This is a genomic window from Paenibacillus sp. FSL L8-0340 (genome assembly GCF_038593145.1).
Classification (GTDB): domain Bacteria; phylum Bacillota; class Bacilli; order Paenibacillales; family Paenibacillaceae; genus Paenibacillus_AQ.
On sequence record NZ_CP151967.1, the window covers coordinates 5,008,523 to 5,123,865 of the forward strand.

Below are 115,343 nucleotides of genomic sequence, written 5' to 3' on the forward strand. Positions count from 1 at the left end.
TTGTCAGTATTCTGGCTGACCATCGGCTGCAGATCCAGCTCCTCCGCACGTTCCGCCGTAATCGGCAGGCAGACCAGCCCCCGGCCTTCCTTAATCATGAAATTGATTACTTCCGGTGTAGCACGTTCGGCAAGAGCAATGAAGTCTCCTTCATTCTCGCGGTCCTCATCATCGACTACGATGATCACTTTGCCGCGCATCAAATCATAAATAGCGTCTTCAATCGGGTCCAGGACGCTGTCTTGCTTGGGTTCTTGGCTCATGTTTCTGTCCTCCTGATCACTTTACGTGCCCTCACAGGCTATCCGTAAGCCTAGTCTTATTTATACAAACCCGTTGGCCGCCAGGAAATCGCGGCTGATCCGGGAGCTGTTCTCATCTTCCTCATGTCCTGCGCCCGCACTGTAATGCAGGAGATGATCCACATACTTGCCAAGCACGTCACATTCAATGTTGATACTGTCGCCTGAGCGTTTGTGCGTAAGTACAGTTTCTCCAAGCGTGTGCGGAATAATCGACACGGTAAACGCTGCAGCCGTCGTATTTACGACCGTCAGGCTGATGCCGTCTATCGTGATGGAGCCTTTAGGAATAATGTATTTGAACAGCGCTTTGCGGTCCGGTGCAATTTCGAACACAACCGCATTCTGGTCACGCTTCACGCTCCGGATTTCACCGGTACCGTCGACATGCCCCTGAACGATATGCCCGCCGAAACGCCCTCCGGCGGCCATCGCCCGTTCCAGATTCATTTTGCCGCCGGTCCGCAGCTCCTTCAGGTTGCTGTTGCGGTAGGTCTGGGGCATCACATCGACGGTAAAATAATGGTCGCCTAAAGACGTTGCGGTCAGGCAGACCCCGTTGACGGATACACTGTCGCCAATCTTCAGGTCATCCATAATGAGGGAGGCACCGATATTCAGCACCATCATCTCGCCTCCGCTGGAGACACTGCGCAGCACACCGATCTCCTCAATTAAGCCGGTGAACATAGAACCCCTCCTACAAGTTTGGTTAGGATCACTGCAAGCATATGCTTAAGCTTTGTTAGCAACTGCTATTACTTAGCGGATTGGAGTGCCGCTGATACACACATTATCCCCGAGCACTTCCACTTCCAATCCCTCAAGCGTGATGGCGTCCTTCATCAGCCCGACACCCGGGAATTCGAAAGTTCCGGCCGCTCCGGCCCCGCCGCCAACGATCTTGGGAGCGAAGAACAGCACCACGCGGTCAACCAGTCCGCTCTCCAGCATGGAGCCGTTTAGGGTGCCTCCACCTTCCAGCAGTATGGAGCCGATCTCCATCTCGCCCAGCTTAGTCATGGCACCTTGCAGATCCACGCGCGGCCCTGCGCCGCAGACGATGACTTGAACCCCTGCCGCCACAAGCGCCTCACGCTTGACCGGATCGGCAGCTTCTGTAGTCACGACAACTATAGGTGCCTGCCCGTCGGTAACAACGGCGGAGTCCAGCGGGATACGCAGCGAAGAATCGATCACGATCCGGACCGGGTTGAGTCCGGGTACCACCATTCTTGTGGTCAGCGAAGGATTATCGGCAATAACCGTATTGACGCCGACCATAATTCCCTGATGACGGTGACGCAGGGTATGTACTATCTCCCGTGCCTGCCCGTTAGATATCCACTTGCTGTCCCCGGTCCGGGTAGAGATTTTGCCATCAAGCGTACTGGCGCTCTTTAGCGTGACAAAAGGCTGCTTCGTCAGAATGTACTTGATGAACTTCTCGTTCAGCCGCAGAGCACGGCTGCGCAGCAGCCCCACTTCAACTTCGATCCCTTGTTCGCGCAGCATGGCTATGCCCCGGCCTGCTACCTGCGGATTGGGATCTTCACACGCCACCACTACACGAGCTACACCTTCATCAATCAGCCTTTGGCTGCAGGGCGGCGTCTTGCCGTAATGGCTGCACGGCTCAAGGGTCACATACGCAGTACTTCCCTGCGCCTTGCCGGCCGCCATATTCAGCGCATGCACCTCCGCATGCCCTGTTCCGCGCTGCAAATGAGTGCCGAGGCCGATCACCGCGCCGTCCTTCACTACAACACAGCCCACCACCGGGTTGACGCCTGTCTGTCCCTGTGCTCTTTCCGCCATATCCAGCGCCAGGGCCATATAAAACTGGTCGTTCATTGTATCCATGCCTTGCCTCCAATCCCATCGCCTTGTATTCATGCTTCCAGTCCAAAACAGAAAAACCCGTCTCAATCTCCAGGTGGAGTTCAAGACGGGTTATACGAGAGTTTACCGGCAGTCCAATAAAATGGTGCGTAAATAAACGCCACAAACATGGCATTGTGAAAGTTCGCACATAATATTCGAAAACACTGCAGTACGCCTGCCTATACAAAGCACAGAACGTCAATCTCTCCTTCTTCCATCCAGACTATACTGTCGGTCCCGGAATTGCACCGGGTCCACCGTCCGTATGCAACATACGAAGCGGGTAGCGGACTAAGCGCTGATACTGGCATTTCGGCCATATACAGCGGCATCACCGCCGGTAGGGAATTACACCCTGCCCTGAAGGATTGATATATTCAATTAAATTAATTTTTGCCTACAACAAAATTATCACTTAGCGGCAGGAAAAGCAAGTGCATTTAATATATTTACTTTATTTATGTAACTTACTTCTAGATTTCACTCTGTTTTTCCGCCCGCAGCAAATCGCGGATCTCTGTCAGCAGGGTAATTTCCGGATCTGGTGCCGGGGTCTCGACCACTTCGACTTTTACGACTTCCTTGCGTTTAAATTTGCCTACCAGCTTAATCACCAAAAAGATGGAGAAAGAAATAATAAAGAAATCTACCACTGCCTGCAGGAACAAGCCGTAGTTCACAGTTGCCTCCCGGAAAGTGAAGCTAAGCTTCTTCAAAGGGTCAATCCCTCCGCTAAGCATCCCCACCAGCGGCATAATAATGTCGGCGACCAGGGAGGTAACGATTTTACCGAAAGCTGCCCCGATGACGACAGCAACGGCTAGATCAAGCACATTTCCTTTCATGGCAAAACTTTTGAATTCCTTCCACATTGCCGATTCCCTCCAAAACTTCGAATTTAAACTATTATAGCATTTCCCCTGCGGATGACAATAAATCTCCGGCCTTGTTCTCACGGTCAGGAGAATTTTCTTAAGAAAATCATTAGATTTAGTGCCGGTAAGTCTTTAGAACTGAGTCTTAAAGTGATTGTTATACCAAATCTGTTGTAAACGAGGGGTCAAAATGTTATTTAATTCGTACATCTTTATGTTCGGCTTCCTGCCTATTGTGCTGGCCGGCTACTTTGCACTAAACCGCATCCGCCTGTTTAAGTACGCCAAGTTGTGGTTGGCGCTGTCCTCTCTGGTCTTCTATGGCTGGTGGAATATCCGCTACATCCCGCTAATCCTCTTATCCATTCTGTTCAACTACACGCTTGGCCGGTATTTACACAGCGGAAAATTCCGCCCCCCCACACTGCTTATCTTTGGCTTAAGCGCCAATCTCCTGCTGCTGGGTTACTACAAATATGCCGATTTTTTCATCACAAACTGGAATGGGCTGACGGGTTGGAATGCGGCTCCCCTTCACCTGCTGCTGCCGCTCGGGATCAGCTTTTTCACCTTTACCCAAATTGCCTATCTCGTCGACGCCTACCGGCATCAGGCACGTGAATACGGTCTCGTCAATTACATACTATTCGTTACCTTCTTCCCCCATCTGATTGCCGGTCCGATCCTTCACCACAAGGAGATGATGCCTCAGTTCGACAGACTGCGGGGCAAGCTCTGGAACTGGAACAATGTACTGAAGGGTACCCTGCTGTTCAGCATCGGCCTCGGAAAAAAAGTGATCATCGCGGATACCCTGGCCGGCTTTGCCAATAGCGGCTTTGCCTCCGCTGCTCACTTTGTGGACTCCTGGGTGGCTGTGCTGTCCTATACCCTCCAGCTTTACTTTGATTTCAGCGGGTACACGGATATGGCGATCGGCATTGCTCTGCTCTTCAATATTGTGCTGCCGCAAAATTTCAATGCTCCATATCGCGCCCTGAGTATCCGTGACTTCTGGAGACGCTGGCATATGACGCTCAGCCGCTTCCTTAGGGATTATATCTATATTCCGCTTGGAGGCAACCGCAAGGGCTTCTGGATCTCCATCCGCAATGTGATCATTACCTTTCTGCTTGGCGGTTTATGGCATGGGGCAGGCTGGATGTTCGTACTCTGGGGGCTGCTGCACGGAGTGGGGCAAGCGGTAGAGAAGCTGTGGGCACGCCGGGGTACGCCATTGCCCAAGGGTATCGCATGGGTACTCACCTTTGCCTTTATTAATGTAACCTGGGTATTTTTCCGCGCGGAGAATCTTACGATAGCCCTTAGATTATTAAAAGGAATGAGCGGAATAAATGGTTTGGGAATTTCTGCAGTCAGCGGCTTAATGCGGTGGGCTATCGTCCTAATTGTTATCCTGCTTGGCGTGATCCTGCTGCGGCGCAAGACAGAAATTCAGGTACGAAGCTGGAAGACGGTTATGGCCATGGCTCTGATCTTCGTCATTTCGTTGTTCTTCTTCAACCGTATCACTCCGTTCCTGTATTTTAACTTCTAATCCAGTAAACGATTCCGTTAAACTCACTCACTCTATTTGCTTAGGAGGTTCGAATGATGCCATTACCCCATATTCAAATCACCAAAACCCCGGCACAGCCACGCGGCTTACATGCCCGATCCAAAAAAATGATGACCTTATTCCTGCTGTTTCTGTTCTCGTTCGCAGCTCTCGCCGCTCTTCTTACCCTATTCCTGGATCCGCTGCAGTTCTATCATAAATCCTCATGGTATACCCCGGTTTTCTCACAGGAGGAACGTTACCAGAATCCCGGGCTGGCCAAAAACTATGCTTACGACAATATCATTATCGGGACCTCCATGACCGAGAACTTTCTGCCTTCTCAAGTAGACAAAAACTTAGGCGGAACCACAATGAAGCTGTCGATGGAGGGATCGACTGTCGATGAGCACTATAAAATCGCCAAGCTTGCTCTGGAAACCGGCAAAGTGAAGCAGGTCCTCTGGGGGCTGGATTATTTCTCCCTGAAGCTGGAAACCACAAAAGCAGCAAAAGAATTCCCCGATTATCTGTACGACGGCAAGCTATGGACCGATTACAAATATTGGTTCAATTCCTCGGTATACAAACAGTTCTGGCGCAGCCTCAAAAGCTCGATTTCGGGTGAGTCCGGAAAAAATCTGGAATATCTGAACAATTGGAACCATGTAGTTAAGTTCGGCCGACAATATGTAACCAAAGCCTACCTGAAAGCCAGTGACAACGAAATATACTTCGGGCATAACGAGGAAAATATAGATCAGCTGAAGGCACATTTCAATACGTATATTCTGCCGCTGCTGAAGGAATATCCTGACGTGAAGTTCTACTTCTATTATCCTCCCTATAGCGTGATGCGGCAGGTTGCCTGGTATTCTGATAATCCCCTCCGCTTTAGCAATCAACTGGTGATGCGCAAATGGATGTACGAGCAATTCCGGCAGTTCGATAATGTGTCGCTTTATGATTTTCAGGCGGAATCGAAGTGGACGTTCAACCTTGATCTGTACAAGGATCTTAGCCATCACAGCGAAGAAGTGAACAGCTGGATTGCCGAGGCCATCGGAGAGAAGAATCCGGATTATCTTGTAACGGATGATAACATCGGCGAGTTCAACAATAGGCTGCAGTCTCAGGCGGAAAGTGCCGTTACCAACCTCAGCGGGAACCTGTATCAGAGCAGCGTTCAGTTCGGTGGAGTGCAGCTGGGATATACCACCCGGCTGATCCAGGGGGACAAGGAGCTGTGGCTGACTGCCAAAGACCTTGGACCTGCCCTGGGGGCTAAAGTGGAATGGGATGGAGCCAGCAAAACAGTAAAGCTAACGTCCGGCGGGCACAGTATTGCAATGACTGTCGGCAGCAGTGAAGCGCTTGTGGACGGAAATAGCACAGTCCTGGAAGCCGCTCCGCTGCTCGTCGGAGGCAAAGCCTTGATCCCGCTCGCCTTCACCGCCGAACAATTAGGCTGGGAGGTCACCACCGATAAGAAGGGGACCTGGATACGCTACAGCCTTACTCCATAACTACAGTGGATTGTGTAATTCCAATAAACAAAGAGCACACGGCAGTTGATCGCCGTGTGCTCTTTGTTAGTGCTGCTATGGCAGGAAAGATGAATATCCAGCTGCCTCTGGTGCTATTCCTGCTTTCTGCGTCTAAATACCCGGCTCAGAATGAACCCTGTAAGAATCAATCCTACTCCTGCCAAATAGATTGGCAATGGACTATTCTCACCCGTCTGTGGCAGCTGGCCGCCCGAGCCGGTTACTGTCCCCGCCGGAATTTCATCATCCTCAACTTCCACTTCGCCAAGCGGGATGTCATCATCTATCGTTGTCACTTGTCCCGGAGTTGGTGAAGGTGTCGCTGACGGAGCAGGTGTAGCCTGTGCCGTCGCCCCCGGTCCCGCAGGAATCTGTGGTTCTTCGATAATCACAACAGGAGTTGGACTGCCGCCAGGTGCTACTGTCGGTATTGGTGTTGGTGATGGTGTTGGTGATGGTGTTGCTACAGTCGTCGGTACTGGTGTTGGACTGCCGCCAGGCGCTACTGTAGGTACTGGTGTTGGTTCTGTCGTTGGACCCGTTGTTGGTTCCGTTGTCGGGCCTATTGTTGGTACTGTTGTTGGCACTGTTGTCGGTACTGTTGTTGGTGTCGACGTTGGTACCGGCACCTCCTCTGTATTGTATACAGTCAGCCCCACGCTCACCGACGAACCAATTGTGACCGGATACTCTTTGGAATCCAGCACATATCCTTTCGGAGCCGCCGTCTCAATCAATACATAGCTTCCGAGCCAAATATTGTTGAATGCCGCTTTGCCTGAAGTGTTGGTAGTCAGGGTATTGATCAGCACGCGTTCTGTTCCGTTCAGCCGGTAAAGCTCAAAAGTCGCCCCTTCCAGCGCCTTCTCCTTGTTTACGGCATCGAGCTTGGTGACGACCAAAGCTCCTCTGACACCACTTCCTGTGCCCGAGCCGCTGGATACTCCCACAATGACCTCTTTGGATGTATCCTTCTCGACCACTACAACATTGTTGCCGTTGAACTTCACGGTATTAAGCAGCTTATCGCCTGTATTCGCTACGATCAGCGTCTTGTATTCCAGCACATAAGCTGTCTTGATATCCTTCAAGAAGCTGAGTTCAAAGCTCTGCTTTCCACTGGCATTCTGATTAATGTTAAGTGAATAATCAACATCCTTCACCAGTTCAGGTCCGCCTTTGGTCACTTCACCGTTCAATGATACAACGGTTGGATACAAATGGAAGGAATCCTGCAGCAGTATTTGATTAGAGCTGGGTTCGTCAATGATTTTTGCATTCTTCATGAACGACTGTGTCCTGTTGATCGCGATGCTCCAATCTACTTTATCGCCGCTTTGCAGGCCGTCTTTGTAGATATATTCACCACCGTGCGGGATCTTCAGGGAAGCAGTCAAGTCTTTCGATACCTGCTTGGTTCCATCCAGAAGTTTAGCCGTATTGGCCACGGTAGCGTCGATAAGCTGTCCTTCAAGAGATGTTTTAAATTCGATAATGTATGGCTCGCTGATGTTGCCGGCAAATTCTACTTTCAGCTCATTGCTGCCGCTGACAGCATAGGTATACGCCGATGCACTAAGCTCGGAACCTTTTGTATAGTCACCTTTTGTGTCGAGGCTCATGTTGTAAACCTTAAGCGAACCTGGAACTAACGTTTGGCCTGCAGTCAGCACATCGGTTACCACAGGATCGGCAATCGCTTTGCCATTGTAGTTCGCACCCACAGTCCAGGTAATTTCTTTGGCGGTTGCATTGTAAACACCGGATTTGAACCCGTTGTTCTTCACCTCAGAACGTGGAATGAACTTTCCAAATGCTGCAGTTGACTGATTCTGTTCAGCACTGTCCATCCAATCAATCTGTGCTTTATTAATAAAATCATCAGTGCTTCCAGTCAGCCAGTCATTGCTGAACAAGGTGGTGTAATTGATGGTATGAAACCCGGATATCGGTGAATGAAACTTCACTGTGAATCCGGCGTTCGGCTGTACTGGTGAATCATAGATTAACGTGTACTTGGAAGGGCTCACGACCAGCCAGTTTTCATCCCTTACAAGCAGCGAACCGGGAACCAATTTCTGACCGCCATCCGGAAAGCTGTCTTTCACAACGACATGGCTCATCGGGTAATTATCGCCGTTAAGCGTAATTTTCCAATCTGTCGTTTTATTCTTGTAATCTACACCCGATAACGTCTTATAGATAACGGCTGGCCGGACAAGCTGTTTTGCATCATAAGTATACGTGCTGTCCGTAACTGAATTGATCACCGTCGTTTCTTTGATCACACGGTCTTTGGCCTTGATTTTATATTCAATACGGTGCGGTGCGGATACGTCGTTTGTGAACTGCAGCTTAAAGCCCTTTTTACCGGCAGCAGTAATAGGAGAAACAGTAAAGTCCACATTCTCATTCAGGGCTGGGCCTTTTGTCGCTACAGCCGCAGAATCCAGGGTTACCGGATAAACCTTAACCGAACCGGATACAAGCTCATGCGAAGCATCGAATAAATCCGATAAGACAGCATTGGCCTGCGGGATATTTTTGCCATTGTAGTTATATTCTATTGCCCAGGAAATCACCTGATTTCCCCACTCATAGCCGGTTGAGAATTTTTTAAGTGTTCCACCGCGCTCAACAGTTACCGTTGCCGAGGAGCTGACCGGATCGCGCCCATCCCCAGTAAACGTCGCTGTATTGGTGAAAATTCTTTTATTCTCCACAGCTATAGGTGTGGTGTATGCAATGCGGTAGGCACTGCCGATTACAGGATCGGTGAAGTGAACGATAAGCTTGCCGTCCAGTATTTCCGCAGAATATTTGCTGCTGTCAAGCAGTGCCCCTTGTGACACTGTGCCGTCAAGCTGGACCGCCAGCCCGTAAACTGCAAGCGTGGCCGTGCTGTCCAAGGACAACCCTGCCGGAATAGGGTCGGTTACTGTAGCGTTTGCTACCTTTTCCAGCTTCTTGTTCACATCAACTGTCCACTGAATGCTGGTCGCATTGTAGCCGCTGGAGCTGCCGTGCTTGTCGATGGTCGAGCCGATCTCAGGCTTGAAGTTCACGATAACCTTCTGCGTCCCGCCATTTATAGGGAATAGGATTTCCTCTATCCCAGTGCCGGGAATTTTCTGTTTATCAAACTTCGTATTGACCCGGAGTGTTCCCTGCACATTGTCATGACTCTCAATATAGCTGTTAAAGGTCATCACTACCTGATGCGTGGACTTTCTGATCGTGAAGCTGCCTACTTCCCCGTCATCCGAGACCAATGCGCCGCTGATGTCGTTAAACAGCTGGAATTGCTCAGGAAGCAGGAACGTAAAGGTGTCACCTGCTGCGTACCCATGTCCGTTCGGAAGCGCCCAGGTGTAATCCAGACTGACCGTGGAATTGACATCATACACATTGTCCGTAACGGTCTGGCCGTCAGGTCCATACACAGCCATAGAGACGCTGGTAATAATATTCCTTTCAGTCTCAATCCCAGCTGCCGTAGCCTGCGAGGTGAATCCAATACCATAGGCATACTGCACAAAAAGCATAATGATCATAATGGACAAACTAAATTTCTTCTTCAACATTCCCTGGAAGCCCCCGTTTCTGATTTGATATTGGGATAATTATCCCTCTTGCAGCATATTCCTTCTCTGTCTATTCATGCTTGATTTTCGGAACAGCCTCTAAAACCCGGTACAAAAAAATGGCAGCCGACCTACACCATGACACTCAAAAGCCTCAAGCCAGTTATGTATTCCGGTTTTCCTGCTTCCATCTTATGTGACATCGCAGAAATCTCTTCCTTTTCTGTGCGGCTTGAGCATTATATACTTATATCACCTAAGTATAGATCTCTAGAATCAGAAAATGTTAAAATTCCGAATATTTATTTTTGTTAAAATAACCCGCGGGTCCCAAGGAGAGAATTCTGTGAACTTCGGCTCATTTTTTACACGGCAGCATGAGACTGATTTCAGTATGTTTTCACCGTCACACTGGGTTGCACTGGCTGTTGTGACCTTAGCTTGCCTGCTGCTGTTCTGGTCGCGTTTTGCGCTCCGTACCCGTCCATCACTCCGCCGGTTTGTGAAACTGCTGCTAGTATTTATCCTGCTTTTTTCTGAAGCCGGACTGCATGTATGGTACTTTTCGCAGGGGATCTGGAAGAAGGAGTCCTCGCTGCCGCTGGAGTTATGCGGGATTACATTGCTCTTGTCCGTCATTATGCTGCTTACCCGCAGCCGGAGGCTCTATTCCTTTCTCTACTTTGCCGGCATTGGCGGAGCTTTTATCGCCCTGCTGACGCCTAATCTGGTGTATCCTTATCCCCATTTCCGCTTTCTGCTGTTTTTTACGGCCCATGGCGCGATTATCCTGGCCTCTCTCTACATGACCTGGGTCGAAGGGTATAGGCCAACCTGGCGCTCGCTTTTCTTCACCATGCTCTGCCTGAATGTGGTCGCTGCCTGTGTCTATGCCGCAAATTCATTGCTGGGATCGAACTATATGTTCCTGGCGCATAAACCCGGCACCTTTTCCATACTGGATTATTTCGGCCCTTACCCTTACTACCTGCTGGTGGAAGAAGGGTTTGCCTTTATTCTTTTTCTGCTGATGTATCTGATCTTTTTCAAACTGCCGCAGCGTTCCGCTCTCCGGGACCGCCGCAGAAGCCGGACCCTTTGAAGCGGTGCACCAAGTGGAAACGGATACCATCCTCATAAAGACGGTATCCGTTTCCGCGAGAAATAGAAGGATAATTCATCGCGTGAAGCTTATAAATTGTTATATTTGCACAAAAGCACCCGGCTGGGATCCCAGCCGGGTGCTTTATGAATAGCCGTAAAGGGCGTATGACGCGCCTTAGTTCATTTGAATTAAGCTTCGATAATTTCCACCGAAGTCATTTTGTCGCGGCCCTGGAAAGAGTCAACATAGTCCATGCCTTCGATGACTTTACCGAATACAGTGTGTACTCCGTCGAGGTGAGGCTGCGGTGCATAGCAGATGTAGAACTGGCTTCCGCCAGTGTTCTTGCCGGCATGCGCCATAGCCAGCGTTCCGCGCTCATGCTTGTTCGGGTTGATTTCGCAGTTGATCGTATAGCCTGGACCACCGGAGCCTGAACCGTTAGGACAGCCGCCTTGTGCTACGAAACCAGGGATAACGCGGTGGAAGACCAGACCGTTGTAGAAACCGTCTTTTGCCAGCTTCTCAAAGTTGGCTACAGTGTTTGGAGCATCCTGATCGAACAAGTCGATCAGCACTACGCCGCCGTTTTCAAGTGTAATTTTCGCTTGCTTTGCCATATGTAAATGACCCCTTTCGAAATAACAGATGTAGAACACTTTTCTTAGTTTACTATGAAACCACGCACAAAGCAAAGCAAGCGGGAGTCACTCCCGCTTGCTCCAATTATTTCAGACACTAAGCCTTGCGGTGATGAGGTCCTACTTCGCAACAGCCTGCTTGGCGATGCGCTCCGGCACAATATCATTGGCGGTAATGTCCTGATGACTCTCGCGGCGTACCACTAGATCGCTCTGTCCGTTCTGTACAAAAACGACGGCCGGACGGCGAATCCGGTTATAGTTGCTGGCCATGGAATAGTTATACGCACCGGTGCAGGCTACGGCAAGCAGATCACCGCTCTCTACCTTCGGAAGCTCCACGTCCCAGATCAGCATATCGCCGCTCTCGCAGCATTTGCCCGCGATCGAGACTGTTTCTTCATTGGATTCCGTGGCACGGTTGGCAAGCAACGCCTCGTATTTGGATTCATACAGTGCAGGACGCGGGTTATCGGTCATCCCGCCGTCAACGGCGACATATTTGCGGACCCCCGGAATTTCCTTGTTGGTTCCTACCGTGTACAACGTCGTACCTGCATCCCCAACAATGCTGCGGCCCGGCTCTACCCAGATTTGCGGCAGTTTGCCGCCAATTCCTGCGAAATGCGTCTTCACCGCATCTGTAATTGCCGCTACATATTCGGATACCAACAGTGGTGTATCACCTTCCACATAACGGATGCCGAAGCCGCCGCCGAGATTGACGACAGGGAAATCAATGGCAAGCTCTTCCTTCACCTTGCGGGTGAAATCAGCGATCCGCTCCACCGCAAGCTGGAAACCTTCAGTTTCAAAAATTTGCGAGCCGATATGTGAATGCACACCCAGCAGCTGCAAATTGGCCTTATCTGAAGCCTGGCTTACCGCTTCTTGAGCGGAACCATTGCCAATGTCAAAACCGAACTTCGAATCAGTCTGGCCTGTAGAAGCATACGCATGATGGGCATGAGCTTCTACCCCTGGCGTAACGCGAAGCAGGATGTTCACCTTCACTTCCTTGCGTGAGGCAATGCTCTGCAGCAGAGTGAGTTCAACCAGATTATCCACTACGAAGCAGCCGATCCCGGCATCAATCGCCATCTCAATTTCATCAGGCGTTTTGTTGTTGCCGTGGAAGTGGATACGCTCTGCAGGAAAACCCGCTTGCAGCGCTGTGTACAGCTCCCCGTCCGACACCACATCAAGTGACAACCCTTCTTCATCCACCAACCGGCACATCGCCATCACGGAGAAGGCTTTGCTGGCATAGGCCACCTGAAACTCAAGACCGGAGGCCGTAAACGCATCCATGTACTCGCGGCAGCGGCGCCGGACCAGTTGCTCGTCCATTATATATAGCGGGGTTCCATATTCCGCTTTCAATTCCGTCACATCACATCCGCCGATCTCCAAATGTCCGGCATCATTAATTCGGCTCGTCCCGTGTAAAAACATTACTCAGTCCTCCAATTTCTGTGGAATGTCTTGTTCCACCCTGTCTATTGTATGTTATTATGCCCTACAGAGTTCCTGAAAGATAGCTATTGAGCAGAAACTCCGCTTTTTAAGGGGCTGTTTAGTGTATTCAGTATAGCAGACAGAGGGAACACCATAGAATGGACTAATTTGCAGTTGATTTGTATTTTCCTACGATTGTTTCTCGTTCTCCTGGACAGTCGGCATTCGTGTATTATCCCTTGTTTTGTTGAAGGATGGCCTTGTTTTGGAGCTGAGCACAGGCTGGCGCAGGATGATCTCACCCATTGCTTTTGCATTAAATGGTATAAACGGCCACAAATAAGATGAATTGTAGGACCGGTGCAGGGTCAGCAGTACGATGATCAGTGTGGTTCCGATCATAAAGCCCTGTACTTGGAACGCAGCAACGGCGACCAGCAGCACAAGCCTGACAATCCGGTTGGCCAGTCCAAGCTCATAACTCGGCGTTGCGAACATCCCGATGGAGGCTACCGCCATATACAGCACCACTTCATTCACGAACAGTCCGGTCTGTACGGCGATGTCTCCCACCAGAATAGCGGCAATCAGACCCATGGCTGAGCCAAGGGGTGTCGGTGTATGCACCGCCGCCATTCTCAGCAGGTCGACCCCAAGCTCGACAATCAGGAACTGGGCCAGGAGCGGGATTTTAGCTGTCTTCTGCGGTCCGATAAAGTCCAACATCTTCGGCAAAAGCTCAGGATGAATGACCATCAGCATCCACAGCGGCAGCAGAAACATAGAAGCAAAGATCCCGATGAACCGGACCCAGCGCAGGTAAGTCCCCATAAAGGGAGTCTGGCGGTTCTCCTCGGCATGCTGGCAGAGATCAAAAAACGTGGTCGGCAGGACGATGACACTTGGTGATGTATCTACAAAGATGACCACCCGGCCTTCCAGCAGATGAGAAGCTACGATATCCGGGCGCTCTGAATAGCGGACCAACGGATAAGGATTCCAGCCTCTGCCGACGATTGCCTCCTCCAGCTGCTTGTCTGCCAGTGGAATTCCGTCGATATCCACACTTTTAATTTTGTCGGTGACAGCCTTCACCTGGGTTTTGTCGACGATGTCGTCAATATACGCTACACAGACATCCGTCCGCGTCCGGCGGCCGACCTGGTGCATCTCGTATTTCAGCCCGGGGTCGCGGATTCGTCTGCGTACCAGTGCGACGTTGCTAAGCAGCGTCTCCGTGAACCCGTCCCGTGACCCGCGAACCACCCGTTCAATAGAGGGCTCATCAGGATTCCGTGAAGGATACGAGCGTGTATCCATAATAATAACCTGGGTCTCGCCTTCAATGAAGAACACACTCATTCCCGACAAAACCTTATTGATACTTTCGCTCAGCAGCTCACCTTTTTCTACCTGCATGTGGGGGATGTATTCAGTCATGAAGCTGGCCAGCACATCAGTAGAGACATTTTCCGGTGTCAGATAGGTAAGCCGCTTCAGAATCTCGTCAATAATCGTATCCTTGGCAAACCCGCTGATGCACAGGAGCGCCGCTCTCCGGCCGCCAAAGGACATCTCCCTGAACACGATATCAAAAGATGAACCCAGTCCCATGACCTCAGTCAGTGTATTTTTGGTATGCTCCAGGTTCGGTGAAACCTTGTCATTACCCTGCCAGTATTTAACCGATTCCTCAAGCGAATCAGAGCGCTCGTTGTCCCGTTTTAATTGCAGCGGGTCTATTTTTCCCTGGGGTGGAGCATCCTCCTGCTTAGCTTGTTTCTTGTCTTTTTTGGACTTCTGCGGCTGCTGGGTCTGCGCTTGTGACTGCTTCCCGCTCCCAGCCTCAGCCGTAGTTCCGGCTCCAGCCTGACTCCCCATTCCTGATTCATCGTCTGACTCAGCATCTTCCTCAGTATCCGGCTCTTCACTAAACAGTCTGGCGAAAAAACCCTTCTTGCCGCTCTCCGGCTCCTCTGCACCCAGCTCATCTGATGCTTCCATATCCTGCGGCTGGCTGCCGGTCTCATCCCCGGGATCAGCTGTGCCGGGGGACACTGCACTGTCATCCTCTGGGCTTTCCGATTCCGCTTCAGCTGCTGCATTATCGGCTTCGGGTGTGGAGGCTGAGCCTGCAGCTGCATTGCCGGTATCGGAGGCACAGGCCTGGCCGCTTCCAGCCTGTGCCTCCGCCCCTTGTCCTGCAGCTCCCTTTGCACTTTCCGCTGCGCTGCTTGCTTCCGTATCTGAACTTCCCTCTGCCAAAGGCACGGCTGCTTGTTGCGGGTCGTTCCCCTCCTGATCCGGTGTTCCTGCTCCATCCGAGGCTTGCAGATCATGGTCGCCATACCCGGTTGCTCCGGCGTCCACACCAATGTCCACACTGTTGTTTGTTCCCTTATCGGCACCTGCGCCCGGCGCAGCGGAATCTCCATTGCTCTGGTTCCCCGTGCCGAGCTCAGTTGAAGCTTCAACGTCCTGATTGCCGGCATCGGAGCCGGATGTAACTTCTGCCTCTGTATCTTTACTGAATAATGTGTTGTAAAACTCCCGCACACCACTTCCAGAGTTCTCCGTGTCTTGCGGTTGTGCCTCACCAGTAACCCCGTTGCTGCCTCCAGCCGTCTCACCATTATCCTTACTGTCTACCGCACCACCCCCAGCATTCGCATCCGTCCCCCCTGCCGGTTCCGCACCGCCAGCTTCCGCTCCGCCAGTTTCCGCGCGGCTATCCGCCTCTGCGCCGGCCTTCGTGTCATTTGACTGCTTGCTGTGAGCTTGTGCGGCTGCCGCTGCACTCACAATCGCTGCACTAATGGTACCTCTTCCGTCTGCGGCGATATTACCGGCTGTGCCTGACTGTGGTGCCTCTTGTTCCCCGGCAATCCCCGTATGAGCTTCCCCAAGATTATCCGCTGACTGGATTGCATAGCTCTCAGCTCCGTCTGCCGGAGCCGCTCCAGTTGTCCCGCCACTAACATTGCCAGCCTGCGGCGCAGCCGGGCCAGCTGTCTGATTTTTTGCTTTTTTATCATCTACCTGATCACCGCTATGAATATACCTTACCACTCCATAACCCCCTTCTACTGTTGATATACAAAGAAGTCGAACAAAGAGCCTGCAACCTTGCCGCATACCATGGCCATCAGCAGCCCAAACAGATAATGCGTCATTTGCAGACGTTTTGCCAAGATCGGCAGCACATTCAAGACCTCTGTCAAAGCAGCGGCCAGCATGCCGACAAATATCCCGTCAAACAGCCCAACTCCCAGTTCGACCACAGGACCTGAGCTAATCCGCCAGTTCCAGAAATCACTCATAGTGCCAAGCAGAGAACCCCCGATCATCGCCCCTTCATACCAATGAACTTTGTCGTAGGAGGAAGTCAGCTGAGCCAGCCGGGGCACCATATCAAGCACGATAAACAGAGCGATCACCCCTCCGCCTACGGCAATCCCCCCGGCGATTCCGAGCAGTAAATTCAGTCCAAGTGTAATCGGCGCGGTCATGCTCCATCCTCTTTAGGTCCTGATGGATCGTTTCCGCTGAGGTCCATTTTGCTATACTCCTCGTGGACTACATAATGGTCGATATTTTTCTGATAGAGGAACATTTCCACTTCGAGCGGAGTGGGCTCCTCATTCCATTTCTTCTTAAAGAGGTGGTTGAAAAAAATCACCATGCCAAACCCGATGCCCAGCGAATAGGCAATCTGGAACACATAGGGATGGTCATCCCGCCGTCCGGTCAGCATCTCCACGATACGGACATGCACTTCCTGCATGCTGACATCGGCATGAAAATTCATAATCGTCAGCGCCGATCCGAAGAAAAGCAGCAGCCACACCAGCACAAACAGCGCAACCGAAGGTTTGCGTGCTTCGACCGGCCCTTCGATCTGCACTATCGTCCGCCCCTCGCCAATCGGTTGGATGTCAGCACCCGGTATCAATTCGTGAATATGCGGGATAACCGTCAACAGGTCGATCAGAATGAGGTTCCCGTCACTTTGTGCCGGCTTCAGCAGCAGAATCGAATACAGCGGCTCCCTCCACTCCGGCTCGGTGATTAAATAAGCGATATCCCGCAGCGTGACCCCTTTCCCTTTGGGCACCATTACCCGATTCTTAAGCTGTATGTAAATGGCGGGAGCCGAATAAGTGTTCATCCGTACACCTCCTATTGTTGTCATGAAAAGCAGGATGAGACGTAAGAATAACGGTAGTATGGGAGAAAAGGCTTATTTTTACTCCAGACCAGCAGAATTCAAGTTGAGGTATCTACACTTTAGGGCACAGAAACACATTATATTGATCTGTTCCTGCGGATTAGTATCCCAAAAGTGCATCAGTTCCGATTGTATACCGGTATCGGAAAAGCAACGTATTAACTTCCAAATCCTTTACATTGTTGACTGGCTAGCGTGCTGGACAGACGCACAAAAAAGCAGACCGGGCGATTTCCCCTGTCTGCCTTATCCTTTGTTTATTGGAGCTGTGTTCATTTCTCCCGCTCGATCTAGAATCGCAGCGAGCTCCAGAAACGAGATGTCATTCCGGTGCTATATACATTTTCCATTTGCCTACTCCTTCACTGATCCAAGTGTCATCCCTTTGACAAAATACTTTTGCAGGAAAGGATAAACAAGCAGGATCGGTGCTGCCCCGATGAAGATTTGCGCCGCTCGGACCGTAGTTTGCGAGATCAGCTCCATCTCCTTCGGATTCATGCTCATTGAGCTCATATCCCGCTGAATAATTACGGTCTGCAGGAAGGTCGCCAGCGGAAACTTGCTCGAATTGTTCATGTAGAGCAATCCATCAAACCAGGAATTCCAGTGGAATACCATGCTGAACAAAGCAATTGTAGCTATGGAAGGCAGTGAGATTGGCAAGTAGATGCTGAATAGGGTGCGGAAATGATTCGCCCCGTCCATCAGCGCTGCTTCCTCCAGCTCCTTGGGAACGCCGCGGAAGAAATTGAGCATTAGAATAATCAGGAAGGTATTGACTGCTCCCGGCAACACCAGCACCCAGAAGGAATTCATCAGGCCGAGCTTTTGGACCACAATATAAAAGGGGATCATGCCGCCGTTAAATACCATCGTGAACACGAACAGCCAGGAATAAATGCTGCGGCCCTTGAAGACCGAATTTTCTTTGGACAGCGGATAGGCTGCAAGGAACGTAATAAGCAGCGTAAGCCCTGTACCGATCACCGTACGCTGCACAGAAATCCAAATGGAATGCAGGAATACCGGATTGTTGATCGTTTTTTTGTAGGCTTCCAGGGAAAACTGCTTCGGCCATAAGCCAACGAGATTGGCGTCTGCTGCCGATTTGGCACTGAAGGATACGGCCAGGACATGAACAAGCGGCACAATACACATGATGGCAAGAAAGATTAATAAACAGGTATTGAATATATTAAAGATGCGGTACCCTTTTGTTTTGTAATACATAAGTTTCCCTCTTTCCCGGTTTGAATAGGTTTAGAAAATGCGATACCCCGCCCATTTTTTGGCCAGCTGATACGAGAGCAGGATAAGAACCATACTGATGGCCGACTTGAACAATCCAATCGCCGTGCCGAAGCCCATCTCGCCATTCTGAATCGCCGTACGGTATACAAAGGTGTCGATAATATCGCCCTTCTGATAAACCAGAGGGTTGTACAAGTTGAAGATCTGGTCAAAGCCTGCGTTCAGCACATTCCCCAAGGCCAGCGTTCCTACCACCACTACCATTGGAATCAGTGAAGGCATGGTGATGAAGCGTGTCTGCTTCCAGCGGTTCGCTCCGTCGATTTCAGCAGCTTCGTAGAGCGAAGGGTTGATGCCCGCAAGCGCCGCCAGGAAGACAATTGTGTTGTACCCGAATTCCTTCCAGACATCGGTCAGAATGACCGTGAAGCGGAACCAGTTGTTATCGCCCAGGAAAAAGATGGGTTTGATGCCGAGACTGCCGAGAATCTGGTTGACGAAGCCGTCTGTTGCCAGCAGATCCAGCAGGATTCCACCGAGAATGACCCAAGAAAGGAAATGCGGCAGATAGACCAGTGTCTGGATCGTGCGCTGTACGGCGATCTTGCGGACCTCATTCAGCAGGATTGCAAATATAAATGGAACGAGCAGGTTGAAGATCATTTTCAGCACGGCAATAATGAGTGTGTTCCAAATGACCTGCATACTGTCTTCCCGTTCGAACAAATAGCGGAAATTATCGAGGCCCACCCACTCCGATCCGGAGATATGCAGCCACGGCTTGTAATCCTGAAAAGCCATGACGATCCCGCCCATTGGCAGAAAACTGAATAGAATCAGCAGTATCAGTGCAGGTACCAGCATGACGTGGAATTGCCAGTTTTTTCTTAGTGTTCTCATCCTTGATCCCCCATATAGTCAAGTTCTTCTGTATTCATAATTAAATTATAGCAACGGAGAAATGGACCAAGTAGAGAGCAAAAGCAATATAAATGGTACAAAAGCAATGTCTTTACCACAGGCGGCACAGGAGCCAATCAGCCTTCGCTGATGCGTGACGAAAGCCACATCCTGATATACCGGGAGCGGAAGCTTTCAGCAATGAAAAACAAACAGGACCGTCTCCTCCGGCGGAATCTTCCGCCGGGGAAACAGCCCTGCCCATCACACCAAACTTCAGCTTAAGAGCTTCAGCCGGTTATTTTACACTGTCATACCACTCGTTGACTTCTGCAGTAATTTTGTCGCCGCCGCCTGATTTCCAGTTCGCCACAAAGCTATCGAAGGAATCCAGCGGCTGTTTGCCGTAGATGATTTCATTGAAGGCCTGGTTTTCGATCTTGTTCAAATAGTCCATCTTCGATTTCATTGTTTCTGTAGTCGGTCCGGTGAACATATTTTTGAAGGATTTGTCCTCTTGCGTCAGCAATACTTTAGCTGCTGCCGGAGTATCCTTCCCGTAGTTGACCGATACATCCTTTTCCAGACGGGTTGTCGGCTCAGCACCGCCCGCCAGATTCTGCAGCGCCTTCATCTGGGCATTGGGAATCCGCGCTCCGTCACGCACCAGCAGGTAGCGTACACTGTTCACATAACCCCCGTTGATCTGTTCATTCGGGATCATCTTGCCGCTTGCATCCAGTTCATAGTCATAACCTGCGAACAAACCGTTGTCCAGCTTACTGCCCGGCTTAGGGTTAGCGTAATTGTCGTACAGATAGTTCTGATAAGTAAATATGGCTTCCGGATTCTTCATCTTCGTGCTGATCAGGGTTACCCCGTTGGTGAATTGTGTGCCGTGGCGCATCACCGTTCCATCCGGACCTGCCGGAAGTGCGATTGGCGTCCAAACGGCTTGCGGCGCATTCTTAATGGTATCCAAGAGCGGCCAGCCGCTCATCCAGTAAGGTCCTGGGATCATACCGGCGGTTCCCGCAACAGCAGGCTCGGAAGTCTTGTTCTCATCCCAAAGCGCAGCCTCCTGCGGAATGTAGCCTTTGTCATGCCAGTCTTTCAGCTTCGCCAGCCCTTGCTTCATGCCTTCATTTACAGAGCCGTATTCCAGCTTGCCGTCTGCTCCCATGTTCCACTGCTGCGGAAGGGTTCCATAGGCACCGAAGATCCATGAAGGATCACCCATCCAGGTGTTCATGGAAGTCTTGAAGCCGATGCTGAGCGGTGTCACTTTATCCGGTGCCAAGCCGTCCGGATTCTGATTCTTGAAGGCATCCATCACCTTCTCCATCTCATCAATGGTTGTTGGTGCTTTCAGTTTCAGTTTATCCAGCCAGTCTTGGCGGATCCACAGAATGTAATCATGGTTGTACGCGTAATCAAGTACCGGGATACCCATTTTTTTGCCGTCACGGCTGTATTGGTTCCAGACGTTAGGGTCCTGCGCCATCGCTTCCTTCCAAGTGTCAGAAGCGTATTTGTCGAACAGCGGGCCCACTTCGGCATACATGCCGGAATCAATCAAATCCTGGGCAACGGTAGCATCTCCTGTACCGATAGTCACCACATCCGGCATTTCCTGGCCGGAGGACATTGCGAGACGCAGCTTCGTACCGAAAGCGCCGTTCGTATCTGTGATCGACCACAGTGACTTGATATTGATGCCAAATTGTTCCTTGGCCCACTTCGTGGCTACGTTATTTTCGATAGATTCGCCGTTCTTGAATTTTAGCTCAGGGTCCACGCCCCATACGGTTGTGATAGTCACTTCGGGATCATATTTATCCTTGTAGGCGTTTACAGTTTCTTCCGATGCATTCGCGGCTTTGCCGGAAGCCTTGTTGTCCTTCGCTGTGTTATTGTTGCCCGAGCAGCCTGCGATACTGCCAGCAAGCAGCACGCTCATTCCCAGGAGCGGCAGCCATTTTTGTCTCTTCGCGCTCATTGTCTTCCCCCTTGGATTCAATAAGTATTGGTGATGTCTTCATTATAGGGAAAGGCAGTTTGGAGGAATACGTCATTTAAACAAGGTTTCTGCACCTTTGCCAACCTCTATCCGTCCCGGAATTCATTTGGCGTCATATTATAGTGCTTTTTGAACATTTTGCTGAAATATTGCGGATTCTGGTAGCCCAGCTCTGTGGTGATTTCGTAGATCTTCTTGTTCGTGTGCTTGAGCAGGTATAGTGCACGCTCCATCCGCATGCGGATGATATAATCGCCGAGCCCCTCGCCTGTTTCCGCCTTATAGATCTTGGACAAATATACCGGATGCAGGAACACATGGTCCGCGATCGTCTTCACCGACAGATCATGGCCGGAATGGCTGCCTACCAGTTCATGCACCTGTTTGATAATATAGCTTTTGGTATATTGGTCGCTTTCCGACAGCTCCTTTTGCAGCTTCGCCAGCATATCAAGCGCCCACTCCCGCAGCTTGTCAAAAGAAACAATGATGCTCTGGGTCAGCAGCGGATCAAACGCGTACTGGTCGATCTGTGAGATAAATTGCCCGCCCTTATGGGCAATGTACATAAACGCGTTGGTGATGGACAGAAACACCTCATACAGATGCTCCCTGGAGAAGCGGGCCGTCTCCATGTCGCTGAACACATCTGTAATCTTCTCACGGGCAGTCTCCCACTGCTTCGATTCGAGCAGATGAATCAGAGTTGGCGGACGGTACAAGCTCTCCAGAGACTTGATCGCCACCCGCTGCTGCAGTTGGTTCTCTTCCAGAAACAGCACCGGGCCGGATTCATTATGCGCCGCTAAATACATCGAACTGAGTGCGCTACGGTACGCGGCGGGCATTCCTTCGGGGAAGGTGAACCATTCCGTGACCACCAGAGAGATGTCCCCCTTCAGATAATTGCTGACCCCCGCGCGGAACCGGGCAATCGCAGCCTTAAGCAATTTCTGGCGAAGCTCCTCATAGCGGTCCGACATCTCGATGTCCCGGCGCGTAGCCGCATTAAGCTCAGCGAGCAAAATCAGGCAATCATGCGGCGCTTTGCCGAACCAGACATGGAACTGCTCATGGAACAGCTCCTCGGCGATATTGCCGATCGCATATTCCATCAGTGAGACAGAATGATGATCCATTGCCGTATAATGTTTGCCGAGCTGAATCACCAGCATAACTGCCGATGTCTCTGGATCAAAGGAGATTTCAACCTCCTGCAGCTTCGAAGCCAGCGTCCGCTCGGACATCACTCGTCCCAGCAGCAGATCATGCATCAGATTGGCCCGCAGTACGCTGTAGCTGGCTTTGCGGTTATAGAGCAGCTGATGATATTTATCATGCGCCTCCCATTCATCCCGCAGGGACTCGATGGCCCCGGAGACACTCTTGATAAACTCCTCGTCGCTGACAGGCTTCAGGATATAGTCGAAGGCCTGCAGCTGAATTGCTTTTTTGGCATATTGAAAATCGGAGTAGCCCGTCAGCAGGATGCAGCGGAGATTAGACCAGCGTTCGCTTGCCGTCTCAATCAGTTCAAGCCCTGTCATGCCCGGCATCGAAATATCCGTGACCATAATATCAATCGCCTGCTGTTCCAGTATATCGAGTGCTTCAGCCGACGAAGCTGCCTGATGTACCTGATACACACCGATTTCTTCCCACGGAATGGTGCGGGCCAGACTTTCTGTTACGTATGCTTCGTCGTCTACCAGTAAGATTTCAATCATTGTTGTTCCTCCCGGACCAGTTCTCTGTATTATCTTCGGGCAGCTGCCACAGCAAAGTGACCCTTAGCCCCCCCAGCGGAGAAGCAGCGAAGGTTAAGCCCGCTTCCTCCCCGAACCTGAGGCGCATCCGCTGGTGGACATTCCACAGCCCGCAGCCCATCTCCTCATCCATTGCCCGGCCAAGCTTAGACTCAAGCTCCCTAATCGCCTCAGGTCTCATGCCCTGTCCATCATCCTCGACGGTGAGCGTCATCGTTCTGCCGCTGCAGGAGCCGGTTATCCGCAGCATTCCGGCGGCAGCCAGCGGCTGAATGCCGTGCAGCACCGCATTCTCGACGAGCGGCTGCAGCACAAGCGGAGGAAGGTCCAGCCTGCGCATTTGCGGTGGAATGTTCACAGTGTACTGCAGGCGGCTCATTCTCATATTTTGAATCTCCAGATAATGGGTCACAAATTCCACCTCCTCGGAGAGTGCCACAAGATCCCGTTCCTGCCGGGTGGTGTACCTGTAATAGCGGGAGAGGTTATGCGACATTCCAACCACTGCCTCATGGTTGCCGAGCTTCGCCATGCTTGTGATGAACGAAAAGCAATTATAGAAGAAATGCGGATTAATCTGTGATTGAAGCTGCTTCAGCCTGGCTTCCCGCACATGTATTTTTTCCATCAGCACATTCTCAATCAATTCCTGGATCTGTTCCACCATGCTGTTGAAACGTCCGGAGAGAAAACTGAACTCATTTTTGCCCCTGATGCCTACCCGGACCGAGTAATCCCCTTGCTTCAACCGCTGGAAGCCTCCCACCAATTGCCGCACCGGCACCTGAACCTGCACATAGAGGAAATAGGCAACCACGCAGCTCATCAGCAGCAAAGCACTGACGGATACGTAGAACAGGCGGTTCGAAGTATGGATCGGCTGCAGGATTTCCGTGAGCGGCATATAGTCGATTAAGTACCAGCCCATTTTGTCGGAATAAACGATGTTTACGCTATAGGACTCGCCATCAATCTCCAGCGTCCGGTTCTCACTTCCCTGAAGCGTCTCCTCTTCCAGCTTGTTCACCAGTTGGGCGGCAAGCGGACGGTCGGCACTGCGGTTAAAGATCTCGCCCGCGCCCTGCTTATAGTAGAAGGGGTCTCTTCTGCCGCCGCTTTTGAATTTATCCAGCATATCCTCAATATTCCGGCTGTCGAACACTACCTTCATAATAGTGGTTGCCCGCTCCGGGGAGAACTGCGACATATAAGGGGTAAAAGAAAACCAGGAGAACTGAAACCGTTCTTCGCCCTGCTCGGTAATCCTCTCTACCTGCCAGCCTGATTTCACTTCCCGCTTGAGATCCTCGTCCTTGTAGGGCTGGGCATCGTTTTCGGTAACGATCCGGTGAATTGAGGGGGAGTACAGATATAATTTGCTTTTCCAGTTGGACGAGCTCTCCTGAATGCTGATTTTGGTCTGAATGCGCTTCACCAGATTGATTGCCTCGAGGTCGAGATCGTGTCCGGCCAGATAAGTATCCTTAAGATTGAGGATGTCGGGATCATGAATCAGCAGAATCGGCCAAGAGGACAACAGTTCCATATTCGTCTCCACCTGGTTCTGAAAAAAACTAAGCTGATTGTTGTTCGAGGTATTCAGCTCGCTGCGCAGCACATCGGTAGTTGTCTTATTGGAATAAAAATAAAGAATCGTGATTGGAATCAGCATGATGATCATGATGCTCACCATCTTCGTAAATAAGTTATATCTGTACATCTCTCTACACACCCCGCGAATTGACATAGCTCTAATTGTACAAAGATTCCCTGAGGACGCAAAGGTAATCGCTGGAACCCGCAACAAACGGTTTTAGATTACCGGCAGCTCCCCGCAAATGGAAAAATGGAATATCCTTCCAGCCTGATTTCAGCTTGGTCTCCACTTAAGTGTAAACGCTTCACATATAGCCATATAGTTCACTTACGCAACATTTCAGCAGTTTTTGCAGCCAATATGGATGTTTCACAAACTTGGAAGAACGAAATTCTCCGGATGGGCTGAAACAAGTGGAAACGGATACCGTCCTCAAAAGGACGGTATCCGTTTCAGCGAGAAATAGAAAGATAATTTATAGCGTGCAGCATATAAATTCTTATATTTTAAAAAAAAGGATGTCACCCACAGCCGAATGGCTGCAGGGAACATCCTCCGCTTCTACTCAAAGCCCCGGGGGTTCTCCCCTCAGGCCTACTTTATATTACTCAGAAAGCCGCCTCCCTCTAATCGAGTGCTTCCTGACGGCTCTGTTGATTAGAGATAAGAAATAGTGCGGTCCAAATCAGCGCGAAGCCGATAATTTGCGGCAAGGTTACCAGCAGACCGAAGAAAATCCAGTTGATCAGGATTCCCGTCATCGGGAAGCTGAGCTCTGCCAAGGTGGCAACGGAAGCTTTGGTGGTGTTAAGACCTTTGTAATACAGCAGCATACTGAGCAGTCCGGGCAACAGTGCCTGCAGCAGCAGATTGATCGCAATCGCCGTTGAAGCGCCCAGTCCGCCGTGTACCTGCCAGGGAGCACCCTCCATAGCAGTGACGACGAACAAGAGAGGCAATGCCAGAATGAACCGTAGTGAAGTCACCGTTTCATACTTCATTGAACCCAGTAAATAGCGGCCCATTACTGTAGATCCGCCCCACAAGGCAGCGGCACCGAGCGCCAGCAGACTGCCGACACTGATGAAGCTGTTCACATGTCCGAAGGGTGCGGTCCAGCCAAAGGTCAGCAGATAAGTCCCTGCCAGTGCAATCACTATAAGCGGTCCGAAATTTCGGGGCAGGCGTTCTTTAAGGATGACAGCCGCCAGTCCGATGGCAAAGATCGGCTGCAGCTTCTGCAGCAGAAGCACCGCATTGAGGTCTCCGCTGGACAAGGCTTTGGTGAAGAGAATCGTAGCCACGGCGGAGCCGCCCCATGATACAACCATTAACGCTCCGGCCTGACGCAGACGAATTCCTTTCAGTTCAGCGCGATGCCGCCAAAGTACCGGCGCGGCAGCCAGAAAGAGCACAACATGCTCCAGGAGAACGATCTGTGAAGAGGTCATTGATTTGAGCAGGATGATGCGGAACAGCGGATCGACGCCCCATAACGCCGCTCCCAGCACAACCAGCCAGAACCCGCCGCGCAGCGGCGCCTGGCGCATCTCTGAAGTTGAAGCAGTTACATTACTCATAATTCCATTCTCCTTGTCGATACAAACCCTCGATAAGAGACCAAAAACCCCCGCGCTGCCTTCTGAGGGGCAAGCATCGGGGGTCATTATCAATAAAGACCATCAGGAATAAACCTGTCGTCTTTATCTTATGATCCTCTCCCATCCGGACTTTACCGTCGGCTCTGGAATGTCACCAGATCAGTCCTTTCCGCTGCTGTCAGCGAGAAGGAGTCGCGGGCTGAGTTCGCTTTGAACATCACCGCCGGTCAGGAATTTCACCTTACCCCGAGAATCTTGTATTCCGTTATTTTTTTCACAATCTTAGGATACTCCCGTTTATGATTTCCGTCCAGTATTTCATGAAAAAATTATATTATTTCATTCACCACCGCATTTCGCGCCCTCTAAATGATATTTTTTTGTAATTCCTGCTGAATTCATTAAGTTATAATAGAATTATGTGAATTATCCATATTCTTCATCCAATGAAAGAGAGGCCCTTATGAAAAGACCACTTGGAACAAACTTGCCGTTATCATTTATCGCTGTAGCCGCTATTGCATTTGCCGAAACTATCGCCTTTTTCGCTATCTCCTTGTTTGGAGGGATGCAATTTTATGCCCCGCTTTCCGCCGTTGTCGCTTTTGCCCTTGCAGTTTATGCGGTGCTGGCGATCTTTGACTTGTTCAATCTGCGTATCCGGCGGATCGTGCTCGCCTCTTTCGCCGGGGTATGTCTACTGGCGGCAGGCGTTTATGAAATCAACCAGGCTTATGTGAACAGCCTCGCTGAAGTGAATGACCGGGAGATTTCTCTGGAGAAATATAAACCTTTCCAGCCGGAATCCAAGATAGCCATACTGGACCAAACCTCCACTTATAAGATCACAGACGAGCTTCCGCGGCTAGACGGTGCAACCGCACTCTACCCGCTATATTCCGCTTTTGTTCAAGCCGTCTACCCGAAGGACGACTATAGCGTATATGATTTTGAGAGCAGTACGGTAGTCTGCACTTCGACCTCCACTGCTTATGACCGTCTGATCGAAGGAGATACGGATATTATTTTTGCAGCAGCCCCCTCTCTCTCCCAACAGAAATCAGCCAAAGCAGCCGGCAAAGAGCTAGTTCTTACGCCTATTGGCCGCGAGGCCTTTGTCTTCTTCGTTCATAAGCGGAACAAGGTGGACGGATTGACCACACAGCAAATCAAGGATATCTATTCCGGCAAGCTGACGAATTGGAAACAAGTAGGCGGCAAACGGGACTCGATCCGGGCGTTCCAGCGGGAAGAAAACAGCGGCAGCCAAACCATGCTTGAGAAAATCATGGAGGGTACCCCGCTCATGACAGCTCCGCAAAAAGATGTTATGGATGTGATGAGCGGCATTATCAGCCAGACCGCCAGCTACCGGAATTATAAAAATGCTCTTGGCTTCAGCTTCCTGTTCTACGCCTCGGAGATGAACAGTAATAACGAGATCAAGCTGCTCGCCGTCGACGGGGTTGAGCCCAGCAGGGAGAGCATTCGCAGCGGAGCCTATCCTTTTGCCTCCGAATTTTATGCCGTAACCGCCGGAAGCACCAATCCGCATATCCAGCCTTTTCTGGATTGGGTAGTTTCTCCCGAGGGTCAGGAACTGGTGGCAAAGACCGGCTATACCCCGGTAAAATAAGCTTCGGACTACTCCCTACCCCAAACGCAGATACATAAAAAGGCAGCAGGTTCCCGCATACCCGGGTCCCTGCTGCTTCTCTATAATGCCGATCTTCTTTGTACACAAGCATATCTGACTGCTGCTACTCTGACAACGTCCCGGTAGATGAGCCTTAAGGCGAGTTCTCTTGTGCTGACAGCAGCCGTGTCCGCTTCTTCCGGTCCGGATCAGCCACGATGCGGATATCCTGCTCAAAGATCAGGGTAGCGCGGTCTTCCAGTGTATACTGCGGCCAAGACAGGTCTGGCACCGACGGATCGCCACGGTGGGCAAAGGCTGTCCAGGCGTAGAGCATCGCATCCGACAATCGCTCCATGGCAGGAGTAACCTCTACTCCATAATGCGCCATATGCGATAAATTATTAAATACATAGCAGATTTCCGCACTGTGCACAGCCTTCTCGAGCAGCGGATGGCCGGGTATGGTCCAGTCGAACCGGTACATCCATACCGGGGCATAGCGATGCTGCCGCTCAGCGATAGAAATGGAGCTGTCCCAGAAATAGAGGTCCGTCAGAAAATCAGCCTGTCCCTCCACGGTCTTGGGATAATGGAGCGCGAGTTCAGTCAGATTCTCTACTCCCATCATCATTTCCAGAGCTTGAAGTGACTGGTCAAAGTTCTCTGCCGAACCACTTCCCCGGAAGAACAGGTTGCCCTCATGAAGATTCGTCCCGATCACAAGCGGTATACCGCTTGCTGCACCCTCTGCAATAGCCTGCGCCGGATCTGCCGGCAAAGTATCCGGCTCAATAACGGGCTGGAACAGCATACTCATCGCATTGCCGGACAGCTTGTAAACCATCGCCCCTGCTGCCTTCAATATTTGCTCTGCCGGGAGTGTGTCCAGCAGTGTGGTATCGCCGCCTGGACGAATCCCGAGCTCGGCCAGAAAAGCTGCGCCAATCTCTTCACCTTGCTGCGCCTTCAGGGTCTGTGCAGCCCCGCTCTGCATAATAGCTCCGGCAAACAAGCCTTGTGCCGCAGGCATCGCCAGCAGCGCGGCAATACTCATGCTGCCCGCAGACTCGCCGAAGAGGGTAACCCGTTTCGGGTCGCCGCCAAACGCGGCAATATTGCCCTGCACCCATTGCAGTGCGGCAATTTGGTCCAGCAGACCGGCATTGGAGGCCAAGCCGCCGCCAAACGGCGACAAATGCATGAAACCGAACGGTCCCAGCCGATAATTGACTGTAACCACAATGACCTTTCCTTTACTGGCCATATGGGTACCTTCGAACATCGGCTGGCTGCCGGCTCCGGTTACAAAAGTGCCCCCATGAATCCATACCATGACCGGCAGAGCTTCACCTTCAGCCGCTGGCGACCAGATGTTCAGGTACAGGCAATCTTCGGAATATTCAGGAGTTGTACCTCCGAATCGGGTACTGCCGGTACTGACAGGCTGATGGCTGACCGGGCCGAATTCCCTGGCCTCTCTAATAGAATTCCATGGCTCCGGCGGCTGTGGCGCGCGAAATCGCAGCTCACCTACAGGCGGGGCGGCAAAAGGAATTCCGCGCCAGATGTTCACACCGTCACTTTGTGTTCCTTGCAGCTTCCCATATAATGTATCTGCCACGGGTCCTGTCATAAAACAATCATCCTCTCGCTTTATTCCTTTTTTTCTTCGATCACTTGATATAATCCGGAGCGGAAACGGAACCACTGGAAGACATGGGTAACGACCACCTTCAGCACGGCATAACCCGGAACAGCCAGGATAATGCCAAGCACGCCGAACATTTTACCGGCAAAAATAATGACGAAAATTATAGTAATCGGATGTATCTTCAGCGACTTGCCCATGATCTGCGGTGAAATAAATTTACCTTCAATCAGCTGGACCGCAGTCCAGACGAAGATCATTTTCAACAGCATGAAAGGAGAAGTTACCATCGCAACGATTAAGGCTGGAGTAATGGCAATGGCCGGACCCAAATAGGGAACTACCGCCGTACAGGCTGCAACGATCGCCAGCACCAGGGAATACTCCAGCCCGATAATCAAATACCCGATATAGAGCAGCGCACCGATGCAGCAGCTTACGATAATTTGTCCGCGGATATAGGAAGCCACCTGGCTGTTCATTTCGGACATTACTTCCCGAGTCTGCGGCTGCAAGCCTGTAGGGATGAACCTCATCAGGTAATCAGGCAGCTTTTTGCCGTCACGGAGCAGGTAGAACAGGATAAATGGCGTGGTTACCACAGCCAGAACAATTTCGGTCAATGCCCCAACGAAGCTGCCAACGCCATTCACTGCGTTATTCAGAAAGGAGGTAGCCCATGTTGTCACCTTGCTGGTGATATTAGTGAAGTCCATGCCAATATTCTCCTGAATGCGCTCGAACTGCTCACTGCCGGTCAGATTAACGAATTCCTGCTGAATCTGCTCACTGTATTTAGGGAAATTATCAATCAGTCCAAGCAGCTGGGTGCGGATTATCGGAATGACTGTCAGCAGAATTAGTGTAATAATCCCGGCGATCACCAGATACAGAATCACAATCCCATAGGCACGCTTCACTTTACTTCTTCTCTCCAACCGGTCAACCAGCGGATTCAGCAAATAGTAGGCGATTCCGGAGAGTAGCAGCGGAGCCGCCACTGTGTGCAGCAGGACCGATATCGGCTTGAAGATAAACGGAACCTTGGAGAACACTAGAATCGTAACCCCGATAAGTAAAATAATCAGTAAAGAAACCACAAATTTGTTATTTAAAAAAAACTTTTTAAACCTCTCAGGCCATACCTGCACCCTCTCCATTACTGCTTTCCCCCTAATACAAAGACTTATCTGTAAGTGTGATAAATTGCACTTGCTATTAGCATAGTCAACGCAGGGGTTGCAAGTCAAATTTTCAGCACTTGCCCCCCTCTATGGAATTCCGCACCTTTTACGCTGCGTTTTTGAAAGCTCCAGATCCAGATGTCATCCTCAAATCAAAGGTTTATGTAAACTTACCAGCAGCTTTTCCACTAGGCACAATGCATTCAGGGAGACCGATTCCACATGGGTTTCAAAGCTTTCAACACTTTCTTCGTCCGCATATGTCAATCAGCACCTGCGTCGCAATGCAGGCGTTGACTTTACCCACCCCGCAGATTACCAGAACCACTTGAGCCTCTCCGTAGAATCCGGAATAGAATTTCAGGGATGCTTTTTCATAAACCGAATCTATATAACATTTCTTTATCAGATGTTCAATTTCTTCATCCGATGGTCCTATTACACGAGAGATCACAAAAACAACCTCCCGTCAGCGTAAATAACAGCCATTGTTAATATCAAACGTTGCACCGGTATAAGCCCTTGACTTTCTGCTCAACAAAAAAACAACACTTTCGGCAATCTCTTCTGCCAGCAGCGGCTCCTTAGTCAATTGATGCTCCAGATATTCCGTCTGTCTCCAATCGGGAATATGGCTCATCATCGGTGTATTCGTCATTGTCGGCGCAACCGCGTTTACGCGGATATAGGGGGCGAAGTTCATCGCGCAGCTCTTCGTCAAACCCAGAATAGCCGCTTTCGACAAGCCGTAAACGGCATCCGAGCTTCCCTCCTGTCCGGATACGGACGACATGTTGACGATTGCGCCTTGGCGACGGCTTCCTAGCAGCAGCCTGCCGAACATCTGAGAGAAATAGACATAACCTTTCACGTTGATATCCAGCACCCGATCTATTTCATCAGGGGCATACTCAAGGATACTTTTGCCCAAATAGATGCCTGCATTGTTGACCAAACCATTGATATCCGCATGCTGCTGCTCTATATAGGCAAAGAATTGTTTCACCTCGCGGTGATGACTGGCATCCAGCCGATAGGCGGACAACTTGCCGGAAGCCATTTCCGATTCCAACTGCTCCAGCGCCGGGCCGTTGATATCGCAGGCTATGACGCCCGCACCCTCCCGCAGACCAAGCCGGACAATTTCCCTGCCAATCCCGGAAGCGGCTCCGGTTACTATAATTTTCATGGCATTCAGCATATGATCTGTCTCCTTGTTCCACAGCGGCTTTACAGCTGCTTCAGTCGAATTTAATATCTGCAATTTGCCCTGCTTCCACAAATCCTACAGCTTGGTAGACCTTGTTGGAATCCGGGTTTTTGTCGTCTGCGTACAGCACCGGAGTTAAGCCTTCGGCGAGCAAAATTTGGCATAGTTCAGCCACGGCTGCGCTGGCATACCCTTGTTTACGGTGAGTGCGCGGCGTATAGACATTATTAATCCGGACATGTCTCGCCGAGCGGTGTGCGATGGCCGCCATTGATACGGGCACACCTTCCACAACCCACAAATACAGGTTGCCGGCACGAACCGCTTCATCCGCATAGGAAAGAAAATTCTCCTGCTGCTCAGAAGTCCCAAAGGCATCCTCTACGAATCGGGCTGTAAACTCCGCGATCACCGGAATATGGGCCTCACCGGCCTGCAACAGCGACCCACTGACATGACCGGGTTTCCGCACCTCCGGGCAATGGTAAGCTTTTAGCATCATATAGGTATGATGAAGTTTCCCTTTGGCCGCGCAAAAAGCTTCCGCGAATGCCTTAGCCGTCTCCGGCTCTGCGCTGATTCCAGGGATTCCGCTATCCTTCACCCGTTCCGCCAGCTGCCGCACCAAATCATCCCGCTGCTGTACTTCAAGCTCCTTCGAAACCCATAACCAGGCATTGTGACCTGTCGATTGGGTGAAGATCAGTTGATCATCAATGCTTTTGAGCTTGATCGCATCCGCGTACTCCGTAATGCGGTGAATCAGATTATGTAGAACCTCCTCTTGCTTAAACCCACTGCTATACAGCACTCTATCATCCGGCTCAAAATTCTCAAACATCTCTCAACCCCCTAATTTTTCCTTTATTTCAATCATAATGCGCCTGCCGGAAAAAATAAACAGCCCTTCACCAGAATATCCGGTTCGGGCTGTTGGTCAAACCACCAGGTTTCGCCAATTGGCGTACTTGTTGGGCATTGGGAAAGTAACGGGAATAATACCCTTTACTTTCATCAGAATCCCGATTACCGGGAGGGTAGCGGGAATTCCTAACGGTAATTAAGTCGAATTCCCCTGCTACGTAATATATTGAAATTTTAGCGGGCTGATTTCCCGGCAACAGCTCTATTTCACTAAATAAGCCTAATACAGCGGTAACTATTCCCGTTACTGTGGTACCTGCTGGCCAACCCTCACCCTCTGGGTGCCCTCTCCGCCAGCCAGCCTGAATGTTGTACCGACGGGAGATTCTACTTATCCAGCGGTATGGTGATGCTCTGGCCGGTATGAGTAGCAACCCGGATTTCATGCCCTGTCAGCTCCACACCGAGAAGCTGCAACGGGTCACCTGCTGGTTCGGCAGCCATAGCCTCGTCTCCTTCACCGCTGTCTCCCGGCTCGCCATACACGGCCGAAATCAGCCAGTGGGTCCCGGGAGCAAGCTTAGCCTGCAGCGTCGGTATGACTGTCCGCGGCCGCAGCACATTGGTATTGGTATGAGGACGGATCAGCACTGCTTCGCTGTAGCCGGCCAAGCCGAGAATGCCGCTGGTGCCATGGCTGCTGATCGCTGTCATACCTGCTCCTTCAGCAGGAAGTATCTCATGCAGTCCAGGCTCCAGCGCCAAGGCAAAACCGCCTTCTGCGGCATCCAGTGTTCTTTCTGTTTCTACCCGGTGAATCCGGATATGCCAGGGAAGACCAGCCACAACCCAGGTCTGCACCTCCACATTGGACCACGGCTTCCATCTGGAGAAGAGCAGATTGTCTTCAATCCGCGTCTCTTCATTTTGTCTTCTCACCCGGTACAGATTATCGCCCGCCTCGCTGAGCGCCAGCATGGAATCAAATGCGCCCTGGGAGATTCCCCATTCCGAACGGGGAACGCTGAACCCAAAAGCAGTGGAATAAGCGAACTTCTCATATTTGGCCGAAGTATGGGTATGCTCATTGGTGCCTTTATGCCCGCTGTTGAAGGCGACGACATGATCGCTTTCTGCCCGGCGGCAAATAACAAGATGAGCAGGCTGCTGCACGGCTAGTGCTTCAAGCTCCGGAAGCGGCAGCTCCTCCGCCTGCCAGAAGGGATGGTAATCCGGCAGGGCCAGCGGCAGGAAGAATTTCAAGGACCAATACGGCGACCCCGGCGAGTTATAGTTCTCGGCCATCACCAGGTTGGGATAGGTATAACCGATGTTCAATACGCCGTCCGCGTTCAGAATATCCTGCTGGAACCACCAGCGTAAGTTGCGCAGAACGATCCCTTTGACAACACCATAAGGCACAGCTTCAACTCCTGCATAAGCAAGGGCCCCCCAGAAGGCCGATTGGGCGAACCGGTAGGTCAAGCTGCGGCCATACGGAAGCGCGGAGCCGTCCGCAGCAAACCAATAGATGAATTCAGCAGCGAACTTTCCGGCCCGTTCCCTGAACACGCTTGCCCGCTCAGGATCTTCCTCACCCATCAGTTCGGCATAGAGCAGCCCGTAGAAATGGATGGCGAACGGAACATAATAATCACTATGACCGCCGATCCCGTCGCTGTACCAGCCATCGGTCAAGTAGAAATCATCCATGCGCCGCAGATTCTGCTCCAGTTGATCGGCATCATACGGTAGGCCAGCCTTGCGGAAGCCTAGATTAACCAGCACATTAAAGAAGAGCCAATTGCAGTCATAACAAGGATGTGAGTTCATCTGGTTCAGCCAATTGAACAAATTCCTCTGCTCCCGTTCGCTCAGCGGCCCCCAGATCCGGTCCGGGATCAGCGCCAACCCGTAGCCAAATGCTGCCATCTCCACAAGGCGCTGGTCATAATCACCGACCTCACCCCAGTATTCCTTATGCTCCGGGTCGGTCCCGTTGCGGATGCCGTCCAGCAGCATCTCCCACATGTCATCTTCGCCGCCACCGGCCAGAAACGGCACAAATCCCCATAATACCCGGGAGAAGCCCTCCATTTCGGCAATATCGGGCCCGTAATGAACTCCGGTTACCCCCAGCTTCAGACGGGCACGTCCCTCACTATAGTAAGGCTTAAGCGGATAGGCCAGCTGACGGAAAGCATTTTGCATATCTTCTTTTGTGACCAGCGGATTAGCCCCAATTGGTCCCCATTGGCTACTCATCGACATCACTCCTAATTGCTTCTCGAATTTTTATAGAGTCAGGCTCCAACTATACACGTTCAGAATCGATGCGCTCACTGATGCAACTTTTGCTGTGCTGTTGGTGTTTTCCGATCATCTTCTGCGGTCCCATCGCACCGCCAATGCAATATATAGCAACCTCATCCGTGCTCATGCTCGCTGCTTTAACTTCAGCAAACCATCCGCAAACACTAGTGCAATTTCTAGCAACCTCATCGGGTCTGACCAATGTTTCTACTAGCACTCCATCCGCGCTCGCTGGTGCTACTTCCAGCAAACCCGCCACGCTCGCTAATGTACCTAAGCAACCTATTTCCACTCCCTAACCACACTCACCACCAGTAACCTACATCCCAGCAATATCCCCCTTACTCACCAGCATATCTTCTGGCATCGTCATCGGCACTCACCAGTGCATCTTCCAACAATCTCGTCAGCACTCTCACCAACGCATCTTCTTGGAAAGCTGCTCCTTCCACCAGCGTCTGCTGCTCTGCGGACTCCAGTGACGTTATTTTGCAATAATGGCCTCTTCGCACGAACGACAGGACAGATGACGCTATCCCTAGTAAAAGTCGATGATTTAGTTGATCTACGAGCAAATAAGTGCGCTGGAGTCCGGCAAGCAGGCCAAGCAAGCGAAATCCGGAAAATAAGAACTCTGGAGTCCGCAGCTTCTCTGCGTATCCACTGCCTGCTCCCAAAAAACGTGTTGCCCACGAATTCCCCCCCTATTCCCACAGCATGACGGTGGGCGCTTACTCCCAATAGAACGGGCCATTCCCCTTCAGCCGTGCCAGTCCTTCGACATAGAAGAAGTCTCCGTAAATAAGGGGAACATCAATGTTTGTTCCGGCCGGATAATTGCTCGTACCATGGAGGATCAATCCCTCCTCAGCGTCGTTGTCCCAGGTGCCGTAATTGCGGTAGAGCGATTCCAGCATCCGGATCGCAGGCTCCCGGTAGACCGGTGCCTCGGTCTCTCCGACTTTGTCGGCAAGCAGCAGCAAACCGCTTGCCGCACAAGCGCCGGCTGACGAATCGCGGAAGCCGCGCGCTTCTCCGGGTGCGCGGAAATCCCAGTGCGGGACGTGGTCCTCCGGCAAACGGGCCAGGAAGAAATGGGCCACCTTCTGGGCGGTATGGAGATATTCAGCCTTGCCGGTATGATGGTAGGCCAGCGTCAGTCCATAGATCGCCCAGGCTGTGCCGCGGGACCAGGCCGACCCGGCGGCATAACCCTGGCCGCCGATGCCTTCGAGGAATTCGCCGGTTACGGGATCGAAACGGACAATATGATACACGGAGCCGTCCGGGCGGATGAAGTGCTTCACGACCGTGTCCATATGTGCTTCGGCAATATGGCGGTAACGCGGATCTCCGCTGGTCTCCGCTGCCCAGAAAAGCAGCGGCATGTTCATCGCACAGTCAATGATCGCGTATCCGCGGTTATCTTCGCCTTCATACCAGGGATTCCAGGCCCGGATGTAGCTTCCTTTCAGATTAAAGCGGGCCGCGAGAAAATTCGCTGCCTTCAACGCTCTAACCTTGGAATCCTCGCTGGCTAGCAGCTTGTAGGAAGCCACGCTGGTCAAAGTCCACATAAAGCCCAGATCATGGTCAAGTCGGACATAATCATTCAGAACCTGGTCCAGCTGTTCCTCACAGTCCTCTGCCAGCGCGCGCAAAGACTCGTCCTTGCTGTCGTTATACAGAAGCCACAGCTGTCCCGGCCAGAAGCCGGCTGTCCACCAGTACGGCTGGGCCAGTTCATATTGGCCGCCTTGACTGGCATGGGGAAAGCCCGCGCCGATTCTCCGGCTGTTCTTCCGTGTCTTCTCCAGTGCCTTGCTCCACGCTTCCTCTACCCAGCCCAGCTTTGTTTCCGCTGTCATCTCTAGCCACCGCCATTCATTGTTTTGGATGATACATGTTGAACTCTAGATTTCCATATTAGATCGGGTTGTAACTGCGGGGGATGTTTGAACTTCCGGCCGCTGTTGTCCCCAGATTTCTTCTATTGAACCGCTCATCACGGTTGAAAGCATATTTAGTCCAGGAATCTGAATTCAAAATGATATCTTTCATGCTTACCCGGCTTCCCGGCATAAAAATCCAGACCATACCAAGTCTTCATCTTACCGAAATGGTCGTTATAGCTATGCACGGAAATTTCGGGCTTCAGCTTCGCAATGTCATAGCTGATACGCAACCCACGCTGCCCCTGCCCAGCTGCTCCTCTATTTGCCTTTCCATGAGCTTGTCCATCATCTGCCTGTCCCTGTCCCTGTTCATACCCATCTCCGTCTCCCTGCCTCTCAAGCAGCACCGTATCTTCCTCCAGAACAGGCGGAATAAAGGTAATAAACCGTTCAACCAGCGCCGCTGGAGCTTCCGCAAACCGGAATTCATCAGTCATCGCAAGTACAGGAGGATTAACGCCTGTCTCCCATTTGAAGCGGCGTGTTAAGCCCTCCAAGCTGCCAACACGGTATGCACGGGTCAAATCAAGCTCCAGCACATCACTGCCGTCCCCGGCCTTCGCTTCCTGAACTTCAGCATAAGCCTCCGCTCCCGCAACCTGGTACTGCCCGTCTATAATTGGCACGCTATGGCCTTGAGAACCGTTGCAATCATAGGAGTACCGCTCTGTTCCGAAGTAACCTGAAGTGTATTCCCCGCTGCCCAGCTCGGAAATATATACCGTTCCTTCTCCCTGCAGGATAAATCCCCCGAGGTCATTGTGGTTATGAGGTTCGTCATTGTTGCCGCCCTTGGCAGCAAACCCGAAACCGCCATCCGTACCCGAATGACGGGACAACAGCCACTGCGCATCCGGAAGATAATAGCTGGCGCTGCCCCAATCTCTTTGTCCTTCCTCCGGCTTACGCCAGATCAGATTACGCAGCGCAGGAGCCCACTGGCTGCAGTGATCCTCAGTGTAAGCGGCTCTAAGCGACAGCGGAGGTACCTCCACTTCAGGATACGCGGAAGCCAGATAATGGCTGAGTCCTAGAAATACATGGCCTGACTCCAGTGAATCGGAGAAGTTCGCCACAAGCTGCCCGCCGAGAAAACATTTCTGCTGGAAGGCCGCGATGCTGCCTACCTTATCACGCCGGAACCAGTCCAGCTGCCCCCGGCTTTTTTGGCGAAGCAGATCAGCATAGTAGACGAAATAGCCAAATCCGTAATTCCAGTACCCCAACCCTTCAAGACAAGCGCCGTCTTCACCAAAGCCCTGCAAGTAATATTCCATGCTGCCCTGCACTTTGTACAGGATCTCGGTAAGCGTTTCCTTATCTTCCATCAGCAAAAGTGCCGCCGAGCCTATAGAGCCGGAACAAACCGCCGACCAATTATGGGTGGAAGTCTCCCAATGATAGGGTCCGCAGGTTAAGTACGGTACGAACAGCCGCTTATCTATCTCTGCCTTGATCCGGGCCCGCAGCAGGGCAGGCAGCCGTTCGCCAAGAAGACAATTGATTTCGCTGAGTGCAAAGCCTGTCTCTGCCGAGAACAAATCAATCGTCTCTGTGATGCCGGTATCTCCCAGATGAGCGGGGAGACACCAGGTATATTCGTTGCAGATGCTCCACACAATCTCACACACCGCCGTTAAATGCTTCTCCCGCCCGGGTTCCAGCAGCGCCAGCAGAACAGCCGTATTCAGTATTCGCCTGCGCTCGAAATAGACCCGCTCATATTCCAGCCTTGAACCCGTGCGGGCAAAGCTGGAGAACAGCTCATACGTAAGCTCAGGAATAGGAACATCATTCAGCCGTTCGCCTTCCCGGCGGATCTCCGCAAGCTCATCACAGTATAGCGGTGATTCCAGCACATAACTCCAGAATGTCTTCTGATCACCTTCAGGATAATACAACCGGACATCCGACGGTTCCATCGCTGCAATAATGGGATGCAGTTCAATCCTTTGCATATTACGCCGCCTTTCCTGGCACACCTGAATATCAGCCCCGGTATTCCACGGGTGTAACTCCGGCATGCGACTTGAATGTCTTAATAAAATAGCTCTGGTTGTCATACCCAAGCTGCTCACAGATCTCACCGACCGTAGAGTTCGTTCCGTCCAGCAGTTCCTTGGCCCGTTCCATCTTCAGCTTGGTTACATATTCGATAAAAGTAGTGCCGGTTTCCTTCTTAAACAGCCTGCTGAAATAGCTGGAATTCAGGTGCAAGTGATCCGCCACCTCATCCAGGCTGATTCTGGAGCCCAGACGCAGAGAGACATACTGGCAGGCTTCCATCACCTCAGCCCGTTTGCTTGCCCCGGCGCCCGCACCTTTGGCGCGGGCGATGGATTTCAGGTGATTATCGAGCCATTCCCGCAGGGCAGGCAGTGAATCAATATCCACAATCTCCTTATGCAGCGTATCCGCCGAATAAGCAGGCCGGACCGACTGCAGGGAATGCAGCTTCAGCTTCAGATCGAGCAGCAGCTTCAGCGTCCAATCCTTAACCACTTCCGGTGCATACTTCTCCTGCCGGATCTGCGCTATCCATTTATCCGTTATCGTGCACGACAAATCAACGGACCTGCCCAGCAGCACCTCTCTCAGCTCCATACTGGCCTGGTCATAATGAGCGAACAGATTGTTGGTGTGGCTGCTGACCGGAGACTGCGGGGACTTCCGCTTCGCAATCTCCCCCTGCTCCAGATAGAAACGTTGTTCTTCCCCCGCCAGCAGTTGGCCAAGCTGTTGCTTCAGCCCCTCCGGCGAACCGGTCCCTTCTCCTGTAATGAAGGACATTTGAATCTTCAGCACCCTGAACAAGGTAGACTGGATCATCTTCAGCCCGGCGGCGGCTTCGGCATAAATATTGCCCTGAAGACCGGGCTTATAGGAGAATAACAAGAATGAAGACTTCACATTGTAACCGACATACAGCCCGCTCGGCTTCATTCCGTCCAGCACCTCATTCATCACATTGCATACAGCAAAATGCAGGGTCTGATCCGAGGAGAAGCGGTATTTCACATGCCGGTAGTCCTCAAGATAGGCGATCACCGGCAGGCAGCATTCTCCATTCTGGAACAATCCATATTCGGCAGCTTCATCCATCCATTTCTCCGGTGAAAGCAGCGGCTGGTGGATAAAATTCTTGATGCTCCGCTCCTTGCGCAGCTCCCGGGTCTCCCCGAACAAATGCTTGATCCGGGAATTCTCCCAGCCTGTCTTGGTTTCCTCATCCAGCGATTCCTTGAATCTGCGCAGGAGCTGCACCAGATCCTCCGGGTCCAGCGCATCCTTCAGCAAATAATCCTGCACATTCAGCCTCATCGCCTGCTGTGCGTACTGAAATTCGTTATGGCAGGAAAGAATGGCAATCCGCACCTCCGGCTTCAGCTCCTTCACGAGTGAAGACAGCTCCAATCCGTTCATCCGCGGCATCCCGATATCCGTAATCAGAATATCCGGCATCTCCAGCCGGGCATGCTCCCAGGCGTTCCAGCCATTCTCATGCGTCCCCATCAGACACAGGCCAAGCTCCTCCCAGCGGATACTTTCGGATAAAAGCTCAATTACAGGATAATCATCATCCACCAGCATGACTTTATACATCCCGGATCACCTCCCTGTGCGGAATAAACATCCTGATTGCTGTACCTTCCCCTGCTATGCTGCTGACTTCAATAGCAAATTCTCCGCCAAAAAGAATTCTCATCCGCTCGACCACATTATGCAGTCCCATGCCGGAAAAAGAGTCCTTAAGCTCTGCCTTCCCGGGAAGGCTCTCCGCTTCCAAGCTTATCTTGCGGGTAAGGCTGGATAATTCGCTGCTGTCCATCCCCCGCCCGTTGTCCTCAATCGTAAGCACGATGACCTTCTCTTCCACGACTGCCCGGATGCTGATCGTTCCCGGCTTTTGGCTGAGACCGTGAATGAGCGCGTTCTCGACAAGCGGCTGAAGAAAGAAACGTGGCACTTTAAGGAGAAAAGCTTCCGGATCAATATCCAGCTGAAGTGCGGCCTCTTCCTTCTGGCGCAGATTCATCAAACTGACATAATGGGAGACCAGATCGATCTCCTCATGCAGGAAAATCTCATCCTCCTCACGGCTGATCGTCATCCGCAGCAGCATGGACAGCGAACCGATCATTTTGGCGCTGTCCGGGTCTCCCCGCTTCATGACCTTCATCCGGATCGAGTTGAGCACATTAAAGAGAAAATGCGGGTTGATCTGGGCCTGGAGCATTTTAAGCTCCGCTTTTCTTTTGCGCGCCTGGGTATCGGACACTTCGGCTATCATTTCCTTGACCCGGTCCAGCATCTGATCGAACAGCAGGCCCAAACGCCCGATCTCGTCATTGCCCCGGACCCCCGAACGCACCAGCAGATTGCCCCGCTGCACTGCCGTTGTCACTTTGCCGAGTCGCACCAGCGGCTTCGTAAAGGCACGGACCAGCGTAATCATCAGCAGCAGAAACACAAAAAAGGAAATGAGCTGTATGGTAAATACCCGGTTGAATATGGAGCTGATATCGACGATGCTCTGTGAATATGGCTGCATCAGCACAAGCCTCCAGCCGTTGAATGGAATCTGCTGCTGGGCGACCAGATACCGCTCTCCTGCTATGGATACCACAGTGGAATCCTTGAGATGATCCACAGCAGCGGTATATGGAAACGGCTTGCCGATACTTTCGGGATCGCCACCGGAGACGATCATGCCGGCACTGTCCAGCAGCGTCACCTTCTGGCCGGCGGAAAGATTGCCAAAAATCGAATGGAGCTGATCCTCCATAATCGTGACAATGGCATAGCCGTAAATCTCTGTGCTGTCCAGCCGCAGCGTACGGGCAACGGTCAACTGATACGGATGATCAAATTTGTCATAGGAGAAGTCGGTAGACTCGACACCTATCCAATAGGATTCCAGCCCTTTCAGTTCCATTAGCTTCTGGAACCAGGGCTTTTTCTTAAGATCCAGCGGATTGTAATCGCTAACAGAATAGTTCATATAGTAAGCATTGTTGGTCAGCAGAATCGTAACATAGCAGTTCTGGCCTACAACCGTAAGGGTATCAAGCTGCTCCAGCACCCGGTTACTGTCCATAAAGCGTTCATACTCATTGCCGCTGGCATTGCCCGAGGCCACCAGCTTGAAATAGGCTCTCAGCCCGGGATTGGTCTGCACGTAATTGGCAATGGTCACCATTCCCTTCAAGCTGTTCATTACTGAACCGCTCACCAGCTGCAGAGAATCCTCCGCATTTGAAACCGCTTGCCGTTTTACGGCCTCTTGGGTCAAGGAATTATAAATGATTAGTGTCAGAGCGGCTGGAACGAGAATACAAGCCACAGCTGCCAGGATCAGCTTATGGCGGATGGATTTAGGGGCAAGTTCCCTCAGTCTGCTAATCATATCGGATGTCCCCCTGAAACAAGTAGAAACGGTGCGCCTCCCCTTGAAGGAAGGCATCCGTTTCTGCAAGAAGTATAAGGTTAAAACATTATATCAATTATTTTTTGTTGGCAGCAATAATTTTGTCGACCCGCTCCTTGGCGTTTTTCACCGTTGTATCCACATCCTGATCGCCGAGGATCATTTTCTCGTATTCCTCATTGATCGCCTTGTAGACCTCAGCCTGGTAGGTGGCGGGTGGAATAATCGCCGAAGCTTTAGAAGCTACGAGAGTATCTACCAGTGACTTTTTGTCCACATTCTCCGGATTTTTGGTGCCGGTGAGAATCGTATCAATGATGCCTTCCACCTGATCGCTGGTCACCTTGCTCCAGGCCGGGATGTTTTTACCTTGGACAAGCTGTCCTTCCGTTGTGTACCAGCGTACAAATTTGTAAGCCGCTTCTTTATTCTTAGATTTGGCTGCCACAGCCACATAGTCTGTAGTAACCGGAGTCAGACCGTTTTCATCGCCTGCAGTGTTCTTAGGGAACGGGGCAACCGCCACATTAAAGTTCAAAGGCACCTTTTCCGTACCGCCAATTTCCGTGTTCATCCAGCTGCCGATCAGAATCATGCTGGCGGATTGGTTGAAGAATTGTGTCCGGTAGGCCAGCTTCTGGGAGATCATATCGGAATAGGGCACCGAGGATTTATCCTCTTTCTCCATCCGCAGTCTCAGCTCAAGCGTCGCCTTGAAGTTTGGATCGTCCAGATTGGACGTGCCATCGGCTTTGAGAAACTCGGAGTTCTGCGCTTGATTCTCCAGCTTCAGCTTCAGGAATTCCATCCAGCCGCCGGCTTGAGGGCCATGGAAGTAGGTTCCGTAGCGTTTCTCCGCACCTTCACCTTTAGTCAGCTTCTTGGCGTAGTCAGCAAAATCATCCCAGGTCCATTCGGCCGGCACCGCAAGACCCGCTTCGTCCAATTGGTCCTTGTTCAGCAGCACATACCATGGATTGAATTTACCCGGAAGCGCGAAGACCTTGCCGTCCAGATGGGTATCCACCTTGTAATCCTCTTCCACCTTATAGTTATCCTTGGCAATGTACTCATCCAGCGGTTCCGCCATGCCAAGCGCGACACGCTGCGCATAACCCGCCGCATCGCTGAACATCAGAATATCCATCTGGGCTGAGGACGCTGCCTCCAGATCCAGCTTTTTGAAGGCCTCCTGTGTATCTCCCTTCTCGCTGAGCTGTACCAGCTCAATCTTCACGCCCGGAGTTGCCGCTTCATAAGCCTCCAGCGTATGCTTCCAATTATAGGCTTCTTCAGTACCGTAGGTGTAGAGCCGCAGATTAGTGGTCTCGGTACTGCCGGAGGCCCCGCCGTTTGTGCCTGCAGTCGCTCCACCGTCCGCAGCATTGTTATTGTTATTACCGCCGCAGCCCGACAGCAGGCCTAACATCAGAACCCCCGTAATTGCTCCTGCCCATACTTTTGTTCTCATTTCTATAACCCTCCTCAAAGTTTTCTTCAGCTTTCACTTACTTGAAACTGACAACTGAATTATAGAATACGCTTTCATTTGACACATGAAACAATATTTACTTTTATTGAATTATTTTTACTTCTATTAAATATAGGAGAGTTCCCGCTTGCAGCTTACCCTTTAACACCGCCAAGAGCAATTCCTTCGATAACACTTTTTTGGCCAAGGATAAAGATAATAATGAGCGGAAGAATTGCCGACACTGCGGCCGCCATGATCAGGGAATAGAACTCTCCGCTCATGGAAGTGAATTTTTGAATAGCTATCGGAAGGGTCAGCAGCTTGTCGCTTCGGATAAAGATCAGCGGATTCTGATAATCATTCCAGGTCCAGATGAACCGGAGTATAGCATAAGTGGCCACAGCAGGCTTCACCAGCGGAAGTGCAATCGACCAGAAGATTCTGGGGTGGCCCGCACCGTCTATTTTAGCTGATTCAATGAACTCCTGGTGCAGTCCCATAAAGAACTGCCGCAGCATAAAGGTGCCAAGCACACTGAAACTGCCGAGCAGAATCAGTCCAAAATGGCTGTCAAACAGCCCGATATTACGGTACAGGATAAACTGCGGAATCAGGATCGCCTGTCCTGGAATCATATACGTCACGAGTACGATCATAAACAGGAAATTACTGGAGCGGAATTTGATCTTCGAAAAGCCGTAGGCGGCCATTGCCGAGACCAGACAGGACAACGCCGTCGTGATCAGCGCTACTTTAATCGAGTTCCAGTAATATAGAGTGAACGGGTAATCCCCGAACCAGACTTCCTTGTAATTCTCAATGGCATTCCACTTCTTGGGGAGCCACTGGATCGGGTAAGCAAACACTTCCGACTCTACTTTGAACGACGTTACCAGCATCCATATAAAAGGCAGCAGGAACAAAACACTTCCCGCAAACATTACAACCGTAATAATTACTTTGCGCCAGTCCAAGCCTGTGCGTATTTCCATAGTTTCTCTTCCCTCCCTTGCCGCCCTAGTAATTAACCCATTTTTTCTCTGCCAGCCACTGGCCGAAAGTAATCAGCATCACGAAGATGAACAAGACCACAGCGATGGCCGACGCATAACCAACCTTCAGATTTACAAAAGCTGTATCGTATAAGTACCAGACCATCATTGTCGTTGAGCCGATAGGGCCGCCCTGCGTCAGGACAGCGATAATATCAAACACTTTAAAAGTGGCAATAATACCGGTTACAAGAAGAAAAAAGGTCGTTGGTGACAGCAGCGGGAAGGTGATCCGTCTGAATTTTGTCCAGGCGCCTGCTCCATCAATGTCAGCCGCCTCATACAGATCCTTCGGAATGGACTGCAGTCCGGCGATGTAAATAATCATATTGAAGCCGATGGAGATCCAGACAGAGATCATCATGATCGAGATCAACGCGAAATGCGGGTCGGCAATCCATTTCGGCGGGTCGGCAATTCCGATAGCCTTGAGCATTTCATTAATAGGTCCATAGGAGGGCTGGAACAGCACCTGCCATACGATGGCTACCGCTACGGTCATGGACACATAAGGAACGAAATAGGCGATTTTGAAATATCCCTTCATATACACATAACGGTCAATCAGAATCGCCAGCACCATCGACACCAGCAAATACACCGGCACCGTCAGCAGAAACAGAAAATTGTTGCGCACCGAACGGATGAACATCTCGTCCTGCAGCAGATTGGTGAAATTCTGCAGGCCTACCCAGCGGATGCCGTCAAAGCCCTGAACAAAGTTCCAATCGGCAAATCCGAGGAATAACGTGGCGATGATCGGAATCAGCACCAGTATCGTCACCCCGACCAGCATCGGGCTTACGAACAGCAGTCCGGAAAGCGTCTCACCCTTTTGCAGCGACCAGGCTCTACGGCTGCGCACAGGCGGTTGTTGCGGTAAAGTTTCCAGGTTTTGTCCCATGTCTAACACCTCAATAGTTTCGTTATTGGTTGTGCGCTATTTATAAATTTAGTATAAAAAAAATACCGCCAGCGCTTTGACGGTATTTTGATCATATTGGATGTAATTTTTACTTCTTCTTTTTGCCCTTCGCATCTTTCTCGGTTGCTGCAATGAGCTCTCCATCGTAAGTATAAAGCACGTTGTCTTCCAGACGTTCGCCTTCCAGAACTTTGCGCACCAGCGCTTTGGCCGATTTGGGGGTAATCTCCTTATACCACACTCCTTTCGGATAGGAAATCACTACGCAGGCATCCGAGCATCTTCCGTTGCAGCGGGTAACCGTCGTATGAATCAGCCGTTCCGCGCCCTGCTTCTCGATCTCATCCTCAATTGCATCAGCCACCTCTTCACCCTTATGCTTTCTGCAGCTGCTCCCATTGCAGATCAGCAGATGGCTTACTGTTCCTTGCAAATTCCAGGTCGTCATGGAATGTCCCACCTCTTTCTGAACAATAATACCTTTACATGAATTCTTCTAAACTCTACCGATTGCCCGGACAATCGTCAATAGGGTGAAAGACTGCTATAATACAAATGAGAATGATTATCAAACATCAAAGGAGTGATTCTATCCATGCCTCTCCGGCAACCTGGCGAATCCCGCCCTCATCCCCATCCTTTCTACTACCCGGTACGCGTTGAAAATCTAGCCGGATTAGCCGCAAGCATTGCTCCCGGATCCTCCGGACACTTGTCTGTTATTGTAACCGGAGGCAGCGGAACTATCGATATTCAAGACGAACGCCTTAGCCTATCCGGCGGCAGTATGCTGTGCTGCAGTACACAATCCGGTGTTTCTCTAAGCCCGCAGCATCAGTTGCAGGGCGTATGGATTGAATACTCTACATTTCCGCTGCAGAGCAATGATACAAATCCCCTAAACGACAGGCACCCGTTGGGAAATTGCTCGACCAAGATTTGCACAATCGCAGCCCGCCTGCTGAGAGTCTGGGAGGGGAGCGAAATTCAGTCCCCTTTCACCGTACAGCAGGTATTCACCGAATTGCTGACCGAGCTTTATGGCGAAATCAGAGAGAATAGCCAATCCCCGGCGCATTGGCTTGACCGCGTGCTGGAATATATAGAAGCACATTATTCCGAGGATATCACAAGAAGTCAGATGGCCGAACAGGCAGGGGTTAGCCCGGAACACTTCTCGCGGGTCTTCCGCAAAGCTACCGGACAAACCTTCAATGAATATGTAACCCTGCAGCGCATCCGCAGAGCCCAGAAGCGTATGCTGACCGGTGCTCCGAATTTGTCTCAGCTCGCGCTGGAGGTCGGCTATGTTGAAGGGACCTACTTAAGCCGGAAATTCAAGCAGGTCGTTGGCATTTCTCCTGCAGCCTACCACCGTAAGAATAAAAGAATTGTGGCCCTCAATTTCAACCATACCGCAAGCCTGCGGGCTCTGGAGATTATGCCACAGCTTGGAGTGTATTCCGGGTGGATGGAACGTCATGAGGCGGTTCCTTCTGCGCTTAAGCTTCAGCTCGAAGGCAGCAGCGCGGCCATGCTCTATAACAGGGTTGCCGCTGTGCGCCCGGATGTCATCATCAGCTATGACCTTCCCGGAGAGAGTAAGCAGCTGCTGCCGGTAGCTCCAGTGATAGAGCTGCCTTACATGCAAATGGACTGGCGCGAGCAGTTTCGGATGATCGCCGGGATTGCAGACCGGCAGCCTCAGGCCGAAGCCTGGTTGAGACGTTATGATCAGCTGTGTTACGAAGCTAACCTGCAATTGGACCGGCTGCTTGGCACACGGGGCACAGCCGTCATTTGGGAGTTCGGCACGAGCAGCGCATACTGCTTCAGCAGCAGCTATGGCCATGGCTGCCAGATTTTATATGGCGATCTCGGCTTTCAGCCGCCCGGCGTCTTGATGGAGCACGGGCTGATGAACCGTGGCTATCTGGAAATACCGGCTGAGCATATAGCCGATTATCCGGCAGATCATATCTTTTTCACCAGCAGCGCTTCAACCGCTGAGGGTCAGCGGCGCTTCGAGACCCTGCTGCGCTCCGCCCGCTGGCAGGAGCTTGACGCAGCCCGCAGCGGGCATGTCTATCTACTCGATCAGCCGGACATGTTCTATGGGTTTGACCCCCTCTCTTCATTGGCTCAGCTAAAGACGCTCATGAGAACAATAAGATCACAAATTTCCATAGGACAAGATCACATTAAGCCATAGTGTTCACCCGCTGAAATCTGTAAAGTGTAATTGAGAATGATAATCGTTCTACATAAGGAGGCATATAAGTTGATTAACCGGCAACATTACAGCAACACCCGGAAGCGCTGGCTCGTCTACCCGCTGCTCTTGACCCTGACTCTTCTGGTCACAGCCTGTGGCAGCAACCAGAGCACTGGCTCTGCAACTAATTCAGGAAGTGCTGCCAAAGCTTTGGCACCTTCACAGCAGCCTGCAGAAACAACCGCACCGGCATCGTTCAAAACAGTGACAACTGGAAACGGTGATATTGAAATCCCCGTTCAGCCGAAGCGGATCGTTGCCGAGGAATATCTGGGCAGCCTGATAGCACTGGACACCATTCCCGTCGGCGCTCCTGGCCTGACGCTGCAAAATATGTATTTCAAGGAATCCCTTACAGGTGTAGCGGATACCGGAACCTACGGAAAGATGTCGCCCGAGAAAATCATCGCGCTGGATCCGGACCTGATTATCTCCGGCAATGCCGACAGCTATGAAGCTTTAAGCCAAATCGCGCCAACGGTCATTGTTCCTTACGGGGATCTAAAGGATGCTCATCAGGAACTGACCTATTTCGGTGAGCTGCTGGGCAAGGAACAGGAAGCAAAGGATTGGCTGGCCGAATACGACAAACGGATCGCCGCTGCTAAAGCTAAGGTAGATGCAGCCATTCCTGCAGATGCAACCTTCAGTATCCTGGAGCATTCGGATAAAAGCACCTGGGTCTACGGGGACAATTTTGGACGGGGCGGACAGCCGGTCTACCAGGCGTTGGGCCGTAAGCCTCCTACCGAGGTCGCCGCCGAGATCATGGAGAAGCAGTGGGCGGAATTATCAGCTGAGGTGCTAAACAAGTATGCAGGGGATTATCTCATCGTGACCGATAACAGCTACACCGTCCAGGACTTTAAAGATGATCCTGTTTGGGGCAGCCTCCCTGCAGTCAAAAACGATCATCTCTATGTATGGAAAGAGGAACGTTCGTGGTATTATGACCCCATTGCCGTATTGTCCCAGACTGAGGAATTGGCGGAATGGCTGACGAAAGGACAATAAGCACAAGCCGGAGATTAGCCTTGATTGGCTGGTCTGCCGGTTTTTTTATGGTCATCTTCTGCAGCGCGGAGTATACAAGAGGCACTCTGATTAACCCATCCAGAAATGGAGATAATACCTCTAGTCTACAGTTCCCGAAAGAGGATTACTTTTCAAACACTTGCCGCCAAGGAGGACAACCGGATGAAGGTTCTGTGTATCTATTTTCTGCTCGCTTTTTTAACATTTTCACTGTTGGTAGTTGTCGATCTGCTGTCAGGCACCAGCCTCGCGATGTCGGTGCATTCCTTCTATACCGTAATTATAACCACTCCCCTGCAGGAAGCGTTCATCATGGTTGTATTTGCTGCTCTGCCCATTGTTGCCGCAATTTCCCGCTTTATCAAACGGAACAGAGCTCCACAGAAATAATAATTTACCGGTACAGTCCGAATCTGCGCCGCAGCCTGTGTACAAGAAACAGCAGAATCGGGATGACAGCACACAGAAGAGGCAGGATATTCTTTAGAAAAACACTGCCTTCTTTCATATGAACAGGGTAATTCTCCGCACTGACAAACGAAGCGAACAATACCACAACCCCTACCGGGATGACCAGCCTGCGCGTATCCTTAACCTTGAATAAATCAGCCGCAATCATGACAGCTGCATAGCAATAAATCGACATTTTGAAAAACACCCCAATAATCAGGGTCAGGATGACAAACGCATCCAAGCGCTGAATAAAATTGGCCACATTGACAAGCGTAATGGTCGTAAACATCGGAAAGGTTGTGCGGCTGTAAATGTCTGTTCCAAGCACCGACATCTCAACAGCATGCGTGAAGCTGAGCAGAAATCCGCTTAAAAGAATAGCGGCGATTCCAGTCTTCCTGACCTTCCGCGTTTTGTTCAAATGGGGAAGTATCGTCGTGAAGCAGACAAGTTCGCCAAAAGGGAAAATCCATATGCTCGGGTAAGCGGAGCGCAATGCTTCCATCCATTCCCCGGCATGAATTGGAAACAGATTCTTGAACTTAGTCAGCCCCGCCGCAATAACTACAAAGTTGCAGAGCAAACCCATAAGGATGGTGATAAAAAAGTAGATCTCTGACGTTCTTGCGAACACCTCGATCCCCTTGTACAGGATATACATCACGGCGATTACCATAATCGCATTAATGATAAACACAGGCGTCCTGTCGTATGAAGCCGAGATGAGGAGGTCTCCTGCTTCCCGCAAATTCCGGGAGCCGTTATAGAGCAAAATGGGAAGAAACAGCAGACTCAACGGCCAGCCGATCCATTTGCCGAGAATTTGTTGTGTATAACCGCTGATAATCATATTGGGAAATTGAAGATACAAATCGACGTAAATCCAATATAGGAGAATCCCCCCGGGCAGAGCTATCAGGATCGACAGCCAGACGGCATGTCCGCTTTCCAGCCCAATGGGTACCACAATCGCCGTCCCCAGTTCAAACAGTACTATCATGGAAAATAATTGAATCGGCCCGATAACTTCTTTTCTCATGAATCTGCTCACCCATTCATTCTTTTTCTGGAGCCATGTAAGGCTTCAACCTCATCCCGGTGCTGCGGATATATGCTTCAACCTGAATATCCAATTCTCCTTGCGCAAAGGCGGTGCTCCATTCCTTCCCTACCTTGTCCCAGATTGCCGGATTAGTACGCTTCAGTTCATTGCCAAAACCAAAGATATCGGTTTGTGACGCTTGCGCGGTTCGTATAGCCAGCTCAACTTCCTCCTTGGTTTTCTCCTCCAGTTCGGCTTCCAGCTTCACAATTTCTTCCTTGAGGCCCAAATCCACATAGCTTCCCGTTTCATTTATAATACCTTCCTCACGAATACGCAGATGAAAGACCGGTACACCGTTCCTGACTTCAATCCTGACAGTGGTCTTCGAGTAGAACACATTGACGGCAATATCCTCATCTTTATCCCCAGAGGCAACGTCAATATTAGTTTCTCTGACTTTATTAAGCACCCATTGAGTGCCTCTCGCCGCAGGCCCGTCCATCCAATAAATCAGCTTATCGTCCTTAAAGACACCCAGTCCGCTCATTATTGTTCCTGCCTTCGTTTCTGATTGTTCGAGGCTGGATTTCTTCATTCCATCGGCTGGATCCCCGATAAGGCGCAGGCCGTTAATCGTCAAATCCCCTTCTCCCGTGATCCCGTTAATGATCTCAAAAACATTCATATTCCGGTTCTCTCCGTATACTCTGGAGGTATTTTGCATCTTTTTGACCACCCCCATGGAGGGCAGACTCTCCAGCGTCGTCAAAATCTTGAGCACAGATGCGGCATCTGAATTTCTGGAAATCAGCACAGGCGAGTTCAGGCGAAGTTCATGTGATCGTTCAAAAATATCGAACAAGCCTTCAATTCCGCTTCTGGCCAGCGATTCACCCACAACAACGAGCTGAGAATGGGCAAAAAACAGTTGACGCGTCGCCCGCTTGGAGGCTTTACGCAATGCCCCGAATACCGTTCGGTCGCTTGCAGAAATCACAGTAACCGCAGGCATTCCGTTCCCGGACCCCATACTTGTAGATGAAGCCGACGGATTAACCACCTGAAAGGTAACCCGGAACTCCCCATTGTTTGCCGTTAGATCAATTCCGATACCGCTCACAATGGCAAGGTCATTTAGTTCTCTGCTGTTCCAGCATCCTGTGAGGATCAGAGATAGGATCAGCCAAACCGACAGCAGAACCGGCATTTTAGTTCTCATTGTTATTTCCCTGCCGGTTCTGACCGCTCTGGCCGGCTTCAGTACTACTACGGTTGATCAAACGTTTGCGGGTCTTCATGAAATGCAAAGGTGTCCGTAATATGACGTCCTTCTGATCACCCGGTGCAAACGGAGCGATTGGGGAGAGATAAGGAACACCAAGGGAACGCAAGGAGCACATATGGGCAACCAGTATCAGGCTGACAATAGCTATGCCGTAAAGACCTATAAAAGCAGCAATAAACATGATAACAAAACGGAGTACGCGTATGGACAACGCCATATTAAAGGAAGGCGTGGCGAAGCTCGAGATCCCCGTTAATGAAACCACAATAACCATGGCGGGAGACACAATCCCGGCCTGAACAGCCGCCTGTCCCAGAACCAGCCCCCCAATAATCGAGACGGTTTGACCAATGGGAGAAGGCATCCGAATCCCGGCTTCACGGATGATCTCAAAGGTAATCTCCATCATCAGCGCCTCAACGAATGTAGGAAAAGGTACACCTTCCCGCTGTGAGGCCAGATTAATCAACAAGGGTGTAGGGATCATCTCCTGATGGAAATTTAGTGCTGCAACAAAAACGGCTGGACCAAATAAGGAAATCACCAGGCAGAGTAATCTTAGTAAACGGATTAATGTCGATATATCATACCGCTGATAGTAATCCTCAACTGTATGAAAAAACATAAGGAAGGTTGTAGGTGCGATCAGCACAAAAGGGGTCCCGTCCACAAACAAAGCTATTCTGCCTTCCAGCAGATTTCCGGCCACACTGTCCGGCCGTTCCGTATTGTATAACGTCGGAAAAGGAGAGAACCTGTTCTCTTCAATCATCTGCTCAATGTATCCCGATTCCAGAATAGAATCCACATGGATTTCCTGGAGCTTCTTCCTGAACTCCTGCAGTGTCTCTTCCGGGGCAAGTCCGTGAATATACATCATGGTGACATCAGTTTTGGTTACAGCCCCAAGCGTCATTGTCTCGATCCATAGATCAGGGCTTTTGATTCTCCTGCGCACAAGGGCGATATTCGTGCCAAGCGATTCCGTAAAGCTCTCCTTGGAGCCGCGAATGGCTACCTGGGTTGCGGCTTCCGTGACAGCTCTGCTTTCACCGCCGCTTGTACTTAGGCTGATGGCATCCTTCAGACCATGGAACAGCAATACCGTGTCTCCCGACATGAGGGCTTCTAGAAGACTATTGAGATCCTGAATGAGTTTTTCTTTACCGATAGTGAGCGCCTTTTCTTGCACATAGACGAATAAGTCTAAGATTGTCAGCTCAGCAGACTTCTCTTCGCTTTGAATTCCAAACGAAAAGGCATGGGTAATGAACTCTTCTACCCGTTCCTTGTCGATGATGCCGTTGATATATACTGCAGACATCTGGTTGGCATTATCTATTGTTTTGTACTCGCGTATAATGAGATCCGGGCTGTTTCCAAGTCTGGATCTAATCACTTTAACGTTATCGTCTAGGCTTAAGGAGAGCGGGGGGCTTGAAGTGCTGCCTTCATGCGCCCCGGCGGGCTTGGGTCCTGTGTTACGTTTAGCCATCTTCGGCACCTCCTGCCTTTTACTATTCGCCTGTCACTCTCCTTTTATGCAGGTTATGGAATGTGTGAGATGGCATGAGGCTTTCCAGCCGATGTCCTTCATTTCTGAATTTATCCATGCGGAAACTGAAAAGGCTGCCCCGCCGTAGATTCTTCTACTTTGGGACAGCCATATTTATCAATCATTATGCTGTATGCTAGTGTTCATCGCTTACGCCAAGCGCCTTGTTCTTTTCTTTGAAACGGTCATTATGCGAGGAGACATAGGCTGCTTTGGGTGCATCGGGATCCATATACAGCTTGGCACTGTTCAAGGCCAGAACGGCATCGGTAAAGGTGCCGGCAATCAGGCGGACCTTGCTGCTGTAATCCACAAAATCGCCTGCGGCGAAGATTCCTGGCAGATTCGTCTCCAGCCGTCCGCTGACATTGGCGCACCAGTCTCCCATATCGAGGCCCCATTCCTTGAGTGGCCCAAAATCGCTTTTTAAACCATGGTTCACAATTACCGCGTCCACCGCAAACTGCTCTGTTTCCCCGGATTCAATATGGCTGATCGTCACCTGATCGATCGTCTCTCCATTTCTGCTGTGCAGCTGGCTTACCGCAAAAGGCACTCGTACTTCTACGGAGGAAGCCTTCATCCGTGCGATGTTCTTCTCATGTCCGCCGAACTGCTCTCTGCGGTGCACAATGGTTACGCTGGCTGCGATACCTTCAAGTTCATTGGCCCAGTCTACTGCGGAGTCGCCACCGCCGGAGATCAGCACCGCTTTGCCGCGGAATGGCTCCAGCTCTTGCACCGTATAATGCAGATTCGTAACCTCGTAGCGGTCCGCGCCTTCAATTTCCAGCTTCGCCATCTGCAGAATACCATAGCCGATCGCCAGAATGATCGTACGCGTCCAGTGCTGTTCGCCTGTATCTGAAGTTAGAATATAGGTTCCGTCCTCCTGCCGCTCCTGAGCAATAATCTGCTGCCCCAGAATAATCGTCGGATCGAAGGTCCGGGCCTGCTCTTCCAGCTGTTTAATCAATTGGCCGCAGAGAATTGGGGTGACTCCACCCACATCCCAGATCATTTTCTCGGGATAGATGAGCATTCTCCCGCCAAGCTCTTCCTTGGCTTCAATCAGCTTTGTCTTCAAATCTCTCATGCCGCTATAAAATGCTGTATACATACCTGCGGGTCCCCCGCCAATGATCGTTACATCGTATAATTCCAGTTGATTACTCATTTATTTCCCTCCGTAAGTGTTTTTGGCTTGAGTATTTTTGGTCTCTATCAAGACTTCGTCCGGGTCAGCAAATAGAGAAAATAAGGTGCGCCTATTACAGCAACCACGATACCTGTTGGGATCTCCGAGGGCTGCAATATCCAGCGGCCGATCGTATCGGCAGTGATAACCAGCAGGGAACCAAGCAGCGCGGAAGCCGGAAGCATCAGCTGATGCTTCGGACCCACCAGACGTCTGGCTAAATGCGGGCCGACCAGGCCGACAAAACCGATCCCGCCGCTGACAGCGACACTAGAAGCTGCAAGTCCGACTGCGGCTGCGAGCAGCTTGAACTGCTCTCTGGTAACAGCGGCTCCAAGGCCGGTGGCTGTCTGCTCACCCAGATTAAGCACATTCATTACCCGGGCTTTGTAGATCACATAGGGCAGCAGAATCACAATCCAGGGGAGCAAGGAAAGCACAAATTTCCAGCTGGTGCCCCAGATGCTGCCAGCCAGCCAGGTAGCGACAAATTGATACTTATCAGGATCAAGCCGCAGCGTCAGCACAATCATTGCTGCGCTGATTCCGGCTGCAACTGCTACGCCGGTCAGAAGCAGGCGGATCGGAGATATCCCCTGATACCGCTTATAAGCAAGTACATAAATCAAAACCGCAGTCAGTCCCGCTCCGACAAAAGCAACGAGCGGCAGCAGGTATACCGGTGCAGCAGCCGTGGACGGATAAAAAGAAACCATCAGCATAACCATCAGACCGGCTCCGGCGTTGATGCCGAGAATGCCGGGATCAGCCAGGTCATTGCGGAAGACGCCTTGCATGACCGCTCCGGAAACGGCAAGTCCCGCTCCGATCAGAACGGAGATAACGATGCGCGGCAGACGGAAATCGAACAGGATCAGCTCCTGCTTGTCCGTACCTTTGCCGAGCAAAGTGTTCAGCAGTTCCATAGGAGTAAGTCGTATGTATCCTGTATTCACGCTGATAATAAACACGAGTACGATTAATGCGGATATCACAGCCAGAATGGTCAATCCGCGTCTGCGTCTGGCAGATTCATAGGATAAAGCTGTTGTTCTCTGCATAACTACAGCTCCCTTCTTTCTTTACGGGCCAAATACAGAAAGAAAGGCACACCGATTAGCGAAATGATAGCACCCAGGGGCACTTCTTGCGGCGGATTGATCATTCTGGCGGTCAGATCGGCAAATACAGCCAGCAGACTGCCCAGAATGGCGGAACAAGGGATAATCCACCTATAATCCACCCCTACAAGATAACGCGTCAGATGGGGAATGATCAGTCCAATAAAGCCCACTGCTCCAACTACTGCTACCGAGGAACCGGCAAGAATCAGCACGATTAATGCACCAGCCAATTTGACCAGACCCGTCCGTTGGCCGAGGCCTCTGGCGATATCCTCACCCAGGCTGAGCATAGAGATGGAGCGGGATAAGATGAGGGCTCCAATAATCGCCCCGCCGATCCAGGGAAACATGATCTTGAGCTGAATCCACTTCGTACCGGCTACGCCTCCTGCATACCAGAAAGCCAGATCTTGTCCAATCTGAAAATATAAAGCTACGCCTTCGCTGAGCGCAGAGAGCAGCGCACTGAAGGCCGCTCCGGCAAGTACCAGGCGGGCAGGAGTAAGGCCGCCCTTAGCCATGGACCCGATACCATACACAATTGCCGCCCCGGCTCCGGCTCCCACAAATGCATATAAAATCAGATACATGAACGGTAAATTCGGAAAGAATGCAAAGCAGAGTGCAAGCGCAAACCCCGCTCCAGAGTTTATGCCCATCAGCCCGGAATCCGCGAGCGGGTTGCGGGTCATCCCCTGCATAATCGCTCCTGCCACCGCAAAGCTGGCACCTACCATGGCCGCGCCGAGCACGCGCGGCAGCCGCAGCTCGCGGATAATTTGATGATCCGTAATATCCGGATTGAAGTGAAACACAGCGGTCCACACTACAGAAAAGTTAATGTCTTTGGCTCCGAACGAGACCGAAAGCGCAATGCCTAGTGCTAATGCAATCAGACCGCCGACCAATATCAGCGTTGCTGCCCATGGGCGTGAACGGAACTTCACCGGATCTCTCCCCTGGATTAGCCCTTTGCTGGCCGTTGCCTGTTGATTCATTAAAGTCACCCGTTTTCTATGAAATTGATTCTCATTATCATTGTAATATTGTAAATGAAAATGGCGTTGTTTGGCAATGGACAAATGAAAGCACAGCGCCCAAAAACCTCTAATTTCCGTTAAAATGACAAATTTTCACCCTAAATAATACAAAACCCCCGTTATCTCTCCTGATCATAGGACGGATAACGGAGATTTCCTGTACCTTGGGACTAGTCATTTTGCAGCGTGCCGCCAAATATTTTGCGGATGTATCCCTGCATTTTGCCGATATGAGGCACAAAAGTGCTTTTGTCATACACATAATTAGCCTGGGTCACAAGCTGTGAATAGATCAGGAATACAATGGCCGCCAGCTCCCTGTCGATCTGCCTTTCGTGCTCAATCAACACATAAACCTCTTCCAGAACGGCATACAGCCGCATAAATCCGGCCTCATTAATGATTTTTCTGCGCAAAGGTACAATGATTTCGGTTGCAAGGGCGTCTAACTGCATAATGATTGCACTCATCTTCCCGTCCATACACCAATCCCTCCTGCTGCAGTTGAATGGACACAGCTCTTATACAATCCTATGATTCATAGACTCTTTGCATGCCTCAGCGAATATCGGTGTCCGCTGCACTAAGGAGCTTACAATTCAGACCGGACCAAACCGCCGGATGAGCTGTCCCAGCGCCATGGAACGGCGTGACCCTCCAGATGCAGCCCGCCGTACCATTCGTCTAGGCCTTGAACCTCTACCCTGTCTGCTAACCCGTCAAGGATCTGCTCACCAAGCTCAGTGATGGCGACCCGGCGGCTCCAAAATTCCGGAATCTGCCGGAAATCCGTATTTGCCTCTGCTCCCTCTATAGTCAGCAGAGGCTGCCTGTTATACGCCAGAGTGTGCAGATAACGGCCAAAATCAAGATCACCCATGCCGAGCCGGTGCAGCTTGTCGGAAACCAGAGGGAACAGTTCCATCGGTGTAAGCGCGCCATGGCGGACAGCCTGAAGCGTAGTCTCTTCTACGATGCCCAGGCCGTTATGAACCGAAGGAAGCCTTGAGAGATGGGCTTTGAAAGCTTCATAGGCAAAAGGCAGCGCAGATGCCGAAAGTTCTCCCCTTCTCTCCTCCAGCAGATCAGCCATCGTTCCAGGATCGGGAGACGCATAGGCCTGCCAAAGGTCGCTGCCCAGTTCCAATTCTTTGCGTCCAATGTCCTGCCAGGTTCCAGACAATGTGCCAAGCTGCGCCGGAGTCAGCTGGCCAAGACCGTGAAACAGCTCAATCCCCGGAAATTCACCAATGCAGAGCAGGCTCAGCTTCGTACTGCCGAGCTTCTGTCCCTTGAACCAGTGGAGCAGATAAGCAAGCATGCTCTGATCGAACAGATCATGCTCAAACCACAGTACTACTTCATCATAACGTTTGAATTCGCCAAGCTTCGCCTCTTGTGCCTCACACCCTGCTACATACTCTGTAGAAGGAATGCCTAATGTCTTCTCCAGAACCCCGGCCCGCTGTATCCGTTCATCGGTGGCTGCCGGATTGACGAATATCGGACCCGCGGAATAGATTTCCCGCCAGACCAGCACCTCGCCCTGGACAATTCCCTGCTTCAGCATTTCACCCACACTGTCTCCGTTCACAATATGCAGCATATTTCTGCCTCCTTCATACAGATAGTTGAACATGGAGGCGAGATCGGCAACGGGAAGAGCTCCCTTCAGCTTACGCCGCCCATCATACAGCCGCTTCTTCAGCGCCGAAACCGGAATCCCCAGATAATCAGAGATCTCCTGAAGGGAATAACCATAATAATAAAACAGCTGCATGGGCACCCGCAGCTTCGCAGACAACGCCGCAACCGTTTTCTGCAGCAGCTGCTCCCCTTCTCTGCGCTCGGCAATTTCCGCAACGCCCGGCGACTTTTCCGAGATGTGCAGGGCGTCATCAAGAGGCAGCAATAGATGTCGTTTACCTCTCAGACTCCGCTGGCACTGCCTTACGACAATCGTCTTGAACCATCCCGGAAACGCAGCCGGCTCCTGCAGCTTTCCTAGATTCAAATAAGCTTCAATATACGCTTCCTGCACAACATCTTCAGCAAGATGTACATCTTTCAGCATGTCGTAAGCTACAGCATAAGCCATACCGCGAAAATGCCGCATTAACTGCGCGAACGCCTCCGAATTCTCTTGTTTTGCCTCTTCAACCCATTGCCGCATCACTTTCGATCCTCTTTTCACATGTTCTTAACTCTAGGTGCCTTCTTTGGGAAGAAAGGTTACAATTTTCTAAATCATATTATACGCTAACCTACCATCCATGATTAGCAGGTTTACAGTTCAAGGCAAAAAGCTTCCTCTTGTGGGAAGCTTTTTGTGCTGAAGCGATACGCTTGTCAAACTTGCTTAGATTTAGCACTTTTGAACTCTACTGCCTTTTCTGTGCCTTCCAGTGTTTGAATAGCCTGTGTGAGCTGATGAAGCGAAGCATCCAGTTTATCCAGCTTCTCCCCTACCGTTTCCAGTACATAACGAATCAGAATAAAGCAGAGTGTGACCGGAAAGCCCACATTAGTAATCAAGCTGACAACATCTGCAATTTCCATAAATCTCCCCTCCCTTCCTAAACCGACGTTTTAATTGAAGGGAAACTTCGGGCTTTGTTTTACAACCGATTCCATTAAATTGGAAAACGTGTATAATATACAGGAACACATGTTCCTTTTTTGGTTGTTATTTCCCTCTTAAAAGTTCCCTATATACATAAACGTTAAATAGTAGAAAGGGGAGTGTTGGTGTGCAGCAGAGTGAATATAACCGCTATAAAACCGAAATATACCGAATTGGCTGGAGGCTGCAATATCGGGCAAAGAAGATCAAGCGACAAGAGAACAGCTACGATGACAAGCTTGCCGTCCCTTCATTCACAGAATCTTCAGATAACAAAATCGCTGCGGAACAGCTAATCAGCATGCTGTCCCCATACGAGCGATCTATTTTACAAAAAATCTATTTGGAAGGCTTGACGGAAGCTGAAGTCGCTCGCCAACTCAATATCAGTCAACAGGGGGTGCACAAATGGAAAAGGAAGCTGATTCAGCGCCTATCCCAGATCGCGAATTTTTAAATTTGCTGAACGAGGTCAGAAACAAAGACCCCGAAGCCACACTTCAACTGATTGAGCTGTACAAGCCGGTCATTCTCCGGCTAAGTCAATTTATACATTTGCCGGCGGAAGATGTGACTTCCGAAATTATCGTAGAGTTCCTGGAATTAATCCATAGCGAAAAGCAAGTTTAATACACTTGGAATACGTTTACTAGATTATTCAACTGCACCATGTTCCTCACGAGCAGATTGCTGCAAAGGAAGGCTATATTACGATTCATTTGGATCCTTTCAGACATAAAGTTGCGCTCTCCGTCATGTTACGGGGAACGCAGCTTTATTTTTGTTCTGTGTTGTCCTAACTCACCTGCCGAAACCATGGATAGTTATTAAAGACTCTAAACATAATATAGAGGATTCTAATAAGGAGGGAATATAAAAATGTCAGAAAAAAGGTTATCGATTGCAGCCTTAGGTGGTGTTCATGAAATTGGTAAGAACATGTATTTCCTGCAATACGCAGATGACATTCTTGTCATCGATTGCGGCTCTAAATTCCCGGACGAAAGTCTGCTTGGCATTGACCTTATCATTCCAGATGTATCTTATTTATTAAATAATGTCGACAAGTTAAGAGCACTGATTGTGACTCATGGGCATGAGGACCACATTGGAGGGATTCCCTACCTGCTCAAACAATTAGATATCCCCATCTATGCGTCCCGTCTGACACTGGGATTAATTGAGAACAAGCTTAAGGAACATCGTCTGCTCCGCCAGACATGCCTGCATTGCATTGATGCCGAGTCGAGCCTCACCTTCGGTTCCATTACGACAACCTTTTTTAGTACCAATCACAGCATTCCTGATTGTCTCGGTGTCGTCTTTGATACTCCTGAAGGAACGGTTGTCCATACGGGCGACTTCAAGTTCGATATGACGCCTGTCAATAAACAATATCCGGACATACATAAAATGGCCGAAATCGGTAAAAACGGTGTTAAAATTCTGCTCTCCGAGAGTACGAATGCCGAACGCCCTGGATTCACGCCGTCTGAAAAGCTTGTAGGCGCCCATATGGAGGAAGCTTTTCAAAAAGCAGACCGCAGAATATTTGTCTCCACTTTCGCCTCCAATGTGCACCGCCTGCAGCAAATTGTTGATGCCTCTATCCTTACCGGACGTAAGCTTGCTTTGCTTGGCCGAAGCATGGTGAACGTAGTCTCCGTATCCCAGGAGCTGGGTTATTTGAGCATCCCGGAAGGGATGCTGGTGGAACCTGCAGAAGCTGCGAAGCTTCCTCCAGAGCAGATAGCGGTCCTCTGCACAGGCAGTCAAGGTGAGCCCATGGCAGCATTGTCCCGTTTGGCTAACTCCAGCCATAGGCTGATGGAAATCGGAGCCGGGGATACCGTTCTTCTCGCTGCCAATCCGATCCCGGGCAATGAGCGCAATGTATCCAGGATTGTTGATAATCTATACATGCTTGGCGCACGGGTCATCTACGGATCGAAGAGCGAGCTTCATGTATCCGGACATGGCAGCCAGGAGGAATTGAAGCTGATGCTTACCCTAATGAAGCCTGAATACTTTATTCCGATTCATGGAGAATATCGCATGCTTCATCATCATAGCCTCTTGGCAGAAGCAGTCGGAGTTAAGGAGGACAACATATTTATCTTGAAAAACGGCGAGGTCGTTGAATCGCTGGAAGGGGTTGTCCGTCAATCGGGACGGGTTACCGCCGGTCAAATATTTGTGGATGGCCTGGGAATCGGCGACATCGGCAATGTGGTCTTGCGGGACCGCCGCCAATTGTCTGCCGATGGTGTGTTAATCACTGTCATTACCCTTAGCCAAACGGATGGCCGGATGCTGAGCGCCCCTGACACGATATCCCGCGGCTTTATTTATGTACGGAATTCAGACAAGCTAATGGAAGAAATCAATCAGTTTATTGCAGCAACTCTGGAGAAAATGAGCAAAGGGGATCTGGGCCAATGGAATATTATGAAGCAGACGCTCAAAGATGCCTTGAGCAAATATCTGTACGACAAAACAAAACGCCGTCCGATGATTCTTCCGATCATTATTGAAGTGTAATTGTAATTCCATCGGCCATGTGAAATCTGCAATAGTTCGGTGTATTAATGGGTATGCTACATTTGATCAAATTTAAAAGTAAAGGAGCTTGTTTATGACTGGAATTTTAGGCGGGAACCCCAAAGAAGAGCCGATGCATTATGGAGAGATCTTTAGCGTGTGGCAAGCCTCAATGGCAGCGAAAGGGGCACTCTCCTGTTACCGGGCCTATACGTATCATGCCGGTGATAATGATCTCAAAAAAGTATTAGCCGCATTAATTAATCAAGCCGAGCTGGAAATCAGCGAGTGCGATACGCTGCTGTCTGATAACGGTATTGCTTCAGCACCGGTAATGCCAAGTAGACCCGAAGCCAAGCTTGAGGATATTCCTGTAGGTGCCCGATTCACAGATCCGGAGATTGCTGCCAAGATTGCTGCTGATAACGCAGCCGGGTTGGTTGCCTGCAGTCAGGTTATGGGACAATCTATCAGAGAAGATATCGGTGCCTTATTCGCCAAATATCACCTAACCAAAGCAGCTATAGGCGTTAAAATTCTGCATCTGAACAAGAAAAAGGGCTGGTTGATTCCTCCGCCTCTTCAAGTAAAAAGACCAGAAACTGTTAAGGCTTAACTCACTCACAATAAAGTCCTCTCCTGAATAGGCTAACACATACTATTTGGGAGGGATTAGATTGTATACTTACGAACCGCAAAGACAGCACCAACATCTGGCCTGGCATGAAACTCTCGAACTACATGAGCTGACGGCATACCAGAGCAACCAGCTGATTCATTTCAAGATGGTTATTGGTGATGTGAAGGATTCCCAGCTTCACGCCTTGTATTCCGAGGCTATCGAAAGTGTGGAACAGAATTTGCAGGAACTGCTTCAGTATTTCCCGCTCGCTCCGCAAGGAACCAGAAACAGCGGCAAGGGAATCGACCTCACTGCTTTCTATGCCGGTCAGCTGTTGGGTTTCGCTAAGACAGCGGTACGCAGTTATGCGATTGGAATTACTGAAACGGCTACACCGAAGCTCAGGGAAACCCTGCAGAAGCAATTGAATGCAGCGATCCTACTACATGGGAAGGTGTTCTACTTTATGCTGGAACGCGGCCTTTATCCTGCATATGATCTTCCCAAGCTCCTCTCAAACGATGTAGCCACGGCAAACAATGCATTATCTCTGTAGTGAGTCAGAATGTTCGAAGGCCCGCAATCCTGTTGCGGGCCTTCGTTTTGTTGTCCTACAAACGGCTTTCTGCGAATATGCTTAACGTAAAGGGGGAGGTCAGCATTAATATATTTATAGGATATGTTTTTCTCGGATTATCGCTTTCGGCTCCTATCGGTCCCATTAATGCCGCGCAGCTGGACAAGGGTATTCGCGGAGGCTTCTGGCATGCCTGGGTGGTAGGCCTCGGGGCGATCAGCGCAGATATTATTTATATGCTGCTGGTCTATTTTGGAATTATACATTTGCTCGAAGCTCCGTTTGTTAAAGCCTTCCTATGGTTATTTGGTTTCTTTGTACTGGTCTATTCAGGTGTGGAAAGCATCAAAAATGCAGGTGTCATCTCAGCACCCGACATGAGAGGAAGGGAAGCTTCGCTGTACAGATCCTATTTGTCAGGTTTTCTGATGTCACTGTTCAATCCTTTATCTATTTTATTCTGGCTGGGCATTTACGGATCGGTCCTGGCCAAGGCGGCAAATGACTATCCCATGCAGCAGTTATTAGTGTATAGCGGGGCTATCGTAATCGGGATTCTCATTTGGGATGTTTCGATGGCCGCAGCCTCCAGTATCTTTCGAAGGCTGTTGACCGTGCAGGTCTTAAAGGGAATTTCAGTTGTGTCCGGCCTGTCGCTGATTGGCTTTGGTTTGTATTTTGGGGTACAGGCTATCCAGCTGCTATTTTTCCACTAAAGCTTGCTCTTCCGCAGCCTGATGCCTGTGATCCGAAACTCAGGCCCACCCGGCAATGTTTCGTGTTCATTCATTTCCTTGTCTTCTGGAGGCTTGTGTCCAGCGGAAACAGCTGCATGTTTTTTCTTTACCCGCTGGACGATCCAATCACTGAGCGCGATCAGCGACAGAATCAGGAGACTGATGTAGAAGCCTGGACGGCTGAGTGCATGAAAAAGAGTGCCTGTAACCGCTATCCCGATAAGCAACAGCCCGGTCCATCGCTTAATTCCGCTTAGTTTACTTGGTTTCAGCAGCCTGCCTGATGAGAGCAAAATAAAGGACCAGTTATACAGGATCATCAACCCTGCAGCGGTAGTGATATATTCATATACTTTCCCCGGAAGCAACAGTGACATCATAATGGCTCCAACTAGACCCGCAGAAATCAGACACAACGCAAAGAATGGATACTTATCCTTCCACTTTTTAGAGAACAAGCGGGGGGCGTCCCCTTCCTGCGCTAGGGTAATCATCATTGAAGTTATGGCGTAAAGCGATGCGGTCATCGTGGAGAAGCCGGCAATGATCAGCACTCCATTAAACAAATGAGGGACAAAAGCCAGATTGTCACTGCTGAGAGCAAGCACAAACGGGCTTTCTTTTGAATTAAAAGCCTTAAAGGGTACCATTGTTACAGCAAGCCCGATAGACAGGACATATACAGCAGCCAGCGCCAGCAGCATGACCTTTCCAGCTTTAGGTGCATCATCAGGCTTCTGGAGTCTGTAGGACATAATGCCAATTACCTCTATGCCGCCATAGGCATAAAAAGCAAAAATAAAGGCAGACCACAACCCTAAGCCCCCTGCCGGAAACAACGCAGAATAGCTAAGCGGAAGTTTGGGAGCATATTTGCCTCCGCCGATCCAGCCAGCCAGAAGAGCTGCTGCAATCACCAGGAACATTAGAATAGCCGCCACCTTGATGATAGCCAGCACATTTTCAACCCGATCAAACCCCTTATTACCAAAAAATACGATTAACAGGCTTACAGCACCAAACCCGGCTGCAAAGACCCACATCGGCACGGCAGGGAACCAGAAGCGTGAAAAAATGGACAATGCTGTTAGCTGGCTCCCCATAATCAATAGCTCCGAGAACCAGTACATCCAGCCACTGCCGAACCCTGCCCAGCTTCCGAATGCCTTTTTGGCATAGGACCGAAAGGAACCCTGCTCCGGGTGCTGTGCCGTCATTCGCGCCAGGGCATCAAATACGACATAGGTTCCAACAGCTGCCAGAATATAAGCAAGCAGCACCGCAGGGCCCCCGGTGGAGATCGCCAGACCAGAGCCAAGATAGTAACCGGTGCCTATAGTCCCTGCGACTCCCAATAAGCTTAATTGCCACCATTTCAGTTTTTTTTCCTCTTTGGTCTTGCTGGAAGTTTGGTTCATGTATTACGTCCTCATCACTTTTGGAATTTGAGATTTCTTTTCCTTCTAGAGTTCCCTGCGCAGTTTAATTTCATGAAAATTTGTTTTGTCTCTGCTTATTTTTTCCGCCATCACCTTTGCTTGGAGTAACTGCAAACAATGACAGTAGTCCGCCAACTGCCCCTACCGCTGCCATAGTACCGAATAAGACCCAATGCCCTCTATTCATCAGCAAGGATACTACTGGCGGCCCTGCCGCAACTCCGATGAACCTCATACTGCTGTATAAGGAAGTAATGGTGCCGCGCTTCTCCTTCTCAATCCCTTCCGTGATCAGCGCATCCATACAAGGCAATGCCATACCAATCCCTATTCCGCTTAAACTAAGAAAACCCACCATAAAATAAATATTCCGGCTAAATCCTGTAGTAAGCATTGCAGCCGTGAGCAAAACCATGCCGCTAAAGCCCAGCCATTTCATTAGCGTCTTGTTTTGTCCGATAATTTTCCCCGTCCCATAAGAAGCCAGACACAGCAGTGCAAGTGGTATCGCCAATACAAATCCCTTTGAAGCACCATATAAGTTATATTCGGATTCCAAGGTCTCAGACAAATAGAACAATACTCCGAAGGTTGCAAACATACATATTCCGCCGATGGCAAATATCGCATAGAGCCAGCGGCCCTTCTCATGGAGTATATCTTTGATTGCCGACAAAAACTGACTCAGCTTCATTTTTTCAGACCGCTCCTCTGCCTCTGGCTTTTTCACCAGGAGCACAACCAGCACAAATGAAACCAGACAAAGAATAGGAATGGCTATAAAGGGAGCATACCAAAGTAAAGTTCCCAGATAAGCTCCAAGGATCGGGCTTAACACCTTTCCGAAGGTGTTGGAGGTCTCAATCACTCCCAGGCCTTTGCTAACCTCTTTCTCATCCTTGAACAGATCCCCCACAAAAGGAAGCACAATTGGGAATGCGCCTGCTGCACCAATCCCCTGCAATAGGCGCCCCCCCAGTATGACCCAGTAAGCACTTATTCCAGCCATGAACCATGCAGCGGCTACGCAAACTGATCCCCCCAAGGCAGCTATAATGAGGCTGGGTAAAATAACGATTTTTCTTCCGTAGCGGTCGGATAAATAGCCGGCAACCGGAATCATCAGTATGGCTATAAGGCCATAAACCGTGATGATCATGCTCACTTGAAATGCGTTGATATTAAGCTCCTTTGATATTTGCGGCAGAATAGGCAACAGCATGGAATTTCCGAGTGTCATAATTAGCGGAATGGAAGCTAGTGCAACCAGTGCCGCTTTTTTTCCTTTCATGCACGAACCACCTTTTTATATTCACATATCGCTTATTGTGGTTTAAACGGACATAATTATACGTTTGATTTCATCGGAAACAGTTGTTCCGGGTTACTTCCTTTCAGCCAGGTGCATAAACAAGCAGGCTGAAGAGGAAACTAGACGGGAAAATATCAAATCAGATATAAGGAGGACCTTCAATTTGTATTTCTATAAAGAAGGGTTGATTAATGGCATCATCGTCGATAAGCCCGATCCCGCTGCCGCTAAAGTACTTCAGGAAATATTGGGCGGCCATTACGGAGAGATGCGTACAATGATGCAGTATTTCTTTCAAAGCAGCAATTTTCGCGGGAAAGAACTACAGTTTCGCGATTTGCTCCGCGGGGTATTTCTGGAGGAAATTGCTCATGTGGATCTGGTCCAGCATACTATTAACCAGTTGCTAAACGGGTCGGGTGAAGAGCAGGCTGGAAATGGGGGGAAAGATGGGGCTCCTTTGGACGAAGCTGTGAAATATGCAAATCCCCATCATTTTATTGTGGGCGCACAAGCCTCCTTGCCTGTGGATGCCCTGGGCAATCCTTGGCTAGGAAACTACGTCTACAGCCATGGAAATCTGATTAGTGATCTTCTGAATAATGTCGTGCTGGAATCGACGGGGGTGCTGCAGAAGACCCGAATTTATGAGATGAGCTCAAACAAAACGTTCCGCGAAACACTGGCCTTCCTGATCGTACGCGATAATGCCCATCAAAACGCGTTCGCTAAGGCGCTTGAGACTCTTGGCGTCAATTGGGGAAACATATTCCCTGTTCCGAACTATGACATCAATAAGTACCCGGAATGCCGTAAATTCGTAGACATGGGTTACCATAACATTCAATTTAACTTTAGCTTGGATCCGTCAAGAATGGCGGAAATATTCCAAGGTACTTCTCCTAGCCGCAACAAAGGGAACCTTGAAGTAGTTGCTCCTCCAGAGGGTTTCCCTGTGCCGGTTATGCCTGAAATGCCTAACGAACATAGCCCTGGGATACAGGATATGCATATGTAATCCCACTCTCCACTTATTAACCATAAAGTACAGTACAATCAAGGGGCTGGTCCACAAAAAAGCCGCCTCTCCCGAGGCGGCCCCTTCTTCTTGCTCATACACCCTGGATTTCACCCGTCACATTCACTGCCCATACTTATCCTTGGTTCACTGCGCAATCTGCTCGCGGATGTTCGCTAGGATTTTCTTCTCCAGCCTCGACACCTGGACCTGCGAAATGCCAAGCCGGCTGGCGACTTCGGATTGCGTCTGGTCGCGGTAGTAGCGCAGATAGACGATCAGGCGCTCGCGTTCGGTCAAGGCCCCAATGGCCTCATTCAGCGCAAGCTTGTCGAACCAGCGCTCCTGCGTTTCGTCAGCGATCTGGTCGATCAGGGTGATCGGGTCGCCGTCGTTCTCGAAGACAGTCTCGTGGATCGAGGTCGGCGGCTTGTTGGCCTCCTGGGCGAAGACGATTTCTTCAGGCGTCACGCCCAGCGCCTCCGCGACCTCGCCGATGGTCGGCAGGCGGTCCAATGTCTTGGACATTTCATCCTTCATCTTGCGTACCTTGTTCGCCATCTCCTTCAGCGAACGGCTGACCTTCAGGGTGCCGTCGTCGCGCAGGAAACGCTGGATCTCGCCGATGATCATCGGCACCGCGTAGGTGGAGAACTTGACCTCATAGCTGAGGTCGAATTTATCTACGGACTTCAGCAGTCCGATACAGCCGATCTGGAACAAATCATCAGGCTCATACCCGCGGTTCATAAACCGCTGCACCACCGACCAGACGAGGCGGATATTGCAGCTTACTAGCGTGTCGCGGGCCAGATTATCTCCAGCCTGACTGAGCGCGATAAGACGTTTGACCTCCGCATCGTCCAAATAGGTCGGCGGAGCTTTTTTTGACTCTGCATCCATGGCTCCAACCCCTAATTGTATAAAGCTTTTTTCGAGACGATGGTTTTCTTCATTGAGATGGAAGTACCGCGCCCCGGTTCACTTGTAACTTCGAACTCGTCCATGAAATTCTCCATAATCGTAAAACCCATACCCGACCGCTCCAGCTCCGGCTTGGAGGTGTACAGCGGCTGCTGCGCCAGCTCCAAATCCTCAATCCCGCGTCCCTGATCCTCTATAGTCAGACGCACGGTTTCGTTCTCAATCGATGCGGAGATGCTGACAATCCCTTCCGGGTCACTGTCATATCCGTGAATAATGCAGTTGGTCACTGCCTCCGAAACGACCGTCTTCAGATCATTCAGCTCTTCCATTGTGGGATCGAGCCGGGAGACAAAGGCTGCCACTACTACACGCGCGAACGATTCGTTCTCCGACAGGGCAGCAAACTGCACACTCATGAAGTTACCAGCTTCACTCTTTGTCATAACGCAACCTCCAAATCCGAGAGTGCAGCGCTCTCGTCGTCATATAGGGACATGATTTTGAACAGGCCCGACATTTCCAGCAGCCGCTTCACAGGTGCGGTGGCATCGCAGACTGCCATTTTGCCGCCTTTGCTGCGAATCAGCTTGTACCTCCCGAGAATGACTCCTAAGCCCGAGCTGTCCATAAACTGCAGGTCCTTCAGGCTGAGGATCATATGCTCGACCTGGCCGCGCATAATCGCTTCATCCATTTCCATACGTACATAATCGGCTGCGTGATGGTCCAGCTCTCCAAACAAACGGACAATCAGCACACCCCGGTGATGCTCCATCTCCACATGAGAATTCATTGCCTGCCACTCTCCTCTTCGTTGCTTTCAAAACCGCCCTGAAACTAAATGTTTTCCCCTTCAAGGACAAGGTTTTCTACATGGCAATTGAGGATTCCTGCCCCACGACAAAACTAGAAGAAAACCCCTATGAATCTACAGGAGACTCATGAGCAATCTACAAAATACCAGAAATTAATCAATCGTGAACAGCGAACCCGTCGTCCGCTTGAACAGCTTCCACCAGCCTGCCTTCGCCACATCTTCCCCTGCCTTGAGCTCATATTCCTTAATTACATTCGTCCCTTGATAAACTACCAGTTTGCCTATGATCTGATCAGCAGCTACAGGAGCTTTGAGGTTTGCCGGCAGTACCAGCTCATGGCGGATGCCTTCCTGTGTGACGCCTTTCTTCAGCAGGACGCTGTAGGTTTCCTCCGCGGTCAGCGGCAGCTCCGTTTTCACACCCTTCTCAATCTTTAGGGTGCCGATAGCGTCGCCTTTTTTGTGAATAGTGTGCATTTTATATTGGGAAAAGAGATAATCGAACATCCCCGACACTTCGCTGTTGCGCGTCTTAGTGTTCGGTTCGCCCAGCACGACTGCAACAGCACGCAGTCCGTCTCTGGCCGCAGTCGCAGACAGGCAGAACTTGGCTTCGGAGGTATAACCCGTTTTCAGTCCGTCGGCTCCTGTATAGAAACGGACCAGCTTGTTCGTATTCACCAGCCAGAACGGCTTGGCCGAATCCTTTCGCAGATAATCCTGGTAGGAGCCGGTATATTTGATGATCCGCTCATGCTTCAGCAGCTCCCGGCTGATTACGGCAATGTCATGCGCCGAAGAATAATGATTCTGCGCCGGCAGACCGTTGCAGTTGGCGAAATGGGTGTCCTTCAGTCCCAGCGCTTCAGCTTTGCTGTTCATCAGATCCACAAATGCAGTCTCGGAACCGGCGATTTTCTCCGCCATTGCCACCGAAGCATCGTTGCCTGAGGCCATTGCGATGCCCTTCAGCATCTCGTCCACTGTCATTTCTTCACCGGGCTCCAGAAAAATCTGCGAGCCGCCCATGGATGCCGCGTATTCACTGGTCCGTACCTTATCGGTCAATTGCAGTTTCCCTTCGTCAAGCGCCTCGACGGTGAGCAGCATTGTCATAATTTTCGTAATGCTTGCCGGAGGCAGCTTATCATGGCTGTTCTTCTCATAGATTACCGTGCCGGTGTCCGCATCCATCAGGATGGCGGAACGCGCACCCGGCGCAAGGTCAACGGCGGCAGTACTGCCGGTACCTTTGGCTTTTTCCTCCGCATACGCCCCTGAGGACGCTCCCAGAACCGATACAGCAATACACAGCACTAACATAACATAACGTATTCTTCTCACAATGGTTCCCCTCCTGAACATTAACCTTCAATTCATAGGTACTGTGTTCCAGTTTGGGCAGAAAGGGTGAAAATTATTCCATTTACCAGCAAAATGCTCTATAAAATAAAGGCCACCCGCATCCGGATGGCCTCATTATCTTGCTCTATGCAGTTAATACAAGTGGCAGGAAACCTGATGCCCTGATTCCAGCTCGCGCAGCACCGGTTCTTCAGTCCGGCATCTGTCCATTGCATGGGGACAGCGGGGATGGAAGGCACAGCCGCTTGGCGGAGTTTCCGGGTTCGGAACATCTCCGCTCAGGACAATGCGCTGCTGCTTCAGGGCCGGATTTGGCACCGGTACTGCGGACATCAGCGCTTGTGTATACGGATGGAGCGGCTTCGCGAATAACACCTTTGTAGGCGCAAGCTCAACGATCCGCCCCAGGTACATGACGGCCACACGGTCGCTGATAAATTTCACGACCGACAGGTCATGGGAGATGAACATATAGGTCAGTCCATATTGCTCCTGCAGATCCTGCATCAGATTCAGCACCTGGGCCTGGATCGATACATCCAATGCAGATACCGGCTCGTCGCAGACGATGAACTTGGGGTTCAGTGCCAGCGCCCGGGCGATTCCGATCCGCTGCCGCTGGCCTCCGGAGAATTCATGCGGAAAACGGTGCGCCTGATAAGGGGAGAGTCCGACAACCTCCATCAAGTGTTCGACCCGGCTCTTCAGTTCATTTCCTGCCGCCTGTTCATGTGTGCGCATGGGCTCCTCCAGGATACGCTGCACGGTCCAGCGCGGATCCAGCGAAGCATACGGGTCCTGGAACACCATCTGCATATCGGTGCGGAAGCGGCGCAGCTGCTCGGTACCCAGGCTGCGCACATCCGTGCCGTTGAAGAGGATCTCGCCCTCACTTGGTTCGATCAGGCGCAGGATGGCCCGCCCTGTAGTAGACTTGCCGCAGCCGGACTCTCCCACTACGGCTAGGGTCTCTCCTTGTTCTACCGATAACGTAATGCCGTCAACGGCTTTCACGGCACCTACTTGCTTGGAGAAGAACCCTTTGCGGATCGGATAATGTTTCTTAAGATTGCGGACTTCCAGAATTGTACTCATGATATTTCCTCCTGCTGCAGCAGACATCGGCAAGTGTGTCCCGGCTGAATCTCAAGCAGCTCCGGGCGTTCTTCATAGCAGCGCTGAACCACCATCGGGCAACGGGGAGCGAACCGGCAGCCTGACGGCAGGCTGGCCGGGTTCGGCACCTGACCCGGAATTGAGCTCAGACGGTCATTGTCTCCCGCGAGCTGAGGCAGCGATGCCAGCAGCCCTTGGGTATACGGATGCAGCGGATTATTATAGAGCGTCGCCACATCTGTTTCTTCCACAATCTGTCCTGCATACATAATGACCACTCTGTCGCACATCTCTGCAACCACCCCAAGATCATGGGTTATCATCAGAATGGACATGCCCTCGTTTTTCTGTAAATCGCGCATAAGGTCGAGAATCTGAGCCTGGATCGTGACGTCCAGTGCCGTTGTCGGCTCGTCTGCAATCAGCAGCTGAGGGTTACAGACCATCGCCATGGCGATCATCACGCGCTGGCGCATACCGCCGGAGAGCTGATGGGCATACTGCTCGGCAATCTTCTCTGGACGGGGAATGCCGACCTTTCGCAGCATCTCAACCGCACGCTCATTCGCTTCCTTCTTCCCCAGCTTGAGGTGAAAGCGGGCAGATTCGGAAATCTGCCGCCCGATCTTGAATACCGGATTGAGCGAGGTCATCGGCTCCTGAAAAATCATCGCAATCCGGTTGCCCCGGATATTGCGCACTTCCTTCGCCGGCATTTCCAGCATATTCTTGCCTTCAAAACGGATTTGCCCGGCGGCGATCCGGCTGATCCGCTTGGGCAGGAGCTGCATGATCGACAGCGAGGTTATGCTTTTGCCGCAGCCGGATTCACCGACAATGCCCAGCGTCTCACCTTTGCGCACTGACAGACTGATGCCGTCCACCGCGCGGACAGTGCCCGCAGCGCTTACGAATTCGGTGCATAATCCCGATACTTCCAGCAGTTCTGTCATCTTTTCCCCTCCGTTACGTTTATCTTTGCGTGTCTTCCTCCACACCCAGGTATTTAAGCGCAGTCAAGGCATAAACCTTGGCGCATTGAATGATCTGCCAGACTGGTGCTTTTTCATTGAAATTATGAATGGTGGACAGCTCGGCAGGTCCGTATTGCAGCACCGGAATGTTATGTGTCCGGAAATGGCGCGCATCGCTGGATGCCCATTGAAGCACACCGTAAGCCTCTTCTCCGCTCACTTCGCAAATGCTCTCAACGAGATCGCTGACGACCGGCTCCTCCGGGGAGGTCCAGTTCGCATTTCCCTGAAAGCCGAAGCCCTTGACCTCGGACTCAATGCCTGCCTCAAGCAGCAGGGAACGGGCACGGTCAAGCACATCGCGGTAATCAACGCCGAAAGGCACCCGCGAATCCACCTGAATGGTGCAGCGGTCGGCAACTACGTTGACCTTCGTACCGCCCTGAATGGTTCCGATATTCACGGTAACATGGTCGAACACCTGGTAGGCGACCGTACCGTACTCTTCGCGCTTCTTCACATAATCCTGGGAGATACGAATAATTTCTTTGACCTCCTCCGGAATATCCGGCTTGATATCCCATAGGCGCTGCAAGGCCTCAATACCTTTGGCCGCTTTGACGACTGCACTTTCACCAACCACTGGGGAGAGACTGCCATGTCCCGGCGTGCCTTCCACTGTGAATTCAAACCAGCAGCTGCCCTTCTGGCCGATCGTCGGATTCAGCGGGCCGGAGGGCTCAGCAATAACTGCTGCTGTCCCGGAAATCAGCCCGCGCTCCAGCACCCAGGGCACGCCCAGGTGGCCGCCCGTTTCTTCATCCGGCACGATAAGCAGGGACAGATCGCCTTTGAGCGGCACGCCCAGCTTCGACAGCAGGGCCACGGCATAGATCAGTCCGGCAAGACCCGCCTTCATATCGGATGCGCCTCTGCCAAGCATGTATCCGTCGACAATATCCCCGCAGAAGGGATCAAAATCCCAGCGGGACAGATCACCAGCCGGAACCACATCGGTATGTCCGCAGAAAATCAACTTTTTATCGGAAGGCTGTTCAGCTGCTGTTGTCAATGTGGATACGAGATTCAGCATCTTTTCAGTGGCCGGGTAAATGGTCGTGTTCACTCCCGCCTGCTTCAGATAATCGATAATAAAGGCGCTGATCTCACGCGAATCGCCCGGGGGATTCTCCGAAGGATAACGGATCAACTGTGAGCACAGCTCCAGCAGCTGATCCTGCCCTTCGTCGATTGCATTCAGCACTTCGCTTGTCCAGTCTGTCATTGGTAGTGGCCTCCCTATAGCTCCCATGAATTTGTGAAAAAAGAGGGACCGCAGCCTCATGGCCCGTCCGCTCTTTGTAAGTCGAATTTTATTCCTTCACCGACAATGGATAGAATCGGATGACCTCATCCGGGTAGAACGCATAGCCGCTGATCTTGTTGCTCATGCCAACGATGCGGTTGTATTCGTAAAGGTACGCCCATGGCGCTTCTGTTGTAATAATTTCCTGTGCCTGCTGGTACAGCTCATTGCGTTTGGCTTGATCCGTCTCCGTATTGGCTTGTTCCCACAGCTTGTCTACTTCGGCATTCTGATAGTTGTTGTAGTTGGAGGAACCTTTGCCATACATCAGGAAACCAAGATGATAGCCGGGATCATTGACAAAAGAAGTCCATTTAGAAATATAAGCGGTCAGGTTCTTTGTTTTCTGCTGTTCCAGGAACTGGGCGCGTGCCAGCTTGTTGATGTTCATAGTGACACCGATTTTGGCAAGCTCAGCCTGAATCAGTACGGCATCATCTTCCCAGTCGTCAAAACCGGAGCCCAGGGTGAAGTCAAATTTAAACCCGTTCTCATAACCGGCTTCCTTCAGCAATTCCTTCGCTTTATCCAGGTTATGCTCGTAGACGTAGCCTGCATCGGTGAAGCCCGGAGTGTTGCTGGCCACGGCGCTCTTCATCTGATTCGCCTGGCCGTACATGACGCCGCTCAGCAGTTCATCATAAGGAATGGCATAATTAATCGCCTGGCGGACCTTCTCGTTGTCAAAAGGCTTCACTTTACTGTTCATCGCAAAGTAGAGAATCCGGTTGCTCGCGTTGGAGGCAACGGTCAGGGCGGTGTTGCTCTTCAGGGAGGATACATCCTTAGGCGGAATCTCAATTGCCATGTCTACATCACCTTTATCCAGCAGCAGCACCCGGTTGGAGGCTTCCTTGGTGAACTTCAGGGTCACCTTGCCAAGTTTCGCAGCACCCTGCCAGTAGTCTTCGTTAGGTGTGAACACTGCTTCCGTAGCCGGGTCCCATTTCTCCAGCTTGAACGGGCCGGAGCCGGCGGCATGGGTCTTGAGATAATCGGCACCTTGTGCTTCCACCGTCTTCTGATCGACGATCGAGAAGGTGTACATGGCCAGTATTTGCAGGAAATTATGATTGGCATTAGTCAGGGTGATTTCAACTGTAGCATCATCTACGGCGGTTACGGTTTTAATCGCAGCCATCCCATAGAGAAAACTGCCGGAACTGGACTTGGCAACACGGTCAAAGGAATACACAACCGATGCTGCATCCACGGGATTGCCGCTCTGGAATTTCACTCCGGGCGTCAGCTTGAAGGTATAGACAGTATTGTCGCTCGAGGCTTCCCAGCTCTCGGCAAGCATGGGCTGAATATCTTCAGTGTTGGCGATATTTGCGCCATTTTCGCTCTTAATTCCGTAGGTAACCAACTGATCGTATGCGGCAAGTACCAGTGTATCGGAGGTCAGGTCATTCGCTTCCGCCGGGTCCAGTGTGGTGCCGCCCTCGGAATAAGCTACGGTCAGGAATGGTTTGGCAGCAGCCGTCTCTCCTGTGGTTCCCGATGCCGCTGGTGAGGCAGCCGGTGTTTGCGGATTGGCGCTGGTTGCACAACCAGCCAGCATAATTGAAAAAGCGATGAATGTGGACAGCAGCTTGACTCTTTTCATCAGTAATTCCTCCCTTTTCTATATCCTGCCTGCTAACAACATATTGCTGCTTGTGATCATGCTCCTTGAGGGGCTGGATCTGCTTCCGAGGGTCTCACCTGTCTGCAGCAGCCCTTCCGGCAGACACTAATCTATATTTATCGGGCAACCTGCGGATGTGCAGCGGGACTTCCCTGCCTGCACTCCGCTCTATTTGCCCGACCGCAACCGTGGATCAAGAACATCCCGTAATCCGTCGCCGAGCAGATTAAAGCCCAGAATCGAAGTGGCGATGGACAATCCAGGAAAAGTGACCAACCACCATTGACCGGAAATGATGTATTCCCTGCCCTCTGAGATCATCGCCCCCCACTCGGCAATCGGAGGTTTGACTCCAAGGCCGAGAAAGCTGAGACTTGATGCCGTCAGGATGGCGAAGCCCATTCCGAGGGTAGCCTGTACCATCAGCGGGGCCAGTGCATTGGGCAAAATGTGGCGGTATAGGATCACTGAATTTTTCACACCGATTGCCCGGCTGGCTTCAACATACTCCTTCTCGCGGAGGGAGACGGTCTGGCCGAACATCAGCCGCGCGAACTCCGGAATACCAACGATTCCTACAGCGATCATTGCACTGGTTAAGCCTGCCCCGATGGAAGCGGCAATTGCCATGGACAACACCAGTGAAGGGAAGGATAACAGGACATCCATCAAGCGCATTATGACCGTTCCGGTCTTTCCGCCGTAGTAAGCAGCAATTCCGCCCAGCGGTACGCCGATAAGAAAAGAAATCGCCACGGCGATCAGACCGGTCCAGATACTGATCCTTGCTCCGTACAGCACCCGGCTGAGAATATCCCGGCCGAAGTTGTCCGTTCCGAACCAGTGGCTTCCTGAAGGGGCCTGCAGTTTATTCGCCATATCTGTAATGTAAGGATCATGCGGAGCAATCCAGGGTGCAATGATGGCAATCACCGTCCAGATCAGAATAAAGATGAGGCCGATGGCAGCCAGACGGTTATGCAGAAGCAGCGTCAGTAATGTTTTGGGTTTCGGCGCAGCTGCGGGTTTGGCAGGGTTGCCCTGTGCTGAATGTGCTGCAGTGCTCAACAGAAATCTCCTCCTCTCCAAAAAGCTGTTTATTCATAGCGGATACGCGGATCAATCAGACCGTATATCAGATCTACTGCCAGGTTAATGCCGCAATAGAGAATCGCACTCACTAGGGTAAACGCCTGAATCGGCGCATAATCCGCGGCCAGTATGGAATCTGTGACATACCCGCCGATGCCCGGCCAGGAGAAGATCGTCTCAGTGATGACCGCACCGCCCATCAGATAGCCAAACTGCAGTCCTAGCACAGTAAGTGTAGGAATGAGGGCATTCACAAGTGCATGCTTATAAATTACGGCTGACTCCCGCAGACCTTTGGCCCGGGCGGTGCGCACGAAGTCCTGATCGACTACCTCCAGCATGCTCGAACGGGTCATGCGGGCTACAATGGCCATTGTGCCTGTGCTCAGGCAGATTGCCGGAAGCAGCAGGTGGGCCAGGCTGCTTTTCAAAGCGGCGGTATCACCCGAGAGAAGACTGTCCAGCACGTACAAACCCGTAATGTGGACCGGCGGATTCAGATCACCGCTGATTCGCCCCATCGGTGCCGGAGCCCAGCCAAGGATCGAATAAAAAATATAAATGAACATCAGACCGAGCCAGAAGATCGGCACGCAAGCGCCTATCAGCGAGAATACACGCGAAATATGGTCGAGGATGGATTCCTTGCGGGTCGCAGCAACAATTCCTACGGGAATCGCCACCAGAATCGCGATCAGTATGCTGGTCAAGGTCAGCTCAACGGTGGCCGGAAACCGTGAGGACAAATCACTGGCTACCGAATGCCCCGTATGATAGGCATAGCCGATATTCCCTTGAAACAGCTGCCCGATGTAGCTAAAGAACTGAACGTAAAGCGGCTTGTCCAGCCCCATGTCCTGGCGGATCTTGTTCACAATTTCCTCCGGGGCCTGTTCACCGGCCAGCATAATTGCGGGATCACCCGGCAGTACCCTGGACAGAATGAATGTGATGACGATGATACCAAGCAAGGCCGGAATCATCTGCGTAAGTCTTTTTAATGTGTAAGCAAACAATGAATCAACCCCCTTACGGCTTCTGTTGCAATCCAGGCGGTGAGCCCTTTCTTTGGCAGAACCTGCGGTTCCATGTCAGGTACTGTGCTGTTTCTTTATTCTCTTTAGTAGTTGAGCTAATTCTACATACAATTTCATGTCCACTCTACGTCCCGTTTAGCTAAAAAAAAGCACAACCGTTTGTCGGTTGTGCACTATTACCGCCTCTAAATGTCACTTTACCTAACATTAACTTCCGTAAAAATTCCAGCACGCCCTATTTTTCCTGCAGGTAATAGTAAATCAGGCACAAATGGCAGACAAATTGCTCACGCGGATCATTTAGATCGAACCCTGTAATATCACGGATCCGCTCCAGCCGGTACTTCACTGAATTGCGGTGTATGTAGAGACTGCTGGCCGTGTCAATCAGACTCCCCCGGTGCTCCAGATAATGATAAAATGTCAACAGCATGTTGCTGTCATGCTCCTGGTCATATCGCAGCAGCTTGCCCAGCTTGCGCTCGAACAACACCTCGAAGCCCTGCCCGCTTAACCCCTCCAGCAGATGGTAGACCTCCATCTCCTCGTATTGGGTGACTGCACCAGCCCCCTGGCCCAGACGTTTGGAGACCGACAGCGCTTTGCGCGCTTCATTATAGCTGGTGTGGATATTCCACAAATCCTCCGGGGTACCGATACCGGTCCGGTAGGCGCTAAGACCTTCGCTTTTGTCATGCAGCCAGCTTTCCAGCGTTGCCGCCCATGGTTCCTCCCCGCCTGCAGCTCCCGTAAATTTACGGCCTTCCGGTGTCGGCAAGAACAACACAGCCCGGCTTGAGCGGTATTCCACATGGGGAGTCACTCCGCGCTTGCGCGCTTCACGGTCCAGCAGCCGGTTCACGGTCTCCTCACTAGGAGCGGTCTCACCTTCAATGACGGCAACCTCCCATTTATGTTCAGGATTCATACCAAGCTGACGTGCCCGCCGCTCCACTTCATGCCTTGAAGGCAGCGGAGGCGTCAGCAGCTCGTCGATGAAATTGCCGCGCAAGCGAAACTCGGTATCCTCGGCTACCTTTCTCCGCATCAGCTCAAGGGCAAACACCAGCCTGGCCTGCTCGATCCCCACTTCCTCCATATCATCCAGCTTCTCCTTGTCTACCAGCAGCCTGGCCACCGTCCGCTTGTCCACATTAATGTTCCAGTTCAGCGGCGAAGTCTTCTGTGACCAGTCAAAATTGGAGGGTGAGGAAACTATAATACTGCGCTGCGTATCCACCAGTGCGACAGGCGCTTTTAGAAAGTCGGCCACATTATCGCTCACCGCCTGAATTCCGCTGTTCTCCAGCACCATCGTTGTGAGTGTGCGGTAGACCTCTTCTGCCCGGCGCAGCAGCATAGCCTGACGGCCCAGCAGCAGCTCCATCACCGGCTGGGTAATGTTCGTATAAGGGATTTCAGGCGGAATCTCGACGATCGGCAGCCCGCAGGCATTGCTCGCTTCAATCGCCGCTTGAGGAATTTCCTTCAGGAACCGGGCTGGTTTTATCGCCAGCGCAGCTGCCCCCAGCTTGTCCAGTGTGTATACCAGCTCAGTCAGCAGTGAAGGGTCATGACGGATCGAATAGGCCGTAGTGAGCAGCATGACGCCTTCACTAATCCAACCCTTCAGGTCGGGAACCTCCATAATATCTACAAAGCGGACAATCCGGTCCAGCCCCTGTCCACCGCTGACTACGGTGGCTGTGCCGAGTATCGGCAGCTGCAGCAGCTCTCTCAACGTAATTCCTCGTGTGCTCAATATTCCTTCCTCCCTCCGCTGTCTACAGTATTTCAAGTTTTCCTGAGATATGCCATAGTCTGGCGTTCCCGATAGTTTATCAGAATTCGCCTGCGAACCACAGGGCAAATATTTCAAATTGCAGATAACAACTACATCCTGCAGTAAAACTTTCTGGAGAAAATCGCTGAAGTAGAGACATCCCGCAAACTACATTGTAGCGGTGATTTACCCGGACACCAGCGCTGTTAGTTCGATCCCCCCAATTTCGGCAATCTGCGGACATCACAGTGGCTATTGCAATTGTATGAAATTGCCGGCAATTTGCCGTTTCTCCAAGGAATTACGCGACCGTGGTCCGCATGTAATGTGGAAACCAGATGCACTTTTACCTCTCATTCCGCCATGCAGCACGTTTACAGCGAAATCAGATGCACTTTTACCTCTCATACTGCCATGCAGCACACTTACGGCGAAATCAGATGTACTTTTACCTCTCATACTGTCATGCAGCACGTTTACGGCAATATCAAATGTACTTTTACTTCTCATACTGTCATGCAGCACGTTTGCGGCGAAACCAGATGCACTTTTACCTCTCATACTGCCATGCAGCACACTTACGGCGAAATCAGATGTACTTTTACTTCTCATACCGTCATGCAGCACGTTTACGGCAATATCAGATGCACTTTTACTTCTCATACTGTCATGCAGCACGTTTGCGGCGAAATCAGATGTACTTTTACATCTTATTCCACCATCTGTTCCACCACATTACGCGATCGAGACTCCGCTCCTGTGTTTCATCAAGCCTTCGAGTGATCCACAAAAAAACGTCCTCGCCGGACCGATAGTCCGGAAGAACGTTTCACTTGAGTGTGGATAGCTGTCTGCCCAGCAAATCAGCCGTAGACAAAGGCTTAGCGGCTGACAAGCCCGGGCAGAGAAGCAGCCGAAGCCGCTGCGGCACCCAGTGAGAGAATCGGGTCGAGCGCACGGATTCCAAGCTTCTCTTCCAGTTCAGCAGCCAAACCGATCGTTGCAAATCCGGTACAGGCCAGCACAATCGCTTCTGCTCCGCGCTCAACGAGCCTTGCCGCTCCGGCTAGGGCTCCGGCACGTCCCGCAGGCGTGTTCAGATCAAGCGTCGTTGTTACACCGTCGGGGCGATCCATTCCGAGATAGGCGTCCCCGAGGATGCTTCGAATGAAGAGGGGCACCTCAGTCAGGATCGTCAGAACGCCAACTCGGCTGCTGAAGGCCAGCGCCATATGCGCTGCGCAGGACCCGGCACCGAGTACAGGAATCCGTACTGCAGCCCTCGCTTCCAGCAGCGCCGGATCCGCCGCGCAGCTGATGCCGATCACCGTACATCCGCTTGCTTCAAGCTCCCGTGCAAGTTCAATGATTTTCGGTACGGATTCCGCTTCCGTCAGGGCATCGTAGACGCCTTGAGGCTGATCCTGAATGCAGCGGCTTATGACCGGCAGACCATAGCGGCGTTCTATCAGCTCACCGTGCAGATGTATGGAGCCCTCTTCTTGAAGTGTTATTACACGTATGATTCCCAGCATCCGTATCCCTCCCATTCAGGTTGCTTGTAACGACCGCTTAGGTACTTGCAAGACTAGAGCAATTCCCCGGCGCGCATAATGATTTTGTTATCAATATACACATCCGGCTTCATCACTACGGCATCTATATGTACACCTGCCGCAACAATGCCGCCAAAGGTGTTATTGCTGCCAAAGGCTACATGAATGGTCCCGTAGACCTTCTCATCCTCAAGCACCACACCAGTAATTCTCGCCTTATTATTCGTGCCAATGCCGAACTCACCCAGGAGCCGGCCATCGCCTGCTCCCAGCATCCCCAGCAGCTTGTCTCCGCCTTCTCCTTCAGCTGCTGTAAGCCGGCCCTGCTCCACCGTCAGCACCATTGGACTGGCCAAGGCGCCAATACCGGCTATGGACCCGTCTACTTTAATCCGTCCTGCGGCAGTGCCTTCAAGCGGTGCTATATAAGCTTCGCCCGAAGGCAAATTCCCGGATTCCCCAGGATTCAGGTATAGCCCGGTACTCAGAACTCCGTCCCGCCCTTCTATGGAAAAGGAGAGGCTTAGCCCGTCCTTCTCCACACGCACCTCACGACCTGCGGACAGAAGCAGGGCAACTTGTTCCGTCAACGACTTCACCTGTCCATAGTCTGCCGTAATGGCTCCATGGCTGAACATGTCGTCCGTCATACCCGGCATGGTCGCTACCCGGGTTCCCGCTGTAGCAGCCTGCTTGCGGGCCGCTGTATGTGTCATGGAGTGTTTCGTAATACACACCGCCACATCCGCTTTGGCCATCGCCTCCGCAATCGGAGCAGGCGGTTCTTCACCGGACTTGCTCCGTTCCTGCATGATCAGCAGCACCGACTCGGCTCCAAGTCTTTTGCCGGCCTCGTAGACGGATTCGGCAAGCTCCCGCTTGTCATCGTCCGCCACTACGGCCAGCAGTTCACCGCTGCTGAGTCCCAGGCAATCCTTCAGGACATTCATACTGATTATTATCCGCTCTTCACTCATATTCGTTCCTCCTGATTACACCATTTCCGCCATCAGTTTCCCTATGAGGGCATTTGACAGTACGGCTGGCACTCCTGCTGAGGCCGCCCATATTCTATGCTGCTCCACATAACCCATGCAGTCAAGCACAATCACATCCGCCTGGTCTTTCAGCCGGCTCGCTGCGGCGCGGAATTCCGCTTCAGTACCGGTATATGGGGAGACAGCAGCAAAAGGAAGGGTTGTCCCCGGCCCCGCAAATTTCTCAACCATATTCTCTTCCTGCTCAGGCAACGGGCCGATCAGCCCCAACCGGCGCTTGCCAATCATTGCCTGCACTACCGGTGGTATAATCCGGTCCGGCTCAAGCAAATGGGCACGATTCGTGTGCAGCTCAGGAAACACACCGGTGCAGAGCAGCAGAATCAGGCGGATTCCAGCAGCCTCCATGGCATCAATTTTTCCCTGCAGCACCGTCTTTATCCTTTCGCGGGAGATAATCGCCGCAGTACCATCCGCCATCCGGGTCGTCAGAACATATTCTCCTTCTTGCGGACTGTAGTATTCGCGAACCTGCGCCGGGGTGAATCCATCCAGTACCCCCGACTGCAGCAGCTCCGCACGGCCCTCCAAATATTTCTCTATAATCGGCGCCACATCGGATCTGGGGGACTGTCCAATCGTGATCAATCCAATTTTTTTCAATTTGCTTCCTCCTAGATATTCATGGAGTTTCACTTCAGTACAATCGCTATAAACCCGGGTTTAACGGGAGGTTACAGCCGGTTTGCCCAGTGTCTGCAATACACTCATCGTGCCGTACAATTCTGTAATGCGGTCAAATTCCGCTTCGTTATAGAACGAGCATGATCCCCCGGTCACTTCTTTGGCGGTTTCAATTGCAAAACGTACTGCGGAAGCAATATCAACCTCGTGGCTCGCCCCGGTGCCGCAGCCGGGAACCATGGACTGAGCAGTTATCGCCAGACCTACAACCGGAGCATTCGTTGCAACGGCAGGCTGAAGAATCGAGTTAATATGATAGAGACCGTTCCCGTAAGGCGTAATATCCTGGGTCGTCACCGGAAAAGTAACCGGAAACTGGCCAGTCGTCATTTCCAGAATACGCAGCAGGTCCTCGCTCACCCGCAGGATGTAGCCTTCCTTGACCGTTGGCGAAATTGCAATGCCTTTGTGGTTGACCACCCGGTTGCCTTTAGTGGTATCAATGGACAGAACCGCTTCCATTTCCGGCAGCACCTCATGTTCATTCATCTGCAGAATATCGACCGGGGAATCCATGAAATCCACCGGTTCATGCGGCAGCGTCGGAGCATCCGGGCAAATATGGGTCGTTACCAGCACATCTCCTTTGAGCACATCCCCTTGGGTCTGCATATGGGCCAATTTAAGTGCTGAAGCAATAGCAGCAACTGCGCCGTCCGCATCGGAGACAATCCCGATCCGGCTGGGACGGGCGCCGATTCCGCCAAGTCTGCCCACAATTCCGAAGGTCGGCGCCGTGCCGCCCGCCAGCTTTCCGTTGCTGCCCGGGATTGAGATTTTGACGAATTCCGTGCTGCCCTTTTCACCCTCAACCTTATGGACGTCTACCTTCACTGCCGGATAAGCTGCAAACAGCTGCCTGACCTGTTCACCGTTAGCATAAGCGCTGTCCAGTGTGTTCAATACCGTTATCGTTTGATGAAGTGCCATTATAATTCCTCCTCGGATGTGCTGACTCGCGGATTTGATAATCTGTAGAAACGCTAACGGCATTTCATGAAAAAGCAGCCAACCGCCGCCAGTCTGTACAAAACTTTTATTGTAAGGTTAGAGTTTATAGTATCTTAAATTCCAAAACGTCCACAATGTACCGCCCTGCCAAAACTGATGTGCTTTTCTTGTCCTTTGCAGATAAACCTTACGCAGCACGTACAGTCTTCAGTCGTTATTCCAATTCTCGCCTCATAAATAAGGATCAAATAAAGGAAACTTGTATCTTTCAGGCGAATTTCTTAGCTAAGCTACTAACAATGAACTGAATCGGAGGAGCCACCATGAAGCTTGAATATCTGCAGCATAAGCTCGGCGCTGAAGCTGAGACCGAAAGATTCTCTGGAGCAGTTTTGGTCAACAAACAGAGCCACACCCTGGCCGCTTCTTACGGCAGTGCCAACATTTCAGAGGAGCGGCTAAATCTTCCGGACACCCGCTTTGGCATCGCCTCCGGCTGCAAGCTGTTTACGGCGATTGCTGTCTGCCAGTTGGTGGAACAGGGGGAGCTTGCTTTCAGCAGCAAGGTGCTGGATGTGCTGAATGGAAAAGAGTTTGCCCGGTTCAGCCATGACATGACCGTTCATCACCTGCTGACGCATAGCTCGGGTATTGCGGATTACTTTGATGAAGAAATCATGGATGATTACGCGGCGTTGTGGCTGAACCAGCCCATGTACCTGCTGCGCAAGCTCCAGGATTTCGTGCCGATGTTCTCGCAGCATCCGATGAAATTCACACCGGGAGAAAGATTTCACTACAACAATGCCGGATACATCATGCTTGGCCTGCTGGTTGAGAAGATTAGCGGGATGCCCTTTACGGATTACGTGGAGCAGCATATTTTTTCGCCTTGCGGAATGAAGCATTCCGGGTATTTCGCACTAGATGCGCTTCCAGCCAATACCGCCGTGGGATATATCGAAGAAGCGGATGGAAACTGGGTCACCAACATCTATTCCATTCCCGTAAAAGGAGGCGCTGACGGCGGCGCTTTCGTCACCGCGCCGGATATGCAGCGGCTATGGCAGGGACTGCTTGATCATACGCTGCTAAATCCGGAGCTGACGGCCCTGCTGCTTACTCCGCATATTCATGATGACAATGAGGAGTACTACGGTTACGGAGTATGGATCACCAAGCGAAACGGCGAAGCACTGAAATACCATCTGATGGGGTATGATCCCGGGGTGTCCTTCCACTCCGCCTTCTATCCTGCAAGCGGAGCAACCGTTGTTGTCCTGTGTAACAAAAGCCGGGGAGCCTACCCTATCCTGAAGGTGGTAGAGGAATGGCTGCTGCAGTAATTCTTCATGGCCAGGCGCAAGTTTGATGATATTTAACGTCAAACTCCCGGAGGGTCTAGATTACATCAAATTGCAAAAAGCCGTACAGAACATTTGACTGTTCTGTACGGCTTTTCGTTTACATGATGCTGATTTATCACAGAAGTATCAAGAACCCATCACATTCCTGCACTGAATCCTAGTACCGGGTTACGCCATCTTTGGTCACAAGCGCAAACACCAGCGGCTGAGGCGGAACGGGCTGAGCGGAAATGCGGTAAGCTTCCAGCACTTTGGCTTCCGCTTCCTGCACTTTGTTCTCGCTGGCATCGTTCACATGCAATACAGCAAGCGTATCACCTGCGGCTACGGCATCGCCGACTTTCAGCGACAGCAGGATGCCGACGGCGAGATCAATGACCGATTCCTTGGTCTCGCGGCCTGCGCCAAGCAGCATGGCAGCTACACCAATCTCTTCGGCTTGGATGCTCGCCACATAACCAGCGGTTGCTGCTTTCACTTCGATAAATCTCCGTGCTGCCGGCAATGTGTCCGGCGCTTCGACCTGCGACACCTTTCCGCCCTGCGCAGATACGATTTGCTTGAACTTGTCCAGAGCACTGCCATCCTCAATATGAGACATCAGGATGGAGCGGGCTTCGGCTTCGTCCTTCGCCTTGCCGCCAAGCACCAGCATTTGGCTGCCCAGAATAAGACAGACCTCCTGCAGATCCTTCGGCCCGTGGCCCTTCAAGGTTTCGATGCCTTCCTTGATTTCCAGGGCGTTGCCGATGCCGTAGCCAAGCGGCTGGTCCATGTCGCTGATGACCGCAACCGTGTTGCGGCCCAGATGGGTCCCGATATCCACCATGGCTTGCGCCAAGGCAATAGAATCGTCAAGTGTCTTCATGAACGCGCCGCTGCCGGTCTTCACATCAAGTACGATGGCATCGGCACCCGCGGCGATTTTTTTGCTCATGACGGAGCTGGCGATCAGCGGAATGGATTCCACTGTCGCTGTCACATCACGCAGTGCGTAGAGCTTCTTGTCCGCAGGTGTAATGTTGCCCGACTGGCCGATTACAGCAGCGCCGATCTCCCCTACCTGGGCGAAAAATTGTTCCCGGCCCATCTCGATAGAAAAGCCGCTGATCGACTCAAGCTTGTCGAGGGTGCCCCCGGTATGTCCCAGCCCGCGGCCGGACATTTTGGCCACCGGAACTCCGGCAGCGGCAACAAGGGGTGCCAGCACCACAGTCGTTTTATCGCCCACGCCGCCGGTGGAATGCTTGTCCACCTTGATGCCGGCAATTGGACTGAGATCGACCTGATCACCGGACATGGCCATTTCCAGCGTCAGATCGCCGGTTTCCCGTGCATTCATCCCGCGGAAATACACCGCCATTGCCCAAGCCGAGATTTGGTAGTCGGGAATTTCACCCTTGCTGTAGCCTTGGATCAGAAAAGCTATTTCTTCACGGCTAAGCTCCCCGCCGTCTCTTTTTTTCTGAATAAGATCAACCGCTCGCATTACACCTGTACCTCACGCACAAAGGCGCGCACAAGGCCGATAAACTTCGGTTTAGTCAGATTGGCAACCTTAACCACCTGCTCATGCGTCAGCGGCTCCAGCTCATCCCCGATCGCCATATCGGTGATACAGGTAATGCCGAGTACACGCAGCTTGCTGTGGCTGGCGACGATCACTTCAGGCACAGTAGACATCCCGACAGCATCGCCGCCGAGGTACGCCAGCATTTTTAGCTCCGCCGGTGTCTCATAAGTCGGACCGCTGATGCCGGCATATACGCCTTCCTGCAGTACAAGCGCTTCACCATCTACACCTTTAACTTCAGCTGCAAGCTTTTTGGCCAAAGCCATGTACTCAGGGTCATAAGCACGGGACATATCCGGGAAACGCACACCCAGCTCCGGATCATTAGGTCCGATCAGCGGGTTATCGCCAGTCATATTGAGGTGGTCGGTAATCAGCATCAGATCGCCTGCTTTGAACGCCCGGTTCATTCCGCCGCCCGCATTCGTGATCACCAGCGTACCCACGCCAAGCTTTGCCATTACATAGACCGGAAGCACAACTTTGCGCATCTCGTAGCCTTCGTAGAAGTGGAAGCGGCCCTGCATGATAATAACATCCTTGCCTTCCAGCTTCCCGATGACGAACCGGCCAGCATGGCCTTCTACCGTAGAACGCGGAAAATGAGGAATTTCTTCATAAGGCAGATACACTGCATCTTCGATTTGGTCGCCCAGATCGCCAAGACCTGAGCCCAGAATCAGCCCGATGGACGGTGAATACGCTCCGAATTTGGATTTTACGTATTCTGCTGCTTCTTTCACCTGATTGCCGTAAGAAATATTGGTTTGTGTCATGAATTGAACCTCCCGGGTATGAATTGTTGTGGATGAATAATATTGGCATAATTCCGATGCCATTGAGTCTGATCTATAAAGCCTACATCTTCGGAATAAAGGCCAGTACCAGCTTCAAAAAGCGCTCACGCACACGTTCAGCCGTCTCCATAACCTCCGCATGGTTCAGCGGCTGGTCAAGAATGCCGGCAGCCATGTTGGTGATGCAGGAAATGCCAAGCACCTCGATACCGGCATGGCGGGCCACAATCGTCTCCGAGACGGTGGACATGCCTACAGCATCCGCACCTTGACGGCGCAGCATGACAATTTCAGCCGGAGTTTCATAGCAAGGGCCGAGCAATCCGGCATATACGCCTTCCTTGAATTCAAAATCCTGCTCTGCCGCAGCTTCCTTCGCCGCTGCAATCAGGCGGGGGCTGTATGCAGTCGACATGTCCGGGAACCGGACGCCAAGAGCATTGTCATTCGGGCCGGTCAGCGGATTGCGCCCGGTCAGGTTCAGATGATCGGTAATCAGCATCAGATCGCCGGGTGTAAAGTCCGTGTTCACGCCACCTGCGGCGTTAGTAACGAGCAGGCTGGTTACGCCAAGCTCTTTCATTACGCGCACCGGAAAAGCCGTCGTCTCCGGGCCGTAGCCTTCATACATGTGGAAACGGCCCTTCATCATTACAACTCGTCGTCCTTCGATCATTCCGATCAGCAGTTCGCCTTCATGTCCTTCTACTGTAGATACAGGAAAATGGGGGATCTCGTTGTAGGGAATTACAACCTCATCCGTAATGAGGTCTGCCAGAACGCCCAGACCTGAGCCGAGAATCAGCCCGATTTCCGGGGCGACTGTACATTTATCCTTGATATAAACCGCTGCTTCCTGAATGTGCTTTTGGCTAACTGCTTCCATGGTTTATTGCCTCCTTGAGGGGTATTGATGCTTCATAGGATTTCGTATTATTTCAGTTCTGCCAAAAAGCTTGTCCCGTATTGCGGCGCTTTGGCCCCAAAGTTGTCAGCAATTGTCGCTGCCACATCTGAGAACGTCTGGCGGATGCCCAGGTTGCCCGGAGTCTTGAATCTTGGACTATAAATCAAGAGTGGCACATACTCGCGTGTGTGATCAGTTCCGCTATGGATCGGATCATTGCCGTGGTCTGCTGAGAGAATGAGCAGGTCATCTTCGCCGAGTGTAGATAGCAGCTCCGGAAGCGCCTGATCGAATACCTCAAGAGCATGTCCGTACCCCTCCGGATCGCGGCGGTGGCCATACAGGGAATCGAAATCTACCAGATTCGTGAACAGGAAGCCGTCAAACGGCTTGCGCAGCTCCCGGATCGTAATCTCGATGCCATGCTCATTGCTTTTTGTCGGATAAGTGGCTGTTACGCCTTCACCTGTGAAGATATCGTTGATCTTGCCCACAGCGATAACGTCTTTACCGATATCCTCCAGCGCGTTCATTACCGTCGGCTCCGGCGGTTTGACCGCATAGTCATGGCGGTTGGGAGTACGCACAAAGTTCCCCGGTTCGCCGACATAGGGGCGGGCGATTACGCGGCCTACCGAGAACTCAGGAGCCATCGTCAGCTCGCGGGCGATTTTGCAGGCGCTGTACAGCTCTTCCAGCGGGATAATATCTTCATGAGCAGCAAGCTGGAATACGCTGTCGGCGGAAGTGTACACAATCCAGGCCCCGGTCTTCATTTGCTCTTCGCCATATTCGACCAGAATCTCTGTACCGGAAGCCGGCTTATTGCCGATCACCTTGCGTCCGGTTGCCGCTTCGAACTTCTCAATCAGCTCTGCCGGGAATCCGTCAAAATAGGTGTTGAACGGAACTTCAATCTTCAGTCCCATCAGCTCCCAATGGCCGGTCATTGTATCCTTGCCTACCGATACCTCCTGCATTTTGCCGTAATATCCGGCAGGTGCTGCTACAGGCTCCAGCGGCGGCAGCGGTGCAATATTGGCGAGACCCAGCTTTTGCAGATTAGGCAGCTTAAGACCCGGCACCCGCTCCAAAATATGTCCCAGCGTATGGGACCCTTTATCACCGAAACTTTCCGCATCCGGCGCTTCGCCGATACCAACACTATCAAGAACGATAAATCCAATTCGTTTAAATGAGGACATGTCCGTCTTCACTCCTTCGTAGTATGCATATTCTTTAGGTTACAGCAAAACAAGAAGAAACGGCTCTACCTTCTTCCGAAGGGACAGCCCTTCCGAAGCCAGCGGCCCATTGCCCCGCTTTTTAGGTACCCGTTTCTGCCGAAAGTAACTCCCGGGGTTCACACGCTCCGGTCTATCCTTTCAGTATATTTCCATCATAACGATCTTACTCACAAAAAGCATCTTTTTACCCTTTCCCCGGGGATTACCCGCGATTCAGGTCTTATACCCATTCCGCAGCAGCAGTTACCTCGCCCGGGGATGGTGGCTTTCGTAGACTTCCTTCATATTTTTGCGGGCAATCCCGCTGTAGATCTGCGTTGTGGAAATATCCGCATGACCAAGCATCTGCTGCACGGAACGCAGATCCGCACCGCCTTCCAGCAAATGAGCAGCGAATGAATGTCTAAGGGTATGCGGAGTGATATCCTGCTCAATCTGAGCTTCACGCGCATACTTTTTAATGATTTTCCAGAAGCCCTGACGGGTCAGCCGTCCGCCCAGACTGTTCAGAAACAGGGCAGGCTCCTCCTGATTTCCCCGCAGCAGCTTGTCCCGCATCCCGGATGTATACCCCGCCACGCACTCCGCTGCAATAGCGCCGATCGGCACTACCCGTTCCTTCCCGGAAGCCCCGCTGCAGCGGGCAAACTTCAGGTCCGTATGCACGTCCTCTACATTCAGGGTAATCAGTTCTGTAACCCGGATGCCGGTGGCGTACAGCAGCTCTAGCATCGCCTTGTCGCGCATCCCCTGGGGGGTAGCATCATCAGGGGCCGCCAGCAGCCGTTCGATTTCTTCGATACTTAAGATCATCGGCGGTTTTTTGCTCGGTTTGATCATTTCCATATCCAGCGTTGGGTCCTGCATGATCAGCCGTTCTTTCAGCAGATAGTGAAAAAACGCCCGCAGCGACACCGTATTCCGGTTCACTGTTGCGGTTGCCCGCCCTGCGGTGCGGAGCTCAGCGAGATACTGCATAATATGCGATCTTCTAATCTCCTCCGGTGTAACGGCACCACGGCCTTCGGCAAACTCCAGAAACTGCGACACATCTCGTCCATAGGACTCGAGCGTGCTGGAAGATAAACCTTTCTCTACGGTTAAATATTGCATAAAAGGCTGCAAGTGTGACTTCATTTCATTCACGCTCCTGTCTGCTCAGGCTGCTCTTCGCGGCTATGCAGCATTTAGGCATGGAGTTCAGCATCTGGCTGCACAGCGGCAAGCCAGATGCATGAACTCACCTAAGGTTCATTCGACAGTGTTCCGGCTTCTTCCTGCTTCGGGCCGGGCAATCACTCGCCATACCAGTAATATAGCCGCAGACGTTCCCCTGCATTCAGACTGTCCACACTGACAGGGGCATCCTTAAAGGCCCGGACTGCCGTGCCTTCCGGGATTTCATAATGATCTATCGGACTGATCCATCCGCTTAGCCAGCTCAGGGCGTAATACAAGAAACAGCTCAATGCAACAAGCAGGGTCAAAAAATACAGCCGGCGCACCGTTCCAGGCACAGAAATAATCATTAGGATTCCTCCTAAAAGTTTTGTGAGCTTATACTTCCCAGGGTTGCTGCGTACAAGACTCACTTCGGAAGCATAAACTTATGTTTTGTGAGCTTATACTTCCGGGAATTGCTGCGGACAGAACTCGCTTCGGAAGCATAACTCGTCCTTCACTTTATGCGCCGGCGGGCGGTGATATGTATGTCGGCCTGATGAAATCATTTAAAAAGCCCCCTCCGGCAGTACACCGGGGAGAGCTTGTGCGGTAATTTATCATCTATAAGCCTATTCGGGCGTATTGCCATCCGTAGTATTCTTGTCCTTGCAGCGGTGGCAAATCCCGTGAAAATCAAGTCTATGATCGAGCACCGTGAAATTATAATCGTTCTCCAGCCGCTCTTCCAGCGGTCCGAGCCAATCCTCACGGATTTCATCCATTGTGCCGCATTGCACACAGATTAAATGATGATGATGATGTTTCGCCGTATCTGTCCGCAGGTCATAACGGGCAACTCCGTCTCCGAAATTAATCTTCTCCACGACATGAAGCTCGCTGAGCAGTTCCAGGGTCCGGTATACAGTGGCGAGACCGATCTCGGGAGCCTTTTCTTTTACAAGCATAAACACATCTTCTGCACTTAAATGATCGTCTTCGTTCTCCAGCAGCACTCTTAAGGTTGCTTCCCGTTGGGGTGTAAGCTTATATCCTTGGGATTGTAGCTGTTGCTTTATCTTGTCTATCCGGGCTTCCATAGTATCCCTCCCCCTTGGAAAATTACCGCACCGGGCATAAAACCACTTCTTCCATTATAGGGGGAGTCGCTTTGAGAAGTCAAACGCTTTTAGAGTGTGTTCAATAGTGGTATTCCGTGATGGCAATACAGCTCTGACAACGGTTCAATGGACTAGTTAACAGCAGTGGTGTGGATTACTTGAATTTCAGCTCCGTTTTCTTCTCGTATGAAAAGAGTCCAGTTGATCAACTCCCCATTGCTTGTTATTGATTTAGTGATTGGAGCGCTGTTAAATGCCGTAGTGGAGAGTGTCGTTCCGGCCTTACTCAGGACGATCTTTTGCAGCTTATTGTTTTTGTCTTTGGCGATCACAATGATTTTCTCCGGAGAACTCACCACATTTACATCGTATAATTTGGAATAGCGTTTGGTCCAAGCTACCTTGCCTGAGGACAGGTTAAAAACAGATATCGAGTTATCGATCTTACTACAAATAACTTTATTTTGGTCCGACAATGCAAATAGTTGCGAATCACTGGTAAGAATGCCGTCTGAAAAACTCTGTTGAACGGGTTCTGCGAAAACATTCGTAGACACCATAAACAAAAAAATCATCAGAATCCCTATTTTTTTCACCTGCTGTATCCTCCTTCCTCGGCTGCTCACCCAACACCATTTTAATTCCTATATTTGCAAATATCTACTATTCATAACTTTTTGCAATCAAAGGAATAAAAAAATGCTGCCCAGTGAAAACCCCACCCGGCAGCATTCTTTAATTCACCCTATAGATACGAGCATGGGTGTCACCCATCTCATCATCACCGGCGTCACCCAGGCCTCAAAACCGGAAATGCCCAAGACAAGTACGGCCATTCCTAGCGATAATAAGGTGTACATCGCAAAAGGCCTTGTCACCGGCGTACGCCGCTTCCCCAGCACCCTGCTGCGGATCATCAGCAGCGAGAAGGCAATAGCCGCTGCGCTGCATACGAGCAGAACCGGGATCAGCACAAGATTGTGCGGAGCAACCGAGACGAGGGCAAACAGCATGCCGTGCCAGGAATACTGGCTGACGAGACAGCCGACGGTAAAGCCGATCAGCACGCCTTTGAGAAAATCCAGGATCAGAATACCGGGAAGCCCAATGACCGACAAGCCAAGAATCCAAATGAGTCCCACCCACTTCAGATTGAGCGCGGCGATACTCCAGTAAGAGTCGGGCGCAGCCGGCAGGCCCTGCTGATCAACGGTGACGAAGAAATTCCCCATGTAATCTCCCAGCTCCTGCTGCTGGTCCAACGTTAACGCACTGACAATCAGAGCCCCGAAAACGACACCAACGAGAAATAATACGGCAACAAAAATATAAAGAGGCGTCTGTTCCTTCATCATCAGCCTTAAACTGCGCATCGGGACGTTCTCCTTTCCGGTCACATATTACACCATATGAGGAGACATCCCGCTCTATGACTTGTCCTTTGGACAGGTCGCTGTTATGCACAGCAATTCTACTTTTTGTTCACCATTACTTTACCGTACGTCCCTCCGCCTCCTGCCGATAGTGCAAGTTCCCCCGTGCGGGCAAGAACAATCTGCGCAGCCAGCTCCGTTCCCGCTACTGCAGCAATCTCCGCCTCGCCGGCGCCATGCAGAATATTCATCTCCGTGCCAAAAGCCGCCAGCAGCGCGTTCATCTTGGCCGGGCCAAGTCCCGGAATAAACTCAAGCGGCACCTGATAGTGATACGGCGGACGATGGTCCGGTACGAGGGGCTGCCCGCGGTCGGCGATGGACAGAATCCGGTCAAACACCCCCTGCACCAGCTTAGGACTGCCGCAATAAGGACAACGTTCCGAAGTGGCATACGCTTCATCAATGATGCTGCCGCATCCGGCGCAATAGGTGCGGTGATACTTGCCCAGGCGCGGGTTCAGTCCAAAATTAGCGCTGACCCTGCGGCCTGCCTTACGCTCCAGTGCCAGCTTCAGTTCGCTGAAGGACGGCCTAGCCAGCTCGATGACATTGTATTCACGGCCGATTTTGCCGAGGGAGTGGGCGTCAGAGTTGGTCAGGAAGGTATAGCTGTCCAGCTCAGAAATGTATCCTGCCATCTCCGAATCCGCGCTAAGGCCAAGCTCAACTGCTGCGATACGCTCCAGGTCAAACAGCTCGGCCATACGCTCTGCGGCACAGCCGTAAAGACCTTTATGCGGTGTGAAAATATGCGCCGGAATTAGAATGCCCCCGCGTCCGTAAATCTCATCCTGCAGTTCCCTGGATGGGGCATACAGCCGCTGGGAACTGAGATTTACGTTGCGCATATGCTTGCTCATCCAGCTGCTGAAATCCGCCATCGTCTCCAGGTCCGGCATAAAGGCTAACACATGGCATTCCTTCCGGCCAGATTCGCGGATTTCAATCTCTGACCCCAGCAGGATCGTGGTGCCCCTGTAAGCAATACCTCCACCGTCTGCCACTGTCATCTCTCCGGATTCCAGCGACTGGCGGATATCGCGTTGCACGCCGGGGGAGTGGCTGTCAATAATCCCGATTAGCCCGATCCCCTTGCGCTCTGCGGCCTCCTTGGCGATTCCGGCAAAGGTGAGATTCTTGCTGCCACTGATTTTGACAGCTTGTCCTTCCGTAGTGCGGCCGATATGAACATGCAGGTCACAGTAGAAGCTGTGCAGCTTGTTTTCCCCTTCTAGTGCCATTGGCCCGTCAGCGTATAGAGATGCCATGCATACACCGCCATCATCGTTTTGGCGTCGGCGATGCGGCCGTCCGCAATGTACTGGTAAGCTTCCTCCAGTGTAAGCTCGGAGACCTCCAGAAATTCGTCCTCATCGAGTGCCATATCTCCCGCCTGGGCGTTGTCTGTCACATACAAATGAATAATTTCATCCGCGAATCCGGGCGAGGTATAAAAGGATTTCAGCAGCTTAAGGTCGCCGCTGTGGAAGCCCGTCTCCTCCTGAAGCTCCCGGCCGGCAGCGGCCAAGGGATCTTCGCCTTTATCCAGCTTTCCTGCGGGGATCTCCACCTCGGTGCGGTGCATCGGCTGGCGGTATTGCTCCACTACAAGCATCTTGCCCTGATTCAGAGCAAGCACAGCTACAGCTCCGGGATGCTTTACGACCTCGCGGGTTGCGGTATTGCCATCCGGCAGCTTAACCGTATCCACCTGCAGGGTAATAATTTTGCCTTCAAAAATCGGCTGTGTAGACAATGTCTCTTCATCCAGTGCGGGATTGCGGTGAGTTTCATCTTTTTTCATAGTTTATGGTCTCCTTTAGCTCAGTTCTGCATAGGGTGTATTATAGCAAACTTAAGGGGAAAGAAGGAATGTAGACATGAATGACATCCTTATCCGTACAAGCTCAAAAGCAGTCACAATGGTAGGTACTCCGGAGCAGATTAAAGCAGTAATCGCCGGGTGGACCCTGCAGTACGGACGTGATATGCCCCTGTCCTACATCCTGCGGCTGCAAGCCGAATCACGGCTGAGTCCGCCTAAAGCGGGGTAACCCGCTCGCAGAATTTTTCCCTTTCCATCCCAGAATGTATCCGGACCGGAAAGACGTTATTATACCTGGTAAATCCTTTTTCCCGATCTTTCGGACCGGAAAGACGTTATTACCTTGGCAAGGGGGAAAATCGGCTTCAAAACAGAACAATAGTGTCTCTGGAGTCCATTCCCTTGTAAAAAACAGGCAATTATTTAAAATAAAGTCCATGGAGTCCGGCAGCTTCTAGTCCACATTCTAAGCCACCGAGAGTCCCCATGCGCTTGAAGGAACGTTCCCAATTTTTCAGGAAAAACATAAGGAGCTGTTCCCGGGCATCGCCCGTAAACAGCTCCTTCACTGCATATACCCAGCCTCAGCTGCTGCACATGATATTTTAAGCTTTTACACTTTCCTTAACAATGGCTACAACCAGCTCAGCCGCTTTGACGATGTCCTCGGCTTTGATCCGTTCCTTAGTGGTATGGATGTGCTCGTAACCGATGGCCAGATTTACCGTTGGTACCTTTAGACCATTGAACACATTGGCGTCGCTGCCGCCGCCGGACGGGAACAGGCGTGTCTTCAGACCGAGTGAGGTTATGGCGCGGTCCGCAAGCATCACAACCGGATCATGCTCATTAAAGCTGAAGGCCGGATAAATAATCTCACTGCGGAATTCACATTCTGCACCATGCTCACGCACTGTGGTCTCCAATGCTTCGCGCATGGAAGCCACCTGCCGGTCTACCTTCTCCTGCACAATACTGCGTGCTTCGGCATCCAGCTGCACATGGTCGCAAACCACATTTGTTGGTCCGCCGCCTGCGAACTTGCCGATATTGGCCGTAGTCTCATTGTCGATGCGTCCCAGTTTCATCGCCGAGATGGCTTTGCTTGCCACCTGAATGGCGCTGATGCCATCTTCCGGATTCACGCCGGCATGGGCGGATTTGCCGAAGATCTGCATTGTTACTTTAGCCTGGGAAGGCGCAGCAACCGCAATCGCTCCAACCTCGCCGTTGGAATCCAGCGCAAAGCCCATGTCAGCATCCAGCAGTTTGGGGTCCATGGCCCGGGCACCAAGCAGCCCGGATTCTTCACCGGCTGTAATGACAAACTGGATCTGACCGTGAGCAACACCCTGTTCCTGAATGACACGGATCGCTTCGAACAAAGCAGCTAACCCCGCTTTGTCATCCGCCCCGAGAATTGTGCTGCCGTCGCTCGTAATCCAGCCGTCTTCTCCAAGAGTAGGCTTGATATTCTGTCCGGGAACCACTGTATCCATATGGCAGGTGAACAGCAGCTTGGGAGCCGCAGCTCCATTATCGGCAGGCCAGGTAACGAACAGATTGCCTGCCCCATGTCCGGTGCGCTCCTGGGAATCGTCCTCGATAGCAGTAAGACCCAAGGCGCTGAATTTTTCTTTTAGCACATCGGCAATTTGCCGTTCGTTTCTTGTTTCACTGTCAATACGGACAAGCTCCATAAATTCCTGAATCAATCGGTCTTGTGATATCATTGGACTTCCCTCTCTTTCACGATTGCGTTACAATAGTGGTACTGTCTTAAATATCTGTACGCTCTTAACTTAAACTAATTCTAAAGGAGTCACTCATGCAACGTCAAAAATGGTTCCGTATCTTCATTTATGTCATGCTGATCGCCATGGTCGGCTCTACCTTGCTGATGGTTATCGAGCCTTTCCTGGCCGGTTAACAGCAAAAAGTAGAACGTTAATAATAGCGTCCGGGCTACCCGGGCGCTATTTGACATCCCGGGTTACCGTCAAATCGGCCTGAGCATGCGGATTCGCCGGGTTGATCACCTTATACGGAAAGTGCTGCAGGAAATAAGGAATCAGCTCCTCTGATACCTGCTCAGGATCCATGGGCCGGCCGGTGCATTCCTCCAGCGAAGTTACCCCATATTCCGCAATGCCGCAGGGGATAATCCCCTGAAACCCGCGCCCGCCAATCCCCGCAGAGATGTTGAAGGCAAAGCCGTGGCTGGTAATAAAGCCTCTGCGTGATTTGCTTCTGTTAAACTTGACACCAATCGCACAAATCTTCTGGTCGCCAACCCAAACGCCGGTATACCCGGGCTTGCGGTCACCCTCTATTCCGCAGGAAGCCAAATAATCAATAATGACAGCCTCCAACCGGCGGAGATACCCGTGCAGATCGACCCTTCCGTCCTCCCCAAGCTTCAGCAGCGGGTAGCCGACAAGCTGGCCCGGCCCATGATATGTAATGTCTCCCCCGCGGTCGATTTCAAACAGCGCAATCCCTTGCTCCTTGAGCTGTTCACCGCTGAGGAGAAGATGCTCCGGGTGATTCTGAGAACCGATGGTATAAGTGGGCGGATGCTGCAAAAGGATCAGCTGTTCCAGGCCTGTTCCGGCATCAATGGCCTGCACATGTTCCTTCTGCAGCTCCCAGGCCGCACCATATTCCATCAGGGGGTGATATGAAACTTCCAGCTTGCCAGGTTGCGGGTTATTCATAACGTCAGGTCCCCTTTGAATTAGAGTCGCCAGTCACTGAATGTTGCAAAATATTAATACAGCTTGCTATCCGGCGTGTAGCCTTCCAGGTTATCCTTCACGCGCTGCAGGAAGCGGCCGCAAATGACGCCATCCAGAATCCGGTGATCCAGAGACAGACAAATGTTGGCCATGGAGCGCACAGCGATCATATCGTTGATGACCACAGGCTTCTTCACAATGGATTCAAAGGTCAATATTGCCGCCTGCGGGTAGTTGATAATCGGGTAGGACAGAATAGAGCCGAAAGAACCGGTGTTGTTGACGGTAAAGGTCCCCCCCTGCATATCTTCCAGGCGCAGCTTGCCGTCGCGGGTCTTTTGCGCTAATTCGTCGATCTCCCGGGCAAGTCCGGCGATGTTCTTCTGATCGGCCTTCTTAATTACCGGTGTCATAACGGAATCTTCAGTGCCAACAGCAAGTGTAATATTGATATCGCGTTTGACAATGATTTTATCAACCGCCCAGACGGAGTTCATAATCGGATAATCCTTAATCGCACTGACTACAGACTTCATCATAAAAGCGAGGTAAGTCAGGTTGATGCCTTCCTTGCGCTTGAACTCATCTTTAAGCTTATTCCGCAGCACGACGAGATTCGTCACATCCACTTCAATCATTGTCCACGCATGGGGAATCTCAGAGACACTCTGGCGCATTCTTGTGGCGATCGTGTTGCGGATCGGGGTGACGTCGATCAAAAATTCTGAACTGCTGCCCCGGCCGCCTTCCACCTCAATCGTCGGAATACGCGGAGATTCGCTCAGGTGCAGTCCGGACTGGCGAACGTGCTCCCGCGTTTCCTGCACTTCGGTCTGAACAGCCTGCAGCACAGGTTGCTGAGCGGCTTCGTGCGCCTGCCGTCCGGCTGCCGAAGCTGCTCCATTGGAGGCATGGACGGCTGCGGCCCCGCCGCTTTCCAGGAACGTCAGCACATCCTTCCGGGTGATACGGCCGCCCATACCGGTTCCCGGCACAGCGGCAAGATTAATACCGTGCTCGGCGGCGAGTGTCTGCACTGCCGGTGAGTAGCGGGAGCGCATGGGAGCGTCAGCTGGACCCCCGGCAGCTGGTAACGGCGGTCTGGCTGCTGCATGCGCCTGCGGAGCGGAATTAACCTGGCCAGCTCCGGCGGATGGAGCTGCCGGAACCGCTGGAGCTGCGGGAGCAGCCACAGCTACAGCAATACGGGCGATAACTTCGCCAACGTTGACGGTCTGGCCCTCTTCCGCGAGCAGCTCCACCAGTGTTCCTTCCACGGTGGAGGGCAGCTCTGCATTGACTTTATCTGTAATCAAATCGCAGATGGGCTCATATTGATCCACTTGATCGCCCGGCTGCTTCAGCCATTTGCCGATCGTCGCCGATACCAGCGACTCAGCCAGCTGCGGCAGAATCACGTCGATCAGCTTTGTATTGTCAGACATATTGTCACTCCTTAAAGTTTTGTAAGCAATACTTCTTGCAGCAACTTCGTACAAAACTCGCTTCGGAAGCATACGCTTAAAGTTTTGTAAGCAATACTTCGTGTTGAGTCGTCGTACAAAACTCACTTCGGAAGCATGTACCCGCAGAATCAGAATGTTTAGTATTGAGCCAGCCGGAGCATCTCCGCTTTCACTTTATCTTTGCTCAGCATGAAGAACTTCTCCATCGGCGGGCTGATCGGCATCGCGGGCACATCAGGGCCGCAGAGCCGGAAGATCGGCGCGTCGAGCTCGAACAGGCAATGTTCGGCAATAATGGCCGCCACCTCGCCGCCGATTCCGCCGGTCTTGTTGTCCTCATGGACAATCAGCACCTTGCCGGTCTGACGGGCAGCGGCAATAATGGCTTCACGGTCCAGCGGCTGCAGCGTGCGAAGATCCAGTATGTGTGCGGTTATGCCTTCCTCGCGCTCCAGCTCCTCCGCCGCCTGCATCGCAAAATGCAGCGGCAGGCTGTACCCGATCACCGTAATATCGCTGCCTGCGCGCAGCAGGTTCGCTTCTCCGATCGGCACGGTATAATCGTCTTCCGGCACATCTTCCTTAATCAGCTTGTAGCATTTCTTGTTCTCGAAGAATATGACCGGATCCGGGTCACGGACCGCTGCCTTCAGCAGACCTTTGGCGTCATACGCTGAATAAGGCGCCACAATCTTCAGTCCCGGTGTGCCGAAGAAAATTGATTCGGGGCACTGGGAATGATACAGCCCGCCAAATATACCGCCGCCGATAGGCGCGCGGATAACAACCGGGCAGTTCCAGTCGTTATTGGAGCGGTAACGGATTTTGGCCGCTTCGCTAATAATCTGATTGGTTGCCGGGAGCATGAAATCTGAATATTGCATTTCGGCAATGGGCTTCATGCCGTACATTGCCGCTCCAATGGCCACTCCGGCAATCGCCGACTCTGCCAGCGGGGTATCCATCACGCGTTCTTCCCCGAACTGCTCCTGCAGCCCTTTGGTAGTGGTGAACACACCACCCTTAACGCCAACATCCTCACCCAGCACGAACACGGATTCATCGCGTTCCATTTCTTCCTTCATCGCCAGCCGGATCGCATCGATATATTCCATCATTGCCATGAATTATGCTCCTCCTTTGAGGTCTGATTCACTGTATACATGCAGCAGCGTATCTTCCGGTTTCGGGAACGGTGCATTGTCAGCATATTCAATAGCCTCTTTCAGTTCAAGATTGTACTGCGCAGCCAGATCGCGTTCCTGTTCGTCACTCCACAGGCCCAGCTCTATCAGATAGTTGCGGAAGGCGGCGACGCCGTCCTTTTTCCAGTTCTCGTCAACCTCTTCTTTGGTCCGGTAAGCCAGATCGTTGTCCGAGGTGGAATGCGGTGACAGGCGGTACATCATCGCTTCGATTAGCGTTGGTCCTTCTCCTCTAAGAGCTCTCTCCCGCGCTTCCTTAACGACACGGTACACTTCAAGCGGATCATTGCCGTCTACCTGGATGCCCGGGAAGCCGTAGCCTAGCGCACGGTCACTGACTTTGCCGGCGAGCTGCTTATGGGCAGGGATGGAGATGGCGTACTGGTTGTTCTGGCAAAAAATAATGACCGGCAGCTTGTTCACACCGGCGAAATTGCACGCTTCATGAAAGTCACCCTGGTTGCTGGAGCCCTCTCCGAACGTAACAAAAGAAACAAACTTTTTCTTCTGCATCTTGGCCGCAAGCGCGAAACCTACCGCATGCGGAACTTGTGTAGTCACCGGACTTGAGCCGGTTACGATGCGCAGACGTTTGCTTCCAAAGTGGCCCGGCATCTGCCGTCCACCGCTGTTGGGATCCTCTGCCTTGGCGAACACGGAGAGCATCAGCTCGCGCATGGTCATGCCCACGGTAAGCACAAAGGCATAATCGCGGTAATACGGAAGGAAATAATCATTCTGCCGGTCCAGTGCAAAGGCCGCCGCCACTTGCGCCGCCTCCTGGCCGATGCCGGAAACATGGAAGTTAATCTTCCCGGCGCGCTGCAGCAGCAGACTGCGCTCATCGTACTTCCGTCCCATCTGCATATATTTGTACATATCTATGACCTGGCCGTCGCTGAGTCCAAGCTCCTGATGTCTGTTGACTGCTCCTACAGTACCTTGAGATTCCATATGAGAGGTACCTCCTAAAAGTTTTGTGAGCCTAATCCCACTAAATTGGTTTCGTACAAACTTGCATTAGATGTTTAAAATTATAACAACCTGTGCCTGATCTTATAACCTGGTACTAATACATGGCTTGAGTTCATTATAATCCCTTTCTGTACAAAAAGAAAAGAGAGGAAAAGCCGGAATAGAGCTATTTCGGCGTATAACGCTTCACCAGCTCTATCCGGCATTCTCTTTGGGGACCTTTCTCGTATACTAAAAACCGATTGATTTGCCATCTACCGCCAGCATGGCTTCTCCAATAATCTCAGAAAGCGTCGGATGGGCGTGGATGGCTTCGCCGATCTCCCAAGGGGTGGCGTCCAGCAGCTGCGCCAGCGCCGCTTCGCCGATGAGATCGGTCACATGCGGTCCGATCATTTGAACACCGAGAATATCCCCGCTGCTTCGGTCGACAACGACTTTGACAAAACCGTCCTTCATCCCGTAGACGATAGCTTTGCCGATAGCCGAGAACGGAAATTTCCCGGTCACGACATCATGGCCAAGATTCTTGGCCTCTTTCTCCGTATATCCGACACTGGCCACTTCCGGCCGTGTGTAGACACAGCGGGGTACCTGATGGATATGATAGGGATGGAGCTTCTCACCTGCCAGGTGGTTCACCGCGCGAATACCTTCATGGCTGGCAGCATGGGCCAGCTGCAGACCGCCGATGCAATCGCCGATACCGTAGATATGCGGCTCATTCGTCTGCATGTTGGTGTTAACCTCGATCACACCTTTATCGAAGCGGATATCGGTATTTTCCAATCCAATATTTTCGATATTGGCTACTCTGCCGACAGATACCAGCAGCTTCTCTGCGGACAAGCTCTGACTCTGTTCTCCCTTGCGGGCTTCAATCGTTACGCCGTCCTCCGTTACCACACAAGTCTCAGCATCCACGGTTGTCCCCGTCAGAACTTTGACCCCGCGTTTTTTGAGCAGACGCAGCAGCTCCCGGGCAATTTCCTCGTCCTCCAGCGGCAGCAGCTGGCCTGCGGCCTCGACCACAGTCACCTGTACACCGAAATCAACGAGCATTGAAGCCCACTCCACTCCGATTACTCCGCCGCCCACAATAATGATCGAAGACGGCAGTTCTTCAAGCGTCAGCGCTTCTTCACTGCTCAGAATAACCTTGCCATCCGGTTTAAGTCCCGGCAGCACGCGGGGGCGTGAGCCTGTAGCGACAATAAGATTGGATGAGACTACAGTCTCCATCTCGCCATTCTCCAGTTCCACCGCCACAGCACCGCTGCGCGGAGAGAAAATCGAAGGCCCGATGACCCGGCCTTTCCCTTTGAGGACCTGGATTTTATTCTTGCGCATCAAATATTGCACACCCTCATGAAGCTGTTCCACCACAGCTTCCTTGCGGCGCTGCACCTTCGGGAATACCAGCTGCACGCCTGTTGTTTCGATGCCATAACTTTCGCTCTCATTTATCTCAGCATACACTTCTGCGCTGCGCAGCAGCGACTTGCTTGGAATACAGCCGCGGTGCAGGCAGGTGCCGCCCAGTTTGTCCATTTCGATGACGACAACCGACTTTCCCAGCTGGGCCGCGCGGATCGCCGCCACATAACCTCCGGTTCCACCGCCCAGTATTGCCACGTCACAGGATATTGTCATGATATGTATCCTCCAGTCATTACTCATAAGTTCTGCATAACCTATTACATTGTACTCTCTTTTATGCCCATTACAAACTTATAATCGTCATGTATTCATGGACTTTTTCCTGGTGAAGCGTTATCATATGGGGGAATCCAAAGGGCTGCGAAGGAGATGGAACCCTCATGAAACTGCTGATTTCACGCTTCATTGCCATCCTTATTCTGGTTATTCCCGGCCTGCTGGCCATGACGGGCTTCCTTATGATGAAAGATGATATTTTCAACTATATTTCCATGCATGGTGACGATGCCGTGACACCGGATTTTGCCTGGCTGCATTTTGGCGGGGGGCTGTTGCTCTTCTTGGCCGGGATGAGCTTTCTCGGAGGCTGGATTCTGACGCGTGACCGTAAAAAGAACTATGTCGGCCCCCGGTTCAGAGAGAAGCAAAAAATCCAGCAGCCGCCTGCTGCGAAAAGTAATCCTTAACTGTAATTAACTTAAATCACTTGTCCAGGCATTTCCGAAGTCATTCGGAGATGCCTTTTTCTTTTTTGATTCTATGAATCCTTTAGGAAATAAGGTATATTTTCCCTGTAACTTATTTCAATCAGGGAGTGGTATGTCTTGCTGCATCAACAACAGGCCCCAGTACTGGACAGCAATGCGATTATCGTATCCGGCGCAGGCAAAACATTAAATCAGACCAAGATCATCCGCAACGTTTCTTTCGCTGTGCCTCAAAATAGCATTTTCGCCATCATCGGCCCGAACGGAGCGGGCAAAACAACGCTGCTGCGTCTCATCACGGGTCTCTTGACTCTGGATGAAGGAACGATTACTTATTCCAGCGATCCGCGGCAAATCTCAGTATTGCTGGAGAACGATTACTTATTTGAGACCAAAACCGGGCGTGAAAACATCCGTGATTTCTGCATCTATTTGGACGTAAGTCCCGCATTAGCTTCTACGATGATCGAACGATACGCTGCTCTTCTGCAGCTCGAAACCGCACTTGATAATAAAGTGGCTACCTACTCCAAAGGCATGAAACGAAAGCTGTCGCTGCTGATTACGCTGCTGAAGGATTCCCCCATCCTGCTGCTGGACGAGCCCACCTCCGGTGTCGATCCCGAATCAAGACTGGTCATGCGCAGTGTTCTGCGCGGTTTGAAGGATGAAGGCAAAACACTTATCCTTACCTCTCACGATTTGGCGGAGGTTCAAAAAATCAGCGATTGGATCACCATTCTGATCGGCGGTTCCATTGTAGAAACCATTCATAATCAAGAATTCTGCGGTGATTTGGAGCAACGGTTCTTCACTATACTTAAGGAGGCTAGATAATGAGGCTGCATCCGGTGAACAAATTGAATATTAAAGATGTCCTGAGAACCCCCTCCTATGTTGCCATGCTCCTAATCATGATAATCTTGCCGTTTAACTCCCTGCTGCAAATTCTGAGAACCAACACCGGCCCAATGGCCTTTATTCCGGTATATATTTACCTTGTCCTGAACCTCTCGATCTATCTCTTTCTTAATATGATTGCCCTCAGTCTAATAGTTATTTCCGAAAAAACCTCGGGGCGCTGCGAATATTACCTTGCCAATAAGGTCGATATCCGCCAGCTAACTTCTTTATACAGCCGCTCCGCCTTTGTGCTAAGCATTGCTCCTATCCTGCTTTTTAATGCTCTCGTGTTTGCCTATGCCCTGGTTTCCCGGGAAGCCTTGCTGCTCCATCTGTTCCAGAATGTTGCTTTTGTGATGTTTGCTGCGGCTTATCTCTTGTTTACCTATGCGGCCACCGGAACATTGACGCTGTTCTCCATGCTCTCCAAGTCCCCCGAGCGGGTGAGGACTTTCCTTTCGGTCAGTGCCGTTCTGTTTGTGTTTGCCGCCTCACTGCCTGGCACATTCCTCCGCAAGCTCGGGATTACACCGGATGGTAACGCCATCCTCTGGATTACCGGCTGCATGCTGCTTCTCCTCGCTGCACTCTGCACCGCTGTGCGCTCCTCTCTAAACGGGAAGCTGAGCAATGAAAGCATTATATTATCCTACAAACAGTAGCTCCATTTTTCGGAAAAGTCCAAAAAGCAGCAAACCCGCCCCAGTCCCACTGCTTGTCTGGATGACGTATCCTGCTGCTTCCCGTTAGCCGTTCTAATTCTGGACTGTGCCCTTATATCGCTGCCTCATCCTTAGTACCCCGAACCAGTTCGCTGTACAGTCCGCCTTGCTGCAGCAGTTCGTCATGTGTGCCCTGCTGCAGCAAACGTCCGCCCTGCAATACCAGGATACGGTCCGCCGCACGGATGGTGCCCAGTCTGTGGGCGATCACGAAGCTGGTCCGGCCTTTCATCAGCGCCTGCAGCCCTTCCTGAATCTTGATTTCAGTCACCGTATCAATGCTGCTGGTCGCTTCATCCAGCACCAGCATGGAAGGATTGGCGAGAATCGCTCTTGCGATCGCCAGCAGCTGCTTCTGCCCCTGGCTGATCCCGCTGCCGTCCACGGAGAGCATCCGCTCATAGCCGCCGCGCATCCGCATGATGAAGGAATGGGCATTCGCCAGCTTCGCCGCCTGCTCCACTTCCTCGTCCGTAGCGTCCAGCCTGCCGTAGCGGATATTGTCGCGGATTGTGCCTTTGAACAAGAAGGAATCCTGCAGCACAAAAGCCATCTGGCTGCGCAGACTTTCCCTGCGGATGGACGAAAGCTCCATGCCGTCCAGCGTAATGCTTCCTTTGCCCGGATCATAGAACCGCGACAAGAGGCCTATCAGTGTTGTCTTGCCGGCCCCTGTAGGTCCGACGAGGGCGATCATCTCGCCCGGCTTCGCCTCAAAGCTGATATTCTGCAATATATCGGCGCCGCCGTCATAAGAGAAAGAGACGTCCTTGAACGTTACCGCCCCCTCTACCTGTTCCAGCGATACCGCCGCGCCTTCATCCTTGGCTTCAGTCTCTTCGTCCATAACCTCAAACACCCGCTCCGCCCCGGCAATCGCCGACAGCAGTGTGTTCCACTGGTTCGCCAGATCATTAAGCGGCCGCGTAAATTGACGTGTATACTCCACAAAGGCGATGATTACACCGACAGTGACCAGGCCGCGGACCGCCAGCAGGCCGCCCACACCGGCAACAATGGCAAAGCTCAGATTGTTCAGGCCATTCATCAGCTTGGGAATGAAGCCGGAAATGGACTGCGCCCAATACCCGGACAGCATAATCCGCGTATTGCGTTCACGGAAACCGGAAATGACCCGCTCCTCCTGCGAGAACGCCTTGATAATCCGTTGTCCTGACAATGTTTCTTCTATATAGCCGTTGAGCTCGCCCATGCTGCGCTGCCGCTCCTTGAACAGCGGACCGGTACGCCGCGTTATCCAGCGCATCCCCAGCGTCATCAGCGGCACTACAATGAACGTCAGCAGCGTTAGCAGCGGACTGAGCCATAGCATGACACCTACGGTACCCAGTAGCGTGAGAACACTGGAGAAAATCTGGATCGCCGAGCTGTTTAGCGTGGAGCTGATATTCTCGATGTCATTGGTCAGGCGGCTCATAATTTCCCCCTGCTGTCTGCGGTTGAAGAAGGAAATCGGCAGACGGTGCAGATGGGCAAACAAATCGGTGCGTATCCGGTAGATTGTCTCCTGGGCAATTTCGATCATCCAAATATTTTGCAGCCAGGAAGTTAATGAATTGAGCACATATACAAGTGCAAGGGTAATGAGGAAGGTCCCCCAGGTTCTGCCCCCCGATCCCTCTAGGTAATGATCGACCGCCCGGCTGATCAGATAAGGTCCAAGCAGCGCCAGACCGGAGCTGAACAGCACCATCAAAAGCACGAGGAACAGCTTGGCTTTGCGCTCGGCAAGATAACTCCAGATCCGTTTCAGCGTAGCCGGCCAATTTTTCGCTTTCGCTTGGGGCTTGCGGCTCGAGGCCGCCCCGAAGCTTCTACCCTCTCCAAGCCCCAGATCCAGCTTCGGATGCTTGAAAGGTTCAATTAATGCTTTGAACATGATGCACCGCCTCCTTACCCTGGGATTCATATATTCTCCGGTAGAGCGAAGAGCCGGTCATAAGCTCTCCATGGGTACCTTTGGCGATTAAACGGCCTTCATCCAGCAGCAGGATCAGGTCTGCCGATACCGTGGAGCTGATCTTCTGGGTAATAAGAAAGGTTGTGCAGGACATATGCTTCAGTTCCTCCAGCAAAAGACCTTCCGTTACTGCATCTAGCGCACTGGTGCTGTCATCCAGAATGAGTATCGCTGGCTTTCGCACAAGCGCCCGGGCGATAGTCAGCCGCTGCTTTTGCCCGCCGGACAGATTGACCCCCCGCTGCCCCAGCATGGTGTCATAGCCTTGAGGAAGACCTGTCACCGTTTCGTGGATTTGCGCCGCAGCTGCTGCCCGCTCGATCTCTTCCCGGGTTGCGTGCTCATTCCCCCAGGCAATATTGTCACGTACCGAGCCGGTGAAAAGCAGTACCTCTTGTGGCACATAACCAATCGCTCCCCTCAGCTTGGCAATGTCCAGCTCCGAGCTGTCCACACCGTCAATTGCGATCACCCCATGGTTCTGCTCATATAACCGGGGAATCAGTCCGACCAACGAGGACTTCCCGGAGCCCGTTGCCCCCATAATCGCCACCCGTTCTCCAGATTTCACCTTGAAGGAGATCTCTTCCAGCACTGCGATCTCGCTCCCCGGATAACTGAAGCTGACATTTTCAAATTCAACCTCACCCTGTATAGCAAAAGATCCGGTATAGTCACTGCGTCCAGAAACGCCACGCTTACGCTCATAGGCCTGTATGCCTTGCTCCGCCGTTACGTCCTGAACTGCATCTGCCGACATCACTTCCGCCACCCGCTGCGAAGAAGCTATTGCACGCGAGAACGTCGCCATGATCGAAGACAAGGCTGACATAGCACCTATCGTCCGCAAAGAGTAGTTAATGACCGCCACGGTCTGTCCCAGGGTTGCTTCCCCTGCAGAAATCTCAATCCTTCCAAACCATAAAACCGCCATAATCCCCGCGTTGACGATCAGCATAATCAGCGGAGCTGTTGTTTCCGTCAATCGCAGTGCAGCTACAGTTGACTTCATCAGCTCTCCGCTGAATGAAGCAAACCGGCCAATCTCATGGCCCATACGTACAAACACACGAATTAAGCGGATGCCGGTCAGATTCTCCTGAATAACGCCGTTTACTCCATCAAGCCGGACCTGGACGCTGCGAAACAAACCTGATGACCTGCGTATCACCCACGCCAGGAACAGAATCAGCACCGGCAATGTCACCGTCAGCAGCAGCCCCAGCTTCACATGCACGACCAAAGCCATAATCACACTACCCAAGACAACTAGCGGCACCCGGGTCATAAACCGCAGCCCCATAAATATTGTATCCTGCAGCTGGGTCACATCTCCCGTAAGGCGTGTAATCAGTGACGAGGTCGGAAAACGGCTGAACACTTCATAGGTGAAGGACTGCACCTTCCCGTACAGCTTATCCCTGAGATCAAAGGCAAACCCCTGACTGGCATGAGACGCAAAAAAAGAGCTGAGCACACCCGCCGCAAACGCTATAACCGCGCTTACTGCAAGTACACCGCCCCACAGCCAGACTACTGAATTATCCTTCTCCCTGATCCCATTATCGATAATTTTGGAGATCAGCAAAGGCTGCGACAGTTCCACCGAAAGCTCGATAAGCATCATTACCAGGGCGGCGATTGCCGCCACCCGGTATCTTTTGAGATAAGAAAAAATTAAGTTCATCGACGTTACCCCATTTGATTATTCGTAGAGCGCATCCCGCAGGCGGGTGGACATTGCCGAACCCTGCCCCGTCTTGAGTATCACCCGCCGCAGCGCCTTGTTGCTCCGGTTCATTTCTGCTAATTCATCAAGCATTTCCGTCAATAAACTTTGCGTTTCCGGGGACAGTTCCCCACTCTCCTGAAGTGCTGCCATTTTCTCCTTATAATGCTCCATTTTCTCCGTCAACTGCCAAACTTCCTTTCTGTCAAGGCTTCTCCTGTGGAAGTCCATAATTGCGTATATTATAACATATCACCAGGGAAGCACACTTTAAAGCGGTTGCTGAATTTAAAAACACGATGGCAATGATTTCACTGGCAAGTTCAGCCACGAGTATGATACTCTAATAAAGTCGCATTTTTCGGTATACTATTACACAGGTTGAAGAACGAAAGGATAGATGGACGTGGCACAGTTGTTTTTCAAGTATGGAGCAATGAACAGCGGCAAATCCATTGAGATTCTCAAGGTAGCCCATAATTACGAGGAGCAGGGCAAGTCGGTGCTCATCTTCACTCCATCCCTGGACGATCGGGACGAGGTCGGGTATATTTCCTCCCGCATCGGACTGCGCAAGCAGGCCATAGCTATCGACGAGAACACAGATATATACAGCATAGTCAGCAGCAATCTGCCGAAGCCTCACTGCGTGCTGATCGACGAATGCCAGTTTCTGACCAAGGACTGCATTCTCCAGCTTGTGCGTATTGTGGATGAGCTGAACATACCGGTAATGGCTTTTGGACTAAAAAATGATTTTCAGAACAACTTATTCGAAGGCAGTAAATATATGCTGATCTACGCGGATAAAATTGAAGAGATGAAGACGATCTGCTGGTTCTGTGAACGGAAAGCCACAATGGCGCTGCGCGTAGAGAACGGCAAACCCGTTTACAGCGGCAAGCAAATCCAGATCGGCGGCAACGAAGCTTATTATCCGGTCTGCCGCAAATGCCACAAGAATCCGCCCTTGTAAATATAAAAGCATTCCAGCCTCTTTACAAAGAGCCGGAATGCTTTTTTGGTTAGTCCGATGACGATATCTCCTTCAACGCCCTATGTTCGTCTTCCCTGCTCACAAACAGTTCATGCTGCACTGGCAGGTTCCCACCATAAATTGCACGGTTGGTTGCAGCCCGCATGCCTCCATTAATCTTGGAACGGTGACGGATGCCCGCTGCGGCAAGACGGCTCTTCACCTTGAAATACTGGGCCTGATCAAATGTATTGAAGAGCAGTGTCCTCTCCCGCGGAACAAAGAAATGTAAGATGCCCGTTAAAAAGCTCAGTTGCGTCCTCCTCCTGTTCCAACCCCTCACTGCCATCAACTGCAGCCGCAACTAATTCAAGTAACGCTCGTTCAGCACATTCAAATGATGAAGTTCATGTCCGATAATGAGGCAGGCCTGTGCTCTAACCGACATTGCTGTCGAACGAAACATTCCTCTCCGGGTCCAGGCATCTTCCGGCAGACTGTCCAGCAGAGCCAGGGTAGACTGGCGGACCGTCTTGTATTGGCTGACCAGTTCCTGCAGAGTGAAACGTTCAAAATCACCTGCTGCCACATAATCATTTTCCTCGTACCCGGGCAGTGGCGCTTGTTCTCCTCTGGCAAAACAAAGCAAGCGGTAAGACATAATCCGGTCATTGTCGGTCAGGTGGCCAATCATCTGCTTAACACTCCACTTCTCCGGTGCATAACGGTAGTTCCCCTGCTCTTCACTTAAGGCTCCCAGCAAATCAAAAAAGCTTCTGGATTGCTCCCTCAGAATGGCCGCCAACTCTCCATCAGCTGGTACTAGAGCGATATATCGCTCCTGAACCTCAAGATACTCATTTTTTTCCGGACGCTGATTCATCAATTATCGCCTCACTTCCAACAATATTAAGAAAAATTTGGTGAAAAGAACAAAATCTTATTGTTGTATTTTAGTTCATTAGGTATAATATTTGCAAGATTAAAGGTTGCGTTAATCTGACCTTCGGGAGTGTCGGTATGCTGGATTCTGTACTATTTATCGTGTTTTCGGTACTCGAAAGTACCGCATTATTTTATCTGGCATTTAAGATATTCAAGATTGATCTTTATCCGAAAGAGATAGTCTTTGCCGGTTTGATTATGGCTTTCTTTTCTTACGTCATTCGGGTGAATAACGGTTTTGCAGGGATTGATGTATTTACCCAATACATGCTTGTTTTTTTCTTTTTATGGCTGCTATTCCGAATTCATGTTTTTTACGCAGCTATTATGACAGGTATGTCCTACCAACTCTATATGCTTATCCAATCTATATTATATTTGTTAATGAGCGCTTCAGGAATCACAAATTTTAAACTTCACTCAATATCGATAGGAGTATATTTTATGCAGACGTTATCTGCCTTGACAGCATTCTCTATCGGACACTATATTGGGAGGAAAAGGAAAGGCTTTGATTTTGTTCCGGACAAGCCCGAAGAGAGAATCGTTTTAGGCCACCAGGAAAAAGTCCTCTTTACATTAAGTCTACCTTCTATTCTTATTGTTTATTTAATGATTTATGTTTCTGAGAATTCCTCTCAGTTATTTATTCTCGTCCCTCTCGCTTACGCTGTGCTTTTGTTCGGATATTTAAACTTTTCGATCAAGAAGAACCGTGGTGATGAATTTTGAACAGCTTGGCTATTAAAATTTCAGCCGCAATAAAGCGGGCCAATCCAGAGGAAACCTGTTCTGAAGAAATTATGCAGTATGCTTTGAATATTATTTTAAACACTCTTCTAACCATCACAGCTTCCCTTGTCATTGGCAGGTTGTTAAATAATTTCACTGAAACCTTGATCTTTTATATATGTTTTAGCATACTGCGCGTATGTTCAGGCGGTTTTCATTTACGAACGGCGACTGCCTGCAATATTGTTACTACATTAATTTGTGTTCTCACCCCATTTTTTTTGAATTCCACAGGATCTTCACTTTGGATAATAAATGCATTTAGTTTAATCATTATGTTTTTATTTGCCCCAAACCCGGATAAAAATGCCCAAATTCCGCTCAGATGGTTTCCCGGTCTGAAGATGGCTTCCATAGCACTTGTTGGTATTAATTTTATTATTGGTTCGTCTGTCATCGGACTGGCTTTTCTGGTTCAGTCCTTAACAGTAATTCCATGGAAAGGGAGGTTGAAGTTATGAAATCATACATTGCGAAACAAGCATCCTCAGCTCTTGAGGCTTCCGCACGATTCTTTGTGTCTGTTATGAAAATTGGTTTACACAGCCCGGAAGCACCAAAAGAATTGCGGAAGTAATTAAACAAGGATGGGGAAAACATGCGTGTCTTACAAAACGACGGCTCCTCCCTGGACATCCAGGAAGAAGAGATATTGTATTTTTCCAGCTACAAAAATGCAATATTCGTCCATACGAAAGAAGGCGAGTTTGTTCTCCCCACTACTCTTTCCGATCTATTGGTTGCTTACAAGGGTAAAGGATTTGAGCGTCTTGACCGCAGCAATGTCGTGAGTCTCAGCAATGTGGACAGTTATGATGCGGAGCGGAAGATCGTTCTTTTTAATCAAGGAGAACAATTCGCCACGGTATCTGAGTCCAATGAAGCCCGCCTCAAAAAACACTTGGCAGGACGCAAAAAAGATTCCTCGCAATAAGAGAACAAAGGCAGCATCAACAAGCAACGATCCCGGTGCACATTAGCACTGGGATCGTTGCCTTTATTCAACATCCTTCGACCCAATCCTTCATTTTCCCATATCATTCATTTTTTGTAAAGGGGAATTCACGCTGTGAATACCAGGAGACGGATTTCTTTCCAAATGGTACCATTTAGATAGATTACTATAATTTAAGTCATTCTAAATAACCGATGGAGGAATCTAATGGATTATTACTTTCATCCTTCTCCGCGCCCCTCATCCCTTGAAATGTTATCTGACGAACAGTTATTGAACATCTATGAATTGGCGGTGGAGGCGAAGGCTTCGCCTGATTTTATTGAAATTATTAAAAATGTACTGAACGGGAGAAAATTAATGGGCTCAGAGCACCTGGATGCTTGATGCTGTTATAATCTCAGCATATTCTTACATAGTTTTACTCACGGGCCATCTATTCACCATGCAGTCATGATGAATAGATGGTTTGATTCTACCCGCCTGCCCATAAACAGCAAAGAAGCCATCCCCACTTCAATGTGCAGGGTGGCTTCTTTTATTGGGATGATTAATGAATAGATAAAGGAGAGTACTTCAGGACTACTCGATGAATTCTGTCTTGAAGACGTTGTCGAGCTTTCCGCCCAGTCTTTTTTTGAGAGGCACCTTGATATCCCGGCCCAGTTCTTTGAAGAAGGTTTCGATATCACACTTCACATTCTGTGCCATGGCGATTACGGTTCCGTCCCCCACGATATTCTGGTTCACTTCGAGAGGCACGTCCACTTCGATATCATATTTCTTGGACAATGTTTTGATGTATCTCGCGAAGATCTCCAGCAACTCTTCGTTGTTGAAATTTTCGATTGCTGCTTTTCCCTTGCTGGTAAATTTCATGTTAACTCTCATTTGAGATATCCCCTTTTCTGTGTAACCATTTTTGTTGTTGGTTTATGGATCAAGATGAATAGATGGCTGCAAGAAAGGGCAACATTATTCATTTTTGAAAACAATAGAACAGACGCACGCTCATTTAAACGCGCCCTTAACCTGCTGCACCTTAAATTGGGTAAACTCCTTAAGTGCCTGGATAACCTCGTCCTGCTCCTCATCCTTCAGCTCATAGATGCATTCCCGCAGCCACTCGCCGAAAATATAGGCCTGCCGGCCTTTTCGGGGCTGCTTGCGGAGTGAATCCAGATTGCCTTCAAATTTGTCGTTGAGCACATCGGTAAGGTTATATTTCTCAATTTTTTCTATTACCATTCCTGCCCCATATTCCGTTTCATAAACGATGACCTCATCGGAATCAAACGAAACGTACGAAGTCTCTTTCCCTTCCTTGGACCGAAACTCCTTCAGCTTGTTAAATGCCGTCTCATATATATAATCCTGGGACTGATTAAGGACAGGCAGCTTGTAGCCCTGCTTAAGCGTCTTGATGTATTCAATATCCGGCATATAATCAGCCAGATGATACATGCGGTTCTTAAGATCCGCTCCAAGCGCTTCAATGATCTTATCCAGGTTATCTTTGAGAGGAATACTTTCCCCGCGTTCAATCTTGCTGAGCTGAGAGTAACTGATGCCGCTCTTCTCTTCCAGTCCTCTTAAGGTCAACCCGCGTGCTTTTCTGAAGTGCCGGATAAAATCCCCCAGCTCATCAGGATAGTTATCGAAATCGTTCATGGGAGTCACCTCTACCTATATCATAACACAAGATAACACTTTGTGTTTCAATATAACAATTAATCCCTAAAATACTTGCTGCTTATTTAAGCATTATTCTTATTTTAGCGTCATGCTTTACCGATAAAACATTTGTATGGTAAATAATTCTTTGATTTGGAGGAAATACCCATGAAATCCATCCCCTCAATCTCAAGTAACGTTAACACTAATACCGCAAACCAAACCATTGCTTCTCCCCGTGGCAAGGAAATCCAAAGCTTATTAAGCCAAAAAAGCAAATTGAATGAAGAAATCAGCGCGGTTAAGGCCGATAAAGATTTGGACACGAAGATGAAGGCCGAACGGGTTCAGTCCCTGAGGACCTCAATCCAAAACATTGATGCCCAAATTACCGAGCTCAAAGCCCAAGAAATGCAAGAAAAAGCTGAACGCAACCGGCCCGAGCAGCAGGACA

General features: G+C 51.1%; 108 protein-coding genes, 1 pseudogene and 2 riboswitches (2 of these 111 running past the window's edge). Of the genes and pseudogenes, 27 read left to right on the plus strand and 82 right to left on the minus strand.

What is annotated here, in order from left to right:
* The 4 genes from NST07_RS22875 to mscL form a co-directional block, all read right to left on the minus strand.
* Positions 1-263: the beginning of a bifunctional 3,4-dihydroxy-2-butanone-4-phosphate synthase/GTP cyclohydrolase II gene (locus tag NST07_RS22875; protein ID WP_341094597.1), read on the minus strand. The gene continues 991 nt to the left of window position 1, outside the view; 263 of the gene's 1,254 nt are visible here — the first part of the coding sequence; the start codon lies at positions 261-263; its stop codon lies off the left edge, out of view.
* A gap of 60 nt (positions 264-323) precedes the next feature.
* Positions 324-992 carry a riboflavin synthase gene (locus NST07_RS22880; RefSeq protein ID WP_341094598.1) on the minus strand — a complete coding sequence of 223 codons (669 nt, stop codon included), beginning with the start codon at positions 990-992 and terminating at the stop codon, positions 324-326.
* Between the two features lie 72 nt (positions 993-1,064).
* The gene (gene ribD / locus NST07_RS22885; RefSeq protein WP_341094601.1) at positions 1,065-2,165 is read right to left on the minus strand and encodes a bifunctional diaminohydroxyphosphoribosylaminopyrimidine deaminase/5-amino-6-(5-phosphoribosylamino)uracil reductase RibD; all 1,101 of its coding nucleotides are present in this window, start codon (positions 2,163-2,165) and stop codon (positions 1,065-1,067) included.
* Between the two features lie 223 nt (positions 2,166-2,388).
* Positions 2,389-2,558: riboswitch (FMN riboswitch) on the minus strand.
* Positions 2,559-2,659: 101 nt separating this feature from the next.
* On the minus strand, positions 2,660-3,058 hold the full coding sequence (mscL, locus tag NST07_RS22890; RefSeq protein ID WP_341094602.1) for a large conductance mechanosensitive channel protein MscL: 399 nt from the start codon (positions 3,056-3,058) through the stop codon (positions 2,660-2,662).
* Between the two features lie 193 nt (positions 3,059-3,251).
* Here mscL and NST07_RS22895 point away from each other — a divergent pair, with 193 nt between their 5' ends.
* The gene (locus tag NST07_RS22895) at positions 3,252-4,619 is read left to right on the plus strand and encodes an MBOAT family O-acyltransferase (protein WP_342480218.1); all 1,368 of its coding nucleotides are present in this window, start codon (positions 3,252-3,254) and stop codon (positions 4,617-4,619) included.
* A 53-nt stretch (positions 4,620-4,672) separates the two neighbouring features.
* Positions 4,673-6,145, plus strand: a complete 1,473-nt coding sequence (locus NST07_RS22900) for a copper amine oxidase N-terminal domain-containing protein (protein WP_342480219.1) — start codon at positions 4,673-4,675, stop codon at positions 6,143-6,145.
* A gap of 113 nt (positions 6,146-6,258) precedes the next feature.
* Here the strand turns inward: NST07_RS22900 and NST07_RS22905 are convergent, their stop codons facing one another.
* Positions 6,259-9,750: a collagen binding domain-containing protein gene (locus NST07_RS22905; RefSeq protein WP_342480220.1), complete on the minus strand. Its 3,492-nt coding sequence runs from the start codon at positions 9,748-9,750 to the stop codon at positions 6,259-6,261.
* 346 nt (positions 9,751-10,096) lie between these two features.
* Here NST07_RS22905 and NST07_RS22910 point away from each other — a divergent pair, with 346 nt between their 5' ends.
* Entirely contained in the window at positions 10,097-10,852 is a 756-nt protein-coding gene (locus NST07_RS22910; protein ID WP_341379160.1) for a TIGR02206 family membrane protein, read from the plus strand.
* Between the two features lie 191 nt (positions 10,853-11,043).
* Here the strand turns inward: NST07_RS22910 and NST07_RS22915 are convergent, their stop codons facing one another.
* The 11 genes and pseudogenes from NST07_RS22915 to NST07_RS22965 form a co-directional block, all read right to left on the minus strand.
* Positions 11,044-11,475, minus strand: a complete 432-nt coding sequence (locus NST07_RS22915) for a peptidylprolyl isomerase (RefSeq protein ID WP_341094612.1) — start codon at positions 11,473-11,475, stop codon at positions 11,044-11,046.
* A gap of 141 nt (positions 11,476-11,616) precedes the next feature.
* Complete coding sequence (lysA, locus tag NST07_RS22920) at positions 11,617-12,951, minus strand: diaminopimelate decarboxylase (protein ID WP_341094614.1); 1,335 nt, start codon at positions 12,949-12,951, stop codon at positions 11,617-11,619.
* Between the two features lie 192 nt (positions 12,952-13,143).
* A pseudogene (locus tag NST07_RS22925) lies at positions 13,144-14,688 on the minus strand (spore germination protein); the annotation flags it as partial.
* Between the two features lie 1,349 nt (positions 14,689-16,037).
* Complete coding sequence (locus NST07_RS22930) at positions 16,038-16,463, minus strand: stage V sporulation protein AB (protein ID WP_038594622.1); 426 nt, start codon at positions 16,461-16,463, stop codon at positions 16,038-16,040.
* Positions 16,460-17,122, minus strand: coding sequence for a stage V sporulation protein AA (locus NST07_RS22935; protein WP_341379162.1), 663 nt, complete (start codon positions 17,120-17,122; stop codon positions 16,460-16,462). Before NST07_RS22935 ends, NST07_RS22930 begins: the two co-directional genes overlap by 4 nt.
* Before the next feature lie 414 nt (positions 17,123-17,536).
* Positions 17,537-18,415, minus strand: a complete 879-nt coding sequence (locus NST07_RS22940; protein WP_341094617.1) for a carbohydrate ABC transporter permease — start codon at positions 18,413-18,415, stop codon at positions 17,537-17,539.
* Positions 18,416-18,445: 30 nt separating this feature from the next.
* Positions 18,446-19,336 carry an ABC transporter permease subunit gene (locus tag NST07_RS22945; protein WP_341094618.1) on the minus strand — a complete coding sequence of 297 codons (891 nt, stop codon included), beginning with the start codon at positions 19,334-19,336 and terminating at the stop codon, positions 18,446-18,448.
* Between the two features lie 298 nt (positions 19,337-19,634).
* Positions 19,635-21,335 carry a sugar ABC transporter gene (locus NST07_RS22950; RefSeq protein WP_341094619.1) on the minus strand — a complete coding sequence of 567 codons (1,701 nt, stop codon included), beginning with the start codon at positions 21,333-21,335 and terminating at the stop codon, positions 19,635-19,637.
* A 107-nt stretch (positions 21,336-21,442) separates the two neighbouring features.
* A complete protein-coding gene (locus NST07_RS22955; protein ID WP_341379165.1) occupies positions 21,443-23,083 on the minus strand; it encodes a response regulator in 1,641 nt (546 codons plus the stop codon).
* On the minus strand, positions 23,076-24,842 hold the full coding sequence (locus tag NST07_RS22960) for a histidine kinase (protein ID WP_342480221.1): 1,767 nt from the start codon (positions 24,840-24,842) through the stop codon (positions 23,076-23,078). Before NST07_RS22960 ends, NST07_RS22955 begins: the two co-directional genes overlap by 8 nt.
* A gap of 503 nt (positions 24,843-25,345) precedes the next feature.
* Positions 25,346-26,299, minus strand: a complete 954-nt coding sequence (locus NST07_RS22965) for a DMT family transporter (protein ID WP_341094624.1) — start codon at positions 26,297-26,299, stop codon at positions 25,346-25,348.
* Between the two features lie 129 nt (positions 26,300-26,428).
* Positions 26,429-26,578, minus strand: a riboswitch (FMN riboswitch).
* Between the two features lie 205 nt (positions 26,579-26,783).
* Here NST07_RS22965 and NST07_RS22970 point away from each other — a divergent pair.
* A complete protein-coding gene (locus tag NST07_RS22970) occupies positions 26,784-27,956 on the plus strand; it encodes a substrate-binding domain-containing protein (RefSeq protein ID WP_341094625.1) in 1,173 nt (390 codons plus the stop codon).
* A gap of 154 nt (positions 27,957-28,110) precedes the next feature.
* Here NST07_RS22970 and NST07_RS22975 read toward each other — a convergent pair whose 3' ends face one another.
* The 15 genes from NST07_RS22975 to NST07_RS23045 all read right to left on the minus strand — a co-directional run bounded on the left by NST07_RS22975 (position 28,111) and on the right by NST07_RS23045 (position 46,460).
* Positions 28,111-29,592, minus strand: a complete 1,482-nt coding sequence (locus tag NST07_RS22975) for a carboxylesterase/lipase family protein (protein ID WP_342480222.1) — start codon at positions 29,590-29,592, stop codon at positions 28,111-28,113.
* Positions 29,593-29,612: 20 nt separating this feature from the next.
* Complete coding sequence (locus NST07_RS22980) at positions 29,613-30,767, minus strand: AI-2E family transporter (RefSeq protein WP_340897385.1); 1,155 nt, start codon at positions 30,765-30,767, stop codon at positions 29,613-29,615.
* Between the two features lie 262 nt (positions 30,768-31,029).
* Positions 31,030-31,245 (minus strand): hypothetical protein, encoded by a 216-nt coding sequence (locus tag NST07_RS22985; RefSeq protein WP_341094627.1) that lies wholly within the window; start codon positions 31,243-31,245, stop codon positions 31,030-31,032.
* Positions 31,246-31,260: 15 nt separating this feature from the next.
* Positions 31,261-31,992: an SDR family oxidoreductase gene (locus tag NST07_RS22990; RefSeq protein WP_341094628.1), complete on the minus strand. Its 732-nt coding sequence runs from the start codon at positions 31,990-31,992 to the stop codon at positions 31,261-31,263.
* Between the two features lie 40 nt (positions 31,993-32,032).
* Complete coding sequence (locus NST07_RS22995) at positions 32,033-32,842, minus strand: GNAT family N-acetyltransferase (RefSeq protein ID WP_341094629.1); 810 nt, start codon at positions 32,840-32,842, stop codon at positions 32,033-32,035.
* Positions 32,843-33,252: 410 nt separating this feature from the next.
* Positions 33,253-35,130, minus strand: coding sequence for a DUF2264 domain-containing protein (locus NST07_RS23000; protein ID WP_341094630.1), 1,878 nt, complete (start codon positions 35,128-35,130; stop codon positions 33,253-33,255).
* A gap of 389 nt (positions 35,131-35,519) precedes the next feature.
* The gene (locus NST07_RS23005) at positions 35,520-35,855 is read right to left on the minus strand and encodes a hypothetical protein (protein ID WP_341379170.1); all 336 of its coding nucleotides are present in this window, start codon (positions 35,853-35,855) and stop codon (positions 35,520-35,522) included.
* Between the two features lie 54 nt (positions 35,856-35,909).
* Entirely contained in the window at positions 35,910-37,046 is a 1,137-nt protein-coding gene (locus NST07_RS23010) for a glycoside hydrolase family 88 protein (RefSeq protein WP_341094632.1), read from the minus strand.
* A 155-nt stretch (positions 37,047-37,201) separates the two neighbouring features.
* Positions 37,202-39,091 (minus strand): hypothetical protein, encoded by a 1,890-nt coding sequence (locus NST07_RS23015; protein ID WP_342480223.1) that lies wholly within the window; start codon positions 39,089-39,091, stop codon positions 37,202-37,204.
* 31 nt (positions 39,092-39,122) lie between these two features.
* Entirely contained in the window at positions 39,123-40,736 is a 1,614-nt protein-coding gene (locus tag NST07_RS23020; protein ID WP_341094635.1) for a helix-turn-helix domain-containing protein, read from the minus strand.
* On the minus strand, positions 40,729-42,540 hold the full coding sequence (locus tag NST07_RS23025; RefSeq protein ID WP_342480224.1) for a sensor histidine kinase: 1,812 nt from the start codon (positions 42,538-42,540) through the stop codon (positions 40,729-40,731). Before NST07_RS23025 ends, NST07_RS23020 begins: the two co-directional genes overlap by 8 nt.
* A gap of 97 nt (positions 42,541-42,637) precedes the next feature.
* A complete protein-coding gene (locus NST07_RS23030; protein WP_341094638.1) occupies positions 42,638-44,032 on the minus strand; it encodes an extracellular solute-binding protein in 1,395 nt (464 codons plus the stop codon).
* Between the two features lie 155 nt (positions 44,033-44,187).
* Positions 44,188-45,027 (minus strand): carbohydrate ABC transporter permease, encoded by an 840-nt coding sequence (locus NST07_RS23035; RefSeq protein WP_038594650.1) that lies wholly within the window; start codon positions 45,025-45,027, stop codon positions 44,188-44,190.
* A 25-nt stretch (positions 45,028-45,052) separates the two neighbouring features.
* Entirely contained in the window at positions 45,053-45,991 is a 939-nt protein-coding gene (locus tag NST07_RS23040) for a sugar ABC transporter permease (RefSeq protein ID WP_341094640.1), read from the minus strand.
* 109 nt (positions 45,992-46,100) lie between these two features.
* Positions 46,101-46,460, minus strand: a complete 360-nt coding sequence (locus tag NST07_RS23045; RefSeq protein ID WP_341094643.1) for a (2Fe-2S) ferredoxin domain-containing protein — start codon at positions 46,458-46,460, stop codon at positions 46,101-46,103.
* 147 nt (positions 46,461-46,607) lie between these two features.
* On the opposite strand from NST07_RS23045, the gene NST07_RS23050 reads away from it, so the two are divergent.
* The 3 genes from NST07_RS23050 to NST07_RS23060 all read left to right on the plus strand — a co-directional run bounded on the left by NST07_RS23050 (position 46,608) and on the right by NST07_RS23060 (position 49,712).
* The gene (locus NST07_RS23050) at positions 46,608-48,224 is read left to right on the plus strand and encodes an AraC family transcriptional regulator (RefSeq protein WP_341379175.1); all 1,617 of its coding nucleotides are present in this window, start codon (positions 46,608-46,610) and stop codon (positions 48,222-48,224) included.
* A 69-nt stretch (positions 48,225-48,293) separates the two neighbouring features.
* A complete protein-coding gene (locus NST07_RS23055; protein WP_342480225.1) occupies positions 48,294-49,301 on the plus strand; it encodes an ABC transporter substrate-binding protein in 1,008 nt (335 codons plus the stop codon).
* 183 nt (positions 49,302-49,484) lie between these two features.
* Positions 49,485-49,712 (plus strand): hypothetical protein, encoded by a 228-nt coding sequence (locus tag NST07_RS23060; protein ID WP_342480226.1) that lies wholly within the window; start codon positions 49,485-49,487, stop codon positions 49,710-49,712.
* A gap of 4 nt (positions 49,713-49,716) precedes the next feature.
* Here the strand turns inward: NST07_RS23060 and NST07_RS23065 are convergent, their stop codons facing one another.
* The 9 genes from NST07_RS23065 to NST07_RS23105 form a co-directional block, all read right to left on the minus strand.
* Positions 49,717-50,814: a GerAB/ArcD/ProY family transporter gene (locus tag NST07_RS23065; RefSeq protein WP_342480227.1), complete on the minus strand. Its 1,098-nt coding sequence runs from the start codon at positions 50,812-50,814 to the stop codon at positions 49,717-49,719.
* Between the two features lie 16 nt (positions 50,815-50,830).
* Entirely contained in the window at positions 50,831-52,039 is a 1,209-nt protein-coding gene (locus tag NST07_RS23070) for a Ger(x)C family spore germination protein (RefSeq protein WP_341094652.1), read from the minus strand.
* The gene (locus tag NST07_RS23075; RefSeq protein WP_341094654.1) at positions 52,029-53,600 is read right to left on the minus strand and encodes a spore germination protein; all 1,572 of its coding nucleotides are present in this window, start codon (positions 53,598-53,600) and stop codon (positions 52,029-52,031) included. Before NST07_RS23075 ends, NST07_RS23070 begins: the two co-directional genes overlap by 11 nt.
* A 196-nt stretch (positions 53,601-53,796) precedes the next feature.
* On the minus strand, positions 53,797-54,837 hold the full coding sequence (locus NST07_RS23080) for an NAD(P)/FAD-dependent oxidoreductase (RefSeq protein WP_341094656.1): 1,041 nt from the start codon (positions 54,835-54,837) through the stop codon (positions 53,797-53,799).
* 47 nt (positions 54,838-54,884) lie between these two features.
* On the minus strand, positions 54,885-55,919 hold the full coding sequence (locus NST07_RS23085) for an iron ABC transporter permease (RefSeq protein WP_341094657.1): 1,035 nt from the start codon (positions 55,917-55,919) through the stop codon (positions 54,885-54,887).
* Between the two features lie 2 nt (positions 55,920-55,921).
* Complete coding sequence (locus NST07_RS23090; RefSeq protein WP_341094659.1) at positions 55,922-56,980, minus strand: iron ABC transporter permease; 1,059 nt, start codon at positions 56,978-56,980, stop codon at positions 55,922-55,924.
* A 212-nt stretch (positions 56,981-57,192) separates the two neighbouring features.
* The gene (locus tag NST07_RS23095; protein ID WP_341094660.1) at positions 57,193-57,504 is read right to left on the minus strand and encodes a hypothetical protein; all 312 of its coding nucleotides are present in this window, start codon (positions 57,502-57,504) and stop codon (positions 57,193-57,195) included.
* A 110-nt stretch (positions 57,505-57,614) separates the two neighbouring features.
* Entirely contained in the window at positions 57,615-59,195 is a 1,581-nt protein-coding gene (locus tag NST07_RS23100; protein WP_342481969.1) for a sigma-70 family RNA polymerase sigma factor, read from the minus strand.
* Between the two features lie 176 nt (positions 59,196-59,371).
* Entirely contained in the window at positions 59,372-59,581 is a 210-nt protein-coding gene (locus tag NST07_RS23105; protein WP_341094662.1) for a hypothetical protein, read from the minus strand.
* A 191-nt stretch (positions 59,582-59,772) separates the two neighbouring features.
* On the opposite strand from NST07_RS23105, the gene NST07_RS23110 reads away from it, so the two are divergent.
* The 6 genes from NST07_RS23110 (at position 59,773) to NST07_RS23135 (ending at position 64,101) form a co-directional block, all read left to right on the plus strand.
* Positions 59,773-60,102 carry a sigma factor-like helix-turn-helix DNA-binding protein gene (locus NST07_RS23110; RefSeq protein ID WP_038594678.1) on the plus strand — a complete coding sequence of 110 codons (330 nt, stop codon included), beginning with the start codon at positions 59,773-59,775 and terminating at the stop codon, positions 60,100-60,102.
* Positions 60,054-60,275 (plus strand): hypothetical protein, encoded by a 222-nt coding sequence (locus NST07_RS23115; protein ID WP_076108951.1) that lies wholly within the window; start codon positions 60,054-60,056, stop codon positions 60,273-60,275. The genes NST07_RS23110 and NST07_RS23115 overlap by 49 nt, the downstream gene beginning before the upstream one ends.
* A 249-nt stretch (positions 60,276-60,524) precedes the next feature.
* Positions 60,525-62,186, plus strand: coding sequence for a ribonuclease J (locus NST07_RS23120; RefSeq protein ID WP_342480228.1), 1,662 nt, complete (start codon positions 60,525-60,527; stop codon positions 62,184-62,186).
* Positions 62,187-62,280: 94 nt separating this feature from the next.
* Positions 62,281-62,802, plus strand: coding sequence for a DUF3231 family protein (locus NST07_RS23125; protein WP_342480229.1), 522 nt, complete (start codon positions 62,281-62,283; stop codon positions 62,800-62,802).
* 61 nt (positions 62,803-62,863) lie between these two features.
* Positions 62,864-63,364 (plus strand): spore coat protein, encoded by a 501-nt coding sequence (locus NST07_RS23130; protein WP_342480230.1) that lies wholly within the window; start codon positions 62,864-62,866, stop codon positions 63,362-63,364.
* A gap of 104 nt (positions 63,365-63,468) precedes the next feature.
* The gene (locus NST07_RS23135) at positions 63,469-64,101 is read left to right on the plus strand and encodes a LysE family transporter (protein ID WP_342481970.1); all 633 of its coding nucleotides are present in this window, start codon (positions 63,469-63,471) and stop codon (positions 64,099-64,101) included.
* On the opposite strand, the gene NST07_RS23140 is transcribed toward NST07_RS23135, so the two are convergent.
* A complete protein-coding gene (locus tag NST07_RS23140) occupies positions 64,098-65,540 on the minus strand; it encodes an amino acid permease (protein WP_342480231.1) in 1,443 nt (480 codons plus the stop codon). The two genes, NST07_RS23135 and NST07_RS23140, sit on opposite strands and share 4 nt — an antisense overlap.
* A 70-nt stretch (positions 65,541-65,610) precedes the next feature.
* Positions 65,611-66,852: an MFS transporter gene (locus NST07_RS23145; RefSeq protein ID WP_341094673.1), complete on the minus strand. Its 1,242-nt coding sequence runs from the start codon at positions 66,850-66,852 to the stop codon at positions 65,611-65,613.
* 184 nt (positions 66,853-67,036) lie between these two features.
* Here NST07_RS23145 and NST07_RS23150 point away from each other — a divergent pair, with 184 nt between their 5' ends.
* The gene (locus NST07_RS23150; protein WP_341094675.1) at positions 67,037-67,891 is read left to right on the plus strand and encodes a manganese catalase family protein; all 855 of its coding nucleotides are present in this window, start codon (positions 67,037-67,039) and stop codon (positions 67,889-67,891) included.
* 147 nt (positions 67,892-68,038) lie between these two features.
* Here the strand turns inward: NST07_RS23150 and sigF are convergent, their stop codons facing one another.
* The 16 genes from sigF to NST07_RS23230 all read right to left on the minus strand — a co-directional run bounded on the left by sigF (position 68,039) and on the right by NST07_RS23230 (position 84,226).
* Positions 68,039-68,794, minus strand: a complete 756-nt coding sequence (gene sigF / locus NST07_RS23155) for an RNA polymerase sporulation sigma factor SigF (protein ID WP_038594702.1) — start codon at positions 68,792-68,794, stop codon at positions 68,039-68,041.
* A gap of 11 nt (positions 68,795-68,805) precedes the next feature.
* Positions 68,806-69,261, minus strand: coding sequence for an anti-sigma F factor (gene spoIIAB, locus NST07_RS23160; RefSeq protein WP_341094677.1), 456 nt, complete (start codon positions 69,259-69,261; stop codon positions 68,806-68,808).
* Positions 69,258-69,611 (minus strand): anti-sigma F factor antagonist, encoded by a 354-nt coding sequence (spoIIAA, locus tag NST07_RS23165; RefSeq protein WP_038594706.1) that lies wholly within the window; start codon positions 69,609-69,611, stop codon positions 69,258-69,260. Before spoIIAA ends, spoIIAB begins: the two co-directional genes overlap by 4 nt.
* A gap of 174 nt (positions 69,612-69,785) precedes the next feature.
* On the minus strand, positions 69,786-70,958 hold the full coding sequence (locus NST07_RS23170) for a D-alanyl-D-alanine carboxypeptidase family protein (RefSeq protein WP_341097730.1): 1,173 nt from the start codon (positions 70,956-70,958) through the stop codon (positions 69,786-69,788).
* Positions 70,959-71,132: 174 nt separating this feature from the next.
* A complete protein-coding gene (locus NST07_RS23175; protein WP_341094679.1) occupies positions 71,133-72,095 on the minus strand; it encodes a dipeptide ABC transporter ATP-binding protein in 963 nt (320 codons plus the stop codon).
* The gene (locus NST07_RS23180) at positions 72,092-73,069 is read right to left on the minus strand and encodes an ABC transporter ATP-binding protein (RefSeq protein WP_341094681.1); all 978 of its coding nucleotides are present in this window, start codon (positions 73,067-73,069) and stop codon (positions 72,092-72,094) included. The genes NST07_RS23175 and NST07_RS23180 overlap by 4 nt, the downstream gene beginning before the upstream one ends.
* A gap of 19 nt (positions 73,070-73,088) precedes the next feature.
* Positions 73,089-74,375, minus strand: a complete 1,287-nt coding sequence (locus NST07_RS23185) for an ArgE/DapE family deacylase (protein WP_342480232.1) — start codon at positions 74,373-74,375, stop codon at positions 73,089-73,091.
* 88 nt (positions 74,376-74,463) lie between these two features.
* Positions 74,464-76,065, minus strand: a complete 1,602-nt coding sequence (locus NST07_RS23190) for an ABC transporter substrate-binding protein (RefSeq protein WP_341094686.1) — start codon at positions 76,063-76,065, stop codon at positions 74,464-74,466.
* Positions 76,066-76,254: 189 nt separating this feature from the next.
* Complete coding sequence (locus NST07_RS23195; protein WP_076108936.1) at positions 76,255-77,154, minus strand: ABC transporter permease; 900 nt, start codon at positions 77,152-77,154, stop codon at positions 76,255-76,257.
* 29 nt (positions 77,155-77,183) lie between these two features.
* Entirely contained in the window at positions 77,184-78,194 is a 1,011-nt protein-coding gene (locus NST07_RS23200) for an ABC transporter permease (RefSeq protein WP_341094689.1), read from the minus strand.
* Positions 78,195-78,450: 256 nt separating this feature from the next.
* Positions 78,451-79,977: a PucR family transcriptional regulator ligand-binding domain-containing protein gene (locus NST07_RS23205; protein ID WP_341379182.1), complete on the minus strand. Its 1,527-nt coding sequence runs from the start codon at positions 79,975-79,977 to the stop codon at positions 78,451-78,453.
* 273 nt (positions 79,978-80,250) lie between these two features.
* Positions 80,251-80,661: a hypothetical protein gene (locus tag NST07_RS23210; RefSeq protein WP_342480233.1), complete on the minus strand. Its 411-nt coding sequence runs from the start codon at positions 80,659-80,661 to the stop codon at positions 80,251-80,253.
* Between the two features lie 218 nt (positions 80,662-80,879).
* Entirely contained in the window at positions 80,880-81,533 is a 654-nt protein-coding gene (locus tag NST07_RS23215) for an aspartate/glutamate racemase family protein (RefSeq protein ID WP_341379183.1), read from the minus strand.
* A gap of 53 nt (positions 81,534-81,586) precedes the next feature.
* Entirely contained in the window at positions 81,587-82,531 is a 945-nt protein-coding gene (locus NST07_RS23220; protein WP_341094696.1) for an aminopeptidase, read from the minus strand.
* 15 nt (positions 82,532-82,546) lie between these two features.
* The gene (locus NST07_RS23225) at positions 82,547-83,215 is read right to left on the minus strand and encodes an AroM family protein (RefSeq protein WP_341094699.1); all 669 of its coding nucleotides are present in this window, start codon (positions 83,213-83,215) and stop codon (positions 82,547-82,549) included.
* Positions 83,216-83,275: 60 nt separating this feature from the next.
* Entirely contained in the window at positions 83,276-84,226 is a 951-nt protein-coding gene (locus tag NST07_RS23230) for a DUF1177 domain-containing protein (RefSeq protein WP_340897330.1), read from the minus strand.
* 344 nt (positions 84,227-84,570) lie between these two features.
* Between NST07_RS23230 and NST07_RS23235 the strand changes: the two genes are divergently transcribed.
* Positions 84,571-85,593, plus strand: coding sequence for a serine hydrolase (locus NST07_RS23235; RefSeq protein ID WP_341094701.1), 1,023 nt, complete (start codon positions 84,571-84,573; stop codon positions 85,591-85,593).
* Between the two features lie 178 nt (positions 85,594-85,771).
* Here NST07_RS23235 and NST07_RS23240 read toward each other — a convergent pair whose 3' ends face one another.
* From NST07_RS23240 to NST07_RS23290, 11 genes are all read right to left on the minus strand, one after another.
* Complete coding sequence (locus NST07_RS23240; RefSeq protein ID WP_341094703.1) at positions 85,772-87,103, minus strand: pyrimidine-nucleoside phosphorylase; 1,332 nt, start codon at positions 87,101-87,103, stop codon at positions 85,772-85,774.
* Entirely contained in the window at positions 87,103-87,963 is an 861-nt protein-coding gene (locus tag NST07_RS23245; protein ID WP_341094704.1) for a purine-nucleoside phosphorylase, read from the minus strand. Before NST07_RS23245 ends, NST07_RS23240 begins: the two co-directional genes overlap by 1 nt.
* Before the next feature lie 82 nt (positions 87,964-88,045).
* Entirely contained in the window at positions 88,046-88,870 is an 825-nt protein-coding gene (locus NST07_RS23250; RefSeq protein WP_076108927.1) for a purine-nucleoside phosphorylase, read from the minus strand.
* A gap of 47 nt (positions 88,871-88,917) precedes the next feature.
* Positions 88,918-90,096 (minus strand): phosphopentomutase, encoded by a 1,179-nt coding sequence (deoB, locus tag NST07_RS23255; protein ID WP_341094707.1) that lies wholly within the window; start codon positions 90,094-90,096, stop codon positions 88,918-88,920.
* Between the two features lie 285 nt (positions 90,097-90,381).
* Positions 90,382-91,275 carry a site-specific tyrosine recombinase XerD gene (gene xerD, locus NST07_RS23260; protein WP_341094709.1) on the minus strand — a complete coding sequence of 298 codons (894 nt, stop codon included), beginning with the start codon at positions 91,273-91,275 and terminating at the stop codon, positions 90,382-90,384.
* A gap of 158 nt (positions 91,276-91,433) precedes the next feature.
* Positions 91,434-91,667 (minus strand): DUF4227 family protein, encoded by a 234-nt coding sequence (locus tag NST07_RS23265; protein ID WP_038594738.1) that lies wholly within the window; start codon positions 91,665-91,667, stop codon positions 91,434-91,436.
* Between the two features lie 264 nt (positions 91,668-91,931).
* Positions 91,932-92,399: a Fur family transcriptional regulator gene (locus tag NST07_RS23270; protein WP_038594739.1), complete on the minus strand. Its 468-nt coding sequence runs from the start codon at positions 92,397-92,399 to the stop codon at positions 91,932-91,934.
* Positions 92,400-92,551: 152 nt separating this feature from the next.
* The gene (locus NST07_RS23275; RefSeq protein WP_341094710.1) at positions 92,552-93,016 is read right to left on the minus strand and encodes a hypothetical protein; all 465 of its coding nucleotides are present in this window, start codon (positions 93,014-93,016) and stop codon (positions 92,552-92,554) included.
* 144 nt (positions 93,017-93,160) lie between these two features.
* Positions 93,161-93,793 (minus strand): stage II sporulation protein M, encoded by a 633-nt coding sequence (spoIIM, locus tag NST07_RS23280; RefSeq protein WP_341094712.1) that lies wholly within the window; start codon positions 93,791-93,793, stop codon positions 93,161-93,163.
* 98 nt (positions 93,794-93,891) lie between these two features.
* The gene (locus NST07_RS23285; protein WP_342480234.1) at positions 93,892-95,124 is read right to left on the minus strand and encodes an endonuclease Q family protein; all 1,233 of its coding nucleotides are present in this window, start codon (positions 95,122-95,124) and stop codon (positions 93,892-93,894) included.
* The gene (locus tag NST07_RS23290) at positions 95,088-95,660 is read right to left on the minus strand and encodes an NUDIX hydrolase (RefSeq protein WP_341094715.1); all 573 of its coding nucleotides are present in this window, start codon (positions 95,658-95,660) and stop codon (positions 95,088-95,090) included. The genes NST07_RS23285 and NST07_RS23290 overlap by 37 nt, the downstream gene beginning before the upstream one ends.
* Positions 95,661-95,736: 76 nt before the next feature.
* On the opposite strand from NST07_RS23290, the gene NST07_RS23295 reads away from it, so the two are divergent.
* A complete protein-coding gene (locus NST07_RS23295) occupies positions 95,737-95,910 on the plus strand; it encodes a hypothetical protein (RefSeq protein WP_341094717.1) in 174 nt (57 codons plus the stop codon).
* Positions 95,911-96,286: 376 nt separating this feature from the next.
* Here NST07_RS23295 and NST07_RS23300 read toward each other — a convergent pair whose 3' ends face one another.
* Positions 96,287-97,414 (minus strand): M20/M25/M40 family metallo-hydrolase, encoded by a 1,128-nt coding sequence (locus NST07_RS23300; RefSeq protein ID WP_341094719.1) that lies wholly within the window; start codon positions 97,412-97,414, stop codon positions 96,287-96,289.
* Positions 97,415-97,509: 95 nt separating this feature from the next.
* On the opposite strand from NST07_RS23300, the gene prli42 reads away from it, so the two are divergent.
* Positions 97,510-97,611: a stressosome-associated protein Prli42 gene (gene prli42, locus NST07_RS23305; RefSeq protein ID WP_144024217.1), complete on the plus strand. Its 102-nt coding sequence runs from the start codon at positions 97,510-97,512 to the stop codon at positions 97,609-97,611.
* A 46-nt stretch (positions 97,612-97,657) separates the two neighbouring features.
* Here the strand turns inward: prli42 and lipB are convergent, their stop codons facing one another.
* The 5 genes from lipB to lpdA form a co-directional block, all read right to left on the minus strand.
* Positions 97,658-98,398: a lipoyl(octanoyl) transferase LipB gene (lipB, locus tag NST07_RS23310; RefSeq protein WP_341094720.1), complete on the minus strand. Its 741-nt coding sequence runs from the start codon at positions 98,396-98,398 to the stop codon at positions 97,658-97,660.
* Between the two features lie 53 nt (positions 98,399-98,451).
* Positions 98,452-99,864 (minus strand): dihydrolipoamide acetyltransferase family protein, encoded by a 1,413-nt coding sequence (locus NST07_RS23315; protein ID WP_341379195.1) that lies wholly within the window; start codon positions 99,862-99,864, stop codon positions 98,452-98,454.
* Positions 99,865-100,022: 158 nt separating this feature from the next.
* Positions 100,023-101,009 carry an alpha-ketoacid dehydrogenase subunit beta gene (locus tag NST07_RS23320; protein ID WP_038594755.1) on the minus strand — a complete coding sequence of 329 codons (987 nt, stop codon included), beginning with the start codon at positions 101,007-101,009 and terminating at the stop codon, positions 100,023-100,025.
* A 3-nt stretch (positions 101,010-101,012) separates the two neighbouring features.
* Positions 101,013-102,044 (minus strand): thiamine pyrophosphate-dependent dehydrogenase E1 component subunit alpha, encoded by a 1,032-nt coding sequence (locus NST07_RS23325; protein WP_341094724.1) that lies wholly within the window; start codon positions 102,042-102,044, stop codon positions 101,013-101,015.
* A 252-nt stretch (positions 102,045-102,296) separates the two neighbouring features.
* The gene (lpdA, locus tag NST07_RS23330; protein WP_342480235.1) at positions 102,297-103,718 is read right to left on the minus strand and encodes a dihydrolipoyl dehydrogenase; all 1,422 of its coding nucleotides are present in this window, start codon (positions 103,716-103,718) and stop codon (positions 102,297-102,299) included.
* 167 nt (positions 103,719-103,885) lie between these two features.
* Between lpdA and NST07_RS23335 the strand changes: the two genes are divergently transcribed.
* From NST07_RS23335 to NST07_RS23345, 3 genes are all read left to right on the plus strand, one after another.
* Positions 103,886-104,191, plus strand: coding sequence for a DUF2627 domain-containing protein (locus tag NST07_RS23335; protein WP_076108915.1), 306 nt, complete (start codon positions 103,886-103,888; stop codon positions 104,189-104,191).
* Between the two features lie 138 nt (positions 104,192-104,329).
* On the plus strand, positions 104,330-105,049 hold the full coding sequence (locus NST07_RS23340) for an ABC transporter ATP-binding protein (protein WP_342480236.1): 720 nt from the start codon (positions 104,330-104,332) through the stop codon (positions 105,047-105,049).
* Positions 105,049-105,777, plus strand: a complete 729-nt coding sequence (locus NST07_RS23345; protein WP_341094728.1) for a hypothetical protein — start codon at positions 105,049-105,051, stop codon at positions 105,775-105,777. Before NST07_RS23340 ends, NST07_RS23345 begins: the two co-directional genes overlap by 1 nt.
* Positions 105,778-105,889: 112 nt before the next feature.
* Here the strand turns inward: NST07_RS23345 and NST07_RS23350 are convergent, their stop codons facing one another.
* Genes NST07_RS23350 through NST07_RS23360 form a run of 3 tightly spaced genes read right to left on the minus strand, consistent with a single transcriptional unit; the run spans position 105,890 to position 109,733 of the window.
* Complete coding sequence (locus NST07_RS23350; RefSeq protein WP_341094731.1) at positions 105,890-107,737, minus strand: ABC transporter ATP-binding protein; 1,848 nt, start codon at positions 107,735-107,737, stop codon at positions 105,890-105,892.
* Entirely contained in the window at positions 107,718-109,505 is a 1,788-nt protein-coding gene (locus NST07_RS23355; protein ID WP_342480237.1) for an ABC transporter ATP-binding protein, read from the minus strand. Before NST07_RS23355 ends, NST07_RS23350 begins: the two co-directional genes overlap by 20 nt.
* Positions 109,506-109,523: 18 nt before the next feature.
* Positions 109,524-109,733, minus strand: a complete 210-nt coding sequence (locus tag NST07_RS23360) for a hypothetical protein (protein ID WP_341094735.1) — start codon at positions 109,731-109,733, stop codon at positions 109,524-109,526.
* A gap of 220 nt (positions 109,734-109,953) precedes the next feature.
* On the opposite strand from NST07_RS23360, the gene NST07_RS23365 reads away from it, so the two are divergent.
* Positions 109,954-110,523: a thymidine kinase gene (locus tag NST07_RS23365; RefSeq protein WP_074085406.1), complete on the plus strand. Its 570-nt coding sequence runs from the start codon at positions 109,954-109,956 to the stop codon at positions 110,521-110,523.
* 49 nt (positions 110,524-110,572) lie between these two features.
* On the opposite strand, the gene NST07_RS23370 is transcribed toward NST07_RS23365, so the two are convergent.
* Both NST07_RS23370 and NST07_RS23375 read right to left on the minus strand, forming a co-directional pair.
* Positions 110,573-110,746, minus strand: a complete 174-nt coding sequence (locus NST07_RS23370; RefSeq protein ID WP_342480238.1) for a hypothetical protein — start codon at positions 110,744-110,746, stop codon at positions 110,573-110,575.
* Positions 110,747-110,887: 141 nt separating this feature from the next.
* Positions 110,888-111,406 carry a DinB family protein gene (locus tag NST07_RS23375; protein ID WP_341379198.1) on the minus strand — a complete coding sequence of 173 codons (519 nt, stop codon included), beginning with the start codon at positions 111,404-111,406 and terminating at the stop codon, positions 110,888-110,890.
* A gap of 137 nt (positions 111,407-111,543) precedes the next feature.
* Here NST07_RS23375 and NST07_RS23380 point away from each other — a divergent pair, with 137 nt between their 5' ends.
* The 5 genes from NST07_RS23380 to NST07_RS23400 all read left to right on the plus strand — a co-directional run bounded on the left by NST07_RS23380 (position 111,544) and on the right by NST07_RS23400 (position 113,602).
* Complete coding sequence (locus NST07_RS23380) at positions 111,544-112,200, plus strand: hypothetical protein (RefSeq protein ID WP_342480239.1); 657 nt, start codon at positions 111,544-111,546, stop codon at positions 112,198-112,200.
* Between the two features lie 5 nt (positions 112,201-112,205).
* Positions 112,206-112,721 carry an accessory gene regulator B family protein gene (locus NST07_RS23385; protein ID WP_342480240.1) on the plus strand — a complete coding sequence of 172 codons (516 nt, stop codon included), beginning with the start codon at positions 112,206-112,208 and terminating at the stop codon, positions 112,719-112,721.
* Complete coding sequence (locus NST07_RS23390; RefSeq protein ID WP_156130936.1) at positions 112,718-112,837, plus strand: cyclic lactone autoinducer peptide; 120 nt, start codon at positions 112,718-112,720, stop codon at positions 112,835-112,837. The genes NST07_RS23385 and NST07_RS23390 overlap by 4 nt, the downstream gene beginning before the upstream one ends.
* 21 nt (positions 112,838-112,858) lie before the next feature.
* The gene (locus NST07_RS23395; RefSeq protein ID WP_341094748.1) at positions 112,859-113,194 is read left to right on the plus strand and encodes a LytTR family DNA-binding domain-containing protein; all 336 of its coding nucleotides are present in this window, start codon (positions 112,859-112,861) and stop codon (positions 113,192-113,194) included.
* 228 nt (positions 113,195-113,422) lie between these two features.
* The gene (locus NST07_RS23400; RefSeq protein ID WP_341094749.1) at positions 113,423-113,602 is read left to right on the plus strand and encodes a sporulation histidine kinase inhibitor Sda; all 180 of its coding nucleotides are present in this window, start codon (positions 113,423-113,425) and stop codon (positions 113,600-113,602) included.
* A 195-nt stretch (positions 113,603-113,797) separates the two neighbouring features.
* On the opposite strand, the gene NST07_RS23405 is transcribed toward NST07_RS23400, so the two are convergent.
* Both NST07_RS23405 and NST07_RS23410 read right to left on the minus strand, forming a co-directional pair.
* Positions 113,798-114,106, minus strand: coding sequence for a hypothetical protein (locus NST07_RS23405; RefSeq protein WP_341094751.1), 309 nt, complete (start codon positions 114,104-114,106; stop codon positions 113,798-113,800).
* 120 nt (positions 114,107-114,226) lie between these two features.
* Positions 114,227-114,886 (minus strand): helix-turn-helix transcriptional regulator, encoded by a 660-nt coding sequence (locus NST07_RS23410; RefSeq protein WP_038594913.1) that lies wholly within the window; start codon positions 114,884-114,886, stop codon positions 114,227-114,229.
* A 171-nt stretch (positions 114,887-115,057) separates the two neighbouring features.
* On the opposite strand from NST07_RS23410, the gene NST07_RS23415 reads away from it, so the two are divergent.
* Positions 115,058-115,343, plus strand: the beginning of a protein-coding gene (locus tag NST07_RS23415; protein WP_342480241.1) for a FlxA-like family protein. Its footprint extends 506 nt past the window's final position; only the first 286 of its 792 coding nucleotides appear in the window; it begins with the start codon at positions 115,058-115,060; the stop codon falls past the right edge of the window.

Bases quoted from the DNA above. Each gene is read 5' to 3' on its own strand.
- NST07_RS23010 (WP_341094632.1), bottom strand. From the start codon at position 37,046: ATGACAGCGGAAACAAAGCTGGGCTGGGTAGAGGAAGCGTGGAGCAAG.
- NST07_RS23065 (WP_342480227.1), bottom strand. From the start codon at position 50,814: ATGAGAAAAGAAGTTATCGGGCCGATTCAATTATTTTCCATGATAGTA.
- ribD (WP_341094601.1), bottom strand. From the start codon at position 2,165: ATGGATACAATGAACGACCAGTTTTATATGGCCCTGGCGCTGGATATG.
- NST07_RS23035 (WP_038594650.1), bottom strand. From the start codon at position 45,027: ATGGAAATACGCACAGGCTTGGACTGGCGCAAAGTAATTATTACGGTT.
- NST07_RS23410 (WP_038594913.1), bottom strand. From the start codon at position 114,886: ATGAACGATTTCGATAACTATCCTGATGAGCTGGGGGATTTTATCCGG.
- NST07_RS23120 (WP_342480228.1), top strand. From the start codon at position 60,525: ATGTCAGAAAAAAGGTTATCGATTGCAGCCTTAGGTGGTGTTCATGAA.
- NST07_RS23375 (WP_341379198.1), bottom strand. From the start codon at position 111,406: ATGAATCAGCGTCCGGAAAAAAATGAGTATCTTGAGGTTCAGGAGCGA.
- NST07_RS23345 (WP_341094728.1), top strand. From the start codon at position 105,049: ATGAGGCTGCATCCGGTGAACAAATTGAATATTAAAGATGTCCTGAGA.
- NST07_RS23085 (WP_341094657.1), bottom strand. From the start codon at position 55,919: ATGCAGAGAACAACAGCTTTATCCTATGAATCTGCCAGACGCAGACGC.
- NST07_RS23230 (WP_340897330.1), bottom strand. From the start codon at position 84,226: ATGGCACTTCATCAAACGATAACGGTATTGAACACACTGGACAGCGCT.
- NST07_RS23095 (WP_341094660.1), bottom strand. From the start codon at position 57,504: ATGGACGGGAAGATGAGTGCAATCATTATGCAGTTAGACGCCCTTGCA.
- NST07_RS23060 (WP_342480226.1), top strand. From the start codon at position 49,485: ATGAAGGTTCTGTGTATCTATTTTCTGCTCGCTTTTTTAACATTTTCA.
- NST07_RS23390 (WP_156130936.1), top strand. From the start codon at position 112,718: ATGAAATCATACATTGCGAAACAAGCATCCTCAGCTCTTGAGGCTTCC.
- NST07_RS22905 (WP_342480220.1), bottom strand. From the start codon at position 9,750: ATGTTGAAGAAGAAATTTAGTTTGTCCATTATGATCATTATGCTTTTT.
- NST07_RS23215 (WP_341379183.1), bottom strand. From the start codon at position 81,533: ATGCTGGGAATCATACGTGTAATAACACTTCAAGAAGAGGGCTCCATA.
- NST07_RS23080 (WP_341094656.1), bottom strand. From the start codon at position 54,837: ATGAGTAATCAACTGGAATTATACGATGTAACGATCATTGGCGGGGGA.
- NST07_RS22895 (WP_342480218.1), top strand. From the start codon at position 3,252: ATGTTATTTAATTCGTACATCTTTATGTTCGGCTTCCTGCCTATTGTG.
- NST07_RS23235 (WP_341094701.1), top strand. From the start codon at position 84,571: ATGAAGCTTGAATATCTGCAGCATAAGCTCGGCGCTGAAGCTGAGACC.
- NST07_RS23000 (WP_341094630.1), bottom strand. From the start codon at position 35,130: ATGAGTAGCCAATGGGGACCAATTGGGGCTAATCCGCTGGTCACAAAA.
- NST07_RS23040 (WP_341094640.1), bottom strand. From the start codon at position 45,991: ATGGGACAAAACCTGGAAACTTTACCGCAACAACCGCCTGTGCGCAGC.
- mscL (WP_341094602.1), bottom strand. From the start codon at position 3,058: ATGTGGAAGGAATTCAAAAGTTTTGCCATGAAAGGAAATGTGCTTGAT.
- NST07_RS22940 (WP_341094617.1), bottom strand. From the start codon at position 18,415: ATGTATTACAAAACAAAAGGGTACCGCATCTTTAATATATTCAATACC.
- NST07_RS22915 (WP_341094612.1), bottom strand. From the start codon at position 11,475: ATGGCAAAGCAAGCGAAAATTACACTTGAAAACGGCGGCGTAGTGCTG.
- NST07_RS23045 (WP_341094643.1), bottom strand. From the start codon at position 46,460: ATGACGACCTGGAATTTGCAAGGAACAGTAAGCCATCTGCTGATCTGC.
- NST07_RS23220 (WP_341094696.1), bottom strand. From the start codon at position 82,531: ATGAGTGAAGAGCGGATAATAATCAGTATGAATGTCCTGAAGGATTGC.
- NST07_RS23405 (WP_341094751.1), bottom strand. From the start codon at position 114,106: ATGAGAGTTAACATGAAATTTACCAGCAAGGGAAAAGCAGCAATCGAA.
- NST07_RS23180 (WP_341094681.1), bottom strand. From the start codon at position 73,069: ATGACAGAACTGCTGGAAGTATCGGGATTATGCACCGAATTCGTAAGC.
- NST07_RS22945 (WP_341094618.1), bottom strand. From the start codon at position 19,336: ATGAGAACACTAAGAAAAAACTGGCAATTCCACGTCATGCTGGTACCT.
- NST07_RS23295 (WP_341094717.1), top strand. From the start codon at position 95,737: ATGAATGACATCCTTATCCGTACAAGCTCAAAAGCAGTCACAATGGTA.
- NST07_RS22950 (WP_341094619.1), bottom strand. From the start codon at position 21,335: ATGAGCGCGAAGAGACAAAAATGGCTGCCGCTCCTGGGAATGAGCGTG.
- spoIIM (WP_341094712.1), bottom strand. From the start codon at position 93,793: ATGCGCAGTTTAAGGCTGATGATGAAGGAACAGACGCCTCTTTATATT.
- NST07_RS23125 (WP_342480229.1), top strand. From the start codon at position 62,281: ATGACTGGAATTTTAGGCGGGAACCCCAAAGAAGAGCCGATGCATTAT.
- NST07_RS22960 (WP_342480221.1), bottom strand. From the start codon at position 24,842: ATGTACAGATATAACTTATTTACGAAGATGGTGAGCATCATGATCATC.
- lysA (WP_341094614.1), bottom strand. From the start codon at position 12,951: ATGTTTTTACACGGGACGAGCCGAATTAATGATGCCGGACATTTGGAG.
- NST07_RS22990 (WP_341094628.1), bottom strand. From the start codon at position 31,992: ATGCTGAATGCCATGAAAATTATAGTAACCGGAGCCGCTTCCGGGATT.
- NST07_RS23100 (WP_342481969.1), bottom strand. From the start codon at position 59,195: ATGCGGCAATGGGTTGAAGAGGCAAAACAAGAGAATTCGGAGGCGTTC.
- NST07_RS23400 (WP_341094749.1), top strand. From the start codon at position 113,423: ATGGATTATTACTTTCATCCTTCTCCGCGCCCCTCATCCCTTGAAATG.
- NST07_RS22880 (WP_341094598.1), bottom strand. From the start codon at position 992: ATGTTCACCGGCTTAATTGAGGAGATCGGTGTGCTGCGCAGTGTCTCC.
- NST07_RS23395 (WP_341094748.1), top strand. From the start codon at position 112,859: ATGCGTGTCTTACAAAACGACGGCTCCTCCCTGGACATCCAGGAAGAA.
- NST07_RS23105 (WP_341094662.1), bottom strand. From the start codon at position 59,581: ATGGAAATTGCAGATGTTGTCAGCTTGATTACTAATGTGGGCTTTCCG.
- NST07_RS23265 (WP_038594738.1), bottom strand. From the start codon at position 91,667: ATGATTATTTCTGTGCCTGGAACGGTGCGCCGGCTGTATTTTTTGACC.
- NST07_RS22995 (WP_341094629.1), bottom strand. From the start codon at position 32,842: ATGTTTGAGAATTTTGAGCCGGATGATAGAGTGCTGTATAGCAGTGGG.
- NST07_RS23070 (WP_341094652.1), bottom strand. From the start codon at position 52,039: ATGAGAACTAAAATGCCGGTTCTGCTGTCGGTTTGGCTGATCCTATCT.
- NST07_RS23025 (WP_342480224.1), bottom strand. From the start codon at position 42,540: ATGATTAGCAGACTGAGGGAACTTGCCCCTAAATCCATCCGCCATAAG.
- NST07_RS23050 (WP_341379175.1), top strand. From the start codon at position 46,608: ATGCCTCTCCGGCAACCTGGCGAATCCCGCCCTCATCCCCATCCTTTC.
- NST07_RS23250 (WP_076108927.1), bottom strand. From the start codon at position 88,870: ATGGAAGCAGTTAGCCAAAAGCACATTCAGGAAGCAGCGGTTTATATC.
- NST07_RS22935 (WP_341379162.1), bottom strand. From the start codon at position 17,122: ATGAACACTTATTCGGCTCCCGCCATTTACATACAGCTTAAGAATCGG.
- spoIIAB (WP_341094677.1), bottom strand. From the start codon at position 69,261: ATGACAAAGAGTGAAGCTGGTAACTTCATGAGTGTGCAGTTTGCTGCC.
- NST07_RS23175 (WP_341094679.1), bottom strand. From the start codon at position 72,095: ATGAGTACAATTCTGGAAGTCCGCAATCTTAAGAAACATTATCCGATC.
- NST07_RS22965 (WP_341094624.1), bottom strand. From the start codon at position 26,299: ATGAGTAATGTAACTGCTTCAACTTCAGAGATGCGCCAGGCGCCGCTG.
- NST07_RS23020 (WP_341094635.1), bottom strand. From the start codon at position 40,736: ATGTATAAAGTCATGCTGGTGGATGATGATTATCCTGTAATTGAGCTT.
- lipB (WP_341094720.1), bottom strand. From the start codon at position 98,398: ATGAATAACCCGCAACCTGGCAAGCTGGAAGTTTCATATCACCCCCTG.
- prli42 (WP_144024217.1), top strand. From the start codon at position 97,510: ATGCAACGTCAAAAATGGTTCCGTATCTTCATTTATGTCATGCTGATC.
- lpdA (WP_342480235.1), bottom strand. From the start codon at position 103,718: ATGACAATATCCTGTGACGTGGCAATACTGGGCGGTGGAACCGGAGGT.
- NST07_RS23210 (WP_342480233.1), bottom strand. From the start codon at position 80,661: ATGAGAAGTAAAAGTGCATCTGATATTGCCGTAAACGTGCTGCATGAC.
- NST07_RS23190 (WP_341094686.1), bottom strand. From the start codon at position 76,065: ATGAAAAGAGTCAAGCTGCTGTCCACATTCATCGCTTTTTCAATTATG.
- NST07_RS23290 (WP_341094715.1), bottom strand. From the start codon at position 95,660: ATGAAAAAAGATGAAACTCACCGCAATCCCGCACTGGATGAAGAGACA.
- NST07_RS23325 (WP_341094724.1), bottom strand. From the start codon at position 102,044: ATGGAATCTCAAGGTACTGTAGGAGCAGTCAACAGACATCAGGAGCTT.
- sigF (WP_038594702.1), bottom strand. From the start codon at position 68,794: ATGGATGCAGAGTCAAAAAAAGCTCCGCCGACCTATTTGGACGATGCG.
- NST07_RS23285 (WP_342480234.1), bottom strand. From the start codon at position 95,124: ATGGCATCTCTATACGCTGACGGGCCAATGGCACTAGAAGGGGAAAAC.
- spoIIAA (WP_038594706.1), bottom strand. From the start codon at position 69,611: ATGAATTCTCATGTGGAGATGGAGCATCACCGGGGTGTGCTGATTGTC.
- NST07_RS23090 (WP_341094659.1), bottom strand. From the start codon at position 56,980: ATGAATCAACAGGCAACGGCCAGCAAAGGGCTAATCCAGGGGAGAGAT.
- NST07_RS23320 (WP_038594755.1), bottom strand. From the start codon at position 101,009: ATGGCAATGATGGAATATATCGATGCGATCCGGCTGGCGATGAAGGAA.
- NST07_RS23300 (WP_341094719.1), bottom strand. From the start codon at position 97,414: ATGATATCACAAGACCGATTGATTCAGGAATTTATGGAGCTTGTCCGT.
- NST07_RS22970 (WP_341094625.1), top strand. From the start codon at position 26,784: ATGAAAAGACCACTTGGAACAAACTTGCCGTTATCATTTATCGCTGTA.
- deoB (WP_341094707.1), bottom strand. From the start codon at position 90,096: ATGTCCTCATTTAAACGAATTGGATTTATCGTTCTTGATAGTGTTGGT.
- NST07_RS23030 (WP_341094638.1), bottom strand. From the start codon at position 44,032: ATGAGAACAAAAGTATGGGCAGGAGCAATTACGGGGGTTCTGATGTTA.
- NST07_RS23355 (WP_342480237.1), bottom strand. From the start codon at position 109,505: ATGAACTTAATTTTTTCTTATCTCAAAAGATACCGGGTGGCGGCAATC.
- NST07_RS23380 (WP_342480239.1), top strand. From the start codon at position 111,544: ATGCTGGATTCTGTACTATTTATCGTGTTTTCGGTACTCGAAAGTACC.
- NST07_RS23240 (WP_341094703.1), bottom strand. From the start codon at position 87,103: ATGCGAGCGGTTGATCTTATTCAGAAAAAAAGAGACGGCGGGGAGCTT.
- NST07_RS23245 (WP_341094704.1), bottom strand. From the start codon at position 87,963: ATGACACAAACCAATATTTCTTACGGCAATCAGGTGAAAGAAGCAGCA.
- NST07_RS22975 (WP_342480222.1), bottom strand. From the start codon at position 29,592: ATGACAGGACCCGTGGCAGATACATTATATGGGAAGCTGCAAGGAACA.
- NST07_RS23185 (WP_342480232.1), bottom strand. From the start codon at position 74,375: ATGACAGACTGGACAAGCGAAGTGCTGAATGCAATCGACGAAGGGCAG.
- NST07_RS23315 (WP_341379195.1), bottom strand. From the start codon at position 99,864: ATGTCTGACAATACAAAGCTGATCGACGTGATTCTGCCGCAGCTGGCT.
- NST07_RS22955 (WP_341379165.1), bottom strand. From the start codon at position 23,083: ATGATTGAAATCTTACTGGTAGACGACGAAGCATACGTAACAGAAAGT.
- NST07_RS23145 (WP_341094673.1), bottom strand. From the start codon at position 66,852: ATGAAAGGAAAAAAAGCGGCACTGGTTGCACTAGCTTCCATTCCGCTA.
- NST07_RS23015 (WP_342480223.1), bottom strand. From the start codon at position 39,091: ATGCAAAGGATTGAACTGCATCCCATTATTGCAGCGATGGAACCGTCG.
- NST07_RS23115 (WP_076108951.1), top strand. From the start codon at position 60,054: ATGGAAAAGGAAGCTGATTCAGCGCCTATCCCAGATCGCGAATTTTTA.
- NST07_RS23270 (WP_038594739.1), bottom strand. From the start codon at position 92,399: ATGGAAGCCCGGATAGACAAGATAAAGCAACAGCTACAATCCCAAGGA.
- xerD (WP_341094709.1), bottom strand. From the start codon at position 91,275: ATGAAGTCACACTTGCAGCCTTTTATGCAATATTTAACCGTAGAGAAA.
- NST07_RS22900 (WP_342480219.1), top strand. From the start codon at position 4,673: ATGATGCCATTACCCCATATTCAAATCACCAAAACCCCGGCACAGCCA.
- NST07_RS23350 (WP_341094731.1), bottom strand. From the start codon at position 107,737: ATGTTCAAAGCATTAATTGAACCTTTCAAGCATCCGAAGCTGGATCTG.
- NST07_RS23140 (WP_342480231.1), bottom strand. From the start codon at position 65,540: ATGAACCAAACTTCCAGCAAGACCAAAGAGGAAAAAAAACTGAAATGG.
- NST07_RS22980 (WP_340897385.1), bottom strand. From the start codon at position 30,767: ATGGAGAGGGTGCAGGTATGGCCTGAGAGGTTTAAAAAGTTTTTTTTA.
- NST07_RS23335 (WP_076108915.1), top strand. From the start codon at position 103,886: ATGAAACTGCTGATTTCACGCTTCATTGCCATCCTTATTCTGGTTATT.
- NST07_RS22930 (WP_038594622.1), bottom strand. From the start codon at position 16,463: ATGACCGCGCCGATTACACTTGGACTGAATTTACTGCTCGGAATCGCC.
- NST07_RS23075 (WP_341094654.1), bottom strand. From the start codon at position 53,600: ATGGCTAAACGTAACACAGGACCCAAGCCCGCCGGGGCGCATGAAGGC.
- NST07_RS23170 (WP_341097730.1), bottom strand. From the start codon at position 70,958: ATGTTAGTGCTGTGTATTGCTGTATCGGTTCTGGGAGCGTCCTCAGGG.